At 59.5% G+C, this 113,156-nt stretch carries 105 protein-coding genes and 1 pseudogene (2 of these 106 only partly in view); 43 read left to right on the top strand and 63 right to left on the bottom strand.

The window, feature by feature from the left end; genetic code table 11:
- Positions 1-251, bottom strand: the beginning of a protein-coding gene (locus ACP7AJ_RS02615) for an Hsp20/alpha crystallin family protein (protein ID WP_426058625.1). Its footprint begins 325 nt before the window's first position; only the first 251 of its 576 coding nucleotides appear in the window; it begins with the start codon at positions 249-251; its stop codon lies off the left edge, out of view.
- 512 nt (positions 252-763) lie between these two features.
- Between ACP7AJ_RS02615 and ACP7AJ_RS02610 the strand changes: the two genes are divergently transcribed.
- Positions 764-2,053 (top strand): tol-pal system protein YbgF, encoded by a 1,290-nt coding sequence (locus tag ACP7AJ_RS02610; RefSeq protein WP_426058624.1) that lies wholly within the window; start codon positions 764-766, stop codon positions 2,051-2,053.
- An 81-nt stretch (positions 2,054-2,134) separates the two neighbouring features.
- Here the strand turns inward: ACP7AJ_RS02610 and ACP7AJ_RS02605 are convergent, their stop codons facing one another.
- The 4 genes from ACP7AJ_RS02605 to ACP7AJ_RS02590 form a co-directional block, all read right to left on the bottom strand.
- Entirely contained in the window at positions 2,135-3,205 is a 1,071-nt protein-coding gene (locus ACP7AJ_RS02605) for a chorismate mutase (RefSeq protein WP_426058623.1), read from the bottom strand.
- 174 nt (positions 3,206-3,379) lie between these two features.
- Positions 3,380-4,225: a prephenate dehydrogenase gene (locus ACP7AJ_RS02600; protein WP_426058622.1), complete on the bottom strand. Its 846-nt coding sequence runs from the start codon at positions 4,223-4,225 to the stop codon at positions 3,380-3,382.
- Positions 4,226-4,306: 81 nt separating this feature from the next.
- Positions 4,307-5,518, bottom strand: coding sequence for a pyridoxal phosphate-dependent aminotransferase (locus tag ACP7AJ_RS02595; RefSeq protein WP_426058621.1), 1,212 nt, complete (start codon positions 5,516-5,518; stop codon positions 4,307-4,309).
- Positions 5,519-5,533: 15 nt separating this feature from the next.
- Positions 5,534-6,418, bottom strand: a complete 885-nt coding sequence (locus tag ACP7AJ_RS02590) for a prephenate dehydratase (RefSeq protein WP_426058620.1) — start codon at positions 6,416-6,418, stop codon at positions 5,534-5,536.
- 594 nt (positions 6,419-7,012) lie between these two features.
- On the opposite strand from ACP7AJ_RS02590, the gene ACP7AJ_RS02585 reads away from it, so the two are divergent.
- Positions 7,013-8,104, top strand: coding sequence for an NADH:flavin oxidoreductase/NADH oxidase (locus ACP7AJ_RS02585; RefSeq protein ID WP_426058619.1), 1,092 nt, complete (start codon positions 7,013-7,015; stop codon positions 8,102-8,104).
- 246 nt (positions 8,105-8,350) lie between these two features.
- Here ACP7AJ_RS02585 and ACP7AJ_RS02580 read toward each other — a convergent pair whose 3' ends face one another.
- Together ACP7AJ_RS02580 and ACP7AJ_RS02575 are read right to left on the bottom strand one after the other, a co-directional pair.
- Complete coding sequence (locus ACP7AJ_RS02580) at positions 8,351-9,058, bottom strand: haloacid dehalogenase type II (protein ID WP_426058618.1); 708 nt, start codon at positions 9,056-9,058, stop codon at positions 8,351-8,353.
- A 60-nt stretch (positions 9,059-9,118) separates the two neighbouring features.
- Positions 9,119-9,643 carry a DinB family protein gene (locus tag ACP7AJ_RS02575; protein WP_426058617.1) on the bottom strand — a complete coding sequence of 175 codons (525 nt, stop codon included), beginning with the start codon at positions 9,641-9,643 and terminating at the stop codon, positions 9,119-9,121.
- A 93-nt stretch (positions 9,644-9,736) separates the two neighbouring features.
- Here ACP7AJ_RS02575 and lysA point away from each other — a divergent pair, with 93 nt between their 5' ends.
- Positions 9,737-10,963 (top strand): diaminopimelate decarboxylase, encoded by a 1,227-nt coding sequence (gene lysA, locus ACP7AJ_RS02570; RefSeq protein ID WP_426058616.1) that lies wholly within the window; start codon positions 9,737-9,739, stop codon positions 10,961-10,963.
- Between the two features lie 87 nt (positions 10,964-11,050).
- On the opposite strand, the gene ACP7AJ_RS02565 is transcribed toward lysA, so the two are convergent.
- The 3 genes from ACP7AJ_RS02565 to ACP7AJ_RS02555 all read right to left on the bottom strand — a co-directional run bounded on the left by ACP7AJ_RS02565 (position 11,051) and on the right by ACP7AJ_RS02555 (position 13,868).
- On the bottom strand, positions 11,051-11,470 hold the full coding sequence (locus ACP7AJ_RS02565) for a hypothetical protein (RefSeq protein WP_426058615.1): 420 nt from the start codon (positions 11,468-11,470) through the stop codon (positions 11,051-11,053).
- Positions 11,471-11,601: 131 nt separating this feature from the next.
- Entirely contained in the window at positions 11,602-12,453 is an 852-nt protein-coding gene (locus ACP7AJ_RS02560; RefSeq protein ID WP_426058898.1) for a pirin family protein, read from the bottom strand.
- Positions 12,454-12,644: 191 nt separating this feature from the next.
- Positions 12,645-13,868 (bottom strand): Gfo/Idh/MocA family protein, encoded by a 1,224-nt coding sequence (locus tag ACP7AJ_RS02555; RefSeq protein ID WP_426058614.1) that lies wholly within the window; start codon positions 13,866-13,868, stop codon positions 12,645-12,647.
- A gap of 250 nt (positions 13,869-14,118) precedes the next feature.
- On the opposite strand from ACP7AJ_RS02555, the gene ACP7AJ_RS02550 reads away from it, so the two are divergent.
- From ACP7AJ_RS02550 to ACP7AJ_RS02535, 4 genes are all read left to right on the top strand, one after another.
- Positions 14,119-16,191 carry an ExeM/NucH family extracellular endonuclease gene (locus ACP7AJ_RS02550; protein ID WP_426058897.1) on the top strand — a complete coding sequence of 691 codons (2,073 nt, stop codon included), beginning with the start codon at positions 14,119-14,121 and terminating at the stop codon, positions 16,189-16,191.
- A gap of 91 nt (positions 16,192-16,282) precedes the next feature.
- On the top strand, positions 16,283-16,885 hold the full coding sequence (locus ACP7AJ_RS02545; RefSeq protein ID WP_426058613.1) for a pentapeptide repeat-containing protein: 603 nt from the start codon (positions 16,283-16,285) through the stop codon (positions 16,883-16,885).
- Between the two features lie 313 nt (positions 16,886-17,198).
- A complete protein-coding gene (locus ACP7AJ_RS02540) occupies positions 17,199-18,233 on the top strand; it encodes a LacI family DNA-binding transcriptional regulator (protein ID WP_426058612.1) in 1,035 nt (344 codons plus the stop codon).
- Positions 18,234-18,412: 179 nt separating this feature from the next.
- A complete protein-coding gene (locus ACP7AJ_RS02535; protein ID WP_426058611.1) occupies positions 18,413-20,074 on the top strand; it encodes an MFS transporter in 1,662 nt (553 codons plus the stop codon).
- A gap of 33 nt (positions 20,075-20,107) precedes the next feature.
- Here ACP7AJ_RS02535 and ACP7AJ_RS02530 read toward each other — a convergent pair whose 3' ends face one another.
- From ACP7AJ_RS02530 to ACP7AJ_RS02500, 7 genes are all read right to left on the bottom strand, one after another.
- Positions 20,108-20,521 (bottom strand): hypothetical protein, encoded by a 414-nt coding sequence (locus ACP7AJ_RS02530; RefSeq protein WP_426058610.1) that lies wholly within the window; start codon positions 20,519-20,521, stop codon positions 20,108-20,110.
- A 91-nt stretch (positions 20,522-20,612) separates the two neighbouring features.
- Positions 20,613-21,251 (bottom strand): HAD family hydrolase, encoded by a 639-nt coding sequence (locus ACP7AJ_RS02525; protein WP_426058609.1) that lies wholly within the window; start codon positions 21,249-21,251, stop codon positions 20,613-20,615.
- 81 nt (positions 21,252-21,332) lie between these two features.
- The gene (locus tag ACP7AJ_RS02520; protein WP_426058608.1) at positions 21,333-22,100 is read right to left on the bottom strand and encodes a creatininase family protein; all 768 of its coding nucleotides are present in this window, start codon (positions 22,098-22,100) and stop codon (positions 21,333-21,335) included.
- 50 nt (positions 22,101-22,150) lie between these two features.
- Positions 22,151-23,470 carry a M48 family metallopeptidase gene (locus ACP7AJ_RS02515; protein ID WP_426058607.1) on the bottom strand — a complete coding sequence of 440 codons (1,320 nt, stop codon included), beginning with the start codon at positions 23,468-23,470 and terminating at the stop codon, positions 22,151-22,153.
- A gap of 91 nt (positions 23,471-23,561) precedes the next feature.
- On the bottom strand, positions 23,562-24,152 hold the full coding sequence (locus ACP7AJ_RS02510) for a GNAT family N-acetyltransferase (RefSeq protein ID WP_426058606.1): 591 nt from the start codon (positions 24,150-24,152) through the stop codon (positions 23,562-23,564).
- Between the two features lie 256 nt (positions 24,153-24,408).
- On the bottom strand, positions 24,409-25,761 hold the full coding sequence (locus ACP7AJ_RS02505) for a TPM domain-containing protein (protein ID WP_426058605.1): 1,353 nt from the start codon (positions 25,759-25,761) through the stop codon (positions 24,409-24,411).
- A 100-nt stretch (positions 25,762-25,861) separates the two neighbouring features.
- A complete protein-coding gene (locus ACP7AJ_RS02500) occupies positions 25,862-26,413 on the bottom strand; it encodes a GNAT family N-acetyltransferase (RefSeq protein ID WP_426058604.1) in 552 nt (183 codons plus the stop codon).
- Positions 26,414-26,659: 246 nt separating this feature from the next.
- On the opposite strand from ACP7AJ_RS02500, the gene ACP7AJ_RS02495 reads away from it, so the two are divergent.
- Positions 26,660-27,529, top strand: a complete 870-nt coding sequence (locus tag ACP7AJ_RS02495; RefSeq protein ID WP_426058603.1) for a manganese catalase family protein — start codon at positions 26,660-26,662, stop codon at positions 27,527-27,529.
- Between the two features lie 171 nt (positions 27,530-27,700).
- Positions 27,701-28,120, top strand: a complete 420-nt coding sequence (locus ACP7AJ_RS02490) for a hypothetical protein (protein ID WP_426058602.1) — start codon at positions 27,701-27,703, stop codon at positions 28,118-28,120.
- Positions 28,121-28,255: 135 nt separating this feature from the next.
- Here the strand turns inward: ACP7AJ_RS02490 and ACP7AJ_RS02485 are convergent, their stop codons facing one another.
- The 6 genes from ACP7AJ_RS02485 to ACP7AJ_RS02460 all read right to left on the bottom strand — a co-directional run bounded on the left by ACP7AJ_RS02485 (position 28,256) and on the right by ACP7AJ_RS02460 (position 34,439).
- Positions 28,256-30,403, bottom strand: a complete 2,148-nt coding sequence (locus ACP7AJ_RS02485) for a catalase (RefSeq protein WP_426058601.1) — start codon at positions 30,401-30,403, stop codon at positions 28,256-28,258.
- 259 nt (positions 30,404-30,662) lie between these two features.
- On the bottom strand, positions 30,663-31,190 hold the full coding sequence (locus tag ACP7AJ_RS02480; RefSeq protein ID WP_426058600.1) for a DUF421 domain-containing protein: 528 nt from the start codon (positions 31,188-31,190) through the stop codon (positions 30,663-30,665).
- Positions 31,191-31,337: 147 nt separating this feature from the next.
- Positions 31,338-31,649, bottom strand: a complete 312-nt coding sequence (locus tag ACP7AJ_RS02475; RefSeq protein WP_426058599.1) for a hypothetical protein — start codon at positions 31,647-31,649, stop codon at positions 31,338-31,340.
- Positions 31,650-31,831: 182 nt separating this feature from the next.
- The gene (locus ACP7AJ_RS02470; protein WP_426058598.1) at positions 31,832-32,293 is read right to left on the bottom strand and encodes a hypothetical protein; all 462 of its coding nucleotides are present in this window, start codon (positions 32,291-32,293) and stop codon (positions 31,832-31,834) included.
- 56 nt (positions 32,294-32,349) lie between these two features.
- Entirely contained in the window at positions 32,350-32,808 is a 459-nt protein-coding gene (locus ACP7AJ_RS02465) for a hypothetical protein (protein ID WP_426058597.1), read from the bottom strand.
- A gap of 881 nt (positions 32,809-33,689) precedes the next feature.
- Positions 33,690-34,439 carry a DUF4386 domain-containing protein gene (locus ACP7AJ_RS02460; RefSeq protein WP_426058596.1) on the bottom strand — a complete coding sequence of 250 codons (750 nt, stop codon included), beginning with the start codon at positions 34,437-34,439 and terminating at the stop codon, positions 33,690-33,692.
- A gap of 551 nt (positions 34,440-34,990) precedes the next feature.
- Between ACP7AJ_RS02460 and ACP7AJ_RS02455 the strand changes: the two genes are divergently transcribed.
- Positions 34,991-35,302 carry a hypothetical protein gene (locus ACP7AJ_RS02455; RefSeq protein WP_426058595.1) on the top strand — a complete coding sequence of 104 codons (312 nt, stop codon included), beginning with the start codon at positions 34,991-34,993 and terminating at the stop codon, positions 35,300-35,302.
- A gap of 263 nt (positions 35,303-35,565) precedes the next feature.
- Here the strand turns inward: ACP7AJ_RS02455 and ACP7AJ_RS02450 are convergent, their stop codons facing one another.
- The 8 genes from ACP7AJ_RS02450 to ACP7AJ_RS02415 all read right to left on the bottom strand — a co-directional run bounded on the left by ACP7AJ_RS02450 (position 35,566) and on the right by ACP7AJ_RS02415 (position 43,589).
- Complete coding sequence (locus ACP7AJ_RS02450) at positions 35,566-35,916, bottom strand: hypothetical protein (RefSeq protein WP_426058594.1); 351 nt, start codon at positions 35,914-35,916, stop codon at positions 35,566-35,568.
- A gap of 206 nt (positions 35,917-36,122) precedes the next feature.
- The gene (locus ACP7AJ_RS02445; protein ID WP_426058593.1) at positions 36,123-36,692 is read right to left on the bottom strand and encodes a DUF4142 domain-containing protein; all 570 of its coding nucleotides are present in this window, start codon (positions 36,690-36,692) and stop codon (positions 36,123-36,125) included.
- Positions 36,693-36,825: 133 nt separating this feature from the next.
- Entirely contained in the window at positions 36,826-37,887 is a 1,062-nt protein-coding gene (locus ACP7AJ_RS02440; protein ID WP_426058592.1) for a sensor histidine kinase, read from the bottom strand.
- Between the two features lie 8 nt (positions 37,888-37,895).
- A complete protein-coding gene (locus ACP7AJ_RS02435; protein ID WP_426058591.1) occupies positions 37,896-38,579 on the bottom strand; it encodes a hypothetical protein in 684 nt (227 codons plus the stop codon).
- 132 nt (positions 38,580-38,711) lie between these two features.
- Positions 38,712-41,093 (bottom strand): ribonucleoside-diphosphate reductase subunit alpha, encoded by a 2,382-nt coding sequence (locus ACP7AJ_RS02430; protein WP_426058590.1) that lies wholly within the window; start codon positions 41,091-41,093, stop codon positions 38,712-38,714.
- Positions 41,094-41,399: 306 nt separating this feature from the next.
- Entirely contained in the window at positions 41,400-41,900 is a 501-nt protein-coding gene (locus tag ACP7AJ_RS02425; protein WP_426058589.1) for a DUF1905 domain-containing protein, read from the bottom strand.
- Positions 41,901-42,116: 216 nt separating this feature from the next.
- Positions 42,117-42,398 (bottom strand): GIY-YIG nuclease family protein, encoded by a 282-nt coding sequence (locus ACP7AJ_RS02420; protein ID WP_426058588.1) that lies wholly within the window; start codon positions 42,396-42,398, stop codon positions 42,117-42,119.
- A 231-nt stretch (positions 42,399-42,629) separates the two neighbouring features.
- A complete protein-coding gene (locus ACP7AJ_RS02415; RefSeq protein WP_426058587.1) occupies positions 42,630-43,589 on the bottom strand; it encodes a ribonucleoside-diphosphate reductase small subunit in 960 nt (319 codons plus the stop codon).
- Between the two features lie 508 nt (positions 43,590-44,097).
- Between ACP7AJ_RS02415 and rplU the strand changes: the two genes are divergently transcribed.
- Positions 44,098-44,403 carry a 50S ribosomal protein L21 gene (gene rplU / locus ACP7AJ_RS02410; protein ID WP_092673015.1) on the top strand — a complete coding sequence of 102 codons (306 nt, stop codon included), beginning with the start codon at positions 44,098-44,100 and terminating at the stop codon, positions 44,401-44,403.
- A gap of 81 nt (positions 44,404-44,484) precedes the next feature.
- Positions 44,485-44,760 carry a 50S ribosomal protein L27 gene (gene rpmA / locus ACP7AJ_RS02405; protein WP_380200043.1) on the top strand — a complete coding sequence of 92 codons (276 nt, stop codon included), beginning with the start codon at positions 44,485-44,487 and terminating at the stop codon, positions 44,758-44,760.
- Between the two features lie 79 nt (positions 44,761-44,839).
- On the opposite strand, the gene ACP7AJ_RS02400 is transcribed toward rpmA, so the two are convergent.
- From ACP7AJ_RS02400 to hemW, 5 genes are all read right to left on the bottom strand, one after another.
- Entirely contained in the window at positions 44,840-45,478 is a 639-nt protein-coding gene (locus tag ACP7AJ_RS02400; protein ID WP_426058586.1) for a hypothetical protein, read from the bottom strand.
- Between the two features lie 75 nt (positions 45,479-45,553).
- A complete protein-coding gene (locus ACP7AJ_RS02395) occupies positions 45,554-46,333 on the bottom strand; it encodes a cyclase family protein (RefSeq protein WP_426058585.1) in 780 nt (259 codons plus the stop codon).
- A 36-nt stretch (positions 46,334-46,369) separates the two neighbouring features.
- Positions 46,370-47,044 (bottom strand): alpha/beta hydrolase, encoded by a 675-nt coding sequence (locus ACP7AJ_RS02390; RefSeq protein ID WP_426058584.1) that lies wholly within the window; start codon positions 47,042-47,044, stop codon positions 46,370-46,372.
- A 35-nt stretch (positions 47,045-47,079) separates the two neighbouring features.
- The gene (locus ACP7AJ_RS02385; RefSeq protein ID WP_426058583.1) at positions 47,080-47,514 is read right to left on the bottom strand and encodes a hypothetical protein; all 435 of its coding nucleotides are present in this window, start codon (positions 47,512-47,514) and stop codon (positions 47,080-47,082) included.
- A 122-nt stretch (positions 47,515-47,636) separates the two neighbouring features.
- Entirely contained in the window at positions 47,637-48,776 is a 1,140-nt protein-coding gene (gene hemW / locus ACP7AJ_RS02380; RefSeq protein ID WP_426058582.1) for a radical SAM family heme chaperone HemW, read from the bottom strand.
- Positions 48,777-49,116: 340 nt separating this feature from the next.
- Between hemW and ACP7AJ_RS02375 the strand changes: the two genes are divergently transcribed.
- The 4 genes from ACP7AJ_RS02375 to ACP7AJ_RS02360 all read left to right on the top strand — a co-directional run bounded on the left by ACP7AJ_RS02375 (position 49,117) and on the right by ACP7AJ_RS02360 (position 53,889).
- Complete coding sequence (locus ACP7AJ_RS02375; protein WP_426058581.1) at positions 49,117-49,929, top strand: alpha/beta fold hydrolase; 813 nt, start codon at positions 49,117-49,119, stop codon at positions 49,927-49,929.
- Positions 49,926-51,107: a sensor histidine kinase gene (locus ACP7AJ_RS02370; RefSeq protein WP_426058580.1), complete on the top strand. Its 1,182-nt coding sequence runs from the start codon at positions 49,926-49,928 to the stop codon at positions 51,105-51,107. Before ACP7AJ_RS02375 ends, ACP7AJ_RS02370 begins: the two co-directional genes overlap by 4 nt.
- Before the next feature lie 98 nt (positions 51,108-51,205).
- Positions 51,206-53,065 carry a BamA/TamA family outer membrane protein gene (locus tag ACP7AJ_RS02365; protein ID WP_426058579.1) on the top strand — a complete coding sequence of 620 codons (1,860 nt, stop codon included), beginning with the start codon at positions 51,206-51,208 and terminating at the stop codon, positions 53,063-53,065.
- Between the two features lie 440 nt (positions 53,066-53,505).
- The gene (locus ACP7AJ_RS02360; RefSeq protein ID WP_426058578.1) at positions 53,506-53,889 is read left to right on the top strand and encodes an Hsp20/alpha crystallin family protein; all 384 of its coding nucleotides are present in this window, start codon (positions 53,506-53,508) and stop codon (positions 53,887-53,889) included.
- Positions 53,890-54,049: 160 nt separating this feature from the next.
- On the opposite strand, the gene ACP7AJ_RS02355 is transcribed toward ACP7AJ_RS02360, so the two are convergent.
- Both ACP7AJ_RS02355 and ACP7AJ_RS02350 read right to left on the bottom strand, forming a co-directional pair.
- Complete coding sequence (locus ACP7AJ_RS02355; protein ID WP_426058577.1) at positions 54,050-54,334, bottom strand: hypothetical protein; 285 nt, start codon at positions 54,332-54,334, stop codon at positions 54,050-54,052.
- Between the two features lie 46 nt (positions 54,335-54,380).
- Complete coding sequence (locus ACP7AJ_RS02350; protein ID WP_426058576.1) at positions 54,381-54,656, bottom strand: VF530 family DNA-binding protein; 276 nt, start codon at positions 54,654-54,656, stop codon at positions 54,381-54,383.
- Positions 54,657-54,754: 98 nt separating this feature from the next.
- Between ACP7AJ_RS02350 and ACP7AJ_RS02345 the strand changes: the two genes are divergently transcribed.
- The 3 genes from ACP7AJ_RS02345 (at position 54,755) to ACP7AJ_RS02335 (ending at position 56,532) form a co-directional block, all read left to right on the top strand.
- On the top strand, positions 54,755-55,642 hold the full coding sequence (locus ACP7AJ_RS02345; protein WP_426058575.1) for a glycoside hydrolase family 25 protein: 888 nt from the start codon (positions 54,755-54,757) through the stop codon (positions 55,640-55,642).
- Positions 55,643-55,879: 237 nt separating this feature from the next.
- Positions 55,880-56,293, top strand: a complete 414-nt coding sequence (locus ACP7AJ_RS02340) for a septal ring lytic transglycosylase RlpA family protein (protein WP_426058574.1) — start codon at positions 55,880-55,882, stop codon at positions 56,291-56,293.
- A gap of 44 nt (positions 56,294-56,337) precedes the next feature.
- Complete coding sequence (locus ACP7AJ_RS02335; protein WP_426058573.1) at positions 56,338-56,532, top strand: hypothetical protein; 195 nt, start codon at positions 56,338-56,340, stop codon at positions 56,530-56,532.
- A gap of 38 nt (positions 56,533-56,570) precedes the next feature.
- Here the strand turns inward: ACP7AJ_RS02335 and ACP7AJ_RS02330 are convergent, their stop codons facing one another.
- The 4 genes from ACP7AJ_RS02330 to ACP7AJ_RS02315 form a co-directional block, all read right to left on the bottom strand.
- Positions 56,571-56,945: a hypothetical protein gene (locus ACP7AJ_RS02330; protein ID WP_426058572.1), complete on the bottom strand. Its 375-nt coding sequence runs from the start codon at positions 56,943-56,945 to the stop codon at positions 56,571-56,573.
- Positions 56,946-56,995: 50 nt separating this feature from the next.
- Complete coding sequence (locus ACP7AJ_RS02325; RefSeq protein ID WP_426058571.1) at positions 56,996-57,658, bottom strand: SOS response-associated peptidase; 663 nt, start codon at positions 57,656-57,658, stop codon at positions 56,996-56,998.
- 153 nt (positions 57,659-57,811) lie between these two features.
- Positions 57,812-59,461, bottom strand: a complete 1,650-nt coding sequence (gene glgP, locus ACP7AJ_RS02320; protein ID WP_426058570.1) for an alpha-glucan family phosphorylase — start codon at positions 59,459-59,461, stop codon at positions 57,812-57,814.
- Positions 59,462-59,635: 174 nt separating this feature from the next.
- Positions 59,636-60,088, bottom strand: coding sequence for a ferritin-like domain-containing protein (locus ACP7AJ_RS02315; protein ID WP_426058569.1), 453 nt, complete (start codon positions 60,086-60,088; stop codon positions 59,636-59,638).
- 254 nt (positions 60,089-60,342) lie between these two features.
- Here ACP7AJ_RS02315 and ACP7AJ_RS02310 point away from each other — a divergent pair, with 254 nt between their 5' ends.
- The 5 genes from ACP7AJ_RS02310 to ACP7AJ_RS02290 all read left to right on the top strand — a co-directional run bounded on the left by ACP7AJ_RS02310 (position 60,343) and on the right by ACP7AJ_RS02290 (position 67,589).
- Positions 60,343-62,247: a glycoside hydrolase family 13 protein gene (locus ACP7AJ_RS02310; RefSeq protein WP_426058568.1), complete on the top strand. Its 1,905-nt coding sequence runs from the start codon at positions 60,343-60,345 to the stop codon at positions 62,245-62,247.
- A 29-nt stretch (positions 62,248-62,276) separates the two neighbouring features.
- Positions 62,277-62,984, top strand: coding sequence for an SDR family oxidoreductase (locus tag ACP7AJ_RS02305; RefSeq protein ID WP_426058567.1), 708 nt, complete (start codon positions 62,277-62,279; stop codon positions 62,982-62,984).
- A gap of 50 nt (positions 62,985-63,034) precedes the next feature.
- Positions 63,035-64,855, top strand: coding sequence for an alpha-amylase family protein (locus tag ACP7AJ_RS02300; protein ID WP_426058566.1), 1,821 nt, complete (start codon positions 63,035-63,037; stop codon positions 64,853-64,855).
- Between the two features lie 96 nt (positions 64,856-64,951).
- A complete protein-coding gene (locus ACP7AJ_RS02295; RefSeq protein WP_426058565.1) occupies positions 64,952-66,367 on the top strand; it encodes an MFS transporter in 1,416 nt (471 codons plus the stop codon).
- Between the two features lie 235 nt (positions 66,368-66,602).
- Positions 66,603-67,589, top strand: coding sequence for a glycosyltransferase (locus tag ACP7AJ_RS02290; RefSeq protein WP_426058564.1), 987 nt, complete (start codon positions 66,603-66,605; stop codon positions 67,587-67,589).
- A 67-nt stretch (positions 67,590-67,656) separates the two neighbouring features.
- On the opposite strand, the gene ACP7AJ_RS02285 is transcribed toward ACP7AJ_RS02290, so the two are convergent.
- From ACP7AJ_RS02285 to thrA, 6 genes are all read right to left on the bottom strand, one after another.
- Positions 67,657-68,958: a protoporphyrinogen/coproporphyrinogen oxidase gene (locus ACP7AJ_RS02285; RefSeq protein WP_426058563.1), complete on the bottom strand. Its 1,302-nt coding sequence runs from the start codon at positions 68,956-68,958 to the stop codon at positions 67,657-67,659.
- A gap of 39 nt (positions 68,959-68,997) precedes the next feature.
- The gene (locus ACP7AJ_RS02280) at positions 68,998-70,200 is read right to left on the bottom strand and encodes a toxin-antitoxin system YwqK family antitoxin (RefSeq protein ID WP_426058562.1); all 1,203 of its coding nucleotides are present in this window, start codon (positions 70,198-70,200) and stop codon (positions 68,998-69,000) included.
- Positions 70,201-70,261: 61 nt separating this feature from the next.
- Positions 70,262-70,984 (bottom strand): c-type heme family protein, encoded by a 723-nt coding sequence (locus ACP7AJ_RS02275; RefSeq protein ID WP_426058561.1) that lies wholly within the window; start codon positions 70,982-70,984, stop codon positions 70,262-70,264.
- 46 nt (positions 70,985-71,030) lie between these two features.
- A complete protein-coding gene (gene thrC, locus ACP7AJ_RS02270; protein ID WP_426058560.1) occupies positions 71,031-72,329 on the bottom strand; it encodes a threonine synthase in 1,299 nt (432 codons plus the stop codon).
- A 202-nt stretch (positions 72,330-72,531) separates the two neighbouring features.
- On the bottom strand, positions 72,532-73,464 hold the full coding sequence (locus ACP7AJ_RS02265) for a homoserine kinase (RefSeq protein ID WP_426058559.1): 933 nt from the start codon (positions 73,462-73,464) through the stop codon (positions 72,532-72,534).
- Positions 73,465-73,566: 102 nt separating this feature from the next.
- Complete coding sequence (gene thrA / locus ACP7AJ_RS02260) at positions 73,567-76,011, bottom strand: bifunctional aspartate kinase/homoserine dehydrogenase I (RefSeq protein ID WP_426058558.1); 2,445 nt, start codon at positions 76,009-76,011, stop codon at positions 73,567-73,569.
- Positions 76,012-76,351: 340 nt separating this feature from the next.
- Here thrA and prfA point away from each other — a divergent pair, with 340 nt between their 5' ends.
- On the top strand, positions 76,352-77,425 hold the full coding sequence (gene prfA, locus ACP7AJ_RS02255; protein WP_426058557.1) for a peptide chain release factor 1: 1,074 nt from the start codon (positions 76,352-76,354) through the stop codon (positions 77,423-77,425).
- A 287-nt stretch (positions 77,426-77,712) separates the two neighbouring features.
- On the top strand, positions 77,713-79,221 hold the full coding sequence (locus ACP7AJ_RS02250; protein ID WP_426058556.1) for a hypothetical protein: 1,509 nt from the start codon (positions 77,713-77,715) through the stop codon (positions 79,219-79,221).
- 45 nt (positions 79,222-79,266) lie between these two features.
- On the opposite strand, the gene ACP7AJ_RS02245 is transcribed toward ACP7AJ_RS02250, so the two are convergent.
- Together ACP7AJ_RS02245 and gpmI are read right to left on the bottom strand one after the other, a co-directional pair.
- Positions 79,267-79,878: a hypothetical protein gene (locus tag ACP7AJ_RS02245; protein WP_426058555.1), complete on the bottom strand. Its 612-nt coding sequence runs from the start codon at positions 79,876-79,878 to the stop codon at positions 79,267-79,269.
- Positions 79,871-81,421, bottom strand: a complete 1,551-nt coding sequence (gene gpmI, locus ACP7AJ_RS02240) for a 2,3-bisphosphoglycerate-independent phosphoglycerate mutase (protein ID WP_426058554.1) — start codon at positions 81,419-81,421, stop codon at positions 79,871-79,873. Before gpmI ends, ACP7AJ_RS02245 begins: the two co-directional genes overlap by 8 nt.
- Positions 81,422-81,593: 172 nt before the next feature.
- Here gpmI and ACP7AJ_RS02235 point away from each other — a divergent pair, with 172 nt between their 5' ends.
- From ACP7AJ_RS02235 to ACP7AJ_RS02210, 6 genes are all read left to right on the top strand, one after another.
- Entirely contained in the window at positions 81,594-81,995 is a 402-nt protein-coding gene (locus tag ACP7AJ_RS02235) for a DUF4783 domain-containing protein (protein WP_426058553.1), read from the top strand.
- 223 nt (positions 81,996-82,218) lie between these two features.
- On the top strand, positions 82,219-83,085 hold the full coding sequence (gene nadC / locus ACP7AJ_RS02230; RefSeq protein WP_426058552.1) for a carboxylating nicotinate-nucleotide diphosphorylase: 867 nt from the start codon (positions 82,219-82,221) through the stop codon (positions 83,083-83,085).
- A gap of 156 nt (positions 83,086-83,241) precedes the next feature.
- Positions 83,242-83,865, top strand: coding sequence for a hypothetical protein (locus tag ACP7AJ_RS02225; RefSeq protein WP_426058551.1), 624 nt, complete (start codon positions 83,242-83,244; stop codon positions 83,863-83,865).
- Positions 83,866-83,915: 50 nt separating this feature from the next.
- Positions 83,916-84,281 carry a hypothetical protein gene (locus ACP7AJ_RS02220; RefSeq protein ID WP_426058550.1) on the top strand — a complete coding sequence of 122 codons (366 nt, stop codon included), beginning with the start codon at positions 83,916-83,918 and terminating at the stop codon, positions 84,279-84,281.
- Positions 84,282-84,455: 174 nt separating this feature from the next.
- A complete protein-coding gene (locus ACP7AJ_RS02215; RefSeq protein WP_426058549.1) occupies positions 84,456-85,205 on the top strand; it encodes a ZIP family metal transporter in 750 nt (249 codons plus the stop codon).
- Positions 85,206-85,332: 127 nt separating this feature from the next.
- Positions 85,333-85,605, top strand: coding sequence for a hypothetical protein (locus tag ACP7AJ_RS02210; RefSeq protein ID WP_426058548.1), 273 nt, complete (start codon positions 85,333-85,335; stop codon positions 85,603-85,605).
- 93 nt (positions 85,606-85,698) lie between these two features.
- Here the strand turns inward: ACP7AJ_RS02210 and ACP7AJ_RS02205 are convergent, their stop codons facing one another.
- The 3 genes from ACP7AJ_RS02205 to ACP7AJ_RS02195 form a co-directional block, all read right to left on the bottom strand.
- The gene (locus ACP7AJ_RS02205) at positions 85,699-86,292 is read right to left on the bottom strand and encodes a hypothetical protein (protein WP_426058547.1); all 594 of its coding nucleotides are present in this window, start codon (positions 86,290-86,292) and stop codon (positions 85,699-85,701) included.
- 440 nt (positions 86,293-86,732) lie between these two features.
- Entirely contained in the window at positions 86,733-87,056 is a 324-nt protein-coding gene (locus tag ACP7AJ_RS02200) for a hypothetical protein (protein ID WP_426058546.1), read from the bottom strand.
- 17 nt (positions 87,057-87,073) lie between these two features.
- Entirely contained in the window at positions 87,074-88,003 is a 930-nt protein-coding gene (locus tag ACP7AJ_RS02195; RefSeq protein WP_426058545.1) for a DnaJ C-terminal domain-containing protein, read from the bottom strand.
- A 478-nt stretch (positions 88,004-88,481) separates the two neighbouring features.
- Between ACP7AJ_RS02195 and ACP7AJ_RS02190 the strand changes: the two genes are divergently transcribed.
- Together ACP7AJ_RS02190 and ACP7AJ_RS02185 are read left to right on the top strand one after the other, a co-directional pair.
- A complete protein-coding gene (locus ACP7AJ_RS02190; protein WP_426058544.1) occupies positions 88,482-89,003 on the top strand; it encodes a DUF6799 domain-containing protein in 522 nt (173 codons plus the stop codon).
- A gap of 135 nt (positions 89,004-89,138) precedes the next feature.
- Positions 89,139-90,500: a lysophospholipid acyltransferase family protein gene (locus tag ACP7AJ_RS02185; RefSeq protein WP_426058543.1), complete on the top strand. Its 1,362-nt coding sequence runs from the start codon at positions 89,139-89,141 to the stop codon at positions 90,498-90,500.
- Positions 90,501-90,518: 18 nt separating this feature from the next.
- Here ACP7AJ_RS02185 and ACP7AJ_RS02180 read toward each other — a convergent pair whose 3' ends face one another.
- The 4 genes from ACP7AJ_RS02180 to ACP7AJ_RS02165 form a co-directional block, all read right to left on the bottom strand.
- A complete protein-coding gene (locus tag ACP7AJ_RS02180) occupies positions 90,519-91,973 on the bottom strand; it encodes an L-lactate permease (protein WP_426058542.1) in 1,455 nt (484 codons plus the stop codon).
- A gap of 283 nt (positions 91,974-92,256) precedes the next feature.
- A complete protein-coding gene (locus ACP7AJ_RS02175; protein WP_426058541.1) occupies positions 92,257-93,249 on the bottom strand; it encodes a 2-hydroxyacid dehydrogenase in 993 nt (330 codons plus the stop codon).
- Between the two features lie 138 nt (positions 93,250-93,387).
- Positions 93,388-94,677, bottom strand: a complete 1,290-nt coding sequence (chrA, locus tag ACP7AJ_RS02170) for a chromate efflux transporter (RefSeq protein ID WP_426058540.1) — start codon at positions 94,675-94,677, stop codon at positions 93,388-93,390.
- Positions 94,678-94,855: 178 nt separating this feature from the next.
- The gene (locus tag ACP7AJ_RS02165) at positions 94,856-95,833 is read right to left on the bottom strand and encodes an isopenicillin N synthase family dioxygenase (protein WP_426058539.1); all 978 of its coding nucleotides are present in this window, start codon (positions 95,831-95,833) and stop codon (positions 94,856-94,858) included.
- Between the two features lie 171 nt (positions 95,834-96,004).
- On the opposite strand from ACP7AJ_RS02165, the gene ACP7AJ_RS02160 reads away from it, so the two are divergent.
- From ACP7AJ_RS02160 to ACP7AJ_RS02150, 3 genes are all read left to right on the top strand, one after another.
- Entirely contained in the window at positions 96,005-96,850 is an 846-nt protein-coding gene (locus tag ACP7AJ_RS02160; protein WP_426058538.1) for a hypothetical protein, read from the top strand.
- 165 nt (positions 96,851-97,015) lie between these two features.
- Positions 97,016-98,332, top strand: a complete 1,317-nt coding sequence (locus ACP7AJ_RS02155) for an AAA family ATPase (RefSeq protein WP_426058537.1) — start codon at positions 97,016-97,018, stop codon at positions 98,330-98,332.
- Between the two features lie 78 nt (positions 98,333-98,410).
- Positions 98,411-99,463 (top strand): 5-methylcytosine restriction system specificity protein McrC, encoded by a 1,053-nt coding sequence (locus ACP7AJ_RS02150; protein ID WP_426058536.1) that lies wholly within the window; start codon positions 98,411-98,413, stop codon positions 99,461-99,463.
- Between the two features lie 122 nt (positions 99,464-99,585).
- On the opposite strand, the gene ACP7AJ_RS02145 is transcribed toward ACP7AJ_RS02150, so the two are convergent.
- Entirely contained in the window at positions 99,586-99,828 is a 243-nt protein-coding gene (locus ACP7AJ_RS02145; RefSeq protein WP_426058535.1) for a hypothetical protein, read from the bottom strand.
- A 167-nt stretch (positions 99,829-99,995) separates the two neighbouring features.
- Here ACP7AJ_RS02145 and ACP7AJ_RS02140 point away from each other — a divergent pair, with 167 nt between their 5' ends.
- The 3 genes and pseudogenes from ACP7AJ_RS02140 to ACP7AJ_RS02130 all read left to right on the top strand — a co-directional run.
- On the top strand, positions 99,996-100,574 hold the full coding sequence (locus tag ACP7AJ_RS02140) for an RNA polymerase sigma factor (protein ID WP_426058534.1): 579 nt from the start codon (positions 99,996-99,998) through the stop codon (positions 100,572-100,574).
- Positions 100,575-100,651: 77 nt separating this feature from the next.
- Positions 100,652-101,824: a trypsin-like peptidase domain-containing protein gene (locus ACP7AJ_RS02135; RefSeq protein ID WP_426058533.1), complete on the top strand. Its 1,173-nt coding sequence runs from the start codon at positions 100,652-100,654 to the stop codon at positions 101,822-101,824.
- A gap of 372 nt (positions 101,825-102,196) precedes the next feature.
- Positions 102,197-102,451 (top strand): annotated as a pseudogene (locus ACP7AJ_RS02130) (YkvA family protein); the annotation flags it as partial.
- 522 nt (positions 102,452-102,973) lie between these two features.
- Here ACP7AJ_RS02130 and ACP7AJ_RS02125 read toward each other — a convergent pair.
- From ACP7AJ_RS02125 to ACP7AJ_RS02105, 5 genes are all read right to left on the bottom strand, one after another.
- On the bottom strand, positions 102,974-103,246 hold the full coding sequence (locus ACP7AJ_RS02125) for an acyl carrier protein (RefSeq protein WP_426058532.1): 273 nt from the start codon (positions 103,244-103,246) through the stop codon (positions 102,974-102,976).
- Between the two features lie 114 nt (positions 103,247-103,360).
- Positions 103,361-106,804 (bottom strand): efflux RND transporter permease subunit, encoded by a 3,444-nt coding sequence (locus ACP7AJ_RS02120; protein ID WP_426058531.1) that lies wholly within the window; start codon positions 106,802-106,804, stop codon positions 103,361-103,363.
- A 69-nt stretch (positions 106,805-106,873) separates the two neighbouring features.
- Entirely contained in the window at positions 106,874-108,010 is a 1,137-nt protein-coding gene (locus ACP7AJ_RS02115) for an efflux RND transporter periplasmic adaptor subunit (RefSeq protein WP_426058530.1), read from the bottom strand.
- Positions 108,011-108,126: 116 nt separating this feature from the next.
- The gene (locus ACP7AJ_RS02110) at positions 108,127-109,821 is read right to left on the bottom strand and encodes a TolC family protein (protein ID WP_426058529.1); all 1,695 of its coding nucleotides are present in this window, start codon (positions 109,819-109,821) and stop codon (positions 108,127-108,129) included.
- Positions 109,822-109,875: 54 nt separating this feature from the next.
- Positions 109,876-110,490: a TetR/AcrR family transcriptional regulator gene (locus ACP7AJ_RS02105; protein ID WP_426058528.1), complete on the bottom strand. Its 615-nt coding sequence runs from the start codon at positions 110,488-110,490 to the stop codon at positions 109,876-109,878.
- A gap of 315 nt (positions 110,491-110,805) precedes the next feature.
- On the opposite strand from ACP7AJ_RS02105, the gene ispF reads away from it, so the two are divergent.
- The 3 genes from ispF to ACP7AJ_RS02090 form a co-directional block, all read left to right on the top strand.
- On the top strand, positions 110,806-111,285 hold the full coding sequence (ispF, locus tag ACP7AJ_RS02100; protein WP_426058527.1) for a 2-C-methyl-D-erythritol 2,4-cyclodiphosphate synthase: 480 nt from the start codon (positions 110,806-110,808) through the stop codon (positions 111,283-111,285).
- Between the two features lie 27 nt (positions 111,286-111,312).
- Complete coding sequence (locus ACP7AJ_RS02095) at positions 111,313-112,980, top strand: M28 family peptidase (RefSeq protein WP_426058526.1); 1,668 nt, start codon at positions 111,313-111,315, stop codon at positions 112,978-112,980.
- A 146-nt stretch (positions 112,981-113,126) separates the two neighbouring features.
- Positions 113,127-113,156, top strand: the 5' portion of a protein-coding gene (locus ACP7AJ_RS02090) for a M28 family peptidase (protein ID WP_426058525.1). The gene runs 1,659 nt beyond the window's last position; only the first 30 of its 1,689 coding nucleotides appear in the window; its start codon is at positions 113,127-113,129; the stop codon falls past the right edge of the window.

Raw genomic sequence — 113,156 nt, 5'->3', positions numbered from 1 at the left:
TTGAAGTGCCGTTCGCCCGAAATGGTGAGACGGCCCTGGTGGAAATCCACCTTGATGTCTTCGCGCTTCATGCCGGGCAGGGCTACTTCAATTTGATAGCCTTGTTCCGTTTCGTAAGCATCGACCTGTGGCGAAAAAGCACTAACCCGGCCCCGGCCTGCTACTGAGTCCTGGAAGAACCGGTCGAGCATGGACGAAAAACTCTGCGGCATCATGTCGCCGAAAGAGTCCTGATACTTTTGAATAGCCATGGCAGTAAAAATTAAGTAGGGTTAAACATAAAGAAAACCGCCTGGTCAGGCAGGTTTTTTTACGCGACAAAACGCGCAGTGTTTCACAAAAAAACCCTCTACTGAACCGTATAGCGCGTTTTTTAACTCAACCTCCCAAAGACAAACAGCACCACGAAGCGGGATATTCGAAGCCAGGACCTGCGCTTGTTCATCCTCCTTCTCTGTAGGCCCGGGGGCAGCTTCCCTGCCGGGTGTAGATGGGCTGATTTCCACAAATTCCGGATGACAAAGCAGCCATCAGAACAAATAAATTTGCTTATATAGAACCCAGAACTTAAGTTCGAATTCTTCAATTTACTATCTTTGTGAACCAAAGCACACACATTGCTCTAAATGGCCTTTAAACGGATTTAATTCACGCAAATCTGTTTTTTAGCCGGATTATCCAAATTCTCTATTTATTATTTTAATCATATTCCATCTTGCCCATGGCGCATTTGTACCGATTTCTTCGTCCGTTGCAACTAGCCGTGGTCGCAATTTTATTATTTATTGACGGGTCCCGCGCGCAGGCGCAGGGCCAGCTTGCACCTGCTTTTCCCTCCTTGGCCGATACCATTCGGGCCATGCCCGGCGTAGACCTGGCCGATGTGTTTGTGGCCCCGGCAGCTGTCGACACCAAGGAGTGGCTTTTGCTTAACCAGGATATCCAGGTGGAACTGAGTGGCGCGGTGCAGAACCTTTACAACTTCAAGTTCGACCAAGCCGAAAAGCAGTTCCGCTCCCTGCGCCGCCGCTACCCGCAGCACCCCATGGCCTACTTCCTGCTGGGGCTGAATACTTGGTGGAAAATCATGCCCAGCAACACGTACAACAAGCAGTACGACAAGCTCTTCTTTGCCTACATGGACACGGCCATCACCAAAGCCGAAACCATGTACCAAGCCGACTCGCGCAACTACGAAGCCGCCTTCTTTCTCTCGGCCGCCTACGGTTTCGATGCCCGCCTGAATGCTGAGCGCCGCAACTGGACCAAAGCCACCGTCAGCAGCAAGCGCTCGCTCACCTACCTGCAAAAAAGCCGGGAAGCCAATGGGCTGAGCCCCGAGTTTGTGTTCGGCGAAGGCCTATTCAACTACTACGCCGTCTGGATTGCCGAGGAATACCCCTTGCTGCGCCCGGTGCTGCTGTTCTTTCCGCGCGGCGACCGGGCCACCGGCTTGGCCCAGCTCAACAACGTAGCCCAAAACGGCTTTTATACGGCCACCGAAGCGCGCTTTTTCCGCATGCGCATCCTGGGCAGCGCCACCGAGAACAACCCGGCCGCTGCGCTGGAAACCGCCCGCACCCTGACCAAAGATTTCCCGGACAACAGCTGCTTCCAGCGCGCGCATGCCCAGAATAGCTTTGCCCAGGGTGAGCTCACCGAATGCGAGCGTATCAGCCGCGAAATTCTGACCAAAGTCAACGCGGGCATGCCCGGCTACGAGGGTTTCAGCGGGCGCATTGCTTCCTACTACCTTGGCTACGTAGAACAATACAAGCACCGCAACCCCGCCGCCGCGCAGGACTACTACCGGCGCTGCGTGGTGTTCTGCGAATCGGTGGGCCAGGTCAAGGGCGGCTTTTACTTGTTTTCGATAGTCAACCTCGGCCGCATTGCCGCCACTGCCAACAACGCCCAGGAAGCCCGGCGCTGCTACCAGCTGGTGCTCGATAAGGCAGAGCGTAAGTCGGACATCCACAAAGAGGCCCGGGCGTACCTGAAAAAGAGCCCTCCCGCCATCACAAGCATTACCAACCTGGCCATGGGCAACTAATTAACCCAAGCGCCAACACGCGAAAAGGCCCCGTCCTAACCTCAGATGAGGCAAGGACGGGGCCTTTTCGCGTGTGGTCCCCTAGCCTTCCATCACCCGGGTTTGGTGGGTAATGGACTCCAGGTGCACGGCGGCCAGGTACTGCTCCACAAACTCAGGCGTGAGGCCCACGGCCTGGCCCTGGCGCATGGCGCGCTCCAGCACCTCGTTCCAGCGGCTGGTTTGGAGGATGGTGATGTCATTTTCCTTTTTGTACTGCCCAATTTTCTCGGCCACGGCCATGCGCCGGCCCAACAGCTGCATAATCTCGGCGTCGAGGTGGTTGATTTGCTCGCGGAAGCTGGACAGGGCGGTCAGGAACTCGCGCTTGTCGGTGCTTTCGTGGCGCCACACCAGGCCCTCGATGAGGTCACGCAAGACTTCGGGGGTGATTTGCTGCTTGGCATCGCTCCAGGCCGAATCAGGGTCCTGGTGCGACTCAATCATGTTGCCGTCGAAGCCCAGGTTGAGAGCTTGCTGGGCCACGCCAAACAGCGTGTCGCGACGGCCGCAGATGTGGCTGGGGTCGCAGAGCAGCGGCATTTCGGGCATGCGGCGCTTCATTTCGATGGGCAGGTGCCACATGGGCGCATTGCGGAAGTCGGTGTTGCCGTAGCTCGAAAAGCCACGGTGAATGAGGCCAACGTGCGTTAGGCCGGCTTTTTGGAGACGCTCCACGGCACCCACCCAAAGCTCCAGCTCGGGGTGAATGGGGTTCTTGACCAGCACCGGAACGTCGACTCCGCGCAAGGCATTGGCGATTTCCTGCACCGAAAAGGGGTTGCCGGTCGTGCGGGCGCCCACCCACAAAATGTCGATGCCAAAAGCCAGGCAGTCTTCTACGTGCTTGGCAGTGGCTACTTCCACGGCCGTGGGCAGGCCAGTTAGCTCGCTGGCTTTCTTCAGCCAGGGCAGGCCCTTGGTGCCCACCCCTTCGAACATGCCGGGCTTGGTGCGAGGCTTCCAGATGCCGGCGCGCAGGGCCTGCACTTTGCCGGTAGCGGCCAGGCGCTGGCAGGTGTCGAGCACCTGCTCTTCGGTTTCGGCCGAGCACGGGCCGGAGATGAGGAAGGGCTTGTCGTCGGGCTGGCGGTTGAACAGCGCGGATTTCATTGTGGGTACCATATGGGTTGGGTTGATTGTATCTAGGTTTGAGTGGTTGAACAGTCATGCTGAGCTTGTCGAAGCATCTCTTCGGCTTCGTTGAGCAGATTGGTTACTTCTGCGGCAGAGATGCTTCGACAAGCTCAGTATGACGTTTAGGATGTTATGACTCCTACTGTTCTGTTATGGCAGGATTTTTCGAATGTGGTTGGCTTGTTGAATTTGCTCAGTAAGTCCGGTGTAATCTTCCTTCGCCAGTAGTTCGCGCAGGTGCTGTAGCTGGTGCAAATGCTCGTCAAGCACGTCGAGCACATTCAGGCGGTTTTGGCGAAAGATGGGTACCCATGTGGCGGGCGAGCTTTTGGCCAGGCGCACGGTAGACTCAAAGCCGCCGCTGGCCAAGTCGAAAATGCGCTGCTCTTCCTTTTCTTTTTCCAGCACCGTGAGGGCGAGAGCAAAGGAAGTAATGTGGGAAATGTGCGACACGTAGGCCGTATGCAAATCATGGTCGGCCCCGTCGAGGTAGAGCAGGCGCATGGGCAGCGCATGAAATAGCTGCTCCACCATTTTCAGGGCGTCGGGGTCGCTGTGGGCAGCGTCGCAAAGCACCACGGTTTTGCCTTCAAACAAGCCCGCAATGGCTGCATCGGGGCCCGAATGCTCGGTGCCGGCCATGGGGTGCACGGCCACAAACCGGCCCCGGTTGGGGTGCTGCGCCACGGCGGCCAGCAATGCCTGTTTGGTCGAGCCCACGTCGATGACGACCTGGTGCGCCCCGACGGCATCGAGCACGGGCGGCAGCACGGTGACCATGGCGTCCATGGGCACGGCCACCACAATCAAATCGGCTTGGCGCACAGCCGCGGCCAGGCCGGGTTCGATTACATCGACCAACGCTAATTCCAGGGCCCGCTTCGCATGCGCGGCACTCTGCTCGACGCCAACGATGCGCTGAGCCAGACCGTGCTGACGGAGGCTGAGGGCAAGGGAGCCGCCAATGAGGCCAAGGCCGATGATGGTGACATTCATTTGAGTAGTATTGACTATTGAATGGACGGTGATGCGGGGCTTGTCGAAGCATCTCTGCCGCTTCGTTGTAGTAGCATTTAATTACTTCTGCGGTAGAGATGCCTCCGCAAGCTCAGCAGGACGGCCTTCTTGAGCACTGCGAACCCTGCCCAATGCCTCACGCAGCACGGCTTCCGGCTGGCAGAGGCTGACCCGGATGTAGCCGAGCCCGTTACTGCCGAAGATGCCGCCCGGCGTGAGAAACACCCGCGCTTCGGCCAGCACAGCGTCACTCAGGGCATAGCCATCGGCAAAGCCCGCGGGCACAGCGGCCCAGATGAACAATCCCACTTGGCCCGGTGCCGGCTCGCAGCCCACGGCGCGGAGCAGCTCAACCACCAGCTCGCGTCGGGCGCGGTAGGTGGCGTTTAATTCTTCGAACCATTCGGCTCCTAGTTCCAAAGCAACCACGGCTGCTTGCTGCACGCCCAGGAACATGCCCGAATCCATGTTGCTTTTGAAGCGGAGGACATCGGCCACCAAATCCGCGCGGCCCACCAGCATGCCCACGCGCCAGCCGGCCAGGTTGTGCGACTTGCTGAGCGAATTCAGTTCCAGGGCTACTTCGCGGGCGCCGGGCACGGCCAACAGGCTGATGGGCGGTGTTTCGTTCAGGATAAAGCCGTAGGGGTTGTCGTGCACCAGCAGGATTTCGTGCTGGCGGGCAAACGCCACGAGGCGGGTGAGGAAGGGCAAATCGGCCGCCGTGCCGGTGGGCATGTGGGGGTAATTAACCAGCATGACCTTGACCCGGGAAAGGTCGGCTTGGGCCAGGGCCTCCAAATCGGGCAACCAGCCGGTCGCGGCACTGAGGTCGTACTCGCGCACGTCGGCCCCGCAGATGTCGGCCACGGCGCGGTAGGTGGGGTAGCCAGGGTTGGGTATGAGCACGACGTCGCCGGCTTCCAGAAACGTCATGGCCACGTGCATAAGGCCTTCTTTTGAGCCCAGCAGCGGCAAAATTTCCGCATTGGGGTTGAGGGCCACGCCGTAGTGGCGCTGGTAGAACCCGGCCATGGCGCCGCGCAAGGTGGGCGTGCCCTGGTAGCCTTGGTAACCGTGGGCCGTGGGCAGCGCAGCAGTGGCGGCGAGGGCCGCCGTGACGCTGGGGTGCGGCGGCAAATCGGGGCTGCCGATGCCCAGGTTGATAATGTTGGCGCCGGCGGTATTGAGCGCAGCCAGCTCGCGCAGCTTGCGCGAGAAGTAGTATTCGCCGGTGTGGGCCAGGCGGCTGGCAACTTTGACTTGCATCATCGGATTCAAAGTGTTTTAGGCAAGAAGTTGGGGCGATGCTTGGGCAACGCGGGCGGAGGGGCCTTCGGCCGTGTTCCACTGCCCGCGATGATAAGTGCCCAATACCCGCAGTTCCTCCGTCACCGGGGCCAGGTCGGTGAGCAGAGCGCGGAGCTGGCCCGCGTCGTCGAACTCAACGTCGGCGTGAAAACCGTAGTGCCAGGGCTGGCTGGGGCGCGGACAAGACTGCAGCTTGCTCAGGTTAAGGCCGTGCGCAGCGACGCGGGTGAGCACCTTGGCCAGGCTACCCGGCGCGTGCGACGCATAAAAGTAAAGCGAGGCCTTGTCGGCGTCCGGGTCGGGCAGCACGGTTTCGGCGCGCTGTAGCACGAGGAAGCGCGTGTAGTTGTGCGGGTCGTCGTGGATGGCTGGGGCCAAAATGTGCAGGCCAAATTGCGCAGCGGCTTGCGCACCGGCCACCACGGCCACGCCGGGCGTGCGAGTCTCGGCCAGCAATTGGGCGCTGTGACCGGTGTCGTCGGTCTCGACCAGCTTCCAGTGGGGGTGGCGGTCGAGGAAATCGCCGCACTGGCGTAGGGCCATGGGGTGCGAGTGCACTGCCTGCACATCGGCCAGCGTGGTGCCGGGCAGGGCCAGCAAGTGCTGGTGAATGGGCAGGTACACTTCGCCCGTGATGTGAATGGCGTGGCGCTCGAGCAGCAGGTAGTTGGGCAGGATGCTGCCGGCCAGCGAGTTCTCCATGGCCATCAGGCCGGCGTCGGCCGAGCCGTTGACCACGTGGGCCACCACCGCAGCAAAAGTGGCGCAAGCCAGCAGTTCCGGCTCGGCACCGAAGTACTGCCGGGCCGCAACCTCGTGGAAACTTCCCTTAAAACCCTGAATGGAAACGTGGTTCGGCATGAGAGCAAGCAATGAATTGGGCAATAAAAAAGGCCTCCGTTGTGCGGGGCCCTGAGGTTGTTGGCAGGTAGTGTGGTGGTTAACACTGGCAACAGCGGGCCTATTTCTCCGGGTGGAAGAAGTAATAGCTGTAATAAAAAAAGACCTGTTGCGTGGAGAACATCGAAGAACCGGGCATTAAAAAAGCGCCTTCTCGGTGAACGAGCGGCGCTGGAAGTGTTTGTGTGGATTAGCTACAAACGGCGGCTCGTTCTACGCGGTGGCGCAGAAGTAATAGTAGCCAAAAAAGTAGCGCGTCTGGAGCATGAGGGTTGCGAATTGGGTTGCAAGGTAAGCAAGATTTTGAGAATTCGTTTGTTTCCTTGCCATTTCAGCAAGAAAACAACGCAGGGGAAATGAATAGTATAGGGGGGCAGATGGCGCAAGGAAGATATATAGTCCATCATACCGAGCGCAGCGCAGCATGACGTTCTTCTCTGTATCACATTCTTCTTATCTCAGTTAACCATCGGCAACCGCACACCAGCCGCCATAACCTAAGGCTCTAAAACGAGGTTTAAGCTTGCTATCCATCGCATTTATTAAGACTGTTCTATGGTTACCTTATTTGAACCCCTCGCCCTACGAGGCGTCACGTTGAAGAACCGCGTTGTTGTATCGCCCATGTGCCAATACAGCAGCGTCGACGGCTTTGCTAACGATTGGCACCTGGTGCACCTGGGCGGCCGCGCCGTGGGTGGCGCCGGCCTCATTATTTCGGAAGCCGCGGCCGTTTCGCCCGAAGGCCGCATCAGCCCCGACGACCTGGGCATCTGGAAAGACGAGCATGTGCCCATGCTGCAGCGCATCAACGCTTTTATCACATCTCAGGGCAGTGTGCCAGGCATTCAGCTGGCGCACGCCGGCCGCAAAGCCAGCACCTACAGCCCCTGGAAAGGCGAAGGTTACGTGCCCGAGCACGAAGGCGGCTGGGTGCCGGTGGGTCCCAGCGCTATTGAATTCGCCCTTAACTACGGTGCCCCGCAAGCGCTCGATGCGGCTGGCGTTCAAAAAGTAGTTGCCGATTTCCGGGCCGCCGCGGCGCGGTCACTCGCAGCTGGCTTCCAGGTGATTGAGTTGCACGCGGCGCACGGCTACTTGCTGCACGAATTTTTATCGCCGCTTAGCAACCACCGCACTGACGAGTACGGCGGCACGTTTGAAAACCGCATCCGGCTGCTGCTGGAGGTGGTGGCGGCCACCCGGGAGGTATGGCCCGAGAAATTGCCGCTCATCGTGCGCATTTCCGTAACCGACTGGACCGAAGGCGGCTGGAATGGCGACGAATCCGTGCAGCTGGCTGCCATGCTCAAAGCGCGCGGCGTGGACCTGATAGACTGCTCTACCGGCGGCAACGTGCCCAAGGCGCCGATTCCGGTAGGCCCTGGCTACCAGGTGCAGTTTGCCGAGCGCATCAAGCAGGAAACCGGCATTCTGACCGGGGCCGTGGGCCTCATCACTACACCAGCTGAGGCAGAGGCCATTTTGGCAAACGGGCAGGCCGATGTGGTGCTGCTGGCCCGGGAGTTTCTGCGTGAGCCGTATTTCCCGCTGTTTGCGGCCCGTGAGTTGGGGGTGGATATGGCGTGGCCAGTGCAGTACGAACGGGCGAAGCCACGGGAGACTGTGCCCGCGGGCCAGCGCTAGGGAAGCTCGCTCCTGGTAGGGCCCCACGCCCTCCGCAACCTTTCCCCTACCGGGCACGGCCCCGGCCCTTCTCCCAAAGTGATGGGAGCCTGACAATCAAACGAAAGCCCCACGGCAAACTGCCGTGGGGCTTTCGTTTGATTGTCAGGCTCCCCTCTCCAGGGGATAGGGAGGTGAGGTTCCGGAGGGCGTGAGCTTTTGTCTGGCAGAATACTCCACCAAATCTACCCTACGCTACTACAGCAATCACCCACTAATTTGCCGGGCTACTTCCACTAAGGTTTTGCCGTGGTAGGTAGGCGGGCCCACCAAGGGATAAAGCTCCTGCCCAGGGCGGGCGATGAACCCAGTGAACAGCCCGGCTGCCTGGGCACCGGCAATGTCCCAGCCGTGGGCGGCGATGAGGCCGGCTTGGTCGGGCATGACTCCCAGGTGACGGACCGCATCGTGGTAGGTGGTTCGCTGGGGCTTGTAGCGGCGAAGGGAATCGACGCTCAGCCCCTGCTCGAAGTAGCCCATTATACCCGCGTGATGCAGTTGCTGGTCGAGCACGAATTTGGTGGAGTTGGTGAAAGCCACCAGCCGGTAGCCAGCTTGCCGCAACATTTTCAGGCCTTTCTCTACGTCGGGGTGAGCGGGAAGCTGCGACATCAGCGAAAGAATCTCCTGTTTCTTCACAGCCTTCAGCGGCTTGGTTTCCAGCTTGGCGGCGGTCATGTCAAGTGCAACGTTGCCGATGACGTCGAATTCGTGATAGCGCTCCGTCACGGTATCGACCAGTGAGTACTGGAGCAGTAGCCCAAACCACTGGCGGAAGGCCGACTTATCGTGGAAAGCCGAAATGACGGCTTTTTTGAGCTTGCTCAAGTCGCGCAAAGTCTCATTAACGTCGAATAACAGGACTTTGAGCTGGCCAGGACGCGGGCGATGAACAGAGACTTGAATTGGAGGCATACGGTTGGGGCTAAAGGTGATGAACCCTTACGCATACGGTAAACCCTGCCACTGGTGGCCTTATTGCTGACTGGAGCGCACTACGCGGGCCGTTACCAGCAGCTGGCCCAGGTGCCGGGTGGTGTGCTCGGCCGCGTGCACCAGCAACCCAATGAGGGTAGAAGGGATTTGGGCCCGGCCCACGCCGCGCGGCTCGGTCAGGGTAATTTCGGGTGTTGCACGCAGCTGGGTTAGCGCTTGGTCTACCTGCCGGCTAAACCGGGCAACCAACTGTGCCACCGTATCGGCCTCGACGGCCAGCGGCGGATTCTCAGCGGCCAGGGCGGCGAGCTGCGCCTCACTCAACGCTTCGGCGCGGGCGTAGGTAAACAGCCGGTCGAGCACGCCGGACAGGTGTTGCAGGTGAAAGCCTACGGAGGCCACGCCTGCGGGCCGCTCGTTGAGCAATGTGGGTGGGAAGTCGCGCATGGCGGCGGTGAGCTCTTCGCGGGCTTGCAGCAGGGCATGCGCCACGGGCTGCAACAGGGGCGGCATGTCGGGCAGGGGGCCGCGCAGCCATACTTCTGGGGTTTTGGGGTTCGGCATAAAGAAGAAAAAGTGGAAACTATGGCGGGGGTGTGAATGTACTATCTGCTTGAGATTTACATAAGGCGCCGTGCGGGCCTTACTTTTGTGATTATGTCAGGTATTAACGATGCGCTGCGCGCCGCTGCCGACCAGTTCGGCACCCCTCTTTACGTTTACAACTCCGCGACCATCACCGGTCAGTACAGCAAGCTTAAAAAAGCTTTTTCGGGCCATAAAACGCGCATTTTCTACGCTTGCAAAGCCCTGAGCAATGTGAGCATTCTGCGCCACATTCACAGCCTGGGCTCGGGGCTCGACTGCGTGAGCATAAACGAAGTGCGGCTGGGCCTGCACGTGGGCTTTGCGCCCGACGACATCCTGTTTACGCCCAACAGCGTGACGTTTGAGGAACTGGTAGAAGCCAAGAACCTGGGGGTCAATCTCAACATCGATAACATCTCGCTGCTGGAGCGGTTCGGGGCCACGTTTGGCGGCTCCTACCCGGTGTGCGTGCGCCTGAACCCCCACATTGAGGCGGGCGGCAACTACAAGATTCAAACCGGCCACATCGACAGCAAGTTTGGCATCAGCATTCACCAGCTGCGCCACCTCGAGCGCGTGGTGAAGGGCACCGGCCTGCACGTGCGCGGCCTGCACATGCACACCGGCTCCGAAATCAAGGACGTGGGCGTGTTCATGCGGGCCCTCGAAATTCTGTTCGATGCCGCCGGCCGCTTCCCCGAGCTCGACTTCCTGGACCTGGGCTCAGGCTTCAAGGTGCCCTACAAGCCCGGCGACCCCGAAACCGACGTGAACGCACTGGGCAAGCAGGTGGCCGAGGCTTTCAAGGGCTTCGAGAAAGAATACGGCCGGCCTCTGGAGTGCTGGTTTGAGCCCGGCAAGTACATGGTGAGCGAAAGCGGCTACTTGCTGGTGAACGTGGCCGTGGTGAAGCAAACCACCGCCACCGTATTTGCTGGCGTGAACTCGGGCTTCAACCACCTGATTCGGCCCATGTTCTACGACAGCTACCACCACATCAGCAACCTCACCAACCCCAAGGGCGCGGAGCGGTTGTACACGGTAGTGGGCAACATCTGCGAGACCGACACCTTCGCCTGGGACCGTCTGCTGCCGGAAATCCGCGAAAACGACTTACTGGTGTTCCACAACGCCGGCGCCTATGGTTTCGAGATGAGCAGCAGCTTTAACTCGCGCACGCGCCCTGCCGAGGTGCTGCTGGACGAGGCCGGTGAGCTGCGGCTCATTCGCCGCCGCCAGACGTTCGAGGACCTGCTGGCCGGTCAGGTTGATGCGGAGGTAGTGGTGCAGGCGTAGCGGCTTCTTATCAAGAGTCCCTTGTTCCCAATTAAGCCATTGATGTAAATAAAGAAGAGGGACGCCAAGTGTGGCATCCCTCTTCTTTTAGACCAAACTGTGTAGCCACGTCTCTGCTTCTTCTTCGGTTTCGAAGGCGCGGTAGGTATGGGTGAGCTTGCGGGTGGCCAGCACAAACTGGTTCATGGCGAGGCGGGCAAACACGTTGTTGGCCACCAGCACGGCACCGTAGCGGTAGCCGTGCTCGAGCACGGCGCGAGGCAGCCATTCGCTGGTCATCCACTCTTGCTCGCTGGCGCTGAACGGGGCCATGTCGCGCTGGTCGACCAATATCTTCGACCAGCGCCGACGGCTCAGGGCCTGCGCCACGTGCGTGAGCAAGGACCGAAACTGTAGGGTTTCGCGGGGGCCAGCCCGGTATTCGAGCCGCAGGAAACCGTCGGGCTCTTCCCAAATACGGCCAATGGCGTTTTCGAAATAAAGCGAACGGGCAGGTGTCTTAATCAACTATTTAATAGAAAAACAGGTATCGGGGATATCGACTCCAAAACATGGAATAAAAGGTCGCATTCCCTTGAATTCTACCTCAACCGCAAAGAGCTGCTTGGGTTTGGGCTTAAGTCGTTTTTTTAGCTCTCCTACCCTTTCCAGCTACCAAAGGCCCCGCGCTGGTAGTCGCGGTAGGCCTGTTGAATCTCGGCTTCGGTGTTCATCACGAACGGTCCGTAGGACACAATGGGCTCCTGGAAGGGCTGGGCGTGGCCCAGCAGCAGCACGGCATCGGTGCTGGCCTGGATGGTGAGTTCGTCGCCGTCGTGGTTGAACTCGACCAGCTGCCGGTCCTGGGTAGTGGTGCCGTTGACTTGCAGGCTGCCGCGCACCACGTAGAAGAAAATGCTGCGGTCCGCGGCAATGGGCAGGGTGATGTTGGCGCCAGCTGGCAGTTCGAGCCAGGCGAGCTGCACATCGGCCAGGGGCTCCACGGCGCCCGCCGTACCTGCCCACTGCCCAGAAACCGCGTGAATGACCACGCCACCGTCCAGTGTCGCGGTAGGAATTTCGTTTTTTTGCAAGCCAATGTAGCGCGGGGTCGTCATCTTGTCTTTAGCCGGCAGGTTCACCCACAGCTGCAGAATTTCAAGTGGGCCGCCCTGCTTTTTGAAATTATCAGACGAGACTTCGGCATGAATGAGGCCGCTACCGGCCGTCATCCACTGAATGCCGCCGGCTTCAATCACGCTTTCATGGCCACTGCTGTCCTTGTGCAGGATGTCACCGTCCAGAATGAAGGTTACCGTTTCAAAGCCACGGTGCGGGTGCGGGCCGAAAGGCAGGCCGTTGTTGTTGGCCCGGTACACCTGCGGACCGTGGTGGTTGAGAAACAGAAACGGGTCGATGTGCTCGACGGAATCGGTGGGCAGAGCCCGGTAGGTAGTGAGGTCGGCAATGGGCGCGCTGATGGCGCGGTGCTGCTGCTTGATGGTGCGCATGGGTGGGTGTTTTTGGGAGGGCATAAAGGAAGAAGCTGTTAACAAGCAGAAACGTCATGCAGAGCGCAGCGAAGCATCTTTACTGCTGTAGTAATTCTGATTAGTTACGCGGTAAAGATGCTTCGCTGCGCTCTGCATGACGTTCAGTTCTGCATAACATGGTTCATTAAGACCAAGCACACGGCTAAAGTTTACGCCTCCTCCGTAGGCTCCAGGCCGCGGAAGGCGTCCAGCTTCTTCACCACGGGCAGCTGCACGGGCTTGTTTTCGCGGGCCGATTGGTAGATGGCTTCCATGATGCGCTGGTCCTGCAGGCCTTCCTCGCCGGGGGTGTAGGGGGTTTTGTTTTGGCGCACGCACTGGGCCATGTGGTCCATTTCGAGGGCAAACTGGTCTTTATGCGGGTTCTCGGGCTGTTCGATTATCTGCTGGCCGTCGGGGGCGTGCACCCGCTCCTGCTGCAGGCCGCGGTAAGTGAAGGCCGGGTCCATTTTGATGGTGCCGATTTCGGCGTACACGGCGTAGCGCTTGGCGTTGAAGCTGCCATAGCCTGTGGCGCAGTTGGCAATCACGCCGCTGGGGAATTTCAGCATGAAGCTCACGTTTTCCTCTACTTCCCGGAAGCGGGCATCGCCGGGCGTGCTGTAGATGGTGGCGTATACTTCGTTTGGCTCCTCGCCCAGCAAAAAGCGCGTGGTGTTGAGGCAGTACAGACCCACATCGGGCAGGGAGCCACCGCCGGCCAGCTTGGCCTGGTGACGCCACTGCTGGTCGTGGGCCTGGCTTTGGCAGTTCATGGCGTCAATCATCTTCACGCGGCCGTAGGTTTTGTTGCGTATCAGCTGATGGGCCATGCGGTTGAGGGGCTCGTACTGAATGCGGTAGGCAATCATGAGCTTTTTGCGGGCCTTTTTGCAAGCGGCAATCATGTCCTCGCACTCCTGCACGGAGTTGGCCATGGGTTTTTCGCAGAGAATGTGCTTGCCGGCCTTTGCTCCACGAATGGTGAATTCGGCGTGCATGGAATTGGGCAGCACAATGTAAATCACTTCCACCTCGGGGTTGTCGCGGAGCTGGTCGTAGGTTTCGTAGGAGTAACAGCTGCTGGGCTTGATGCCATATTGCTGCGCCACTTTGCGCATTTTGGTAGGGTCGCCGCTGACCAGAGCCGCCAGCTTGGCGTGCTTGCATTGGCTGATGGCCGGCAGCAACTCCTCTAAAGTGAGCTTGCCCAGGCCTACTAGGGCAAAGCCTACGCGCTGGTCTTCAGGGTCGGGGTTGGGCGGGCCGGCGCTTTGCGGCTCGGTGGGCGCGTTCAGGGGCGGCAGCTTCACCGCAAGCGAAGCAGAAGCTTTGTGTTTGGATGCAGCGGGCTTCTTGGCAGGCGCTTTGGCAGACGTGGTTTTGGGGGCCATCAGGAAAGTGAAGAAAGTGGTTCCTGGGCTTACGCAGCTTTCCCAATGGGGGGTTGGCGATGCCAAAATGCTGAGGTTGGGCCCAAGGGCACATGCCTTAATTGGCAAGGGCAATATGGACGCCCACTGCGCACTACCACCGCCCCAAGGCCATGACGACAAGGCTCCTAAGCCGCCCCTACTGCCTATGCAGCACGGTGGTTTTCAAGTACATTTGCAGCCATGGTTTCCCCATTCTGAAATTGATTTGATGAGATTTTTTACTTCTGTTTTCTTTTGGACCTGCCTGGCAGCCCTGACGTCGGCGCCAGTATTGGCCCAGCAGGTTACGTCCATTGGCGTGATTCAAGGTGCAGGCGTGCTGGCCACCACGGGCACTTACACTGTCGAGGCCATTGTGACGGGCGTGTATGCGGGCCTGAGCCCGGCCGGCTTCTACATTCAGAACGACGCCGCCGGTGCCGACGGCGACCCGGCTACCTCCGACGCGCTGTTTGTAGTGCAAACCAGCCCTAGCGTGGCCGTGGGCAACCGAGTGCGCATCACCGGCCTGGTGCAGGAAATTGCTTCCACGCCTTCCTTCAACCAAGCGGTACTCACGGGGCCGGCCATCACGGTGCTTTCCGCGGGCAATGCGCTGCCGGCCTTCGCTATGGTAGATAATGCCACGTATTCGAGCGAAACGGCCGAGGCGTTTGAAGGCATGCTGGTTCAGTTCTCGGCGCCGGTCACGGTATCGGACGTGGCCTCGTTAAGGTCGCGCGGCGAGCTAACGATTTCCACGCGCGGCCCGGTCTACCAGCCCACCCAGTTTGTGGACCCCAACGACGACCCGGCCTCTGGCACCAGCAGCGCCGGCGCCACCAACGTGGCCGCTGTGACTGCCTACCAGGCCGAAAATGTGAGCAAGTCGCTCATCCTGGATGACGGCCGCGCCGCTACCAATCCCTTGCCCATCCCCTACCTCGACCCCGCCACCCAAACCGTGCGCGTGGGCAGCACCATACCTAGCCTGCGCGGCATCCTGGGCTACGGTTTTAGCCGCTGGCGCGTGCAGCCCCTGCCCGGGCCCGACGCCCCCGTGGTGACGGTGGTGCGCCCGCCGGTGCCCACGTTCGGGCCCACCACTGTGAAAGTGGCCAGCTTCAACGTGCTTAACTACTTCAACGGCGACGGCGTGGGCGGTGGCTTCCCGACCTCCCGCGGCGCCCGTACCCTCGTCGATTTTGAGCGCCAGCGCAGCAAAATCCTCGCCGCCCTCATCCAAATGAATGCTGACGCGGTGTGCCTGATAGAAATTGAGAACGATGGCACGGGCATCCATTCCGCCATTCAGGATTTGGTGAACGGCCTGAACCAGGCCCTCGGCGCGGGCACCTACGCCCTGGTGGAAGATGGCACCCTGCGTCAGCCTAACAATACCGACCTCATCCGCTGCGCCATTGTTTACAAGCCGGCGGTGCTCACACCCCGCGGCAATGCCCTCATTGCCACTGTCAGCGGCGTGTTTGAGCGGCCACCCATCGCCCAACTCTTCACCACCAACTCCACAGCCGCGCCCGACACCTTTGCCCTCATCGTGAACCACTTTCGGTCGAAGGCCAGCGGCACTGGGGCCAACGCTGACCAGGGCGATGGCCAGGGTGCGTCCAACCTGCGCCGTAAGGACCAGGCCGCGGGTTTGGTGCAGTTTATCAATACCGTAGTGAAGCCCGCCGGCACGCGCTACGTGCTGAGCGTAGGCGACTACAATGCCAACTACGAGGAAGACCCCATGGACATCCTCCGCGCCGCTGGCCTGGTGGTGGGAGGCCCGCCCAGCAGCACCTCCTACGTATTCAGCGGCCAGAGTGGCTCCCTCGACCACGCCGTGCTCACGTCCAATCTGGTGGGCCACGCGGCCGTGGAAACATGGCACATCAATGCCAGCGAGCCCTTGTTTCTGGAATACAGCGTGGCGGGGGCCGCTACCGACGTTAACAGCCCCTTTCGCTCATCGGACCACGACCCCATTCTCGTCGGCCTCAATTTTATGGGCGTAGTTACAGGCAGGGCCAAGCCCGGCCCGGGCGTGACGCTACAGGTGTTTCCCAACCCGACGGCGGGGGCCTTCAACCTTCGCATTGGGAGTGCCACCGGCCCACAGCCGCTCACCCTGGAAGTAATATCGCTGCTGGGCCAGCACGTGCTGACGCTACGGGGCACGGGCGAGGAATTGCAGCGAGAAATTACCCGGCGCACGGCGCAATTGGCGCTAGGCAGCTACGTGCTGAGGCTCAGCGGTGTTGACTTTAGCCAAACGCAGCGCGTGGTGAAATTGTAAGCAGGTCTATGAGCGTGGAACCTTACCTGGCTGAACTTCATCCCGGCAGAACTCCACCAGGATTACCTTTGCCCAAGTCAAACGCCACCTCATGAAACCACGCCGCAAGCCCATTGCCGCCCGCAAACCAGCCCGTTTCCCCGCCGAAAACGTGGTGGAGCGCGGGGATGCCCGGCACCTCGCTGGCCAAGTTGAATTCGATGAATACCACTTCATCAACTGCGACTTTAGCGAAGTGGATTTGAGCCATAAGCGCTTTGCCGACTGCCTATTTGAGCGTTGCAACCTGTCGGCGGTGCGGCTGGCGGGCACGGCGCTGCAAAACGTAGCTTTTGAGGAGTGCAAGCTGCTCGGGTTGCAGTTCACGGCCTGCCGCGACATGCTGTTTGGCGTGCACTTCGACCACTGCCAGATGCGCTACGTGTCGTTTGCGGGCCGCTCCATGCCGGCCACGCGCTTCGCGCACTGCACCCTCGACGAGGCCGACTTTGCCGATGCCGACCTTTCGGCGGCCGTGTTTCAGGACTGTTCGCTGGCGGGCGCTGTGTTTCAAAAAACCCAGCTGGTGGGCGCCGACTTCACCTCTGCCACCGGTTTTACCATCGACCCGGAAAGCAATCCGCTGCTGAACGCCCGCTTCTCATTGCCTGGCCTTTTGGGGGTAGTGGCGAAGTACGGGCTGGTGGTGGAATAACTACCACACTTCCTGGCGACTGGAGACAGGGGCGAAGAGTTGAAAATATTCCCGAAAGCACCCTGGAGTACAAAAAATTCATTTTCTAATATCTGCGATTCCCTTCCGGCGAGTAGATTGCGATAGAATTCCCATCTACATCCGAACGGGCTGCTCCGTCCTGGCAGTCATTCTTCTTTCGGGTCAATTGTCAGCACGCAGTGCCGGAGCGCCCAGTGGGCAACAAAACTCCTTCTCTGGCATTGTTAGGGCTCGATGCCATCGGTTTGCAGCCGGGGTACGGGCATTTATTTAATCTTGCTACAACCAACAGATGGCCAATCGCCGCGCTTCCATTACTGACCTGGCCAAGACGCTGGGACTTTCCCCCTCCACCATTTCGCGGGCCCTGAGCGACCACGACGATGTGAGCGAGGCCACCAAGCAGCGGGTGCGCCAGCTCGCCGAGGAGCTGCACTACAAGCCCAACCAGCTGGCCGCCGGCCTGCGCCGGGGCCGCAGCAACACGCTGGGCGTGCTGGTGCCGCACATCACGGGGCACTTTTTCCCGCAGGTGGTGCACGGCATCGCCACCGAAGCCGCCAAACTGGGCTTCAACGTGATGATTTGCCAGTCGAACGAAGATGTGCTTCAGGAGCAGAAGAACATCGACCTGCTGATGAACTCTCAGGTCGAAGGCATTCTTGTCTCGCTGGCCAATAGCACCCACGACTTCCGTCACTTTGAAGACGTGCGCCAGCAGGACATTCCGCTGGTGTTTTTCGACCGGGTGGTGGAAAACTTTGAGGGCAGTAACGTGAGCTCTGTGATGCTCGACGACTACCAGGGCGCCTACCAGGTGGTGGCCCACCTCATCGAGCAGGGCTGTACCCGCATTGCCCACTTCAGCGGCCCATTGCACCTGAACATCCACAAAAACCGCCACCAGGGTTACCGCGATGCCCTCACTTCCCACGGCCTGCCCGTTGATGAGGAGCTGATTGTGTTCTGCGAGATGAACCAAAAAGGCGGCAGCCAGGCCATGCGCCAGCTCCTGAAGCTGGACCAGCGCCCAGACGGCATCTTCTCATCCAACGACCTCGCGGCCGTGGGTGCCCTGCAGGTAGCCAAAACGCACCGCCTGCGCGTACCGAAGGACATGGCCATCGTTGGTTTCAGCAACGAGATGTTCACCTCCCTCACCGAGCCCATGCTGAGCAGCGTGGACCAGCGCTGCGAGCAAATGGGCAAAACCGCCGTGCAGCTGCTCCAGAAGATGCTGAAAACCACCCCCACCCGGCTGGGGCCGCCCAAGCCCATTGTGCTTAAGCCCAAGCTGCTGGTGCGCGAGTCGTCGCAACGGCGGTAGGACTGACCACCAGAATGGTGTAGAGACGCCATACTTGGCGTCTCGTCGTTGAACGGGGCTAGAACGGCGCGAACGAGGAGACGACAAGTGTGGCGTCTCTACACCTCTTTTCGCCCGGCAGCCGTAAGTCGATTCACCCCTCTATTTGTTGTAGAAGGGGTGAATTCCGACTGCCTGCAATGCCTTCTGTTTCCCCTTCTCCACCGACGGCGGCCCCCAAACCCACGCTGCTGACGCCGTTTATGTACACCGTGTTCCGCGCCATCTGGATTGCGGGGCTGGTGTCAAATGTCGGAACCTGGATGCAGAACGTGGCCGGCGTGTGGCTTGTCACCACGCTCACCACTTCGGCCTTGCTGGTGGCCCTCATGCAGGCCGCTACCAGTTTGCCGGCCTTCCTGCTGAGCATGCCAGCCGGTGCCATGGCCGACCTCATTGACCGGCGCAAGCTGCTGCTGTGCACGCAGGCGTTTATGACGGTGGTGGCCACTGCGCTGGGAGTGCTCACGCTCACGGGCGGCATTTCGGCCCTGGGCGTGCTGGGCTTCACGTTTCTGTTGGGCATGGGGGCGGCGCTCAACTCGCCCATCTGGCAAACCGTGACCGTGGAGCTGGTGCCGCGCACGGCCCTGCCGTTTGCCATCACCCTCAACGGCGTCAGCAACAACATTGCGCGGGCCATTGGCCCGGCCGTGGGCGGGGCCATCATTGCCTACTACTCGGCGGGTTGGGTGTTTATGCTGAACGGGGCGTCGTTTCTGGCCACATGGGCGGTGGTGTATTTCTGGAAGCGAGAGGCCACCGTCACGAGCGGGCCAGCCGAACACTTTATTGGGGCGCTGCGGGCAGGGCTGCGCTACGTGCAGTATTCGCCGGCCATTTATGGGGTGCTGGTGCGCACGTTTGCGTTTTCGTTTGGCACGGCCGCCATGTGGGGCCTGGTGTCGGTGGTGATTGCCCGCAAGCTAAACCTGAGCTCGGGGCACTACGGCGTGATGCTGTCGTGGCTGGGCGCCGGCGCCGTAACCGGGGCTTTTCTGATGGGCCGGGCAGGCGCGCGGCTCACCTTCAACCAGCGCGTGCTGCTGGGCGTGCTGGCTTTTGCGGGTACCAACGCGGCCCTGGCCCTCATCACGCAGATTTATGTACTCTACGGCGTGATGTTCTTATCCGGCATTGCCTGGCTGATGGTGATGACCAGCTTCAGCACCACCGTGCAGCTGAGCGTGCCCAAGTGGGTGCAGGCCCGGGTCATCAGCGTGTACATGCTGGTGTTTCAGGCGGGCATGTCGGTGGGCAGCTTGGTCTGGGGCCAGTTGGCTGACCACACCACCTTGGAAATTGCGCTTCTGGCCGCAGCTGGCTGGATGCTGGTTAGCGCCCTGTTGGCCTTTCCCTTCCCTATGCGCCCGGCCGAAGGCCTCGACTTGGCCCCTGCTGAGCACTGGCCCGACCCCGACGCCGACAACAACATCGACCCCGACGACGGCCCCGTGGTGGTGATGATAGAATACCAGGTAGAACCCGCCAACTGGCCCGCCTTCCGGGCCGCCGCCGAGCAGCTCAAGCGCCTGCGCCTGCGCGATGGGGCCCTGCGCGCCGGTGTGTTTTCCGACATTGCCCGCCCCACGCTCATCACCGAGTTTTTCTACGTGGCCACCTGGGGCGAACACCAGCGCCAGCACCACCGCTTCACTAAGGAAGACTTGGCCGTAGAAGCCCAGGTGCGGCAGTTTCACAGCGGTCCGGAGGAACCGCGTGTCACGCATTTCCTGGCCTTCCCCAATACCTCGAATGTGGAAATTGCTACGCCCATGCAAACCCTGGAAGGCCAGCGCTAGCGGCAAGCCGGCCCCCTCTCGCTAGCCAAAGCGTCAGCGCTGGCTGAGCCAGGTGTTGGCCGCACCCTCATCGGTAAACCGGGCGAACTGAAAAGGGGTGGCGCCATTGAAGGCGGAGGGCTGAGAAGGGTTGGCGGCTTCGGCGTCCCGGTAGTGGTCGGGCAGCACCAGAAAGGCCACCCGCAGGGGGCAGGCCAGCTCCTGCTGTACCCGAGGCAAAAACTGGGTTATCACCCACTCGGGGCCGTTGCGGCGGCGGTTGGGCCGGCGGCGAGAATCAATATGCCAGCACCCGCAGTGGTGATGCAGGGCGGCCTGGCGCATGGTTTCGTACCCTTCACGCAGCTGCTCCTCGGTCACGGAGCACAGCCAGCGCCCCACCAGCTCGTTGGAATACGGCCGGTAGAGCACGTGTAAGAAAGCTGTTGTAGCAAAATTCTGATACATAACAGGCTCCGCACTAAGGGCATGTGCACTTACCCAAAGCTACACAAGTTTTTAGCTTTTGCCAGGCCCCTGAGCCGGAACCCGGCCGGGCTCAAAGCAGGTTATGCAAATCGGAAAGCTGATTGATGCGCACGGGGGCTTCGGCCTCCGTCAGGCTGCCAAAGCCGTAGGTTGCGAAGATGAACGGAACCTCAGCGGCCTGGCTGGCGGCAAGGTCGCCGGGGGTGTCGCCCACGTACACGGGCGCCTGCAGGCCGTAGCGGGCCACCACTTCGCGGATGTTTTCGGACTTGGGCAGCTTTCGGGTGCCAAAGCACTGGTGGCCTTCGAAGTGGTGGCTCAGCTGGCTGTTCTCAAAGAATGCTTCTACGTAGCCCAATTGGCAGTTGCTGACAATGAACAGCCGGTAGCCGCGCCCCTTCAGGTAGTCGAGCGTGGCTTCCAGACCAGGGTAGAGCGTGCCGCCCGGCTGCTGGGCCGCCTGCAGTTCGTGGCGGGCGCAAAGGGCACGATATTCTTCCAGCTTATCAGCGGGCAGGTTGGGGAAAAGCCGCTCGTAGACCACCTCGTAGGGCTGGCCGGTCACGGCCTGCACCTGGGCCAGGGTCACGTCGTTGTTGATGTAGTCGACGCTGCTTTTAGCGGCTTGAAAGGCGAGAGTAATGGCGGCCGAGGCATCCCAGAGGGTGCCATCGAGGTCGAAAATGATGCTATCGAAAGGAAGCGGCATGGGCAAAGGCAAGGGTTTGGAAAGGCGAAGATGACAGCCACCCAGCAAACCGTCTTTGCCCACGCCGGTTTTGGTGGGCTTCTACTCGTACAAATCCTGCGGGTCGGCCGCGGCCAGCTCCACCAGAAACTGGCCGATGTTGGTGGTTACGGCTTCGAGAAAGGCCTGGCCTTTTTCGGCGGTAGCTTCGGCGGGGTTGCCCACGCCGGTGTCGGCCGTCACCTTGCTCCACTCGCGCTGGGCCCAGGCCCACCCCTGCCGCAGGGCAGCAATGCGAAACTGCTTGGCGTCCCCGTCGCCGGCTTCCGAAAGCGGGCGCACCAGCTCGGGGGCGATGTGCAGCATGGCGCTGGTTTCGAGGGCATCGGCGTGGTCACCGGGCGCAGTGAAGTACTGGCTGCGGTCAGCGGCTTTAAACCAGTTGAGGGTACTTAGAAACACGGTGGGGAATTCGGCCTGCAGCTCGCGCAGAATCTGGCGAAAGTCGTTGCCGCCGTGGCCGTTCAAAATCACCAGCTTGGGAATGCCCTGGCGGGCCAGCACCTGCACCAGGTCGCGCACGATGGCTAGCTGCGTGCTGGGGTTCAGGTTCATGTCCAGCGTGATGTCGAGCTGGCCGGTGTTCACGCCGAAGGGCACATTGGGCAGCACCACCACCTTGGCGCCCTGCTCCCAGGCTTTGCGGGCGGCCTCGGCGGCCACGTAGTCGTTCTGGTAGTTGTCGGTGGCGTAGGGCAGGTGGTAGTTGTGGGCCTCGGTGGCGCCCCAGGGCAGCACCACTACCTGGTAGTTGGCTTCCTGAACGGTTTTCCAGGTGGTTTCGGCAAGGATGTAAGGGCGGGAAGTCATAGCGGAGGCGGGAAAAGCGAGCTACTTGTACGCAAATCGTGCGCGAGGCACTACCTAGCCGCGGGCAGCTGTCCGGGCGAGTTGGCCTGCTTGTCACCCAGGTTCTCTGCCTTCCAGCGCATGGCCGTGGACACGCGTGTATGGCCGCTGGGGTGGTCAAAAAACAAGATTTCCTCCAGGGGGCCGGGGTTGATTTTGCGGTACTCCGACAGCTTCATGGCCACTGAGGCAAAGGCATCGGGCTGGCGGGCGGCGTTCAGACCAAACACGTCGGCCTCCTGCTCATTGGTGCGGATGATGGTATTGAAAACCGGCGTGGCCAGAAAGCTATACACGGCAAACAACGCTACGGCCAGTGGCAGCCCGCCCACGTCGGCCAGGCCGGCCACGTCCCAGCGGGCTCCATAGCGCGCCACCAGCCTCCGAAACGCCCAGTCGACAAACCAAAACCCGATGCCGATGAGCAGCACGAAGAACACGAGCATCTTCGGAATGTGATTCAGCACGTAGTGGCCCAGCTCGTGGCCCATCACGGCCTGCACTTCCTGCGGGGTGCTGCGCTTCAGTAAGTTGTCGTTGAGCGACACGCGGATGGTGCTGCCTATGCCGCTTACATTGGCGCTGATGCGCTTGCTCTGCTTCGAGGCATCGACGAGGTACACGTTGCTGGCGGGCACGCCGTTGGCCCGTGCCATACTTAGTATGCTGTCGCGAATGGGACTGCCCGGCAGCGGCACGTATTTATTGAACAGCGGACTTATAAACACCGGCCCCAGGAATACGGAAGCCACCAGAAACACCGCCACGATGCCCGTGCTCCACACCCACCAGCTGCGGCCCGTTCGGCGCACGGCCGCGTACAACACCAACAGCAACAAACTGCCAAACACCAGCGTTAGGGCCAGCCCGATGAAGGTTTCGCTCAGCCACTCGCCCAGGCTCTGGTTCGATAGCCCGTACTGGTGCTCCCGGAAGTAGCCCTCGTACACGGTGAGGGGGAAGCTCAGCACCCAGGCCAGCAGCAGGTACAGGGGTAGATAGGCCAGCGTGCGCAGCGCCGGCCGCGGCAGTCGCCCCACCAAGGCCTTGAGGCGCCGCGACAGTCCCAATCCCAGAAACACCCCGGCCACGCCCAAGGCGTAGAGCACGTTCCACAGCTGCAGCCAGTAACCGCCCTCAAAATAGGCGTCCGATTTGGCTTTTTGGGCGGGCGTGAGGGAGTTGAGGTAGGCCTGCGTAGCGGCCTCCACGTTGAAGGCCGCCTGGGGTGTAATCTGCACCGTAGGCGCCGCAACGGGTTGCGCGGCCTGCGCAGGTAAGCCGCTGCCCATCAGCAGCAAGGCAACCAACAATTTCAGAAAAAATGACATAGGGCGCTTGCAGAAAAAACGGGTAGAATGAGAGTATCCCGCCCGCAAGCTACTGGAATTTTCATCTCGCTGCCTCGGCCTGCTGCCGCCGCTACAAGGCAGCGGCGTCGCCGGTGGGCTCTTCCGCTTTGCCCGAGCGTTCCAGCATCACAATGGGGTCGCCGTGGTAGGTGGTGCGGATGTATTCGCGGTAGCCAAACTTGTGAGCCAAGCGCAGCGACGCCTCGTTTTCGGGATGAATAATGCACATGGTGCGGGCGTGCTTGAAGTGGGCATCGCCCCAAGCTATAACCGCCGCCACGGCCTCGCTGGCGTACCCCTGGCCGTGCACGCGTGGGGCCAGCACCCAGCCAATCTCGGGCGTATCGCCAATTTCCGGGATGATTTCGCGCTTCAGATGCAGGTAGCCCGCTCCGCCGATGTACTCCCCCGTGGCCTTTTCCTCGATTGCCCAAAACCCGTAACCCAGCATAGCCCAGTGGCCCATGCTGCGCAGCAGCATCTTCCAGTGCTCTTCGGCCGACAAAGGCTCTGCGCTCAGGTAGCGGTGGAAAGCGGGCTGACGGCCAATGGCCAGGTGCGCTGGAAAATCATCCGGGTTGATGCTTCGCAGTATCAAACGGCTGGTTTCCAGCACCGGCACTATTTGCACGGCAGACTTGAGAGTATCGGTTACGGACATGAGAGTTGGCAGCGATAAAGAAGCGTGAGCGAAGAATTCAGAGCTAGCAAAGAAAAGAGCCCCGACGCTTTTGCATCGGGGCTCTGTCAATTCTTATTCTTTTTCAGAGAAGCTAACGGCTGACTCGACCAACTGAACGGTGTAGAGACGCCACACCTGGCGTCTCGGCGTTGAACGATAGATGGAACGATAGCCAGACGGCGCGGACGACGAGACGCCAGGTGTGGCGTCTCTACACCGTTCTTCAGCCCGCTTTTTACCACGAGCCGCTATTGTCGTCGTCGCTGTCGAAGCCGCCCCCGCCGAAGTCACCGGACGAGGGGTCGTCGTAGCTGTTATCGTCGGCCGAGAAGTAATCCGGCGAGTCGTTATTGGTTAAATCATCCGAAAAATAGTCCGGCGCTGCATTGCCCGTGCCCCCGTCGCGGGAGGAAAAAAAGTCGTTGGCTGCGCCGGTTCCCATGGCACCTGCGCCAGCAGCTCCAGCGGCATTATTGGGGTCAAAACCGCGCGAGCCGCTGCCGTCGCCAGCCAAGCCGTGGCCTGGGGCTTCGTGACCCGAAGCCATCCGGTTGCCCAGATAGGCGCCTGCGGCCGCAGCCGCGCCGGTGGCTAGTATGCCGCCCATGCCGCTTCCGCCACCACCCATGATACCGCCGCCCTGGTTGGGCGTAGCATTGTAGTTGCCGCCACCGCCAAAGTTGCTGCCGCCCCGCTGCGCGTTACCTGGGCCGTTATTGGGGCCGTTGCCCGGGTTGCGGTTGGGAAGGAAGTCCGGCGTGTTCTGGTTAGGAAGGAAATTCGGGGTGTTTTGGTTGGGCTGACTGGGAGCCGCAGCTGCAGCAGGCGCACTCTTGCGCCGGAACATCCGCATCAATATCCACAGCAAGCCCCCCACACCGAGCGCCCCCAGCAATATGGTGCCAATGCCAAAGCCGGCCGATGGCTCGGTACTCGGCGGGGTCAGCAGCGGGTCGTTGGGAGTGTTGGCAACCGGCTCCTGGGCCACGCCTGCCTGGTCGGTTTGCAGGCCCGGGCCGCTGGTGTTGCCCGGGGCTGTGGAGTAAGACGAGGCCGTGGCTCCCTCCTGCGCGTTTTTCGGCGCCGAATCGGGGTTGGCCGTTGCCATCAGGGTGTTTAGGCCGGTGCGCAGGCCCGCGAAGTAGTTGCCCTGCTTGAAGCTGGGTGTCATCTGGGCGATAACCTGGCTGGTAACGGCGGGCGTGATGCTGTTTTTCAAGCCGCTGCCGGGCTGAATGCTTACCTGACGCTCCTGCTGACTGACGAGGACCACCACGCCGTTGTTTTTATCGCGCTGGCCCACGCCCCAGGACTCGCCTAGTCCACGGGCATAATCGGCCACGGTGCGGCCGCCCAGCGAGGGCACCGTCACTACCACAACCTGAGTGCCGGTGTTGTCGGCGTAGCGGCGCAGGCCGCTTTCCAGCTTTTTCGCGTCGGCCGGAGACATGAGCTGCGCCTGGTCGTTGACGAACTGGAAGGGCGAAGGACGAGGCGGCAACCCCGCGGCTGTACCCGACTGCGCGGCCACCGGCTGGGCCAATCCGGCCCAGAGAAATGCGAGAGCAAAAAATAAGAGACGAGACATGGCACAGGTGCTGAAGTGAGAGAACAATCCGAATTAACTTACCTTTTACGGCGCCAGCGACGGCATGGCTGTTATTGAGGAGCTTAACCGGGCGTTGTTCTCAGGCCGCAGTTTCGGTGGGCTCTACTGCCCGCTCAAACCGAAGGCGGCCGTCGGGGGCATGGCCGGCTGGCGCAAAGCCGTTGCGCAGCAGCACCTGCTGCGAAGCCAGGTTGTCGGCGTCGGTGTGGGCCACCAGCTGCCGAACCATGCCGGTGGCGGCGGCCTGCTGCACCAGCCCGGCCACCAGCTCGGTGGCCAGGCCCTGCTGACGCCAGTCGGCCGCGATGGAATAGCCAATTTCTGTTGAGCCATCGGCGTCGGGTGGGCCCATGAAGCCACCAGCGCCAATGAGGGTACGGGGCGTGTCGTCGGTGGCTTTGAGCAGGGCGTACCAGCCATACCAGCCGGCGGCGGTGCGGCCTCCGGCCGTGAGCTGGTCGAGGAAGTAGTGCATGGCCTCGCGGTCGTACTCGCCGGGTGGCCAGTCGGCGGGCAGGGCCGCGCCCAGCAACACGGGAAAGTACTGGGGTTTGTGCAACTCGGCGGTGAGCAGTGCCCGGCTGGCAGCCAGAATAAGAAGGCGGGGCGTGTGGGTTATCAGCGGAATCATAGGGCAGGTATACGGCAACGGGCCACCGAAGTCGGGCAGCCCAACGAAGCTATTGTCGGCCTTCGCTGGTGCGGGCCAACTGGCCGACGTTGCTTCCATTCTGCGTGTTAATACCGAAAATGGCACCCGCATATTTCAGTAAAATATACGTGTTTTTCCCTCGGAGCAAGGTTTTATTCGGACGTACATCATTAGACCGTAGCGTATTGCTAGCGGCCAACACCTTTCCACCCCCCCTTTCTATCCATGTTCTATCACGATAAAGAGCTCCAGTACAAGGTCCGGGTCACCAAGCCTAATCCCGTGTTTGCCCGCATGCTGCAACAAGCCATTGGCGGCATTGAAGGCGAAATCCGCGTGTGCTTGCAGTACATGTTTCAAGCCTGGGGCCAGCGCGGCCCCGTGAAGTACCGCGACATGCTGCTCGAAACCGGCACCGAGGAAATGGCCCACATCGAAATGCTGGCCACGGCCGTCGCCCTCAACCTCGAAGGCGCGCCCATGAGCCTCAAAGAAGAGATGAGCAAAGACAAGATGATTGGCGCTGTAATGGGCGGCATGGACCCGCGCCATGTGCTCTCTTCTGGCCTCGCAGCCATGGCTGTAGATGCCAACGGGGTTCCATTCAACGGCTCCTGGGTAGTGGGAAGCGGCAACATCGCCGCCGACATGTACGCCAATGTAATGGCCGAAAGCACCGGCCGCGTGCTGGCTACCCGCCTCTGGGAAGCTACCGACGACCCCGGCATGAAGGACATGCTCGCCTTCCTCATTGCCCGCGACACCATGCACCAAAATCAGTGGCTGGCCGTGCTCGAAGAGCTGGGCGGCCTCGACTGCCACCCCATCCCCAACAGCTTCCCGCAGAGCCAGGAAGTAAAAGACTTCAACTACGCCTTCGTGACCACCAACATTCGCGGCGATGGCACGCCCCTGGGCCGCTGGACCGAAGGGCCGTCTATGGACGGCAAAGGCGAGTTCCACATCCGCCGGGCCCAGCCCTTGGGCGGCGAGCCCAAGCTAGCCGCTCCTGACCCACGAGGCCATGCGCAAACCGAGCAGATGACCAGCGGCGGCCTCGCGGCCAAAGCCAAGCACAAGCTGGGCCTGGGCTAGGCCCCTCCCCGTTGCTTCCTGCACCAACCCAGTCCCGGCCGAACAGCGTAGTTGCACGCGGCCGGGACTGGGTTTGCTTTTGTAAGGTCAAGGCATCCGGGCAACCGCCGTAGAGGGTTATATTTACCTACTATCTCCCTAACATTCTATCTCTACCCGTCGGTCTTGCTGATGTCTCTCGTGCTCTTGCTGGCCTCTGAAGTTCTTGACGTGCATTACGATGCAGCGCACGCCTGGCTGTACCTGGACTGGAAGGGCCCCCAGCAGCTGCAGCTAGTGCAGGCCGCCTGCGCACGGGTCACCGAGCTCATTGTGCAAACCGGCGCTCACAAGGCCCTCAATGATAACACTCACGTAACAGCAAGCAATTGGGAGCTGGCCAAGTGGATAGCCTACGAATACCTGCCCGTGGCCGCCCAGGCCGGCATTAGGTACGTGGCGTGGGTGCATAGCCCTCTGCTGGGCGCCCGCACCAACATCGACCTCATGACGGCTTTCAGTGACCGCAAACCGCAAGTAGCCATTTTCGACGAGGTGGTGGCAGCCTACGAATGGCTCAGCAGCGTTTCCACTGTACACGCCGAGCATTGATGCAACAAGTACTCCGGGGCGAACCTGCGATGAACGAGTTGTCCGCTGTTACCTGCCTGTCAAGTCGAAAAGCCCCCAAAGGGCGCTGACCTCAGCGCCCTTTGGGGGCTTTTCGACTTGACAGGCAGCGGGGCGCTAGGCCGGCACGCCTTCGATTGGTCTATCCCAATGCCGGTGCTGGCCAATGGCCTTGCGGTAGGCTTCGGTGAAGTCGCTCCAGTCGGTGCCGCGTAGGGTCACCACGCCTTTATCCGACTTCAGGCCGCTGTCGGCGAAGGAAGCGCCTTTGAGGCGGCATTCCTGCATCAGGCCCACGCCTTCGCCGCTGGCTGCCAAGGGCTTGTGGTGCTGGTAGGCCTCCTCTATAAATTGCAGGGCCTTGCCCATCTGCTGGAGTTTCTGCACGCTCTTCTCGCCACCGGGCACAAACACGGCGTCGTACACTACCGAAGCGGTGGTGGCAAAGGTGTGCTTCACTTCTACCTCCTGCCCATTGGCGGCCTTCACCTTGCCTAGCTTGGTCGAGACCGTTTCGGCCTTGGCGTTGCCTTGCTCCAGCATGGCTTTTACCTGCTGGTAGGCTTCATGGTCGAACCCCTCGGCGAGCAGCACGGCCACTTTGCGGCCCTTGATGTGCTCTTTCTTGTTCTTATCGATGCTGAGGGCCGGCGAGTCGGTGACGCTTTTCTTGTCGCTGAGCGCGCCGGTCACCTTGTCGGCTACGTGATGAGCGGCGTCCTTGAGGGAGGCTTTCCAGGCGGCTTCGTCAAAGTCCACGCCGACGCTATCAGCCACGGCCACGGCCAACGCCAGGTCTACTTGCGCCACGTGGTTTATCATGGCTTCGCGCACGTGCAGGTGCTCTACCTTGCCCAGCTCAAACACGAAGGCCTCCATGATGTGCTTTTGCTCGGGCTTGGTCATGCTGTTGTAGAACAGCCGGGCCTGCGTGTAGTGGTCGTTGAAGCTCTCGGAGCGCTTGCGGATTTTGTGGCCTTCTACCTTTTCCTGGTGGTGCACGTAGCCGCCTTCGGCCGCAGTGGCTGGGCGCGGTGAGCTGTTGTTGAGCGAGTTGGGGAAATAGTTGGTGCGGTTCTGCTTGTCGTTGTTAACGGTCTGGCGCATGTGGCCGTCGCGCTGGTTGTTGTGCACCGGCGCCACGGGCCGATTGATGGGAATCTCCTGGAAGTTGGGCCCGCCCAGGCGCAGCAGCTGCGTGTCGACGTAGGAAAACAGACGCCCCTGCAGCAGCGGGTCGTTGGTCACGTCGATGCCCGGCACCACGTGGCCGGGGTGAAACGCTACCTGCTCGGTCTCGGCAAAAAAGTTGTCGGGGTTGCGGTCCAGCGTCATTTTCCCAATGAGCTGCACCGGCACCAGCTCTTCGGGCCAGAGCTTGGTGGCGTCCAGCAAGTCGAAGTCGAACATGAATTCGTCTTTCTCCTCAATCACCTGAATGCCCAGCTCGTATTCCGGGTAGTTGCCCTGCTCAATGCTTTCCCAGAGCTGCTTGCGGTTGAAGTCGGGGTCTTTGCCGGCAATTTTCTGGGTTTCGTCCCACACCAGGGAGGCCATACCGGCCACAGGCTTCCAGTGAAACTTAACGAAGTGGCTCTCGCCCTGCTCGTTGATGAGGCGAAACGTGTGCACGCCAAAGCCCTCCATGTTGTGGTAGGAGCGCGGCAGCGCGCGGTCCGACAGCACCCATAAAATCATGTGCATGCTTTCGGGCGTGAGGGAGATAAAGTCCCAGAAGTTGTCGTGCGCGGCCGAGGCCTGCGGCATTTCGTTGTGCGGCTCGGGCTTCACGGCGTGCACCAGGTCGGGAAACTTGATGGCATCCTGGATGAAGAAGGGCGGCATGTTGTTGCCCACCAAGTCGTAGTTGCCCTCCTGAGTGTAGAACTTGGTGGCGAAGCCGCGCACGTCGCGCACAGTATCGGCCGAGCCCCGGAAGCCTACTACGGTGGAAAAGCGCACGAACACCGGCGTCTCCACACCTTCTTTCAGGAAGCCGGCTTTGGTAAGGTGGCTCACGTTGCCATAGGCCCGGAAAGTGCCGTGGGCTGCCGAGCCCCGTGCGTGCACCACCCGCTCCGGAATGCGTTCGTGGTCGAAGTGGGTCATCTTCTCGCGCAGGTGGAAATCTTCCAGCAGCGTGGGGCCCCGCTCGCCGGCTTTTAGCGAATTGTCGGTGTCGGAGATGCGCACCCCGGTGTTGGTGGTCAAAAAGGTGTCGGCGTTGTCTACCGACTGCAGCTTTTTGTCGTCGTCTGTCTTCATAGCTTGAGTAGTCAGGTGGTAAAAAGTGTGAAGACACCCCCTAAAGGGCGCACTTTAGGTACGCCCGCTACCCCGTAAAGTTCAGCAGTCAGCAACGGCCCGCTTTGAAAATGAGCCATTCACCCGCTCCAGACGTGCACTGCTGGCCGCGTAAAACCGGGGCCGCCCGGCAATCAGGGCGCATGGCTCGCTGGCTATTTGCCCCTGTGCGCCAGTTGGTTTCTAGCCAAACAAGCGTGGCCAGCCAGCAGGCAAAGTGCTACACCGCCGATGGGGCCTCGGGTGGGTTCTGCTCTTCTTTTTTACAGATGATGCTGATTCGCCCTGAGGGCTCCATGTAGGCCTCCTTAATGCTGTCGATGTCGGTGAGGCCGTTGGAGCGCACCTCGCTCATCAGCTCCTGGCGGGTGATGAGCTCCTTGCGCATGTTGTCCTTCATCATGCGGCCGTCCTTGATGAGCAGCAGCTTGCCGGGCTTAATCAGCTTGTCGAAAAACGGGAAATGAAAGCCCAGCCAGTTCAGGGCGTAGCTCCAGAAGATGATGGTGCCAACCAGGATGATGCCCTCCGTGACGGAGCGGTACTCGCCGGCCATGCCGTTCTGAGCAGCATCGGCAACCATCACCACAAAAAGCATGTCGGTGATGCCCAACGTCCCCGACTCACGCTTCAGCACCACCCGCAGCAGCAGGAAAATGCCCAGGAAAATCAGCGTGCCCCGCACCACAATCTCGAGCAGTGGCGTGGTGGGAACAAAGACGGTGCCCCAGTCAACTTGCTCAAACATTAACGTGCCAGTTAGGGTGAAAGGCCGTTGCACCGGCCCCTGCCTTATACGCCCCGCTGCAGGTACCGTTAGGCAGCTGTTTTGCTCGCTGACGGAAGGTGCCAGGCAGGCTCAGGCTCAGTTGGGGCGCGGAGGCGCCGGCTTTGTTCAGGGCTTCACCAGCACGTAGGTCGCCACCTCGGTTGCGCGGTCTGCGGAGCCTAGCACCGAGGTGCTTTGCAGGGCATAGCCTTCCCGGTAAAGCCCCGTCAGCACGGCGTGGAGTTGTTCAAACTCCGCATTCTTGTTGTTGCCCGCTGCGGAGCTAGGCTTAATAACCTCCGTTTTGCCGGCCCCACGCGTGAGCTTGATATGATGAGGAAATGCACGATACTGCACCAGCACCAGGCTAGGCGGCCCAGCCCACGCCGCTACCGAAACCATCACCATGAAAACGATGCTCAGAAGTAATTTCATCATGTTGCGAAACAGTAAAGAGTGGTGATAAAATCAAATGTAGTCGCCGCGCTTCTACCCATGTCCCTGGCCGCGCCCGATGCTTAAGCAAATGCACTGGCCAAGCTGCCGCCGCAGTCCGGTAAGCCGGTACGCCAACCGGGTCGGCGGGTTGTACAACCGGGCGTACGGCTTACCGAGCCCGTTCAGCGAGCAGTTCCTGCCCCGGCCCGGTGGCCGGCACTACCCACGGCTACTCGCAAGCTAAGTAGCGCCAGCACCAACGTCAGGGGCGTGAACAGCAGCTTTTCAAGCTCGTTTTTTGACGCGAGGTTGCCGAAAGTATTCACCAGGAACAGCAGAAACATCAGCCCAAAAACAACCGTCATCACCCGTTGAGGCACCATCAGCTTGACATACCCTGCTTTCACCGCCACGGCTGCCAGCATCAGCAGGGTAATGGTGAGGGACACGGCTTCGAAAGTCAACATCTGCGAATGGCTGCGCAGCCGGCCGCCCCATACCATGCCGAAGGGGACCACGCCTGTCACCACCAGCACATGAAAAATTGTAGTAGCCAGAAAAACAGCCAGTAAGCAGTGGAGGGCCAGGCGTTCGGAAACAAGTGCCTTCATGGGGTTGTGGCGCATGGTGGGTACAGACTGCACAGGGCAAACAAACTTTAAAACCTGCTAATACCTGGGAAACCCGCACTCGCAATTGACTACGGTTTAACCACGCGGTGCTGGGCCAGGTTTCGCGCCACCCACCCGGGCAGTCTGCGGGTGCGTTGGTACCTGCTCAATACGTCCTCTTCGCTGCCTTTGGTGTAGCGGGTGTAGCGGCTTAGCACCGACACTGTGCCGATGATTCCTGCACCCAGAACCATCAATGCCGGGATGGCGCTGGAGGTGCCAGTACCGGAAAGCTGACTAATAGCCACCAGGCCCGTCCCCGCCACCGACACGCCCAAGGCCACGGGCGTAGCGGCCAAAAACCACCCGCTGGACTTGCGTTTGGCTTGAAACAGGTCTTGCAGCGCGGCCACGGTATCAGCCGCGGTGAGCAGGGGTCTACTCACGCCTGGGGCAGCGGGGAGCGGTGCCTGCTGTGCGTAGCCGGGGTTGCTCCAGCCGAACCAGAGCAAAACCAGCAGCCAGACCACAGTTCGGGAGAGCATCATAGGGCTAGAACAAGATGCCTAATATAGGCTTTAGTTGGCATTTCAAGCGCTCTGCCTCAGCTAGCTACCCCAAAAACAACCCAGCCGCGCCCGGGGCAGAGGCGGCTGAGGAATCGGAGAAGCCTATACTATCCGTTGCATTAGCCTGCTCACCGTCTTGAATGAGGTTGGCTACGGTTTGGCAGCCCGATGCTTGGCCAGGTTTCGCGCCACCCACCCGGGCAGCCTGTGGGTGCGTTGGTACCTGCTCAATACTTCCTGTTCGTTGCCTTTGGTGTAGCGAATGCACCGTTGTAGCAACAGCACCGTTCCAGTGACTCCCCCTCCCAGGATTATTAGTGGCGGGACAGTGCTGGGATTTCGACTGTAATACTGGATTACAGAAGCCAATCCCGCCCCGGCCATTGTCAGACCCAATGCGACAGGCGCGGCTGCCAGAAACCACCCACTGGATTTGCGTTTGGCTTGAAACAGGTCTTGCAGCGCGGCCACGGTATCAGCCGCGGTGAGCAGGGGCCTACTTACAGCCTCGGTAGCAGAGAACGGGGCCTGTTGGGCGTAGCTCGGTTTGCTCCAGCCCAAGCAGATTAAAACCAGCAGCGGAAGTACAGTTCTGAGGCACACCATAATTCATGAGCAGAGGACCGAATATAAAAATTTATTCTTACTCTAACAACACGAATTACAGCCCATTACCCCCAAAAAACCCAGCCGCGCCCGGGGCAGCTGGACGATGCTTCAGGCCACCAGCCGTGTTTGGCCATAGTTTCTTGCATCCGTGCCAGGTTGGGCGGGCCACTGGCTTGCAGGAGCGCCCCAGTTCGGGGAAGGAGGCAGTATCGATTTAAACCCGGCTGCGGTACTGCGCTGAAGCGTGCAGCCTACCCGGCCGCAGCTAAACGATGCGCAGTCCGGCTCCCTTGCGCGTGCCATTTTGCGCTATCCACGCCCTTCACCAGCAGCCACAGGCACAACGAAGATTCGCCAATAAGGCAGGGCAGCAGAATAACAGGAAGCAGCAATGCGGCGAGGACCGGGGCAAAAAGAGCCGCAGAACAAGCCACCAGGTAGCACCCGCCCGCTACCTGCATCAGGATGCCTACCACTTTGGGCAAGTAGCCCGACTTAAAAATCAGGTACCCGTTCACCAGGCAGGTAAAGCCAAAGAACAGGAGGGCAATGTTGAAGGATATTTCGTGGGTCTTTAGGGAGAAGTCTGCCAGCATGGGCACCTGCCGAGGTCCCAAGGCCTGGGCATACTGGGCACTTTCCAGGGTGGGCAGCACCAGCAGCAGAAACACCTTGCTGATGGCCTCCACTGCCAGGGAAACCAGGTTGAAAAACAACGCCAGCAGCACCAGGCTTTTGCTCACGGGCCGCAGCAGCAGGTATTCTATCCACAGCAGGGGCACGGCACACAGTACCACCAGCACATTGCCGGCCACGGAAAGGCGCCACAGCCCCGGCGCGGCCAGTATGTTGCGCGCGGTGGTGGCAGCATCGCCCGATACCAGCAGTTTGCTGGTTACGAAGCCCTCCGCAAACAAACCAAACAGGATGATGACCAGGTAGAGGGCGCCCCCCAGACGGGCATACACCAGCGGGGAGTTTTCAATCGTACGAAAAGCCATTTTGAATGGTATGTGAGGTCTGCTCCCCTACTGGCACCGGAACCTGCAGACGTTGGGCTGCCTACGCCGAATAGGTGTTGAGCACAGGGATTTAACTACTATGCGCAAGCTACCCCAAAACAAAACAGCCGCGCCCGAGACGGCAGCGGCAGGGCGATGCTATTGATGCCGACACCCTTCAGTTCCTGACTTCCCTCTTTGCTGCTTTCAATACATCGGCCACCTTCCGAAAGGCTTTTGCTAGTTCAGGACTTGCGCCCAAGCCGAAGTGACTTACGGTTGAGGCGGGTAGAAGATGGAGGCATAGAAAGAGTAAGGCAAGAGCAATTGCTACCAGATTACGCAACCAATGCGTGGGCTATTCAGGAGGATGCACTCTGCTCGTTTGTCAAGCCGCTTGCTACACAGCTTCGTAGTAACGACTTCACCGTGAAGCTCAACACTACGAACTGCCGCATAAATTTTTCCGTACCATTCCCTGCATCAGCTGTAAAACACCAGCAGCTGATAAGCTATTGTTCTACCCGATTATAACCCATTAAACCCACGTTATGAAAAACGACCAGCAAACCCCCAAACGCCCCGAGCAGGGCAAGAAAGGCCCCGGCGTAAGTGGCCAGCTCACCGGTTCCCACGAAGGCCCTGTGGCCGGCGATGCCACCAATACCCGCGGCGAAAACGTGCCCAGCCGGGAGGGCCACAGCGCCGGTGCCAAGAAAGGGAAATTCGACCCCGAAAAACACAGCCCCCAAGGTTCCAAGGCTAACGCCTCCGACGAACGGGGCGCCGACAGTTCCGACAAGGAGTTCCGCAACAACCAACCCAACGACAGCACCTCTAATGTCGGCCGCCACACCTCGTAGCGGAAGCGGCACCTGACCGGCCGTTTCTGTTGCATACGATGTGGCCGTTACTGGTAAAATCGCACAAAGCCGAGGCCCGTACGCTGCCCAACAGCGGTGCACGGGCCTCGGCTTTCGTTTTGGCCGGCGCTGGCTATAATCCGGTGGGGATACCTAACGAAGCATTCCGGAAGCAACTCCATCCAAGCAAGCCGCCCCAAAAACAAACCAGCCGCTACCAGAGCGGCAGCGGCTGAGGAAACCGGAGGTGTTTTAACTAACTGCTAGCGGCGGCGGTGCTCTTCGTCGTTGCGGCGGCGCTCGCGCTCACGGCGCCGTATTTCGCGCTCGGCTTCGTAGCGAATCCGCTCTTTTTCGTCGCTGCCGGTGTAGGGACGGTCGTAATCGTCATTTTTCTCCACCGCGTCAGCGTGGCGTTCCAGGTCGTTGGCGCGGGACTCGGCTTCGGCGCGCACCAGTTTGGCTTCGGCCCGGGCCCTTTTGGCATCGGCTTCGGCCTGGGCCTCGGCGGCATCGTCGAGGGCGCGTTCGGCTTCGGCCCGCTTGGCATCTTCCTGGCTGCAGCCGCCCAGCAGCAGACCTGCGGCGATTAAGTAAACAAAGCGGTTGTTCATGGCTAAGGCGAAAAGCAGCACCCCAGGTGCCGGGTAAGAAGTAGCCGATGTACGGACGAGTATACCGAAAAGTTGATTCGGGGTATCCCGAGTAGGTGCCCAGGGCCCATGGATAGGCACGCTACCCCAAAAACAAACCAGCCGCCCACGGCGCGGCAGCGGCTGGGTATTCTTCTGCTACGCTTCCCACTAAGCGACGTACCTTCTTAAGGGTGCTCAGCACCTTTGCGTAGTGCCAAAGCGTGCTGATGATGTACGCGCACAATCCGACGCATACGCCCCAGCCATTCCCGGTACTCGGCATCCTGGGCGCTGTCGTAGGCCATATCAAACAGCTTAACTGCCATTCCGTGGTCGTTCACCATCATAGTGATATAGCGTCGGTCTAGCTCGGCGTCACTGATATTATTGAGGCTATCAACTTTTAGCCGCTGCTCACGCATCATTGTATCGGGCGGCACTAGCCCTTTGCGCCGCATCAGGGACCGGTATTCGTCGTTTATATCAGTGTGCTGTTGCACCATTTGGTTGGCGTAGGCTCTAACTGTGGGCTTGGTAGCTCGCTGGGAGGCAATTTTGCCTAATTCCACCTCCATAATGCCAGCACAGCCCGCCAGCGGCAAAAAGATGTAGGCGAAGGGGTCGAGTTTACCGCCCGAACTTCTTATTTGTGACGCTGCTACGTTACTTGTTGTCTCTTTTGTCTTATTGCTACTACAGGCAGCAAGTTGCAGTAAGCATACTAAGAGAACGGGGGCGAAATACCGAGCATTCATAAGCAGAAGCGAAATAATTACACTTCTAATATATTATGAATATACAGTTCCCACAACTCTTCTATCCGCAAGCTACCCCAAAACCAAACCAGCCGCTCCCGGGGCGGGGGCGGCTGGACAAACGTGTTAGTGCCTAACGCTGAACTGAGGTATTGAAAGATGGCAGTTTAATTACAAACAGGTTATGGTTGTATATACCTCCATCAACGACAATGTTCCTTTCCATTTTTGAGTTAGGCACAAGGAATAAACAAGCACCATTGAGTTCAAGAACTTTTAGTATGATATCCATCCCCATACCATTACCTGCTTTTTCTTGGTGAAGCGCATTTTCGCCAGAGTAACCGTCATGGAATATCTTATCCATTTCAGCGTCTTCTATCCTTACACTTATCATATCCATAAACACATTCAAATATTTGCCACTTTTTTTAAAGGATATTGTTAGTTTAGTATTTGGGCAAATGTATTTGCTTGCATTTTCGATTAGGTGATAGATAGCTACATGAGTTGACTCATAGTCAACGTATATACGTTCGGTGGTTGGCTCTATATAAGTGTCAATGTTTTTCGAGAAAAAATCCTGATAAAACAGGTGCATTACGTTCATAACAATTTTATGAACAGGATGAGATGTTTTAGAAAGGCGGGGAGCTATATCGTATAATTTATTGAACACAGAAAACTCTGTCTTCATGGAGATATTATTCTTCATTATTTTTAGAATTGCCTCCGCTGCGCCATCTACATTAGTTTGAATATAAGACTTTATTGTCCTGAGCACTTGCTTAACATCCTTATTTAGTGCCTCTTGTGGCACAACTAAATATGCTTCCTGTATATTATGGCCATTTAACGAAGCCAAATTGTGGATTAACCGAGCTGCTTTTTTATTAGACTCTTCACGTATAGAGTTCCTTATTCCTCCTATTCCAATAGAGACCTCAGAATATATTCTTAGCTTTTCTTTAAATTTTTTAGCGCTATTTAAAGACTCTCTTGAATCGTCACATATATATACAGCTCCTGCTTCTTGATTATTTTTCCCTTGTCGCCGAGGCAGTTTTGAGAACTCACATTGCACGAGTTGAGCACTCGAATTACATTTTTGAACGCATGACTGACAAGCATCGCTTGGCAAGGAACTGAATCTAATTTCACCTCTTACATTAAGAAAATTAACAAATACTGACATGGGTTCACCTACTTAAATGTTTCTAGACCAAGCTGTTCTACAAGGTTTATAAACTCGTACGGTTCAGCGTTTTTGTATAGTTGGTAATCGACAATGTTAAATGCCCTATGAAAACGGTCTCCATTCTGGTCAGATGAGTATATAACAACCTTTTTATGAGGATACTTAGATTTAAGAGCGTACGCAAGTCCAAGTCCTTGGTCGTGAAAATCTAACGCTTTCCCAACCCCCTGTATGTCAACAAAAAAGATATGCGCCTCTCTTACCTCTTCAGCATCAAGGGCTTTGATATCCTTTACAGCTTTAGTATGATTCCATCCCGCAGCTTTAAGAATACTAACAACCTTGAATTTTGCGTCATCATCTATAAACAAAATTCTCGCTCTGTCCTTGCACTTTGAGATGCCTTCCTCTACTCCTTCTTTCATCTGCTTACCTCCATCAGCGGGAGGCTGTAAGTAGTTGTTTAATGTAATGTTGTTCGTATTAGTGTTATCATTATTAGGGTTGATGGTTGGGCTGACCTGTATCTGAGGACTAGAACCATTTTGATTGGATTGTTCCTTCTTTTCTTCAGGCTTTTTGTCTTCTTTGTTACCAGACAAAAACTTTCTTACAGCTGCGTAGACAGAGCCAAATCCTATTAGAGCAGCGCCTATTTTATCGGCATTTGCAGTAAACCATTCAAACATATTTTGGGAGAACTAAAAGGTAGAATTCCAGATTTCATGGCCTAACGAAATTCGAGGCCTTGATTGAACTTGTGTATATGAGCAGCACATAAAAAAAGCCGGGAGTTGTTAACTCCCGGCTTTCTCTTTTATTTACGACCCGCAGGCCTCGCAGCCCTCCGGGTTATCCAGCGAGCAGCTCATGTCGCTTTGGTTCTGCTCGACCAGGGCCATGGGCTCCAGGGTTTCGGCGGCTTGCTTTTCCACCGTGAACTTGATGGCGTCGGCGGCGGCTTTGGTGCGCAGGTAGTACATGCCGGTTTTCAGGCCGCGCTTCCAGGAGTGGAAGTGCATGCTGGTGAGCTTGCCGAAGTTCACGTTTTGCACGTGCAGGTTCAGGCTCTGGCTCTGGCAGATGTAGGCGCCGCGGTCGGCGGCCTGGTCAATGATGCGGCGCTGCGAAATCTCCCACACCGTCTTGTACAGGTCCTTGATGTGCTGCGGAATGCGGGCAATGCCCTGCACCGAGCCGTTGGCCGCGATGATTTCCTGCTTCATCTGGTCATTCCACAGGCCCAGGGCCACCAGGTCCTTCAGCAGGTGCTTGTTCACCACCATGAACTCGCCGCTGAGCACGCGCCGCACGTAAATGTTGCTCGTGTAGGGCTCAAACGACTCGTTGTTGCCCAGAATCTGGGCGGTGCTGGCGGTGGGCATGGGCGCTACCAACAGCGAGTTGCGGGCGCCGTGCTTCACCACCTCGGCGCGCAGGCTTTCCCAGTCCCAACGGCCCGAGTCCGGCGTCACGCCCCACAGGTCGAACTGGAACTTGCCCTGGCTCAGGGGCGAGCCGGGGAAGGTCTCGTACGGCCCGTCCTTGATGGCGAGGTCCTTCGAGGCCGTCATGGCCGCGAAGTAGATGGTTTCGAAGATGTCCTTGTTCAGGCCCGAAGCTTCGTCGCTCTCGAAGGGCATGCGCAGGGCAATAAACGTGTCGGCCAGGCCTTGCACGCCCAGCCCGATGGGGCGGTGGCGGAAGTTCGACTTCGCGGTTTCGGGCACCGGGTAGTAGTTCACGTCAATCACCTTGTTCAGGTTCAGCGTGGCCTGGTAGGTCACCTCGTACAGCTTGTCGTGGTCGAAGGTCACGTTGCCGGCCTTGTCGGTCACGAGGTAGCGGGGCAGCGCCAGCGAGGCCAGGTTGCACACCGCAATTTCGTCGCGGTCGGTGTACTCAATAATCTCGGTGCACAGGTTGCTCGACTTAATCGTGCCCAGGTTTTGCTGGTTCGATTTGCCGTTGGCGGCGTCCTTAAACAGCATGTAGGGCGTGCCGGTCTCGGTCTGGCTTTCCAGAATGGCGAACCACAGCTCCTGCGCCTTGATGGTTTTGCGGCCGCGGCCTTCGCGCTCGTACTTGGCGTACAGCTTCTCAAACTCCGGGCCCCAGCTCGTGTCGAGGCCGGGGCACTCGTGGGGGCACATCAGGGTCCAGTCGCCGTTCTCCTCCACGCGCTTCATGAACAGGTCGGGCGTCCACATGGCGTAAAACAAGTCGCGGGCGCGCATCTCCTCCTTGCCGTGGTTCTTCTTCAGGTCCAGGAATTCGAAGATGTCGGCGTGCCAGGGCTCCAGGTACACCGCGAAGGCGCCCTTGCGCTTGCCGCCGCCCTGGTCCACGTAGCGGGCCGTGTCGTTGAACACCTTCAGCATGGGCACCAGGCCGTTGGAGTTGCCGTTGGTGCCCTTGATGTAGGAGCCCGTGGCCCGCACGTTGCTCACCGACAGGCCAATGCCGCCGGCGCTCTGCGAAATCAGCGCGCAGTTCTTCAGCGTGTCGTAAATGCCGTCGATGGAGTCGTCCTTCATCGTGAGCAGGAAGCAGCTCGACATCTGCGGCTTCGGCGTACCGGCATTGAACAGCGTGGGCGTGGCGTGCGTAAACCACCGCTCGCTCAGCAGGTTGTAGGTTTTGATAACCGAGTCGATGTCGTCCTTGTGAATACCCACCGACACGCGCATCAGCATGTGCTGGGGCCGCTCCACCACCTTGCCTTCCAGGCGCAGCAGGTAGCTCCGCTCCAGGGTCTTGAAGCCGAAGAAGTCGTAGTTGTAGTCCCGGTCATAAATAATGGCCGAGTCCAGGGTCGCTGCGTTTTTGTGGATGATTTCCCACACGTCCTTGGCCAGCAGCGAGGCATTCTCCCCGTTCTTGGGGTCCTCGTAGGTATACAGCCGCTTCATGGTGCTGCTGAACGACTTGCTGGTCACCTTGTGCAGGTTGCTCACCGCAATGCGGGCCGCCAGAATGGCGTAGTCCGGGTGCTTGGTCGTGAGCGAGGCCGCGGTTTCGGCCGCCAGGTTATCCAGCTCGATGGTCGTCACGCCATCGTAAATGCCGTCAATCACCTTCATGGCCACGGCAATCGGCGACACGAAGTCCATGTTCAGGCCGTAGCACAACTTCTCAATACGCGCCGTGACTTTGTCAAACTTCACGGATTCGCGGCGGCCGTCGCGTTTTATTACTAGCATACCAGTGGTGTTTTGGTGTGGGTTTTTTCGTATAAAAAATAGCCGGCTCTGGGGGTGCGCGGCTACAAGTAGCTAAAACAGATGTGAAAGAGTAGCGCAGAGTGCGCCCCTAGTTGGCGGTCTCGTTTCATTCAATCCCGGAAATTACCTCCTGTGTTTTCGGGGGCCAAGCAAAAAATATAGAAGTTTTCCACATTGGGCCCGCAGGCGTTGTTAGGCCGCTTTTTATAATCCCCAGCCTGCAAATGAGGCATAGGCGATAATAAGTATTATGATTCCCGGGTAGGGCGAGTGCTGCTCTTTAGCTCAAGCCGGCGGCAACAATCCTTTGCTTTTACCTCCTGCTCCACTAAGCTGCACAATGGCCTGCTCTATGCGCGCCACCCGCTGCTCGTCCCCTTCTGCCTGTGTCACCCAAGCCAGCCAAGCCTGCTGCGCCGCCGCCGCCAGCCCCTGAAAAGCCCCCAGCGCCGCGGGCACTTCAGCCAGGCACTCGGCAAAATCCGCCATCGAAACAGCTAGCTCCTCAGTCTCTTCCGCTACAAAGAGCTGCAAATGCACCGCATCGCCGGCCTGTTTGCCCAGCTTCTTGCGCAGCTCCGCATTCACGGGTAAGAAGCGCAGGCCCTTGCCCATCGGCATCAGGTGGGCTTCTGCCAGCACCACCTCATCCAGCCGCCCACAAACCTTCAAGTTGCCAAAGTGCGTCTTCACCTTGAAGGGTAGCTGGCCCACCGGCGCAAACGTCCAGCCTCCCTTGCCGGGGAATCTTTCCAGTGTCACCTCAGCATTGAACAGTTCCAGCATGGTGCACAAGCAAAAATGGGGTTCGTCCCTCAAGGCATGGAACCTCTTATCAGGCATCAACCTGTTTAGGTATTAATCTTTGCTTCAAACAAGTAGACGTCGACTCCGCGCCATCTGTCATGCTGAGCTTGCGAAGCATCTTATCCCCGCTGAACCAATCGTTGTGGTATGAAAAGATGCTTCACAAGCTCAGCATGACAGACGACCTATATCCAGTCAAATAATCAAAAATGCTCTCTCCGGATTAGCCTCCTCAATCAATGCATCCTTCTTTGCTCTTGTCCAACCCTTCAGTTCCTTTTCCCGCGCAATAGCGCTAGTGATATCCGCAAACTGTTCGGTATAAAGCAGGTGGTGGCAGAAGTACCGCCCAGCGAAGGTCTCCGCATTGCCTCGGCTATCGTAGTGTTGCGCCAAACGACGCGCCATGTTACCCGTCACCCCAATGTACAGCACCGACTTAGCGGGATTGGTTGTGATGTAGACGAAGTAAGCCATGTCTCGCGCAAAACCTTATCCACCTCTCATGCTGCCGAAAGAATCAACTTATCGGCTATGAGCGGCGCCTAATTACAATCCAAAAACAAAAACCGTCTGTCATGCTGAGCAGAGCGAAGCATCGTATCACCGCAGAACGAATCGTTGGGTCGTAATAAGATGCTTCGCAAGCTCAGCATGACAGACGATTGAGAGTTTGCCCGGCAGAGTTATCTATGCCTAGGAATTACCCTAGAAGTCCTCGTCCAGCGAGAACACGTTGTCATTGCGCTCGCTCATCACGCCGGCTTTCTGGTACTCGGCCACGCGCTTCTCGAAGAAGTTGGTTTTGCCCTGCACCGAAATCATTTCCATGAAGTCGAAGGGGTTGGTGGCGTTGTAAATTTTGGCGCAGCCCAGCGACACCAGCAGACGGTCGGCCACAAACTCGATGTACTGGGCCATCGTCTTGGCGTTCATGCCAATGAGGCTCACCGGCAGGGCATCGGTCACAAACTCTTGCTCGATGCGCACGGCATCGGCAATGATGCCCTGCACGCGGGCTTCGGGCAGCTTGTTTTGCAGGTAGCTGTAGAGCAGGCAGGCAAAATCGCAGTGCAGGCCCTCATCACGTGAAATCAGCTCGTTCGAGAACGTAAGGCCGGGCATCAGGCCGCGCTTCTTCAGCCAGAAGATGCTGCAAAACGAGCCCGAGAAGAAAATGCCTTCCACGGCGGCGAAGGCGATGAGGCGCTCGGCGAAGTTTTCGGAGTTAATCCACTTCAGGGCCCACTCGCCTTTCTTCTGCACGGCGGGCACCGTTTCGAGGGCGTTGAAGAGGTAGTCCTTTTCCTTGGGGTCTTTGATGTAGGTATCAATCAGCAGCGAATATGTCTCGCTGTGAATGTTTTCCATCATAATCTGGAAGCCGTAGAAGCAGCGCGCCTCGGGCATCTGCACTTCTTGCATGAAGTTCACGGCCAGGTTTTCGTTCACGATGCCGTCGGAGGCGGCGAAGAAGGCCAGCACGTGCTTGATGAAGTGGCGCTCGTTGTCGTTCAGGCCGTTCCAGTCTTTTTGGTCCTGCGAGAGGTCAATTTCTTCGGCGGTCCAGAAAGATGCCTGTGACTTCTTGTAGTACTGCCACACCTCATCGTTCTGGATGGGGAATAGCACGAAGCGGTTGGGGTTTTCGGCGAGGAGCGGCTCCATAAATATTGAGGTTCTAAGTGGCGAATTTCGTCGAGGAAGGTGGCAGGTCAACTGCCGATTACGGGCAGATGTTTGGCCGATGGCTCAAAAAAGCTGCCGGGCTTCCAGCATCAAATATAGCCCGCCCCGGGAGGGGGAAGGGCACAGAATTCGGCTTTTTTATTCGTTAATTTTTCGTTACGCCCCCTCTTTTTTAGGCCAGCTATCCGAATTTTTACGCACTGCCCTAAGCTGACAATATCAGCAAACTCCCCTCAAAATCAGACGCTTTTCTTCCACTTTTCCACATTTATGCTGTGGATAAACCGGCTTGTCCCCAAAACGAGGGGGTGTACGTACGTATTCCCGTAATTTATTAACTCAGCCGTAATCGGTGCGCATTCACTATGGAGGCCCTTCTGAGGGGTGATGCGGCGAACAGCCAATGACGATTAACAACTTAGGCTTGGAAATCCCAAACCAAAGTCGTACTTTTGCCTTCCCATTTCAGAAAAACCCGCGAAAGCTGATGTACGCAATTGTCAACATAGCTGGCCAGCAGACCAAGGTTGAGGCCAACAAATTCGTTTACGCTCACAAACTGGCCGGCAACGTCGGTGACACCGTAACGCTGGGCAACGCCCTGCTGACCGATGACAACGGCACCATCACCATCGGTGCGCCTACCCTGGATGTAGCCGTAACCGGCACCATCCTCGCTCACGTGAAGGGTGACAAAGTTCTCGTCTTCAAGAAGAAGCGCCGCAAGGGCTACCAGAAGATGAACGGCCACCGCCAGTCGTTTACCAAAGTAATGATTAACAGCATCGGCTAGTTTGAGCGTTTGCTCATGCTACTGATTCCATCTTAAACCAGCCGCTACGGGCCCCTTGCCGGTAGCATTAGCTTAAATACCATGGCTCACAAGAAAGGTGTCGGCTCGTCCAACAACGGCCGCGAATCGCATTCCAAACGTCTCGGCGTAAAAATCTTCGGCGGCCAGGCCCTCGTAGCCGGCAACATCATCGTGCGTCAGCGCGGCACCAAGCACCACGCCGGCGAGAACGTAGGCATGGGCAAGGACCACACGCTGTTCGCTCTCGTTGACGGCGAGGTTCAGTTCCGCAAAGGCCGCAAAGACCGGTCTTTCGTAACGGTTATCCCCCGCGAAGTATTCTCGGTACCAGCTTAATTGCTGCATCCCGTGACATAGAAAGGGCTGCTCCACACGGAGCAGCCCTTTTCGCGTTGTGCGTCTGCCAAGGGCGAGCCTAGCGGGCAAAGCAAATACCAAGGTTGAGCTGGGTGGTAATGGCAAGTGGGGGGGCGTAATAACCGCCGCCACTTGACCGTTGATTGCCTCCGATGCCAACGCCAGCGTTCAAATCGACCAAAAGGCTGCTTCCTACCCGATGCTGCGTTCCACAAATCACGTTAAGCGCCGGGTTAAGGTTCGTTTGTGAATTGTACCGGTGCAACATTTCAGTATGGAACTCCGCGCCCACGTAAAGCCCTTCGAATGGCTTGTGGTCGTGTGTGCCGTAGTAGCGAAATCCAACGCCGAATGCGCCAGCCGGAATAAACGGGCTACGCCCACTGGGAAACCTCTCGCGGTCAAACAAGTTAAAATCAGTATCAACCTGGCTATAGACGGTGAACTTGGGGCTAAGCAAATACTCCGCTCCCACCGTCACGGGCAACAGGGACCCTACGCCATAGTACCCTGTGCTGCGCAAAGCGCGCCCAGCATTCAAGCCAATTTTGAACAATACCTTCTGGGCAGGCAGCACCTCGGAGTCGACGGATGCCGGTATTCCCGCCGGAGTAACGGCCGGGGCGGTTTGGCCCATGCTTGGGGTGACGCTGGCCAGGAGTAGAAGGCCAGGCGAAAAGAAACCAGAAAGGCGCATATAGGTGCAAATATGAAGTAAGATTCACGCTGTAGATTCTCCTCTTGCGGCTACGGTTGCACCGCTACCGCCGGGTTAGCTCGGCACCGGCAAATGCAAGGCATAGAGAACAGGCTTACTCGGGCTGGCATCCAGCTCAAGGCTAATGACTTGGATATTGAGCAGGTACAAGCCATCGGCTGCTTCGTCGGGCACAAAAATCAACTCGGTGATGGTGGCGCCGCAGCGGGGCGCAGCCGGGTACTGCCAGAAGGCGTGGTGGGCTAGCAGCTGGCCGGCGTCCTCTTCGCGGTCCACACTGGGCAGGTCGAGCAGGAAATGCTCGACGCTGTGCTCGACCAGGAAATGGGCCAGCGCGGGCTCAATGTAGGTAGGGTTGGTGCCGGAGTACTGGCGGTGGCGTTTGGCCGCGTCGTTGGGCAGGGTGCGTAAGACCAGCGCTTCGGGCACGGAACGGTCGGGCTGGGTGGCCAGAGCCGCTTGCACATCGGCCAGCATCACCACCAGGTCACCGTTGGGCTGCGGGCGCGGGGCCACGCTCACCAGCCGCGCCACAAACAGGAAGCGGCGCAGGCACTGGTTGAGCGTCACGGCCGGGTCGGGTGAGATGTGGCCGTAGCATTCGGTGTGGGTGCCGTTGCCGTGGGGCGTCAGGTGCACGCGCTGGTAATTGGTGCTGCCGCCCATGGCCACGCTCCCCACAAAGCTGCCCACCCGAATGGTTTCAAACTGCACGGGCTCGGCCCAAAAGCAGTTCACCTGGCCGGGCCCGGGCACCAAGGGCAAGGAAATGTCAATGGGCGCGGCGGGGTCGAAGCTGTAGGTGCGGCCGGCGTAGGGGTAAGTAGGAAGCAATTGAGAGCTGGTTATTAATGGTGCTTAACGCTCGCCTTATGCAGCTTGCCCGGGCGCGGTTTCGGCGGCAAGTTGGTTGAGAATCTTGCTAATTTCCGCGGCTTGACTCACAATGATGAGATGGCCACCGGGCAGCAGGTGTTGGCTGTGTGCCGCCCCGGCAGGCAGCAGGCGGTCGGCGGTGCCGTGGATGCGGATAACGGATGGCGTTGCTCGGCCCGACCACTGCACCAGCTGCGCAATGGCCCAGCGTGTAAAATCCGGGGCGGTGTCGCGCAATATCTGTTGCAACAGCTGGTATTCACTCTCCTTCTTCACACCAAAAAACCACTTTGCTACCCGTGGCAGGCACGGCAACAGCTGCGGCGGCAGCAGGTGATGCAGGCCCGTAACTCGTGCCAGGCCCGCCACCCACGGCAGCTCGCCGTGTCCTACAAAGCTGGATATGAGCACCACCCGCGCCAAGGGACGCAGTTGCGCCACTTCCAGGGCCAATATGCCCCCGAACGACACGCCAACCAGCCAGCAGGCTCGCTGCTCCGGTACGGCCTCAGCTAGGCGGGCAGCGTAGTGCAGCAGCGGCTCGCGAAGGCTTTCGGGCGGCAGCCAGCGCAGCACGTGCGTTTGGTCCTCCAGGCACAGAAATTTAAAAACCCGCTCATCGGCCCCCAGCCCGGGAATCAGGTAGAACAGGGCGGGAGACGCGGCCATGAGCGTGGTGTTAGTTCAAAACAAGGGCGCTATGCTTAGGTATCGAGCCGCACGAACACGCCTTCCAGGTAGAAGATATTGTGGGGTTGGGGGTCGTCGGGGCCTTCTTCGTCGTCGCTTTCGTCGTCTTCCATCACAGGGTATGTCACCGAAAGCTTCAGGGCGACGCTGGGCAATAGCACGGGTAGCTTTTCGTCCGAGTTGTATTCGAGCAGCGCAGGCCAGTCGGCGGCGGCAAGGGCTTCGGCTACTTCCTCCTGCAGGGCTTCGGCGCGGGTGTGGGCCAGACCAAGCAGCGTGTCCAGGGATTTGAACGGCAGAGCGAGGTGAAAAAAATGCGTGTCGCTGTCGAAATACGTGGTGGCCCACACGGTCACGTCGTCGGTGTTGTCGAAGACAATGGCCACGAGGTGAATTTGCTCCACAAAGAAGTCGGCATCGTCGGCAATGCTGTCGCTCAGTAGTTTCATAGGACCACAGATTTAACGGATTTCAACGCACAAAATGGAGTATTGTGGTTCCGGGCAAAGGTAGGAAGCGGGGTTGTTCCTGGGCAGAACCACAATAATCCGCTACAATCGGATGAAATCTGTTAGCGGGCGGGCTCAAACAGTTCCAGGGTAATGTGGTCGGCCAGCAGCTTGCCCGCGTCGGTCAAGGTAAGCACTTCGTTGTGGATGCGGGCCCAACCGTTGGCTTGCAGCTCGGCGAGGTAGGTGAGGCGGGTGGCCAGTAGGTCGAGGCCGAGATGGGTGCGCAGGTGGGCCAGGTCGCAGCCGCGGGCGGTGCGCAGGGTGGTGAGCAAGTACTCGTTGGCACGGTCGGTGGCGGTGAGGGCGTCCACGGTCACAGGCACTTCGCCGCGCTCGAGCACGGCGGCCACGTACTGGGGGTTGTTGGCCAAGGTGAACTGACGGTTGTGGCCGTCGTAGCTGTGGGCACTGGGGCCTAGGCCGAGGTAGGGCACGCCACGCCAGTAGTTGCCGTTGTGGCGCGACTCGCGGCCGGGCTGGCAGAAGTTGCTGATTTCGTACTGCTCGTAGCCGTGGGCGCGCATGGCCGCCAGCAGCAGCTCAAACTGCGTGGCCACAAACTCGTCGGGCGCGGCCTTGAAGGTGCCCTTCTGCAGGCGGTGCCCGAAAGCAGTGCCCGGCTCAATGGTGAGGGCATAAGCCGACACGTGGGGCACGCCCAGCGCAAAGGCATTGGCCATGTCGGCTTCCCAGATGTGGTGGCCCGGCGCGGGCACCCCGTAAATCAAGTCGATGGAAATGTTCTCAAACCCCGTGTCCTGCGCCCGACGCACGGCCGTGGTCGACTCTTCGGCCGTGTGGGCGCGGTTCATCATTCGCAAGTGGGGCTCGTAGAAGCTTTGCAGGCCAATGCTGAGGCGGTTGATGGATGCTGCCCGCAGCTCCTGCAGCTTAGCGGCGCTCAGGTCGTCGGGGTTGGCTTCGAGCGTAATTTCAGCCCGGGGAGCCACCACAAAATGGCGGTGGATGGCCGCGAAAATCTGGTTTAGCTCGCCGGCTGTGAGCAACGATGGGGTTCCGCCGCCAAAGTAGATGGTTTCTAACGTGACAGCAGCACCTAAGTAGTCGCGCCGCAACTCAATTTCCCGCACTACGGCTTCTACCAGCCGGCTCTTCAGCCCCAAGGAGGTGCTGAAGTGGAAATCGCAGTAGTGACAGGCCTGCTTGCAGAACGGAATGTGGAGGTAGAGGCCTGCCATGAAAACACAAATACGGAGTTACTTACCTGCAAACGAGAAGCCAGGGAATAACAATTCCCACTGGCCATGCGAAGCGGCGAAACACAAAGGTAGTTGCTTGGCCAAAGGGCTAAGCGGAGGCAGGGAGCATAGCGAAGCCGCTGCTTTTATTTCTCTTTCTTAAAAAAAAAGACAAAGCTGTATTATCAACTTTTTGCCCCTACGCAGCACCTGTGCAAGCATTTTTGCAAGCACGTTAGCAAACCAGCGTCCTAAACTGGAGCTTAAGCACTTTAAAACCGCTAGCTTTCCGAGGCTGTTGTTGCTTCTAAATCGGCCTTCTTGATTTTATCTAATATCTATGGACGTTTTAAAGCGCAACAATGTCACCGTGTCTGGCAAGGGCGAGCAGGCTATGGTGTTCGTGCACGGATTTGGCTGCGACCAGCACATGTGGCGGCTTGTAGCCCCGGCTTTTGAAGACCGGTACCGCGTGGTGCTACTCGATTTGGTGGGGGCGGGCCAGTCGGACCTGACCGCCTACGAGCCCAGCCACTACAACACGCTGCATGCCCACGCCGCAGACGTGCTGGCCGTGCTGCACGCCCTCGACTTGCACAATGTCACTTTGGTGGGCCATTCCGTGAGCGCCACCATTGGCATGCTGGCCGCCATTCGGGAGCCGGCGCGGGTTGCCAAGCTCGTGATGGTTGCGCCCTCGCCGCGCTTTATCAACGACGTTGACTACAAGGGCGGGTTTGAGCGGTCCGACATTGAGGAACTGCTCGAAACCATGGACAACAACTACCTGGGCTGGTCGGCGTCCATCACCCCCGTTATCATGGGCCACCCCGACGAGCCGGCCCTGACCGAGGAGCTCAACAATAGCTTCTGCAACACCGACCCCACCATTGCCAAGCATTTTGCCCGCGTCACGTTTCTGGCCGACAACCGGGCCGACCTGCCTCTGGTGCGCATCCCGACCCTTATTCTCCAATGTGCCCAGGATGTCTTGGCGCCCTTGGCCGTGGGCCACTACCTGCACCAGCACTTGGCCAACAGCCAGCTAACCGTCTTGGACACATCTGGGCACTGCCCGCACCTGAGTGCTCCGCAGGCTACCCTCAAAGCTATTGACCTATTTCTCGATTCGGCGCGTATAGCGCAAGTATGAGAGGGGTTAACTACAAGATGCTGCCTGCGCTGGACCTGCGCCTGACTGAGGAGAACTTGGACGACCTCTACGAGAACGCACCGTGCGGCTACTGCTCCTGCCTGCCTGATGGAACCCTGGTAAAACTCAACCAGACACTGCTGGGCTGGCTGGGCTATACACGCCAGGAGCTGGTGGCGAGCCAGTGCCTGCAGCATCTGCTTACGGTGGGAGCCCGCCTGCACTACGAAATGCACTGTGTGCCCCTGCTGCTGCTGCAGGGCCGGGTGCGGGAAGTGAGCTACTCGCTGCGGCACAAAGACGGCGGCACGGTGCCGGTACTGCTCAACGCGGTGCTGCTGCGCGATGGCGATGGCGAGCCGTTAGTTATACGCGTGACCTTGTTTGACATCACGGACCGCCGCAAGTACGAGCAGGAACTGCTGCGCACCAAGGCACAGGCCGAAGAGCAGCGCGAGCAGCTACGCGCCCAGAACGAGCAGCTCACCCGCATCAATGCCGACTTGGACAGCTTCGTTTACACGGCCTCGCACGACCTCAAGCAACCTGTACACAATCTCAAGGGCCTTTTCGAGGAATTTGAACGTAGCGCCACGTTTCACGACCCCGCGGCGGCCAGCATGGTACACATGTTTCACGAAGCGCTGCAGCAGTTGCTGGGCACTATCGATGGCCTGACGGAGGTGGTGCAGCAGCAGCGGCAACTGGAGGAAGCCCCCGTGGAAGCTGTGCTGCTGCAGCCGTTCGCAGAGGAAATTATCCGCAGCCTGCCGCAGCAGCGCGAACAGCTCCAGCCGGTGTTTACGCTGAATTTTACGGAGCTGCCCACCTTGCGCATGGCGCGGCCGGCCTTGCACAGCGTGCTCTACAACTTGCTCAGCAATGCGCTTAAGTACGCCGAACCCGACCGCCGGCCGCGTGTGGAGGTGCGCACAACCTGGCTTGAGGGCATACCCGTGCTAAGTGTGCAGGACAACGGCCGGGGCATCGACCTGGCGCGCCACGGCAGTGCATTGTTTCAGCTGTTTCGCCGTTTCCACCCCGACGTAACGGGCTCCGGCGTGGGCCTGTACCTCGTCAACCGCTTGGTGCACCAAGTAGGTGGCCGGATAGAAGTAGCCAGCAAGGTGGGGCAAGGCACCACCTTTCGCCTGCTCCTGCCCGGGCTGGGTTCCTGATGCCGATAATGGCGCGCTGTGGCCCGTGGCTCGGTTCCTCGCTGTTCCGGGGTTTATCTTCGGGAAATTAAACGCCGGCTTTCGCGTTGTTGCCCCGAATGTATACCCGGTTTCTACTGTGCTGCTTGGGATTACTGGTGCTGGTCTGGTTGGTCGCGTGCCCCACGGCGCAGGCCCAAACCCCAACGCTGGACCCCACCGCACCCAACCAACCCGGCCTGGCCACCCCGCCCCTGCCACCGGTGCCCGCTGCGGCCCCGGTGGCGGCCCCCCGGCGCATGCCGGCCCACCCACGGGTGCTGCTGCTCGATGCCGAAGCGGCCGACCGCCCCGCCTTGCGCCGCTACCGGGTGCGCGCCAGCGTGCCCGATTCCCTCACGGCCCTGCGCGAAGTGCGCGACCTGGTGCTGGCCTTGCAGGGCGACGCCTACCTCACGGCTTCGGCCGATGAAATGCGCTGGAGCCGCGATACAGTACGCGTACGCCTCTACGTGGGCCAGCAGTTCCGGTGGGCCTACCTCCGCAACGGCAACCTCGGCGATGGGCTGCTTACCCGCGCTGGCTACCGCGAGAAGCTTTTTCGCCAAACGCCTTTCCTGCCCGCTGACTGGGCCAAGCTGCAGGAGCGGGTGCTGGCGGAAGCCGAAAACCAGGGCTTCCCCTTTGCCACCGTGGGCCTCGATTCCATTCAGCTCACCAACCAGGGCATTGCGGGCCGCGTGGTGCTGAAGCGGGGACAGGCAGTGGTGTTTGACTCGCTCGAAATTGTGGGCAATACCAAAACCAAAAAGCGCTTCCTGACCAAGTACCTACAGATTTTCCCCAACCAGCCCTTCAGCCAGCAGCGCGTGGCGGCGGCGGCGCAGCAGTTGCGCCAGCTCCCCTACCTGCGCCTGCGGGCCGAGCCCGAGGTGCGGTTTGCCCGGGGCAAGGCCCGCGTGTACCTGCTACTCGATGACCGGCCTTCGAATCAGTTCGATGCCATTGTGGGCATCCTGCCCAATGCCGACGTGAACAAAACCGGCGTGCAGTTCACCGGCGACGTCACCATCAATCTGCGCAACATCAAAGGCGGCGGCAAGCAGCTGGGCCTGCAGTGGCGCAAAACCGACGCCCTCTCGCAGCTGCTCGATGCGCAGTACGTGCACCCCAATATTTTCGGCTCGCCGCTGGAAGTGAGCGGCACTTTCAATCTCTATAAGCAAACCAACGACTTCACCACCATTCAGCCCCGGCTGCAGGTAACATACCCCACGGCCCGCGCCGGCCGCATCAGCTTTTTTGCCGAGCAGCGCGGCTCCTTTATCGATGCCTTGCAGGACACCACCGTGCTGCCCCAAAACCTAGACTCGCAGTACAACTCCTACGGCCTCGGCTACGCCTTCAACAGCCTCGATGATTTGTTCTTTCCGCATCGGGGCCTGTTGGTAAGCACTCAGGCGGCAGTGGGCACCAAGAGCATCAGCCAGAATGCTCAACTGTTGCCGGAGCTGTATAACGGGGTGCTGCTGCGCTCCACTCAGTATTCCTTTGGGCTGCGGGCCGAGCGCTACTTACCCGTGAAACGGGCAGGCGTGCTCATGGTTCGCCTGCGAAGCGAGGGCTTGGTGAACCCGCGCCTGTTTACTAACGACCTGCTACGCCTAGGCGGCCTGAACTCTCTGCGCGGCTTCAACGAAAACCAGTTTTACACCAGCTCCTTTGCCCTGGCCACGGCCGAATTCCGGCAGTTTATTGGCGAGGACTCCTACGTGTTTTTGTTTGTCGACCAAGCCTATTTGCGGCACGACATCACCACCAACCGCTACACCGACCAGCCCACCGGCATAGGCACAGGCCTGAGCTTTCGCACGGCTGCGGGCTTGTTCCAATTTGTGTACTCGGTGGGGCGCTCCCGCGACCAGAGCTTTGAGTTGAGGACCTCCAAAATTCACTTTGGCCTGACCAGCCGGTTCTAAAGCTTTGAAAGTACGTTATGCATTGCCGCGCTCTGCATAACGCTTGGGGTAGTAAACTCAATCGGTTGTCATGCTGACGCAAGAAGCATCTTCTCCCCATTAAATGATTCGTGAGAGGATACTTCGCAAGCTCAGCATGAGAGACGCGACCCATACGAAGTGGTAGAGATGCTTCGACAAGCTCAGCATGGCGTTCTTTCATCATACTGCATGACCGTTTAAACGTTCTCCGCTAGCGCTAAAGCAACAAGGGATATACGCCATTTCGTCCGAAATAATAAGCCTCGCGACTACTATCCGACACAGTGGCGCAAACGTGAGAATACCTGCCAAAAAACCCGACAATACGACTGATATTCAGGCCCACTAGCCCTCAATTCAGATTGGTACATCATTTGTCATAGTAGCATCGAAGCCGCACATTAATCCGGCTCTTTGCTATGAAACTTATCAGCCCGAAATTCATCCGTTCCATCGCCCCGCAGCTTGACTTGCTCAACACTATTGGCGGTGGCGTAGCCCAGCCTCAGCTGCAAATAGACCAGCGTCCGAAAGGTATCATCCTGCGCGTGGCCATGCCCACCGTGCCGGCCGAAAGCTTCCGTGTGGTACTCAACCAGCAACGCCTAAGCGTACTGGGCGAGTACCGTCACCAGCCCGACGACGAGTTGGCCGCACCCCTCTTCGTGCAGACCCTCGACCTGCCCGCCAACCTCGACTTGGCCCGCATCGATGCCATTCACGAAGACAACGAATTGCGCGTGCGCATTCCCTTCCTGAACCCCCGCGACCAGCAACGCGAAATTGATATCCGTCACAACTAAGGCGGCTACCCGTTGGCTAGTGTTACCTCTTTATTATTTAGTTTAATAACGCCGGGACCGACCGGCACCGCAGTCCATTCATAACGCCGGGACCGACCGGCCGCATACCGAGCATTGGATTTCACTCTTGAGCCACCGCCCATAGCGGTGGTTTTGTTTTTTACCCAAACAGCGGAATAATCAGCACGAAGCTCATGACGAGTGCCAGGTAGAACCACCCCATCACCTGCCCCCGGTATCGGCGCGGCATTTGGTTGCTGAGCACCAGCATGGCGGCAATCACCAGCACAAGGTGCGACACGAAGAACACCATCGTCTTCAGCCAGTTGCTGACAATAGTGTTCTCCTCCTGGTACTGGTTGCTTTCGCCCAGCCCCGAAGTCAGGTATTGCAGGCTGTAGAAGGCCACCAATTCGAAGCCTACAAACAACAGAAAACCAGCCAAAAGCGCCGGCTTAGAAGATTTTTCGGATACGTCCGCCATCTTCCGGCTACGGGCGCGGGCGGCCTTGCACCTCTGCCGTGCGGGCCTTGATGTAAAGCTCCTCTACCTTGGTGCGGGCCCAGGGCGTGCGGCGCAGGAAGCTCAGGCTGGACTTGATACTTGGGTTTTCGGCGAAGCAGTTCATGCGCAAGCGGGCATCGAGCTCGGGCCAGCCGTAGGCGGCCACAAGGTATTCGAGAATCTGGGCGAGCGTGACGCCGTGCAACTCACGAATGAGGTGGCCGGATTCGTCGCGGGCATCGGCGGCGCGGAGGAAAGACATAGGCGGAAAAGGCAGCTGAGAAGCGTAAAGTTCGTGAAAAGCTGGGGCCCCGCGCACGATGGCTGCCTTCGGGGCGTTATTTTTGAGCCACTACGCCTATGCCTGCCTCTCCTCCCGTCAACCGCAAAGCCAAATCGGCCCCTCGCTCTGCCCGGCGACGGCTGTGGCGGCGCGGGGCACTGGCACTGTTGCTGCTGGGCCTGGCTTTGGGGGTGGCCTACTACCTGCGCCACCGCGTGCAGCTGAACCGCTACGCCCGCCGCACGTGGGCCACCTTTACCAAAAACGGCCTGACGGGCCGCGAGAAGACGCCCTTGCTGGTCGGCTACTCGGTGCACGGCATCGACGTGTCGTCCTACCAGGGCCGCATCGATTGGCCCGAAGTGGCCCGGCACGGGGTGCGCTTTGCCTTCATCAAGGCAACCGAAGGCGGCACCATGCAGGACCCGCGCTTCGAACGCAACTGGCGCGAGGCCCGCGCGGCCGGGGTGCTCTGCGGCGCCTACCACTACTTCCAGCCCAAACGCGACGGCCAGCTGCAGGCCGACCTGTTTGCCCGCACAGTGCCCATCGCACCCGGCGACCTGCCCCCGGTGCTCGACGTGGAAGCGGCCAATTTTCACGACGTGGCCGTGTTGCGCCGCGAAGTAGCTCGCTGGCTCCGCCTCATCGAGGCCCACTACGGCGTGCGGCCCATTCTCTATTCTAACCACAGTTTCTACAAGCGCCACCTCGCGGGCCATTTTGACCATTATCCGCTTTGGTTGGCCCACTACGAAGTGGAGCGCCCCGCCATGCCCGCCGACAAGTGGATAATCTGGCAGCATTCCGACGAAGCATACGTGCCGGGCATCCGCGGCGTGGTCGATTTCAACGTGTTTCAGGGCAGTTTTGAGTCGCTGCAGGCCATGCGAGTGCCCTTCCCGAAGCCCGCGCCGCCTGCTCCGAAAACGCGGGCGCCCCGGCCGAAGCGGGCTGCCCGCTAAGCCATCGAATTTCGTTGCGTGAACCGAATGGCGCGTTCTTTGCCCGTTGGGACTGAGGCGATGCCGGCCCTCTTTTCGTCTTTTTTTGTCATCTTGCCAGTGTTCAATTGGCCAGATGCCGTAAAGCAAATCAGGTAGCAGAGCAAAACTGTAGCTGCTTTCCGAGGTTTTCGAGGGGCCCGAGGCAAACTGAAGCAATGCATGCGACCGAAGGCTACCGACCATTAGCAACACTCAATGAAGTTGAACCACCCAGCTATTGCACCGCACCGCGCTCCATTTGTCTACCTGCTTTGGATTGTAGTGGCAGCAACCCTGCTTTCGGCCTGCGGCAGCCGTAATGCCTTCACCCAAACCGGCCAGGGCTCTTATTACGCCGATAAATTTGCCGGTCGAAAAACTACCAGCGGCGTCCCGTATCGGCCAGGGAAGATGACGGCTGCCCACAACACCCTACCCTTTGGCACCCGCATCAAGGTGACGAATGTGCGCAATGGCAAGTCGGTGAAGGTGACCGTAAACGACCGGGGCCCGCACGTGAAGGGCCGCATTGTGGACGTTTCGCGCAAAGCCGCCCGCAAGCTCGACCTCGTCGATGCCGGCGTGGTTCCGGTTCAACTCAAGGTTATCAAGGCCGCAGCGGCACGCTAGGCACGAACACGTATTCAACAACGACTTTACAATTTTCTTATCAGATGAATATCCGCAAGAAGGTACGCTGGAATTTGCCTCCGGATACGAACCGCTACGCCGCCCTCGACCTGTGGGTGCGGGCAGCCGAAGACGAAGATTGGTCAGATGCCGAAATTCAGCACGTGATGGATGAGGTAGTGGAAGCGGAAGACAATGCTGCTGGGTTAGAAGTCTTGGCTTGGTACACTTTCAAGTAATTTGTTAGCACACCCGCAGGGTTGCTCCTAGCGTTCTGCTAGTGCGTTTGCGGAACCGGGCGCACCGCCTGGCGCAACCACGTGCCAGATAGCGCGGCCAACCCGCCCACCAGCCCGGCTACCACACCGGTCAGAACCACCAGTGCCACCGGTGAGCCGCCCAGCGGCAGCAGCTGCGCCACGCGGTGCGCCAGCAGGCCGTTGTTCTGGTACGAAAGCCACGCAGCAGGCAGCAGCCAGCTCAGCCCGGCTCCGCCAAAGCCGGCGCCAAAAGCGGCCGGACCCGATGGGGCCATGGTGAATCCTACCACGAATGAAACCACGGCCAGGCTCCACCATGGCAAGTCCAGCTGCACAGCCGAGGACAGCACGAGGATAAGCAGCAGCAGGAGCCAAGGGTTACGCCAATTCATGCGGGCAAAGTAACACGAACGGCAGCGATTCCTCGGGCCAGGAAACGACTTTACGCCGCTGCCAGCACTTCGGCGTCGTTGTTGGCCGGTGAGTTCACGCGCTTGCTCACCACGTACTCCCGCATAGCCGCGGCATCGTGGGGCACGAGCAGTTGCTGATGCGCCGCCACGCCCAAGCCGTCGTCCAGCCAGGCTTGCTCGGCGCTGCGGGTGGGCAGAATGACGGGCATACGGTTGTGGATATTGGCCATCAGCGCGTTGGGCTCGGTGGTGATGATGGTGAAGGTGGGCTGCAGCTCGCCGGTGCTGCGGTCGAGCCACTCGTCCCAGAGGCCGGCAAAGGCAAAGAGCTGCTCGTCGCGCAGCAGAATGCGGTGCGGCACCTTGCCCTCGGGCGTGGCCTGCCACTCGTAGAAGCTGTCGGCTAGCACCAGGCAGCGCTTGCGCCCTAGCAGCTGCCGAAACGAGGGCTTCTCGGCCAGCGTTTCGGCCCGGGCGTTGATGGGCTTGGGCCCCTTGGCCGGGTCGCGGCTCCAGCTGGGCACTAGGCCCCAGTTCAGCAGCTGAATTTGGCCAGGAGCCGTGTTGGTGATGATGGGCAGGCGCTGCGAGGGCGCGGCGTTGTAGTTGGCCGGCGCGGGCTCCGTGAACTTGGCGTCGAAGCGCTGCTCAGCAGTTGGCGCGGGAGCGATGAAGGTATAACGACCACACATGCCAGATATAGAGAAAAATGAGCTAAAAAAAGAACGTCATGCTGAGCTTGTCGAAGCATCTCTACTGCAGCAGTAATCTAATGACTACGTTGGTTGCGCGGTAGAGATGCTTCGACAAGCTCAGCACGACGTTCTTTTTACTCCATAAAGAGCCTAGGCCTTGTACAGCTGCTCGTAGTACTCCCGGGCCATGCGGCCCGACTCAAACGCGGGCTCCACGTCCTTCATGGCGGTTTTCACCACTTTCAGGAAGCTCTTGGGCTGGTCGTAGTACATGGGCAGCACCTCATTTTCGAGCACGTCGAGCAAATCGGTCGCTTCCTGGTCGTCCTTCACTTCTTCGGGCAGGTGCTCGTCGGAGTGCGTGATGAGGAAGCCGTTTTCGCCGTCGCGGCAGAACTCGGGAATCCAGCCGTCGGCGATGCTCAAGTTCACGCTGGCGTTCATGGCGGCGGTCATGCCGCTGGTGCCGCTGGCCTCGCGGGGGAAGCGGGGCGTGTTCAGCCAGATGTCGGAACCCTTTTTCAGCGCAGCCGAGTGGCCCAGCTCGTAGCCGGTGAGCACAGCGCAGTTTTTCAGGTGAGCCGTGCGCTTGATGATTTCGTTGAACAGGTCCACCGCGCCAAAATCTTTAGGGTAAGGCTTGCCAGCCCAAATTATCTGGATGGGACGCGCGGTGTTGGTGGCCAGCGCCACAAACCGGTCGAAGTGGCGCAGAATGAGGTCGGCGCGCTTGTAGCCGGCAAAGCGGCGGGCCCACACGATGGTCAGCACCTTGGGGTCGAAGATGTTGCCGGTTTGGTCAGCCACTATTTTGAAGAGGTCTTGCTTCAGCTCCTGCTTACGGGCCAGCAGGGCGGTGTCGTCCTTGGCTTTGAGGGCCGCGGCCAGCTGCGGGTCGCGCCAGTAGGAGCCGTTCTGGCTGTTGGTGATGGGGATAATGGGGCAAATGCCTGCATGGTGGCCCCACATATCGAGGCTCACGAGGCCGTGTACTTTGCTCACTGCGTTGGCCTTGCGGGCAAAGCGCAGGGCGGTGAGCGTGTAGTTGAGAGCATCGTTCTCGATGCGGGCCACGCGGCGCACTTCCTCCTCGGGCACTTCGCCGAAGAAGCTCATGTCGGTGAGCAGCTTCATGAGGCGCTCCTCGTTGCCAGCCAGCTCGGGGGTGTGCGTGGTGAACACCAGGCGCTTCTGCACCTCGGCCAGGTCGCGGCCATGCTTCTCGTAGAGGTAGAACGCCAGCGGCAGGCCGTGGCCTTCGTTGAGGTGGTACACATCGGTTTTGCGGCCGAGCAGGTCGAGCATTTTGCCGCCGCCCACACCCAGCAGGATGCTTTGGGCCACGCGGGCCGCAGCGTCCGGGTCATAGAGGTGGTGCGAGATGGTGCGCGAGATGTAGTCGTTTTCGGCAATGTCCGTGGTCAGGAAGAACATCGGCACCGTGCCGAATACTTCCGGGGCCAGGTACAGCACCTTCACAAACACATCGGCGCCGTGAATGGTGATGGGGAACAGCAGCCCGGTGTCTTCCAGAAACGAGTAGTGCTTCTGGCGGAAGTCGGCCCGCATGGTTTGGTCCTCGTTGCGGCCCTGGTCGTAGTAGCCAAAGCTCCACAGGATGCTGATGCCGACCAGGTTCTGCTTCAGCTCGTAGCCGGAGCGCATGTGCGAGCCCGCCAAAAAGCCCAACCCGCCGGAGTAGGTTTTAAGGGCCTGGTCGACGGCAAATTCCATCGAGAAATACGCTGCGGCCGTTTTGTACTTGGCAGCTGGGGTGTAAGGTTTAAAAGTAAAGGCCATAAGAATTTGCTGCGTAGGCTGTTGCCCGCGACTTAAGGGAAAGCTGGTTAAAATGTGATATGCCAGAACCTGGACTGTAGCTTGTTGCGGGCGCAAGGTCTGAAGCATTTTGCAAACAATGCAAAAGTCAGATATCTCCTATGAGCTTAGACCTCTGCAGGCATCGGCAGGGCCCTATACCTCTTGCAGGCCTTTGAGCTGCTGCAGCTTGCGCAGCGTTTGCCGAGAGGCTTTGTGCTGCCGCTCTACGGCCTGCCGGGCGGGACCAGTCAGGGCCGAATCAGCCAAGGCTTCCGTGTAGGCTTTGATGGCCCACTCCTCGCCGTAGATGTTGGAGTCGAGAATGCTTTTCTCGTTGCGGCTGGTCACAATGGCCCTGGCATCCATGAAGCCGCGGTAGAACTTGCCTTTGAGGGTGGTACTGCTTTCGGCATCGCCACCCGCGGCGCGGGCAAAGCCGTTTACCTCGTTTGCAAATTGTTCGCTTTGCTGCACCAACTCCTGGTAGTAAGCTTTGTTTTGCGGGTCTTTGGTTTCGTCGGCCGCGGTTTTGTAGCCTTCAATGCGGTCGTTTACGAAAAGAGCTAGCTCGTTGAGCGTATCGGCAAGTTTGGAGGAATCAGCCATGGGAGAGGGCCGGGGGCCATAATCATGAATAGGTTTCTATGAGAGCACGCCTTTTCGGCGCCAGACATTCCGCTTCCTAACGGCAGCTGCACGGATGAGGTTGACGCTAACCGAATATTTGTTAGCCTAGTACCTCCGGTGCCACGCCTTGCCCAGTTTGCGGCGCGCAAGCCGGGCCTGCGAAGCCTTGGGTTGCCCACCTTCCCCGCTGCGACTACCTTGCCGGCTCTATTCTACGCGTCCCGCCTTTTCCCATGAAAACCACCCACCTCCTGTCTTTGCTTGCTGGAGCTTTGCTGCTGACCCCGGCTGCCGCCATAGCCACTCCCGTGGTCCCGGCAACCCGAGCCGCCGCGCCCGATGCTAAGCCCGCGCCCATCACCCGCATCGACCCCACGTTTTGGTGGGTTGGCATGAAGAACCCCAAGCTGCAGCTGCTGGTGCACGGGCCCGGCATCGGGAGCAGCACCGTCACGCTGAACTACGCCGGAGTGACTCTCGACGGCGTGGTGAGGATGGAAAGCCCCAACTACCTGCTGGTGAATCTGACCATCGGCCCGGACGCGAAGCCTGGCAAGGTGGCGCTGCAGTTTGCAGGCGCCAAAAAGGTTAAATACGAGTACGAGCTGCGCGCCCGCAACACCGACCCCAACCGCACGCAGGGCGTGACCAGCGCCGATTTCGTGTACCTGCTCATGCCGGACCGTTTCGCCAACGGCAACCCCAAAAACGACGTGGTGAAGGGCACCCGCGTAAACCGAGTGGCCCGCGATTCCATGTATGCCCGCCACGGCGGCGACCTGAAGGGCATTGAAAACCACTTCGACTACCTCAAAGAGCTGGGCGTGACCGCCATTTGGCCCACGCCGGTGGTGGAAAACGACCAGCCCAAAGCCAGCTACCACGGCTACGCCCTCACCGACTACTACACCGTGGACCCACGCTACGGCACCAATGCTGAGTACGTCGGCTTCGTGAAAAATGCCCACGCCAAGGGCCTGAAGGTGATTCACGACGTGGTGCTCAACCACATGGGCTCGGGCAGCTACCTGTTTCGCGACCAGCCGGCCAAGGACTGGTTTCACCAGTGGCCCAGCTTCACGCGCAGCAACTTTCGCGATGCGGCCTTCAACGACCCTTATGCCTCGAATTTCGACCGCAAGCAGTTTGGCGAGGGCTGGTTCGACACCCACATGCCCGACCTCAACCAGACCAACCCGCTGGTGGCCACCTACCTCATCCAGAACTTTCTGTGGTGGGTAGAAAACACGGGCCTTGATGGCTACCGCATCGACACCTACTCTTATTCCGACCGCAATTTCCTAATGCAGTGGGGCGCCGCCATTCTGGAGGAATACCCCAACCTTGGGATGTTTGGCGAAACCTGGGTGCAGGGTACGGCCCAGCAGGCCTACTTCGCGCAGAACATTTTCCCGGAAACGCAGGGCTTCAAATCCAACCTGCCCGGCGTGACGGACTTCCAGATGTATTACGCCATCAACGAGGCCCTGACCAAAGACGCGGGCTGGACCGAGGGCATCAGCAAGCTCTACTACACGCTGCAGGCCGACTGGATGTACCAGAACCCGATGCGCAACGTGCTGTTTCTGGACAACCACGACCTGAGCCGTTTTTATTCTGTCGTTGGCGAGGATTTCCAGAAATATAAGATGGGCTTGGCTTGGCTGCTTACCTCCCGCGGCATTCCGCAGCTGTACTACGGCACCGAAGTCCTTATGAAGAACTTCACCGACCCCGATGGCAAGGTGCGCGAAGACTTCCCCGGCGGCTGGCCCGGCGACAAGAAAAACCTGTTTACAGCCGCGGGCCGCAACGCCCAGGAGCAGGAAGCTTTTCGCTACGTGAGCACGCTGGCCAACTACCGCAAAACCCACCCCGTGCTGCACTCCGGCAAGCTCATGCAGTTCATCCCCGATGCGGGCGTGTACTCCTACTTCCGCTACAACGACCAGGGCGAAGCGGTGATGGTGATGATGAACTCCAACAAAGACGAAAAGTCTGTGGATACGGCCCGCTTTGCCGAGCGGCTGGCGGGCTTTTCGTCGGGCACGGAGGTGACGAGCGGCGCCGCCCTTGCCGATTTGAAAACATTAAAAATCCCGGGCCGTACGGCGTGGGTTGTAGAATTAAAACGATAACTTCAGCTAAAACCGGCTTCGACCACACCATGACCGACCTCACCGACCAAGTTGCCATCGTAACCGGTGCCAGCCGGGGCATTGGCAAAGCCATTGCCATCGTTCTGGCCCTGCAGGGCGCCAAAGTAGTGGCCGTGGCCCGCAACGAAGACGAGCTGGCCGAGCTCACCCACAAAACCAAGGGCTTGAGCATCGTGGCCGACGTAACCATGGAGTCCGACGCGGAGCAGGTTATTGAGGGCACGCTGCTGCACTACGGCCGGCTCGATATTCTCATTTGCAACGCGGGCGTGGGCTCCTTCAATGAGCTGGAAAACTTCACCAGCACCGAGTGGGACCGGATATTCGATACCAACGTGAAGGGCACCTTCCTGCTGTGCAAGGCCGCCATTCCTCATTTTAAGGCTCAGAAAAAAGGCCACATCGTCGGCATTGCTTCCGACGTGGCCCGGCGCACCTTCGCCCACGGCTCGGCCTACGGCGCCAGCAAATATGCCCAGGACGCCATGCTGTCCACCCTGCGCAAGGAAGTGCGCCCGCACGGCATCAAGGTGAGCAGCATCTACCCCGGGCTGGTCGATACCTACTTCAACGACACCACGCCGGGCAGCGCCGAGGCCGAGAAAACCCACCTCCGCCCCACCGACATCGCCCACGCCGTGCGCTACGTACTCGAAGCGCCGCCCCACGTGGTGATAGACGAACTGATGCTGCACCCGCTCACGCAGGAATGGTAATCTTCAATTAACAGTCGTCAGTGAGCAGTGAACTGCTATCTTGCCGCACCATGAAAAAACTGTTGCTGGCTGGCGGCTTCCTCACTTTGGCAGCTTTCTCTTTGCCCACTCCCCCTTTGGACGACCTACACACCACCAACGACCCCAACACCACCGCGGAGATTCCCCAAGACAACAAGCTGGTCATCTACCAGCTGTTGCCCCGGCTTTTTGGCAATAAAGTAGCTCTGAACAAGCCGTACGGCACCATTGCGGAAAACGGCTGTGGCAAGTTCAACGACATCACCGACCAAGCCCTTGCCGAAATAAAGAAGATGGGCGTGTCGCACGTGTGGTACACCGGTGTGCTCGAGCACGCCACCATGACGGACTACAGCTCCCATGGCATCCCGGCCGACGACGCCGACGTGGTAAAGGGCCGTGCGGGTTCGCCCTACGCCATCAAGGACTACTACGACGTGGCCCCCGACCTGGCCGTGGTGGTAAAAAACCGCATGCCCGAGTACGAGGCCCTCATCAAGCGCACCCACAACCACGGCCTGAAAGTTCTCATGGACTTCATCCCGAACCACGTGGCGCGCTCCTACCGCTCCGATGCCAAGCCCCAGGGCGTGGTGGACCTAGGCGCAACCGACGACAAAGCCAAGGCCTTCGCGCCGAATAATAACTTTTACTACCTGCCCGGCAAAAGCTTCGTGGTTCCTGCGGACTACAACCCGCTGGGCCCCCTGACCGGACCGGCGGAAAACAAAAAATACACCGAGAACCCCGCCAAAGCCACCGGCAACGACGTGTTCTCGGAGGCACCGAGCATCAACGATTGGTTTGAAACCATCAAGCTGAACTACGGTGTGGACTACCAGCAGGGCCGCAAACCCCACTTCGCGCCCGTGCCCGACACCTGGAAGAAGATGCGCGACATCCTCGTGTTCTGGGCCGGCAAAAACGTGGACGGTTTCCGTTGCGACATGGCCGAAATGGTGCCCGTCGAGTTTTGGGCCTACGTCATTCCAGAGGTTAAGAAGGTGAATCCCAACATCGTTTTCATTGCCGAAGCCTACGACCCCAAGGTGTACAAAACCTACCTGGACCAAGGCAAATTCGACTTCCTCTACGACAAAGTGGGCCTCTACGACGGCCTGCGCCGCCTCATGCGCCAGGAGAGCAGCACCGAGGACATCACCCGGGTTTGGAAGGAAGAAAGCAACGGCTTCTCGTCGCGTATGCTGCGCTTTCTTGAGAACCACGACGAGCAGCGCATCGCCTCCAAGGACTTCGCCACTGACCCGCGCCGCGCCATTCCGGCCATGACCGTGACCGCTACGCTGGCCTCGGGCCCAGTCATGCTCTACTTTGGGCAGGATGTGGGCGAGCCCGCCCATGGTAGCGAAGGCTTCAGCGGCGAAGACGGCCGCACCACCATTTTCGATTATTGGGGCGTGCCCGAACACCAGAAGTGGCTGAACCAGGGCAAATTCGACGGCGCCAAGCTTAGCCCGGAGCAAAAGAGCCTGCGCGACTTCTACCGCCGCCTACTGAACGTGACCAGCTCCAGCGAAGCCATTCGCAAGGGCCGCTTCTACGAGTTGCAGGACGCCAACAACCTGGGCAAGGAGTACAACCAGCGCCACCTCTACGCCTACCTGCGCTACACCGACAAGCAGCAGGTGCTGGTGGTGGTCAACTTCAGCGCAGACAAAACCTACCGGCCCGTCATCAACGTGCCCGCCGAGGCCATGACGGCCATGGGCCTGGATAGCAAGCGGTTTTATACCTACACCGACCTGCTCAACCCCAAACAGCCGCTCAAAACCCTTAAGCTCACCCTGGCGCCCCTGTCGGCCCACGTATTCGAGCTAAAGCCCCAGTAAGGGCACCGCAGTACGTTTCCTAATTAGTATGTTTGATGGCCGCCCCGCCCCCGCCACCGGAGGGCCGTGCGGCCATCACTTTCTTCCTCCTTCCCAATGGCTGCTCCCACCGCCGCTTCCTCGGTTAGTACCCACGAAAAACCCCGCCTTAGCTTCTGGCAAATCTGGAACATGAGCTTCGGCTTTTTGGGCATTCAGTTTGGCTTCGCGTTGCAAAACGCCAACGTCAGCCGAATCTTCGAAACCATGGGGGCCAATACCGACGACATTGCCTTTCTATGGCTGGCCGCACCTACAACAGGTTTGCTGGTGCAGCCCATTGTAGGCTACATGTCAGACCGCACTTGGAGTCCACGCTGGGGCCGCCGCCGGCCGTTTTTTCTCGTAGGGGCCATTCTCGCATCCCTTGCGCTGCTGGTGATGCCCAACGTGACAGCCCTGTGGATGGCAGCTGGCATGCTCTGGATTATGGACTCCAGCATCAACATTTCAATGGAGCCTTTTAGGGCTTTGGTGGGCGATGTTCTGCCCTCAGGGCAGCGCACGACGGGCTTTGCCGCTCAAACATTCTTCATCGGGGTTGGCGCCATCGTAGCATCCTCCCTGCCCTGGATGTTCACTAACTGGTTTGATGTGAGCAATACGGCTGGGCCGGGTCAAATCCCATTGTCGGTCAAATATGCTTTCTACATTGGCGGCATCGTGTTTCTGCTGGCTGTGCTCTGGACCGTAATTCGGACCAAAGAGTACCCGCCCGAAGACATGAAGGCCTTTGAGGAGGAAAAGCGGCGCACTGCCGGCTTCTGGAATGGCGTACGCGAGTCGTTCATGGGAATCTTCAATATGCCAAAAACCATGAAACAGCTGGCCGCCGTGCAGTTCTTCTCTTGGCTGGCACTATTTGCCATGTGGATTTATATGACGCCGGCCATTACCAGCCATATCTATCACACCACCGACACCACCTCGAAGCTCTACAACGAAGGAGCCGACTGGGTGGGTGTTTGCTTCTCGGTATATAACGGCGTTTCGGCGGTTTTTGCACTCTTGCTCCCCAGTATTGCCCGGCTTACCAACCGCCGCCTCACCCATATGCTGTGCCTCACGGCGGGAGGATTGGGCCTGATTTCCATCTACTTCGTGCAAGACCCAAAAATGCTACTGCTCTCGATGGTGGGAGTAGGTATTGCCTGGGCCAGCATCCTGTCGGTGCCGTACGCCATGCTCGCCGGGGCGCTGCCATGGAACAAAATGGGCTACTACATGGGTGTTTTCAACTTCTTCATTGTGATTCCGCAGATGGTGGCCGGTGTCACCCTTGGCTTCTTTACCAAAAATGTTTTTCATGGTGCGTCGGTCCTGACCCTGGTACTGGGGGGTGTTTCCATGATAATCTCCGGGCTGCTCACCCTTCGCGTCGACGATGCCGACGATGTACGCCCGGCCGCCACCGATGAGCCCGCTGATACGCTAGGCTACGAGAAGCTGGCTCCAGCCAACCCAGAAGTATAATTCCGCGGTTCCCTCTCCATATTTCTAACGCCTCACAACCCAAAAACCAGCATTTATCCGATAGCTACCGCTAACCCAGCTTGCGTATTTATCAAAGGGTCCACCTTTCGAATATTGCATGCTGGCTGCGGGTATTTTTTTCGGGTTGTTTTTTGCGATTTGCCTTGGGCTGGTGTTGATGCTACCGCGGCGCTACCGACGTCGGCGTCAGAGGGCCCGGCCACCCCGGCCACGGGTGAGCATACTGGTGGCGGCCCGCAACGAAGAAGCCACCATTGAGCGCTGCCTGCGCTCGTTGGCACAGCAGCGCTATCCCACCGGCCGCCTTGAGGTTCTTATCGCCGATGACCACTCTACCGATGCCACAGCAGCGGTTATTGAAGCGTTTATACAGGACAAGCCCCAGTTTCAGTTGCTGCGGGTGCGCGAGCGGCTGGGCCGGGCCAAGGACAAAAGCAATGCTTTGGCTCACCTATGCCGGGCCGCTACCACCGACTATTTCCTATTTACGGATGCCGATATGGCCCTGCCGCCCGACTGGGTGAGCACCATGCTGGCTGCCGTAGAGCCCGGCGTAGGCGTGGTTACGGGCATCACAACATCAGAGGGCAGCCTCTTTGGCCGTCTGCAGGGCCTCGACTGGCTGTTTGGCCTAAACGTTATTCGGGTATTAGCCGAACGGGGGCTGCCCTCTTCCGCCATTGGCAACAACATGCTCCTGACCCGGGCTGCCTGCGAAAGCATTGGCTGTCTCGAAGACATGCAGTTCGACGTGAGCGAGGACCTGCAAATTTTCCAGCAAGTAGTGGCCCGCGGCTGGGGCTTTCGCCACCTCTGCGAGCCCCAGGCCCTGGGCGTTTCGGAAGCGCAGCCCACCGCGCATGCCCTCCTGAAGCAACGCAAACGGTGGATGAAATCGGCCGGAGGCCTGCCGTGGTACCTGACTGGATTGTTCGGCATGTACGGCGTCTTCTACGCGGTACTGTTCTGGCCGGGCTTTTTGCCGCCCCCCATCGTAGCGGGCATTTACCTGGGCAAAATAGGGCTGCAAACCGTGTTTCTGGCCCTGACGCTCCGGCAAACCGGCCGCCGCGAAAACCTTGGCGTATTGTTGCTTTATGAGGTTTACCTCTGCGTCATGTCCTTAGCAGTACTCATTTACACGCTCTGGCCGGGCCAGCTGGAATGGAAGGAGCGGCGCTATACGCTGGCCCAGGCATGAGCAGCACTGCGCCGGGGCCCTGGCGAAGTAGCCCTTTGAAATAGCGGCCTGCAATGGCTGTGCGCTGCTACTGGGCCAGCAGTATTTCCGCTACCTCGCGCCCAGTGGCCAGGGCCGCATTCAACGACGGATAAGCAGACCAGTCGCCACAGCGGTACAAGCCCTCGGCCAGCTTCAGTGGCTGCCGCACCGGCTGCCCGGGCAGGTACACGGGCAAGGCAGCCGGAATACGATAGCTGCGCAGGTGCTCCCATTGCCGTGCGGCCGGCCCAAACCATGCGGCCAGCTCTTCGCGCAGGCCCGCCGTTAGCTCGGCTTCGGTCAGGCTGCGTTCGCCGTGCGTGCTTACTGAAATCAGGACTCGGCCATTGGGCGCGTATGCCCCGCTTACATCGGCTGGAAAACTCAGGTTGTGAGCCAGCGCTCCGGGGGCAGCATTGAGGCGCAGGAGCTTATCGCCCCGGCCCGGAGAATGCCCATCGGCTGCGAAATAAGTGCAGGTGGTGAGGCGTGCCGCGGTGGGGAAACTGGCGGCCTGCACACTGAAACCGTCATCGGCATTGCCGCTGCGTCCAGCCAGCAGGCGCAGGGCAGTGAGACCGTCGGTGGCCAGCACCACGGCCGCGCCGTCAAGCACCTGCCCAGAAGTAAGGCGCACCCGGCCGCCTTCTACTGCGGCCACCGGCGTGCACAGCCGCACCGAGTCGGTGGGCAAGCGGGCTGCCAATTGCTCCGGCAGCTGCTGTATGCCCAGGGCAGGCACGGCCGCGTCGCCCGTCACGAACTGCTGGAACACAAATTCGAAGAAATTACTGGCCGTGCTCAACTCCCTGTCCAGAAAAACCCCGCCAAAAAAGGGCTTAAAAAAGGTGTTTATCATTTGCTCGCTCCAGCCATAGCGCTGCAGGAAAGAAAGCGTGTCGGTGGCGGGGCGGGCCAGCAGCTCTTCCGGTGTATGCTTGAGCACGTGCCGCACCAGGCTCACAACCCGCAGCTTGTCGTAGAGCGTGCCAATAGGCGAAGTGAGCGCCGAAAAAGCCGCCAGCGGACGCTGCAATGGGTTTTGCAGGGTGGTTTCGCGGCCATCAGCCAATCGAATAACCGCTCCGGAGCTAAAATACTTGAGTTGCAACGCACTATAGTCGAAGATGCGCCGGGCTTCCGGATAGTTAGTAAGTAGAATCTGAAAGCCCCGGTCGAGCCGGAAACCCTCAGGAGTAACGTCGGTGCGCACCCTCCCCCCCACGGCGTCGGCGGCATCGAGCATCAGCACCGGGCGGCCGGCCCGGTGCAGCCACGTGGCACAAGCCAGGCCAGCCATGCCGGCCCCAACGATGATAATGGGCTTGGAAGAAAACAAAGGATTCATGTTAAACAAATACGATTTCGGCCGGAAAGGTTGGGCTGGCTAGGGCCGGCTAACGCTAACCGTCGCCGGCGGACTGGCATTATAGCCAGGTTGGATGATTAGCGAGTACCGGTCAAGTCCTACAGTAAACTCTACTGTGGCGGTGCTTTCCACGGGTTGCCCGTCTTGATGTGCAGGCTGCCAGCGGGGCAGGTTGCGCATGATGCCCAGCATCTGCCGGGCCGCTTCGAGGTTGGTGCCTTCGGGCTGGCTGGGCTCGTTCTGCCAATTGCCTTTGGCGTCGAGCCGCACCTTAAACCGCAGCGTCCCCCGATAGGTGGTCAGCGGGCTGACGCCGTTGCGGTCTGGGTTTTCGATGATGGGACGTATCCGCAGCCACATCAGCTCGGAATACGCTGAGGCTCCACCGCGGTAAAATGCCTGCTTGAACGACGAAGTAACGGCTGGCACCGACGCCGCTGCTGCCACGAACTGGCACGGCTGCCGTAGCCGGAATGTTTCTGCCGCTTCGAAAGTCTGCTCTTGGCTGGCCACCACCCGCGACACCCCCTTGTATTTTTCGGTGCGGCCGCTGGCAACGATGTGTTCCACGCCTGCCACCACGGCGCCGGATGGCCCGTAGGTTTCGGTGAGCAGCACTTTCGAAGTGAATTTGGGCGAAACCAACTGCCAAGTGCCGGTGGGGCGGCCATCGATAACGGGGCCGCTGAACTGAGTGGCGCCGCCATTCAGCTGGCGCTTCCACTGGCCGTTGCCATTCACCACCACGGGCTGGCCGTCGGCGGTCCAGGCCGCGCGCACTTCGGGCTGCGCGTTGGTGCCGTAGCTCAGCACCTCAGCTGGCTGGCCCGAAGCATACCAGAACTTCCACTCGCCGCTGCGCCGGTTACCCAGGTACTGGCCTTGGGCTTCCATCTTGCCATTGCGGTGGTAATGCGTGAACAATCCCTCTTTCTGGCCGTGCTGGTAGCGCCCGGTCAGCTGCACCGAGTCGGTGGGCCAGCGGGCATCGCGGAAAGCGCCGTGGAACGAACCTGTGCCGTCGAGCCGCGTTTGGCGGCGAATGCAGGCGCAGGCTGGTTGGGCCATGCCATAGTCCGTCTCATAAAAAAAGTTGAGGCTGTCGCCAGCCACCACGCGCACGTAGGTGTCCAGCGAAGCCGTGGCCGTTGTTTGGGCCGGGGCTTGGCTGGCGGCCAAGCAGGACAGCAAACAGAAAGCCGAAAGAGCAATAATGCGCATATTTAGGAATGGATAGAATTTGCGCTAAGTTAGAGCCTGCCGGGCTTTGGGAATGCGCAATTCAAAACTTGTGCGGCTTCCATTTCTTGCGCGTCTTCATGGTCCAGAATCCAGCCACGCCGTCGCGGCGCAGGCTCACCTGCCAGGCGCCCATTTGCTGGCCCAGGCGATAGCCGGTGACCTCATCCTGCGGGAATTGCTTTTTGAGGAAAGCGTACTCGGCCGCGGCAACGTCTTTGCCCACTTCGCCGTGGCAGCGCAGGCACAGCGCATTGTTCAGCACAATGGGCCGTTGGTAAAAAAACACCTCCTGCGACTCGCGGGTGATGGTGCGCGTGGTATCGGTGCGCAGCTGCTCGGCTGCTAGGGTGGCCCGGTGCTCGGGGTTGCGCGGCCGGGCACTCACGCGGCGGGGCGTTGCTTTCATCGCGCCCGCCAGGGAGTCGACAATTCGATAGGTTTCGGGCCGGCAGAAGGCTGCGGCCTGGGTAACCCCGCCCGCAGCCAGCTCGCGAGCAAGCGTGCGGCGCAGGAGCGTGTCGGCCGTGGCCGTGAGCGAATCGCCGGCCCAGCGCGTGGCCTTGAGCAGGTCTTTGGGCATGATGCGCTTTACTTCCCAGTTGGCCGTTTCGATGCCGATGCGCTTGGTGTCTTTAAGATGTTCAACCTGGTCAGGTCGGCAAGCGGTGGCGGCCAAGGCCGCAGCCGCCACAAGGCAAAAATGCGTGGCAGCGCGCTTGGCGGCACCGGAGGCAGGAAGTGGGCGAAAAATGCTGTTGAACATCAATGGGAGCATGCAGTACTAACCTCAAACGTACAGCGGCCCGTTCCTATTTCATCAGGAAGGCTTTTAGCTGTTCGTAATCAACCGCCAAAGGCACACTTCGTTTCGGACGATTTTGCAGTTGCGCCACCGCCTCCGGCAACGGAATGGGCTTCCCGAGAATAGGCTCTACCACGTCGGGAAACTTAACCGGGTGAGCCGTGGCCAAAATTAGTCCTTTGGCAGCCGGGTGCTGGGCCTGGTAGCGGCGCAACGCCGTGTGGGCCACGGCAGCGTGAGGCTCCAGCAAGTACTCTTCAGCGGCCCACACCTCCCGGATGGCCGCCACGGTATCCTCATCAGTCACGGTAGCAGCGCTGAGGGTGGCCCGCAGCTTGGTTAGGTCGTTTTTGAAGAGTTCGAGAATGCGCACGAAGTTGCTGGGGTTGCCCACGTCCATGGCATTGGAGAAGGTAGGCACAGCCGGCCGCGGCAAGTAGTTGCCCGTGCGGAGGTACACCGGCACGGGGTCGTTGGCGTTGCAGGCAGCAATGAAGTGCCCCAGCGGCAACCCCGACGCCTGCGCCAGCAGCCCGGCGCACAGGTTGCCAAAATTGCCGCTCGGCACCGCTACCACCGGCGCGGGCGCCTCGGCGGGCCACTGCTGCCAGGCAAAGCAATAGTAAATCTGCTGCGGCAGCCAGCGCGCCACGTTGATGGAGTTGGCCGAGGTAAGGAAGCGCCGCTGCGCCAGTTCCCGGTCCTGAAACGCCTGTTTCACCATGGCCTGGCAGTCGTCGAAAGTGCCGCTCACTTCCAGAGCCGTAATGTTCTGACCCAGGGTGGTGAGCTGCTGCTCCTGCACCGGGCTCACCTTGCCCGAGGGGTATAGTATCACCACTTCCACGCCGGGCACCCCCAGAAATCCGCTGGCTACGGCTCCACCCGTATCACCGGAAGTAGCCACCAGCACCGTCACGGGCGGGGTGTCGCCCTGCTGGGCAAAGTGCCCCAGGCAGCGGCTCATAAACCGTGCCCCCACGTCCTTAAACGCCAGCGTAGGCCCGTGGAATAGCTCCAGCGCCGATATGCCTGCCGCCATTGGCACCAGCGGAAACTCAAAGTCCACGGCCTCGGCGCAGATGCGCTGCAAGTCGCTTTCCGGTATGGTAGTGCCCACGTAGGGCCGCATCACGTTCAGGGCCACAGTGGCCTTGCTCAGGCTGCGTAGCTCCCGCAGAAAGCCCGGCTGAAACCGGGGGATGGTTTCGGGAAAGTACAGGCCGCCGTCCGGTGCCTGGCCGGTAACGGTGGCAGCACGAAAATCAACCGGTGGCGACTGGTGACGGAGGCTGTAGTATTTCATTTAGGCAGTTACGGTGAGCAGTGAGCAGTGAGCAGTGAGCAGTGAGCAAAAGGAACGTCATGTTGAGCGTAGTCGAGACATCTCGCTCGGGGCACTAACCCAATCGTGCAACGAAACGAGCGAGATGTCTCGGCTGCGCTCGACATGACATTCTATCTCGTCATGACGTTCTATAAAAACTTGCAACGGGCTATTAAGCTTTTTATGCTTTCGAAACAACCTTCGCTCCTTCGGTAGCCACGGCCCCTATGTAGGTATTAAATTCAATCCCAAGTTCGGCAAAAACACTACCCATCGCCACGCCTACGGCTTGGGCAACGGCTTCTGTTTTATTCAGCATGAAAATAGATGGCCCCGAACCCGAAATGCCGCCCCCAATGGCGCCGGCTGCCAAGGCACGCTTCCGGGCTTCGACGAGCCCGGGAATGAGCGGCAGGCGCGCCGGCTCCACGATATAGTCATCCATCGAGCGGCCAATCAGGCCGTAGTCGGCCGTCAGGAAACCGGCTACGAGCCCGGCCACGTTGGCCCACTGCCGCACGGCCAGGGCCAGGGGCACAGCAGGCGGGAGCACCTTGCGTGAGTCGCTGGTTTTCACCTCAATCTGGGGGTGCACCACAGCCACCCACAGGGGCGGCGCCGGCAAAGCCAGGATATCAATGGCCGGCTCTAGGGCCCGTACCACGGTGAACCCGCCAAAAATGGCGGGCGCGATGTTGTCTGCGTGGCGGGCGCCGGAGGCCACCATCTCGCCGGCCATGGCAAAATCCACCAGCTGCATTTTGGTGAAACGGCTCCCCAGCAAGGCATTGGCGCCCACTACGGCCCCTACTGCACTGGCCGCGCTGCTGCCCACCCCGCTGCCCGGCTTGATGCCCTTGGTGATTTCAATCTCAAACCCCACTGGCTCCGCCACTTCGCGCAACAGCGCTTGCACCGCTACCCCTGCCACGTTACGGGCCGGGTCAGTGGTCAGGTTATACCCGTCGAGGTGCCGAATGCGCACCCCCAGCTCGGCAGTGCGGCGGATGCGGATGGTGTCGTAGGGAGCAGCCAGGGCCAGGCCAAATACATCAAAGCCGCAGCCCAGGTTAGAAAGTGTAGCGGGCGAGTGAACGAGAACGGAATCAGGCATAGTAGCGCGGACTTTCAGTCCGCGAGTAAACAAGGAAATCAATAAAGAATCGAACAAAAGCTGCTTATACGCGGACTAAAAGTCCCTCCGGATACGACCGCACTACAGCCGCGCGGCCCGCACTATATCGGCAAACACGCCCGAGGCCGTGACCTCGGCCCCGGCCCCGGCACCTTTCACCACCAGGGGCTGCTCCACGTACCGGTCGGTGTAGAACAGCACCACGTTGTCTTTGCCGCGCAGGTCATACAAATCGTGGCCGGGCGGGATTTGCTGCAGGCCCACGGCCGCGTGCCCATCGGCGTAGCGGGCCACAAACTTAAGGCGCGTGCCCGCCGCCGTGGCCGCATCGTACAGCGCGCGGAAGTGCGCTTCGTGTGCCGCCATTTGGGTATAGAACGCTTCTACGTCGCCTTCCAGGCAGGCGGGCGGCAGGAAGGTATCGATTTCAATGTCGCTCATTTCCATCACTTGGCCGGCTTCGCGGGCCAGAATCAGAATTTTGCGGGCCACGTCGCTGCCGCTCAGGTCGAGGCGTGGGTCGGGCTCAGTGTAACCTTCGGCCTGGGCCTGGCGCACCACGTCGGCAAAGGGGCGGCTGCCGTCGTAGTTGTTGAACACGAAGTTGAGCGTGCCCGAGAGCACGGCCTGCATGCGCCGCACCACGTCGCCGCTGCGCGTGAGGTCGTTCAGCGTGCCAATGACGGGCAGGCCGGCGCCCACGTTGGTTTCGAAGAGAAAGCTGGCGTTGAATTCCTTGGAAAGGTTTTTGAGGCGGGCGTAGCTGGCGTAGTCCGATGACGCGGCCACTTTGTTGCAGGCCACTACGGCAACGCTTTTTTCCAGCAAAGCAGAGTAGCACCGGGCAGCGGCCGGGTTGGCCGTCACGTCCACAAAAATGGAGTTGCGCAGGTTGCGCCCGATGATGAGCTGGGTGAACTCCTCCAAGCTTTGGGCGGGGGCCTCGGCCAGCTCTTCGGGCCAAGCCGTGAGGTCCAGGCCCTGCTCGTTCACCACGCAGTGGCGGCTGCTAGCAATGGCCACCACCCGCACCTGCAGGCCCATGTTTTCGAGCAGGTGGGCTTGTTGCTTGGCCAGCTGCTCCAGCAGCTTGCTGCCCACGTTGCCGGGCCCCAGAATGAACAGGTTCACCTGCTTGTAAGTCGCCTCAAAAAAGGCCTCGTGCAACACGTTGATGGCTTTGCGCACATCGGCGGCCCGAATTACCGTGGAAATATTCTTCTCGGAAGCCCCCTGCGCAATGGCCCGGATGTTCACGCCGTTCTGGCCCAGCGCCCCAAACAGCTTGCCGCTGATGCCGGGGTGGTCCTTCATGTTTTCGCCCACCAGCGCCACAATGGCCAGCCCGCGCTCGGGCCGCAGCGGTTCAATGCGGCCGGCCGCAATTTCGACGGCAAATTCCTCGTCTACTGCCACCTGGGCTGGCGCAGTGTCAGCCTCGTTTACGCCCACGCAAATCGAATGCTCCGACGAGCTTTGGGTGATGAGCACCACGTTAATCCGCTCCCGGGCCAGGGCGGCAAACAGTCGCATCGAAAACCCCGGAATGCCCACCATGCCACTGCCTTCCAGGTTGAGCAGCGTGAGGTTGCCGATGCTGGAGATGCCCTGCACGAAGGCCGCCGTGTGGGGCGGCTCTACTTCCACCAGGGTGCCGTAGTCGTCGGGGGCGAAGGTGTTTTTAATCCAGAGCGGAATGCCGCGCTTCATCACCGGTTGAATGGTGGGCGGGTACAGCACCTTGGCGCCAAAGTGCGACAGCTCCATGGCTTCCTGGTAGGAAATGCGCGCAATGGGCCGGGCGCCGCGCACCAGGCGCGGGTCGGCGGTCATCATCCCGCTCACGTCGGTCCAGATTTCAAGCTTGTCGGCGTGCAACGCCGCTGCCAGCAGCGCAGCGGTGTAGTCGGAGCCGCCACGGCCCAGCGTGGTGGTGGTGCCCTCGGCATCGGCGGCAATGAAGCCGGGCACTACCCAGACTTTTTGCTCCGTTTTAGCTTTCAAAAAAGCAACCTGACGCTCGGTAGCCGCCATGTTTACCTCGGCCATACCGAAGCGGGAATTGGTGCGAATGAGTTGCCGGGCATCCACCCATACGGCATCCAGGCCTTGGGCTTGAGCGGCGGCCGCTATCAGGCACGACGACAGCAGTTCGCCATAGCCCATAAGTTTATCGAGGGTGCGGGTCGATAACTCCCCCAAAGCAAAGATGCCATCGCAAAGCCGGCCCACTTCGGCAAAGTGTCTTCCAATCAATTCTACCCCAGCCTCCTGCTCACCATTTACCAGCATTTCCAAGGCAGCGGTGTGGTGCCGCTCGGCCAGTTGGGCCAGGGTATCGCGGTAGGAGCCGTCGGCTTGGGCAGCGGTGCGGCCCACGCTAATCAAGGTATCGGTGGTGCCACCCAGGGCCGATACTACCATTACGACTGGCCCTTGGGCCGCGGCGGCAGCTACGATGGCAATTGACTTCCGAATGTTTTCAGCGGAGGCCACCGACGTGCCTCCAAATTTCAATACTTGCATCACAGTTTCTGGTTGAGTTGGGGGTACCGCTTGGGTGGGAATGGCGAAACCAGAAGGAGAAGAGCAGCGCACGGCGAACCGAAACGCATAAAAAAAGCCGGTTGGCAAACCAGAAATCGGGGCAGCACGGCTTGTTAAGCCAGCTTCCGGCGTCGGTGTTGTGCAAACAGACAGGCGCAATGTAACGCCTACAGCCCTATTTCCCGCACCCATTTGGCCTTTTGTGCCCACCACTCCCCTGCTCCGAGCTTACAAGCCCACCCACTGCGAACCAACCATCTAAATAGCGGTGTTTAGATTCAGTACCTTTGTATGCTAAAGACTAAATACCGAACACCCGATGCTAGATAAACTAGAAGCCATCAGCCAGCGCTACAATAACGTGAACGAGGAGTTGATGCAGCCCGACGTTATGTCGGACTTGAAACGTTACAAGGCGCTCAACAAAGAGTACAAGGAGCTGGGCAAGATTGTGGCCGAGTACCGCAACTACCAGGGCGTGCTCAGCAACATTGAGAATGCCCGTCAGGTGATATCTACCGAGAAAGACGAAGACTTCCGCCAGATGGCCAAGGACGAGCTTGACGAGCTGCTGCCCGAGCAGGAACGCTTGGAAGACGTTATCAAAGACCTGCTGCTGCCCAAGGACCCGAACGACTCGAAAGACGTCATCATGGAAATCCGGGCGGGCGCGGGCGGCGACGAAGCGGCCATTTTTGCCGGCGACCTGCAGCGCATGTACATGCGCTTCGCCGAAAAGCAGAACTGGAAAATGGAGCTCATCGATGCCATGGAAGGCACTGCCGGCGGCTACAAGGAAATCATCGTGGCCGTGCGCGGCGAAGACGTATACGGCAAGCTCAAGTTTGAAAGCGGCGTGCACCGCGTGCAGCGCGTGCCGGCCACTGAAACCCAGGGCCGCATCCACACCAGCGTGGCATCCATTGTGGTGATTCCCGAAGTGGAGGAATTTGACGTGGAGCTGAACATGAGCGACATCCGCAAGGATTATTTCTGCTCCAGCGGCCCCGGCGGACAGTCCGTAAACACCACTTACTCGGCCGTGCGCCTCACCCACTTGCCCTCTGGCCTGGTGGCTCAATGCCAGGACCAGAAATCGCAGCTCAAAAATTTCGACAAGGCCCTGGCCGTGCTCCGCTCCCGCGTGTACGATATGGAGCTGGCCAAGAAAAACGAAGCCGACGGGCTCGTGCGAAAGAGCATGATAGGCGGCGGTGACCGCAGCGACAAAATCCGCACCTACAACTACCCGCAGGGCCGCGTGACCGACCACCGCATCGGCTACACCGTGTACAATCTGTCCAGCGTGATGGAAGGCAACATCGACGACTTTGTAGAGCAGCTCCGCATCGCGGAAAGCGCTGAGCGCCTGCAGGAGGGCGTGGCGAAGTAAAGTAAAACAGCCAACTCCCCTCCTTACCAAGGAGGGGACGCGGACGCGAAGCAAACGCTGGGGTGGTTGGGGCGTTGAACGGTTTCCGCGCATTGCACACTCTGGTTTCCCCTTCCGAGCATTCGAATACTTTCGGGCCCCATTGGTCGTTCACCTCTAAATTCAACGCCCACAACCACCCCAGCGTCCGCTTTGCGGCCGCGTCCCCTCCTTGGTAAGGAGGGGAGTTGACCGACTACTGTTCCTGCATGCGCTACCTCTGCCCATTACTTTTCGTTCTCAGCTGCTTGCTTACGCTCCTGCCCGGCTGCGAACCGAAGGAAAATCTGGTACAGACCAGCGGCAGCCTCGAATTCAGGTCGGAGTTCCGGACAGATACAGTGCTTTTCGACACTGTGTTTACCACCATTAAAACGGTGACGAAGCGGCTGTGGGTGTACAATCGTAACCGCGGCGCGGTGAAGACCGACATTAGCCTGGCCGGCGCGGCGGGCACGCCGTTTTCGGTGATTATCAACGGTGATGCCCGGCCTTCGGCCCAGGACGTGACCATTCGGGGCCGCGACAGCCTGCTGGTGCTGGTGCGGGCCGTGCTCGGCGACAACGGCCAGGCCACCACGGCCAAGCAGTTTCTCGTGACCGATGACCTGCGCTTCCGCACCAATGGCAACGAGCAGGTGGTGCGGCTGGTAGCCTACGGCCAGAACGCTTATTTCCACCGGGCCGATTTTATTAACACCGATACCACTTGGCCCACCGACAAGCCGCACGTCATTATCAACAGCAACTACGCCGCGGGTGGGCAAGTCTACCAAGTGGGCGTGGTAGTGGCCCAGAATGCGACGTTGCGCATTCCCAAAGGTGCCCGCATCTACCTGCATGCCGGGGCCTACCTGCAGGTAAACGGGACCTTGTTGGTAAACGACTTGACCGAGCCTGCGGCCTTTGTGCCTACCGATACGGTGAAGGCCAACAACGCCAATATTGTGCGTTTCCAAGGCGACCGACTGGAACCCTATTACGCCGAAGTACCCGGGCAGTGGGGCGGCATCGTGTTCACTGGAACCAGCAAGGATAACCGCATTCGCTACGCTGAAATCAAAAATGCCACATTTGGCGCGCTCCTGATTAGCCCCGACAACCCCACCGCGCGCCGCCCCGACCTGACAATGGAGAATAGTGTTGTCCGGAATATTTCCGGGTCCAATGTTTCCTTCGCCAACGCCAATGCTTCCTCGGGCGGCGGCATCATGAGCTTCTCGGGCACCGTGACGGCTACCAACTGCCTCTTCACCAACTGCGGGGAGTTTGCCGTGCTGGGCGTTGGCGGCGGGATTTACAACTTCAACTTTTGCACCTTCGCCAACTTCACCCCCTCCTTTCGGCGCGAAACGGCTTCGCTCACCTTCACCAACGAGGACGCCGTGAATCCCCAGGTTAAGCGCCCCCTCACCCTGAACCTGCGCAACTCCATTGTCTGGGGCTCGCTCGAAGACGAATTGTTCGTTAAGAACCATCCGGAGTATGCTGCGCTCAGCATCCGCAACTCCCTGCTGCGCACCAAGGAGTACGCCACCACGCCCGCCGTTATTGGGGCGGCTGGCGTAAACCTCATCAACACCGAGCCGCTTTTTAAGCGCACGTCGTTTACCAATCCGGACTATACCCTGCAGGACAACTCCCCAGCTACGGCGCCGCGGCGCCCGGCGGCCGGTACCGTTCCTCCCCGGGACTTGCGCAACCTGCTGCGCAAGATGAACACCCCCAGCCTGGGCGCCTACGAACACAACAAGTAGACGGACCCGGTAGCACAGCTTAAGTGGCTTGGCGCTGCTGTGAAGTTATTCTACTTGGCCGGCGGCGGCGTAATGCAGCGTATCGAACAGCACCAGCTTCTGGGTTCCAATTACTTCATAGCGGCTCAGCTTGCCATTCTGAAGCTCAAGGCGTAGCTGCTTCTGGGCTGAAAACAGCGCGTTGCTTTGCACAATAGTGGCCGCTATCTCTTGGGCCACGGGGCCTTGCTGAACTACGGTTAGGGTCGAAACGGGAGCGTTGGGCTGGCCGGGCAAGCGGGTGTAGGTCCGGCGCAGGAGTCCGCCGGGCAGCACCACCGAATCTACGGCGTAAGCACCGCGCAAGGCGGCTTTGTTGATGTCGGCCTGATAGAAAATCTGCAGCTCATCGGTCCATTTCACGGCGGGCACGCGCACGGTTTCGGTGGCGTTCCCGCGCAGGCTCACTTGCTTGGTGACGGCAGCTTGGCGTTGGGCCAGCTGCTCCACCTGCTGCGTCATCAGGCCTTTCACGTCGAAATAAAGTGGACGGCGGGCCGCCGGGGCGGCGGGGCTGGCGTCGCCGCAGCCCGCCAGCAGCACAGCTGCCGCCAGCCACGGCCACTGGGCCAGGCCCAAGCCCGCAATTCCCTTGTGGCCGACCACGCGCCTACGCATTCAGCATGGTGGAAGCAGCGGGGCGTAGCAGGCTCTGGCCAGTCATTTCCAGAGGCTGGGGCAGGCCCATCAGCTCCAGAATGGTGGGGGCCAGGTCGCCGAGCTTGCCATCGGCCAGGGTCCCCACGTAGTCGTTGTCGACCAGGATGCAGGGCACCAGGTTGGTGGTGTGCGCGGTGTTGGGCGAGCCATCAGCGTTGCGCATGAACTCGGCATTGCCGTGGTCGGCGATGATGATGCAGGCGTAGTTGGCCGACACCGCGGCTTGCACCACTGCGCGGGCGCAGGCATCGGTGGTTTCCACGGCCTTCACCACGGCTTCGAACACGCCGGTGTGGCCCACCATGTCGGGGTTGGCAAAATTGAGCACCACAAAGTCGGCAGCCCGAGCTTGCAACTGCGGCACCAATGCCTCCACCAAGTCGGCGGCACTCATTTCGGGCTTTAGGTCGTAAGTAGCTACTTTGGGCGAGGGACACATGATGCGCGTTTCCCCCTCAAAAGCATTCTCGCGGCCGCCCGAGAAGAAGAACGTCACGTGCGGGTACTTCTCGGTTTCGGCAATGCGAATCTGGGTTTTGCCGTGGGCGGCCAGCACCTCGCCCAAGGTGTTGTTAAGGTTGTCGGTTTCGAACACCGGGGTCACCCCCACAAACGAGTCGTCGTAGTTGGTCAGGGTCAGGTAGTGCAGATTCAGGCGCGACATCTGGAAGGCGTGCATGTCCTGCTGGGTGAGCACCTCCGTGATTTCGCGGCCCCGGTCGGTGCGGAAGTTAAAGCACAGTACCACGTCGCCCTCCTGAATGGTGGCCAGGGGCTGGCCGTCGGCGCCAATCTTTACGATGGACTTCAGGAATTCGTCGGTCACGTCCTCCCGGTACTGTTCCTGGATGGTTTGAATCAGGTTTTGCGAGCGGGTGCCAACGCCGTGCACCAGCAGGTCGTAGGCCACTTTCACCCGTTCCCAGCGGCGGTCGCGGTCCATGGCGTAGTAGCGGCCCACTACCGAGGCAATGCGCGCGCCGCTGCGCTCCAGCGACTGCTCCAGCTCGTTCACGTAGCGCACGCCGCTCTTGGGGTCGGTGTCGCGGCCATCGGTGAAGGCGTGCACAAACACGCGGCGCACGCCGGCTTCGTGAGCAATGGTGCACAAGGCCTTCACGTGGTCGATGTGCGAGTGCACGCCGCCGTCCGAAAGCAGCCCGATGAGGTGCAGCGGCTTGTCGTTGGCAATGGCGTACTCAAACGCCTTCACCAGCGCGGGCATCTGCCCCAGCTTGCGCTCGCGAATAGACTTGCCAATGCGCACCAATTCCTGATTCACCACGCGGCCGGCCCCAATGTTCATGTGGCCTACTTCGGAGTTGCCCATCTGCCCGTCGGGCAGCCCAACTGCTTCGCCCGAAGCCTGCAGTCGGCTGTGCGGAAAACGCTGCAACAGCTCGTGGTAAAAAGGCGTATTAGCCGCGTCTACTGCCGACACCGTTGTATTCTGAGGAATGCCCCACCCGTCCAGAATCACCAACAAAACCTGTTTATTCATGCCGCAAAGATACGGCGGACCTGTCCATGGGTTGGAATTATCTACCTTCGCGACGCCTTTAACTCCTATATCTTTCGGTTAAAATCTACTGAATAGAAAAAAAGCGGGTCTTACTTCCTGGCACTATTTTAGCTCTAACCCCGACGCGGATGACGCACTTATATCTCAAATAATGAAAAGCTATTTCTTTAGGACGCTATTTTTTAGTTGGCTATTCCTGTCCGGCACGGTAGTGGCCAACGCCCAGGCCGATGACCTTGGTGCCGTTCGCTCGGCCCTGCGCAGCGGCTCCTCACGGGAGCTGTCGCAATACCTGGCTCCCACCGTTGAAGTTGGCTTCGACGGCGACAAAAAGAGCTACAACGCCACGCAGGCCGAGATTGTTGTGAAAGACTTCTTCGCCAAGAATACGCCCAGCAGCTTCGAGTTCATTCACCAAGGCAAAAGCCAGGAAGGCATTCAGTACGCCATTGGCCGCTACACGGGCCGCAACGGCGTGTACCGGGTATTTGTGAAGCTCAAGCCTTCTAAAGGAGATCCGCAGATTGACACGCTGGACTTTACGAAAGAATAATTTCGAATCGGATTTTGGAAAGCCCCGGCTCGCAAGGCCGGGGCTTTTTTTGTGCCCTTGGTCATGAGCAGACTCAGCATGACAGGCGAAGCGGTAGAGAGGTCTCGACAAGCGGATGCCAGACGAAGTATGACGGGCCATGGGCCTCGGCCCAACGTATCTGGTTTAGATAAGGATTACGGTACGGTTTTATTCGCAGAGGCAGGGGCCGTACCTTTGTCCTGTGCAAACTCCCACCCCTTCCTATCTTACCCCCAAAGCGCTGACCACCTTTATCCGCACGGCCCTGGCCGAGGATGTGGGCGACGGCGACCATTCGGCCCTGTCCTCCATTCCCGCCGATGCCCGCAACCGGGCTCACCTGCTGGTGAAGGGCGAAGGCATTCTGGCCGGCGTAGCGCTGGCTCCGCTCATTTTCAAGGAGGTTGACCCGGCGCTGACCATGAACGTGCTGCTAACTGACGGTACGCCGGTGCGGCACGGCGACATCGCCTTCACCGTAGAAGGCCCGGCCCGCAGCATCCTCACCGCCGAGCGCTTGGTGCTCAACTGCATGCAGCGCATGAGTGGCATTGCCACCTACACCGCCCAACTCAACACGCTGCTGGCCGGCACCAAGGCCAAACTGCTCGACACCCGCAAGACCACGCCCAATTTCCGCATCTGCGAGAAGTGGGCCGTGCTCATCGGAGGCGGCGTCAATCATCGCTACGGGCTGTTCGACATGATAATTCTGAAGGACAACCACGTGGACTATGCCGGGGGCGTGGCCCAGGCCATCGCCGCCAGCCAAGCTTACCTGGCCAGCACCGGCCGGCAGCTACCCATTGAAATCGAAACCCGCTCCCTCGACGAGGTGCAGCAGGCGCTGGATGCCGGCGGCATTAACCGCATCATGCTCGACAACATGGACACCAACCTGTTGCGCGAGGCCGTGGCCCTCGTCGACGGCCGCTACCCCACCGAAGCCAGCGGCGGCATCACCGAGCAAACCATTGCCCGGGTAGCCAGCACCGGCGTCGACTATATTTCAGTAGGGGCTCTCACTCATTCGGTGAAGAGCTTGGACTTGAGCTTGAAAGCGTACTAAAAATCTAATGCAAGCATGCGTTTAATGTGAAAATGTGAGAATGCATCGGCCTAACCGCTTTGACTGTTTTAGCACTTGGCCGTGCTGTTTTTATCTCTCATACTTTTCCATTTTTCACATTCAGCACATTCCCACATTTTACACATCTGAATTAACGTGAACCAACCCAACCAACGGGGCGGAGGCGGCGGCTTCCGCCAGGCCCAGCAGGCTTCGCCGCTGGCTATTCGCACCAAGAAGACGCAGTTTGACACCAATACCTACACCCGTCTGGCCATGGCCGAGGTATGGAAAAAGGACTGGGTGTACGCCTTGATTCCATTTGCGCTGGGCTTGCTGCCGGCCATTTTCGTGCATTCGTGGTGGTGGCTGGTGCTGGCGGTAGTACTCACGGTGCTGTTTGTGCTGTTCCGCTCGGCCCAGATAACTGGCGTGACCCAAATGGAGCAAAGCAAGCCCCTGTTTGAGCGCATGAACTTTGAGATGGACCAGAAGCAGCTGTTGATGCGCGCGGGCCCCGAAAAAGCTATGCAACTGACCTGGGACATGATTGGCCGCGCCCGCCGCGACTCCGACGCGTACCTGCTTTACCTGAAGCCCGGCACCCCGCCCGAGGGCCTGGCGCCTTGGCGCATGTGGCTGGCCCGCACCTTCGATGTGCCAGTGTTTTTACATTTGCCCCTGCGCATCTTCAACTCGCCCAACGACCTGAAGCTGTTCGAAGCCCTGCTGCGACGCAAAAACCTTTTGCCCACCGAAGCCGGCGCCACAACCGTATAAGCTTGCGCGCCGTTTTTGTCTGAACTACAACCCCTGCTAATTTTTTTCTGATGAAATTGACCCACACCTTGTTGCTGGCCCTGGCCACTGCTTCTCTGGCCCTGTCGTCCTGCAGCAGCGAGCCTTCCGACTGGCGGCCCGACGACAAAGTATCGCTGGACATGATTGCGCCTGGCACCCGTGTCTCCGACAACTTCGACCAAAACACCGAGTACGCCCCCAACCAAGCCAAAGGCGGCGCCATCACCAAGCCCATTAGCTCGGCGGCCGACCTGGACCAGCGTCCGGCTCCGAAAGCTGAGTCGGCCATTTCGGCGAACGCCGAGGAAGGCCAGCGCAAGCGTGGCAAAATGAACGACGCCGGCAAGTCGACCCAGGCCGACACGGCGGCCAGCGGCCACCAGATACAGCGCTAAGTCGCTGGCATTGCCGTAATACTCGTTTGAGTGGCAGCTTTGCCCGCCGGTCGGCGGTCGCAAAGCTGCCGCTGCTTTTGAATGGGGAATGAGGGATGAAGCAAGAGGAATCTGCCGTTGTGGCTGGCTCCTGCGCCTTTCATTCCCCATTCCTCATTGCTCATTTCTTCCTGCATGGGGTTTGCTATTTTTCTGCTGCTGCTGACGGTGCTGGGGGCGGGTGCCGCGGCGGCTTGGGTGCCGGTGGCGCGGGGCAGCCAATGGCTAAAGCCGCTGCTGGCTTTCAGCGGGGCGTACCTGTTCACGCTCACGGTCACCCATATTCTGCCCGAGGCGCTGCAAATGCTGCCCGCTCACCCCGAGCGGGTGGGCTACTGGGTGCTGGCCGGCTTTTTTGGGCAACTGCTGCTGGAAGTTCTCTCACAGGGGGTGGAGCACGGACACGTGCACCACGAAGCGGCCCACAGTCCCCACGATGCCGGCAGTAGGGTGCCGTTTTTACTACTGGCGGCGCTGGTGGTGCATTCCTTTCTGGAAGGCAGCATCCTAGTGCACGCGCCGGAAGTGGGACAAATGAGCCAGAATTTCTACGCTATTGTGGTGGGCGTGGCGCTGCACCACGTACCGGCGGCTTTTGCGCTGGCTACGCTGCTGCGGCTGCGGCTGGGCAGCTTTCGGCGGGTGTGGCTGTGGCTACTGGTGTTTGCCCTGGCTTCGCCGATGGGCATCGTGTTCAGCAACTACGTGGTGCTGTCGAAGCTGTTGAGCGGCGGACTGTATGCGGCCCTGCTGGGCTTGGTGGCGGGCAATTTCTTGCACGTTTCTACCACCATCCTCTTCGAAACCAGCCCCGAGCACCGGCTCAACTGGCCCAAGCTGGGCGCTACACTGGGCGGACTGATGCTGGCCCTGGCGGTAGCGTGAGGAGCTTAACAGGTGGGGTTGAGGATTAATATTCAGCACAGAATCATTGTTGCTTTACATGTTTTAGAGGGTCGTATGCCGCCTACAAATGGCTTAAATCCCATTCAAACCACCGTATTCTTGAACTATGGTATACGCCGATCTGACTTCTTTCTTCGAGATGGAAGTGTCCAGCGCGTTAGCCAAACAGAAGTTGCTCGGGGAGATTGGCGTGGCCCAAGCAGAAAAGCAGCCGGCGTTTGAGGCGGAATACAACGTGTATCGGCTGATTATCCGCTACCCCGAGGGCGCTGTCGAACTCTGGGACACCATGATGCACGACGACCCATACCAAGTGCCTTGTACCCTGACGCTGGCAGGCTTTCTGGCCGCCCTACAGGCCCACTCGCCGCCACGGTAACAGCAACAGCAAGGCGCAAGGGTGCCACTACAGCATAGCACCCACCTGCCAAGCAAATTGACCCTTTTCTTAAACTGTGGTTAGCGGCGGTGCCTAGTAGAATCCCGGATTCCGGATGACGGGCGCTTTCTTCAGCGTGATGTGATAGGGCTTGATACGGGCGGGGTCGAATGGCACCCTCGCCGCCAGGCGGCGCTCGTCGTGGCGCGGGTTGTGGTAGTTCAGGACGATGGTGTGCACGGTTCCCAGGCGGCATTTGGGGAGCAGCAACCTGAAGTAACCGCGGGCGTCGGTTGTGTCCCGAAGGCTTCCCATCCGCACCCACACCCCTTCCGTGCGCGCGCCCCACCGATTGCGCACCACCCCTTCCACGAGCAACAAACTGTCGGCGTCCATCGCCGGAGCCAGTGCCTGGGTGTTCGACTCCTGCCCCTGCGCGCGCGCCTTCAGGCCGAATACCGGCCCAAGCAGCAGCACCGCCGCCCCAGCCCACCGCCGCCATCCGCTCACGGGCGTTACGGCCGCACGCAACGGCCGTCCCACCTGGTCTTCCCGAAACCGACCGCACCGGCTGCCGGGGGTGGTGTGGCGCACAAAGGCCACCACTTCCTCGTCGCTCATGCTGGTGAAGTCGACGACTTGCGTGTGGCAGGCGGCGCAGAGCCGGCCCATCTCGGTGGGCGTCATGGCCTCCCAGCTTTCGTGGCAAGGCGCGGGCTGGTGGATTATAAGCGGAATCATGAACTGCTTTTGACTGAACAAAATAACGCTCCTTTCAGTGAACGGCAGGCATCAGTTCGACACTAGGTGGCAAATGGCCCCTGTAGCGCAGGCTGAGTTTAAGAAACCCGTCTACGATTCAAAGTTTACGAAATGCTCCATATGAATGAGTTTCGTAAACTTCGAATTGAAACCTTGCCCTCTTCGAAGTGCCAAAATGCTCTTAACAGGGGGGAAGCCCAAAAACCACCATTATTCCGATAGCGGGAGTGTAATGCACCTTATGCTGAAAATTTATCGCGCAAGGCTTTCTCAGCATATTGTTCATTCTGTTACTGGTTCGCTCCGCAGGTGTTCAAGCAGCCGAATTGAAGTGTAACCAACCCTTATGCCCTCTGTTCAGCTGTTCACGCTTCTTCCAGCGGCCCGGCGCCGCGCAAGAAATTTTCCAGTTGCCGGGCGCGTGCCTTTTCGTACTCCAGCGTGGCTTGCAAGCGCACCAGTTGCTGGCGCATAGCCAAGATGATGTCCAGCGCCTCCGGCGCCAAGCCCAGTTCGTGGTGCAAGCGGGCCAGGCGGGGCAGGTCGTCGGGCTCGTCGATGATGACGGCATCGGGCACTGGGGCCGGGCGCAGCAAGCCAGCTTGCAGGAAGTCGTGCAACTCGGCGGCACTCAAGCCAAATTGGGCTGAGCACTCCTGATAGGTGAGGGTAAGAATATGCGTTTCCATGGCATCGAAACAATAAGTTATTCTTCGGGGCGGAGCGCGGCCAATTGCTGAATCAGCTCTTTTTCCTGGGCAGTCAGGTTTTGGGGCAGCGTCAGGGTAAGCCGCAGGTAGAGGTCGCCGAACTGTCCGGCCTTCTTGTACACGGGGAAACCTTTGCCGCGCAGGCGCAGGCGGGTGCCGTTCTGGGTTTCGGGCTTTAACTTGATTTTGACGGGGCCACTAAGCGTTTCCACGGTTTGCTCGCCGCCCAGCAGGGCCTTATAAATACTCACGGGCACGTCCTGGGTGAGGTCGTCGCCGGTGCGGGCGTAGCGGGCGTCGGGCTGAATGCGAAAGGTGATGAGCAGGGAGCCGCTGGGACCGCCGTTGCGGCCGGGGCTGCCCTGGTCGCGCAGCCGGATGGTTTGCCCATCGGCCACGCCGGGCTGAATGTTAAGGCGCAGGTTTTTACCGTTCACCGTGATGGTGCGCAGGCCGCCGTGGTAGGCTTCCTCCAGGGTTAGCTCCAGCTCGGCTTGGAAGTCGGCACCGGCACCGGGGCGGTTGCCACCGGCGCGCCGCCCTCCCATGTTGCCGAAGAGGGAGCCGAAAAAATCGGAAAAGTCCTCCCCTGCCTCAAACTGGCCGCCTTCACCAAATCCCCCGCCCTGGCTGTACTGGCCCCAGTCGAAGCCCCCGCCGGGCTGGCCAGGGCGGCCGGCACCTTGCGGCTGCTGCTGGTAGCGCTGCCAGTCGGCTCCAAACTGGTCGTACTTCTTCCGCTTCTCGGGGTCGCTGAGCACCTCATGTGCCTCGTTCAGTTCTTTAAATTTTTGCTCGGCACCCTTGTCGTTCGGGTTCACATCGGGGTGATGCTGGCGGGCCAGCTTGCGGTACGCCTTCTTGATTTGCTCGGGCGTGGCCGTTTTCTCGACCCCCAATACTTTATAATAGTCTTTGTAATCCACGGAGTTGAAGGGTTAGTTAATCCATTAAGCGGCAACCCACTGGCCAGCGCCTGACCCAGGCAATTCGGCACGCATTCCACGCATGGGGTTTACTAATAGAACCGGGTTCCAAAGAAGCTGGCCTAGGCTTCCTGGCCAGGGCTTCTTTCACAAAAGGGCGTTAGCTCAGCCGTTATCTTTTCCCATAGCGGTGGCAGCGAAAATTGTTGGACGGGGCCGGGGCCGAATCCAAGTTACTTCTCAGCCAGGTTATAAGGTGCGGAATGCGGCGTTAACACCCAAATTTTGGCGTTTCTGATTGAACGAAAGACACACTGAAAAGTTAAGGGTGTGGGCGTTGCAAAAAACTGGCCCCGATTTTGCAAAGCCCACCGCATTAACGCAGTGTTAATTAATGCACTTAAAGCGATAACTTGCGCTGTCATTAAGACTTACTATAATTCTTACCTCAGTTACTTTAATCTACTCCCTATTCCCCATGACTTCTCGATTCGCTTTTAACCTCATTTTGATGGTAGCGCTCCTGACCGGCGCTGTAGCTCAAGCTCAGACCCGGGTACCCGCACGCCGCCCCGGCGCCGTAGCCCCAAGGCCGCGAATGGCAGCGAATGGCGTTGGGTTGAAAGACGGCCTGACTATGCAAAATGGCCGGGTGGTACTCACCGAGCTGGGCATTACCAACCCCCTCACAGCTGACAAGAAGCTGGTGAACGGCACCACGATTACCACCACCGGCCTCGTGACCGCCACCGACGGCACCACTACCCAAATGACCGAAGGCGACCAAGTGTCGCTCACCGGCCGCGTTACCTCCCGCCGGTCAATTGTGGAAGCCGACAGCTTGCTCAAAATCAAAACTTTTGACCTTAAGTATCCCGGCAAGCGCAAGAAGATGGAAGAGGAAGCCGCTCGCAAAGCCAAAGCCAAGGAAAAGATTGCTGAGGAGAAGGCTAAAGCCGCTGAGAAGCGTACCAAAGCACGCGAGAAATCCAAGCGCTAGCACCCTACTTGCAGTTGCAACCGCGTATTAACCGCCGCCATGCCCCCGGGCTGGCGGCGTTTTTTTTGCTGCGAAAGGCGAGCGCCGCAGGACCGGTGCTGCCCTTACCTTCGCTGCCCCAATTTCTTCCGGCCCATGCTCTTTTACACCCTCATTAAGCCCGTGATGCAGGTGGCCCTGCGGGTATTTTTTCGGTGCATTGAGGTTCGGCACCGCGACTGGCTGGCCCTGCCGGGGCCGCTGCTGTTTGCCGGCAACCACCCCAACACCCTGATGGACCCGCTGCTGGTGGGCATTCACAGCCGCCAGCCCGTAGCGTTTTTGGCCAAAAGCACATTCTTCAACAACCCCATCACGCGAGCCATTCTCGAGTCGGGCAACTCCATCCCCATTTACCGGCGCCAGGATGCGGAGGGTAGGGACAACACCCCCCAGCAGCTCGGGGCCCAGAACGAGGCCAGCTTCGGGCGCTGCTACGATTACCTGGGCCAGGGCGGCACCATCATGATTTTTCCGGAGGGGACCAGCGTGAGCGAACGCCGGCTGCGGCCGCTCAAAACCGGCGCAGCCCGCATTGCGCTAGGGGCCGAAGCCCGGCACCAGTTCAGGCTGGGGCTGCGGGTGGTGCCCATTGCCATTAACTACTTCGACCCCACGCGCTTCCGTTCCGACGTGCTCTTGAACGTAGCCCCGCCCATTGTGGTAGCCGACTATGCCGACCTCTACGCCCTCGACCCCGAAGCGGCGGCCGACCAGCTCACCGAAACCATTCGCGAAGCGCTGGAGCGCCGCTTGGTCATCACGCGTGACGCCGCCGAAGACGACTTCGTGCAGCAGATAGAGCGAACCTTTGGTGACCACCTCAATCCCAACGACGACCCGGACACACTCTACGACAACTTCCAGCTGAGCCAAACCCTGCTGCAAGCCCTGGCTTGGTTTGAGCAATACGCCCCCGCCCGGCTGGTGGCCATGCGCCAGCAGCTGCAAGCCTACCGCGCCACCCTGAGCCAACACCACCTGACCGACGAAGCGTTGGAAGGCCAGCGGCGCGGCGCCATTGCTGGGTTGCTCAACCTAGTGTTGGGGTTTCCCGTGTGGGCGTATGGGTTGCTCAACAATTACCTGCCCTACACGCTGCCCGCTAGGGTGGCCCGGCGCGCCACCAAGGAAGTAGAGTTTGTGGCCCCCATCATGCTGGTGGTGGGCATGATAACCTTTCCGCTGGCCTATGCCCTGCAAGCCGCCGCGGTGCACCACTGGCTCACGCACGACTGGCGCCTGACGGCCCTCTATGTGCTCAGCCTGCCCCTCACCGGCTTCTATGCCCTGAGCTACTGGAAGACCCTGGCCACCCGCCTGGAGCGGCTGCGCGCGCTACGCCTTTTCCGACGCGCGCCGGCCGTGGGCGCCGAGCTGCTGAAGCAGCGGGCAGCTTTGGTAGCTCAGCTGCAGGAAGCTCGGGTTTCCTATCTGGCCAGAACCCTGCCGCGCTAGTAACTAGCTCCGGATTCTCTATTGCAATACAGCGAGCAGGCCAGTGCCCAGCAGCCCGGCTAGCAAAGCCGCTAGCAACGTAGGCATGAGATTGTGAGCTAACACAGCCTTGTAGTTTTTGATGTTGGCAACGGAGGCAGCGGCAATGATATTGAATAGGCAAACGGCATTACCCAGCGAGGCCCCGACCAGCTGCAGGGCCAGTACTACGTTAGAGCTGATGCCGAGCGAGACAGCGGCTTGCTGTTGCGAGGCCCCAAATACGAGGTTGGAAATAGTAGTGCTGCCAGTTATGAAGGTCCCCATTATCCCGATGAGTGGTGCAAAAACCGGGTACAGTTGACCCAGATGGCTGAGAAGCTCCGCGATGTAGCGCACCATTGACGGCTGCGTGCCCCCCGAATAAATCATAAGCTGCGCAATTAGCACCGAGGGAAACAGCACCACAAACACGTTGCCCATCTTACCAAGCGGTTCCCTGAGGGGCAGCGACGGAAGTTTACAAACCAACGCCACGCCCAGGCCCACCGCCACAAACGGCAGAAAAGGCGACTGCAGCGGCTTGATGCCTCCCCGAATGCCCGACCCAAACAGGTTCTCGAAGGCCAGTTCCCAGTCCAGGAACTGCCGCAGTGGTGGCAGCAGCTTGGGCAGGAGCAGGAGCACGGCCAGCACGGCATAAGGCAGCCAGGGGCGGAGGTCGAGCTTGACGCCGCGGGGCTTGAAGTACAGCACCGACAGGCCCAGCATGCACAGCGCACCGAACACCGTAGCCAGCTCAGGTGCCAGCCAGGCCAGCCCACAGAAGGGCAGCATCAGGAAGGCATAAAGCAGCAGCACCAGCCGCCGGTTGGCCAGCGGCCCCTGCTCCTGGCCCACCAGCCGAAACACCAGCGCCAGCACCAGCAACCCCACTCCGCTCATGAGCAAGGCCGCTGTGAGGCCAATGGTATTGACATCGGCTGCCGCCAGGCCCAACGGCGCTTGCAAGCCAATGAGGATGGGCGTGCCCACGGCCCCAAAGAGCGCAAACAGTCCGTCGAACAGCAACACCACTGACACCGACAGGACGGCCTCAAACCCCAGCGCTATCAGGATGAGCGGCACAATGGCCCCGGGGGTACCAAAACCCGCCACGCCCTCAAAGAAGGCCGTGAGGCCAATAGCCAACAGAAAAAACCGCAGCTCTTTGGACGGATGCAGCTTATCGAGCGAATGCGTAAGCTGCTCAATCAGCCCGGTGTGCTGCATCACGGTGTAGAGAAAAACCGCCCCCAGCACCGTCAGCAGAATGTTGAAAGTGGTGAGCAAGGACACCACCACGGCCCCCAGGTAATGGCCGCCTCCCGCGCCCCAATAGAAGAACAGGGCGGAGGTCACCACGCTGCTCACGAGCACCGCCGGCTTCACGCCCTTGGTCAAGGAAACCGCGACCAGCAGCAGAATAGGCAACAGCGCGAACAGGTAAATCATGCGGACATCGTCAGGGGAAGGAAATAAATGGCCAGGCTGGAGCGAGGTGATGTATTGCTGTTCCTGTACAGAGCATTGATGCACTGGTTTCAGCACATTAGCCGATGCATCAACTTTAGAGTCTATCCTAAAAAGCTGCCTATGAAAAAAGCCGGTCATGCTGAGCTTGCCGAAGCATCTCTATCGCAATACGAAACTTTATTAGCTGCGCGGTAGAGATGCTTCGGCAAGCTCAGCATGACGTGCGATTTAACTTTTCTTTAGGCTCATAGCACACCGTGCCTTACGCCTGCACGGCATTGGCCAACTCCTTCTTCTCCGCGAAATCGGTGATGTTTTGCAGGGTAATCTGGGCGATGTTGTGCATGGCATCGGCCGTAAAGAAGGCTTGGTGCCCGGTGATGAGCACGTTGTTAAAGGAAAGCAGCCGCATAAACACGTCGTCCTGAATAACCTTGTTGGAATAGTCTTCGAAGAAAAGGTCGCCTTCCTCTTCGTACACGTCCAAGCCCAGGTATTTAATCTTCTCGCTTTTGAGGCCCTTGATTACGGCCTTGGTGTCGATGATAGCGCCGCGGCTGGTGTTAATCAGCATCACCCCGTCTTTCATCTTGGCAACGGCAGCGTTGTCAATCAGGTGATGGGTTTCCGGCGTAAGCGGGCAGTGCAGCGAGATAATATCGGACTGGGCATAAAGGCCATCGAGGTCGGCAAACTCCACGCCTATCTCTTCTGCTTCGGGGCTGTTTTGGATGTCGAAGCCGAGCACGCGGCACCCGAAGCCCTTCAGAATGCGGGCCGTTACCAGACCAATGGTGCCCAACCCAATAAGGCCCACCGTGCGGCCGTGCAGATCGAAGCCCAGCAGGCCGGTGAGGGCGAAGTTTCCCTCGCGCACCCGGTTGTAGGCCCGGTGCGTTTTGCGGTTCAGGGTTAGAATAAGGGCCAGGGTGTGCTCAGCCACGGCGTAGGGCGAGTAGGCGGGCACCCGCACCACCTGCAGGCCCAAGGCGGCAGCGGCCGGCAAGTCCACGTTGTTGTAGCCGGCGCAGCGCAGGGCCAGCAGCTGTACTCCGGCCTCAGCTAGTTGCTCAAGCACCTCCGCATCAACCCGGTCGTTCACGAACACGCACACGGCCTGCGCACCCTTGGCCAGCACGGCGGTTTGGGCATTCAGCGGCACGGCCAGAAAGCGTAGCTCATGGCCGTATTGCTCGTTGACCTCCGTGAAGGACTGCTGGTCGTATTGCTTGGAGTTGAAAAAGGTGACGGTCATGACAGAATGCGTTTGTCGGGTGCGAAAGTCGCAGCGGTTGATGGAATTACTCGCAAAGGTCAGCCAACGCCCGGGCGCAGCCCATGACCTTCGTCACGAAAAAACCTGATTCTTGCGAAAGCACTCGCCTGCCTTGCCCTACCGCAGCAGCACCCCCGCCAGCAGTGCCGCCCCCACAATGAACACCGACGGTACCTTTTCCGTGAGCAGCACCAGGAACGTAGTGCCTACCAGCAACGGGTTGAGGGGCAGGGTATCGATTGGCCCCAGGTGAAACGGCAGGCTCAGCTCCCTATCGGGCAGGGGATGGTAGAGCAGAAACGTGGCCGCGCACACCAGCCCAGCACTCACGGCGTTGATGCCTTCCAGCGACGCTTGCACCACGCGGTATTGCCGCAGCCGGTCCCAGAAGCGAATGACAAAGAATATGAGGAACGTACCAGGCAAAAAGATGCCGGCTGTGCCGACCAGCGCCCCCACTACCTGCATGCCGGGCCCACCGGCTGGCCGCATGGCCAGCGCCCCGATGTAGGCGGCTATCGAAAAATTGGGGCCTGGCATGGCCTGCACCAGCCCCAGCCCCGATAAGAACTCGGGCGCCGTGAGGTAGTGCTTGAACTTCACAAACTCGGCAAAGAGCAGCGGCGCCAGCACTTGCCCGCCCCCAAACACCAGCGAGCCGTTGCGGTAGAAATTCTCGAACAGCCGCACCGGCAGCAGCCGGGTGTAGTGGCCCAGCACCGCCGCCCCCAATAGGATGCCCAGCCACAGAAAGAAGTTGGCCCACTCCACCTGCAGTGGCTTTTTCTCCTGAATGATGGCGTGCTTGCGGTAGCGCACCGTGGTCACGGCGCCGCCGGCCAGCAGCAGCAGCGGCAGCATCCAGGGCAGCTGGAAGAAGTAGGCCATCATGGCCGAGGCCACCATCAAACCAACGGCTGTTTTGGTATGGATAACTTTTTCCGCAATGCGGTAAGCCGAGAACGCCACGAAGCCCACGGCCACCGGCTGCACAAACTGCACCAGCGCCCCCACGCGCACCGGGTCGAGGTGGCTCAGGGTGAGCGCCGCCACCGTCATCAGCGTGACAGAAGGCGTCATCCACACCAGCAGTGTGAGGTAGGCCAGGTTGGGCCCACCCAGCCGGAATCCGATAACCGTGATGGTTTGCGTGGAGGTGGGGCCCGGCAGCAGGGCGCACAGGGCCTGGAGCTCCAGCAGCTCGGCTGTGCTGATGTAGCGGCGCTTGTCCACGAGCAGCCGGAACATCATGGCCAGGTGCGCCTGCGGCCCACCGAAGGCCGTAAAGGCCAGGGCCGCTACGTCTTTCAGAAAAATGATGCCCCGCACCCGCCGCGTACGCTTGCCGGAGCGCCGGGGAGGTGGCGCCAGCGAAACCGGAGTCGAGGACGAGGAAAGGGGCTGCACAAGAAGAGAGGTTGCCTGCACCCGAAGGTAAGACAAACGGCTAAGTCCAAGGCAACGGCTTCCTGCGCTTTTGAAGCAACTGTGGGCATTCCCGCCACGTTCGCCTCGACCGTAGACCCGTAAAAAAAGCGGCCCGTCTGTTACGACGGGCCGCTTTTTTTACTTGGTAGCGCAGGGCTTACTTTTTCTTCAGCCCCAGCTCTATGAGGCGCTCGTTCAGGAATTCGCCGGCGGTAATGTCGGCTTCCTTCTTGGGGTTGTCCTCGGTCACGCAGTGCTCCAAAGCCGCCAGGCTCATTTCAGAGCGCGGGTGCATGAAGAACGGAATGCTGTAGCGCGAGGTGTTCATCTTCTCGCGGGCCGGGTTCACCACGCGGTGAATGGTCGACTTGAGCACGCCGTTGGTCAGGCGTTGCAGCATGTCGCCCACGTTCACCACAATCTGGTCGGGCAGGGCCGTGATGGGAATCCAGTTGTCGTCGCGGCGCTTCACTTGCAGGCCATCGGCGCTGGCACCCATCAGCAGGGTAATCAGGTTGATGTCGCCGTGTTCGGCGGCGCGCACGGCATCGGCGGGCACCTCGTCGGGGTTTTCGATGGGGAAATAGTGAATCGGACGCAGGATGCTATTGCCATGCTTCACCTTGTCGTCGAAGTAAGTCTCGGGCAAGTGCAAATACAGAGCAATAGCGCGCAACACATCTTGGCCGGCGCTCTCCAGGGTGCGGTAGGCCGTGAAAGTGCTTTGCTTAAAACCAGGCACTTCTTCGGGCCAGATGTTGGCGGGGTATTCGTTCTTGATAGGGTCGGTATCGTCTTCCACTTCTTGGCCCACGTGGTAGAATTCCTTCAGGTCGCCGGTATTGCGGCCCTTGGCGTGCTCCTTGCCCTTGCTGATGTAGCCACGCTGACCGGCCAGTTCGGGGTTTTCGTAGCGCTGCTTGGCTTGGTCGGGCAGCTGGAAAAACGCCTGTACATCGGCGTACAGCTGCTTGGTTTGCTCGTCGTTGAGGCCGTGGTTTTTCAGGGCTACAAAGCCAATGTTTTGGTAAGCCTCGCCAAGCTGCTGCACGAAACGGGCTTTGCGCTCAGGGTCCCCGGAACGAAAATCGGCCAGGTCGAGCGAGGGAATTTGGTCAAGAAGTTGGTCTTGCATGGAAAATTTAGGTTTACTTTGAGGCAAATAAGCCCCACGGTGAACAACGCCGCAAGTTAAGCAAAACCCGGCACCAGGTCCTCTCCGCAAGCATCGCATTTTTGTGGGTAATGTTACATACGCTATTTGCATTTCTTTAACTACCAACAAACATTTTTGAGCTCTGTTTTCATGAAACGTTCCACCTGGCTGCTGTGCAGCACCACTCTTACCCTGGCACTGCTGGCTAGCTGCGAAACAAGCCGGCCGGCCACTGATGTAAGTTCTTCAGCCGGTGGCGTCAACGCTGCCAGCGCTCCCAGTTCCAACGCCGAGAGCATGGAGTCGAACGGCATTCGCCTGACGCCTTTCACCGACTCGCCCCGCTTCCCCGAAGCTCAGATGCAGCTCCGGGCTCCCATGGCCAACTCCACCGTGCCCAGCGGTGAGGTTCCTTTCAGCTACCAAATCACCAACTTTCAACTCACCAAGATGAGCGGTGGTCCGCACATGGCCCAAATGGCGAATTCGGCCAAGGGCCAGCACATCCACAACATTGTGGACAACGAGCCCTACACGGCTCACTACGAAACCAGCTTCCGCAAGCCCTTGGCCGACGGGCAGCACGCCGTGCTGTCGTTCCTGTCGCGCTCCTACCACGAGAGCCTGAAGCACCGCGGCGCCTACGACCTGCGCATCATCAACGTGGGCTCCGCTACGCCAACTGGCGCGCCCATCATTGACGTAAAAGCGCCTAACCTGTTCTATAGCCGCCCGAAAGACACGTATGCCGGCGCCGATGCGCGCCGCGTTATGCTGGATTTCTACCTCGTCAACACTACCCTGGAACCCGGTGGAAACCGCGTACGTGCTACCATCAACGGCAACGAATTCATGATTGAACGCTGGGTGCCCTATCAGATGGAAGGCCTGCCCGCCGGTGAAAACACCGTGAAGCTGGAGCTAATTGACGGCAGCGGCAACCTGCTGCCCGGCGCGTTCAACTCGGTAACCCGCACGTTCACAGTGACCCCGTAATCCCGATTTTCAAAAGCTCAGCGCGTCATGCTGAGCAAAGCCGATTCATTCTTGCGCCCGCCTCAGCTATACAGCAACAGCGGGAAGGATGCGTTGGCTTTGCTCAGCATGACGTTCTTTTTTGGGCGGAGTCCGTTACTTGCTCCGGTTTCTACCTTGCCTGCCATGCCTCCTGTCCCACCTCATTCTGCGTCCACCTCGTCGGCCCAGGCCAGCCCGAAGCCGCTGCTTACCCGCGAGCAGGTGCTGCGGGCCCTGCGGCAGATAACGCGCGAAGGTCGCCCCCTGCCCGCCGGCACGGTGTACGAGTTGGTGTACCGCGGCCGGCGCTATCCGCCCCGCGCCGTAGCCGAGCTCGCTTACCGCCTAGCCACCGGCAACCCGGCGGCCCACTGGCCGCGCCCAGCTGGCGGCCCTACCAATGCAGTATTAGAAGGGCTTGACTTTACCATCAGCACCAAGCGGCCCGTTCTCACCTCCGGCTCGGCCCACGACGGGGACGAAACCGCCCGCCAGCAAGCCGAAGCCCTGTACACGGGGCTAGTTCGCGAGGCCAGCGACTCCAGCCCCGCCGACACCGTGGCCGAGCCATCTGCCGCCTACGAGCCAACGTCCTACACGCGGACCGATGCCGCCACCGAGCTATTCATCACGGAGGGCGAGCTAGAAGCCGCCCTGGCCGGCCTAGCCCGGCGCCGCAACCTGCTGTTACAGGGCCCGCCCGGCACGGGCAAGACTTTTCTGGCCCGCCGCCTGGCGTGGCTGCTGCTGGAGGCCAAAGACGAAAGCCACATCGAGCTGGTGCAGTTTCATCCCAGCTACGGCTACGAGGACTTTATGCTAGGCTTCCGGCCCGATGCCGAAGGGCGCTTTCATTTGGTGCCCGGGGTGCTGCCACTGCTCTGCCAGCGCGCCGCTGCCGACCCCGACCAGCCGTATTTTCTGCTGATTGACGAGGTGAACCGCGGCAACGTGTCCCGCATTTTTGGCGAGCTGCTTCTGCTGCTGGAAGCCGACAAGCGCGGGCCTGCGCACGCCCTGCGCCTACCCTATGCTCCGCCTGACGCCCCGCGCTTCTTTGTGCCCGACAATCTGCACGTCATCGGCACCCTCAACCTAGCCGACCGTTCCCTTAGCCCGCTCGACTATGCCCTGCGGCGCCGCTTTGCCTTCGTGGAGCTGAAGCCCCAATTTGGTGCTCCGCTGCGGCAGTTTCTGGCCGCGCGCCAAGTTCCCGGCACCGTCATCGAGCAGCTGTGCTTCCGCATGGCGGCCCTCAACCAAACCATAGCCGACGACCCCGAACTCGGCCCCGATTTTCAGATTGGCCACAGCTACTTCTGCCAGCCGCCACCCCAGCCCGCGCAAGCCGCCGAGTGGCTTCGCTTAATTTTCGAGCAGGAAATTGGACCGCTGCTAGCTGACTATTGGCGCGAGCAACCGGCTACGGCCGCTACCCAGCTTCGCAAACTGCTAGCATAAACACGGTCTCGGAAGCTGCCGTTTGCTGCAGCTGACGGCAGCTTCCGCATCCGCCTTCGTTTTATTTAGCCAATAGCCTTGATACCGGTAGTTACGCTTTATTACTTCCTGTGCTATGCTTGGAACCGGCTGCCCGAGCCCGCCGTGCTGCAAGCCAGCGAGGCCACCCCGTTTCACCGACCGCTGGGCCTGCTGGCTCAGGTGCTGCTGCACGGCACCCGCCGTCTGCTCAGGGCAGGCCTGCCACGCACCTTTCAGCCCCAGGAAGCCGAACTTACCAGCCTGCGCGGCCGCATTGAACTGGCCCCCAGCCTAGGACGCGGCTTGCTAGAGCGTGGCCGTGCCATTTGCACCTTCGATGAGCTAAGCCCAAATTCGCCCCTGCACCGCTTGCTGGCTCACACGCTGGGCAGCTTGGCAAATGCTGCTGAGCTTCCTTTGGCACTGCGCCGCGAGTTGAGCCAGACGCGCCAGCGCTTTCCTGCGTCCGTCACGGCCGGAAATTCGGTGCCACCCACGGCCGCTACGTTTCGGGAACTGCGTCGGCAACGGCTCAGCAGCCAAGCCGCTTTTTTGCTGCACGTGTGCGAGCTAGTGTGGCAGATAGCCTTGCCCGAGCCCACTGCCCGCGGCCGTAACCGCTTCGCCGACTTCCGCCGCGACGAAGCCCTAATGGCCCGGCTTTTTGAGCAGTTCACGCGCAATTTTTTCCGCCGCGAGCAGCGCCGCTACCGGGTATACGCCGAAACCATTGCCTGGCAGGCCGACGGACAGACCGACGACCTGGCCCTGCTGCCCACCATGCTCACAGACACCACCCTCGAAGCTTTCGACCGTAAAATTATCCTCGATACCAAGTACTACGCAGCAGCCCTGCGTCCGCGCTACGACCGGCAGCGCCTCATAGCGCCGCACCTTTACCAGCTCTACGCCTACCTGCAAAACCAGCGCCCGGCACCGGGCCAGGCTTTGGAGGGCATCCTACTTTACCCTGCCGGTCACGGTCCTGCTGCCACTCAGAATGTGGACGTGCGCTATACGTTGGGCGGGCACCCCGTGCGGGTAGTCACCCTCAATCTGCACCAACCCTGGCCGGGCATTGCCGCCGACTTGCTGCGTTTGGTGGAGTAGGTTGTTGGGGCTTCTGCCCGCGCAGGCAGGCAAAAAAACAGCCCAGACTTTCCTGTAGGAAAATCCGGGCTGTTTCAGACCAGTCAGACTAATCAGCAGGCTGGCGCAAGGCCAGCAGCTAATTACTTCTGCTCGGTGGTGGTGGTAGTGCCTTCGGTAGTGGTGGTACCGGTGGTGGTACCGGTGGTGGTGCCAGCAGCGTCCGTCATGGTAGCGTCGGTCATGGTGCTGTCAGTCGACATCGTGGTGGTCTCGGTGGTACCGGGAGCCTCAACGGTGGTGGTTTCGGTCGTCTTCGACTCGCACGAGGTCAGACCAGCGGTCAGGGCGAGGCCCAGGGCGGCAACTTTAATCAGGTTCTTCATTTTGGGGGTAATTTTGAAAGTGATTTAACTCAAAAGCTGCCCTTTATTCCGGCTTATTGAAAAGGTAACCCGGCATGTAAATAAATTATTTTACCGGGTTACTTATGCCCTGTATTCGTATTAATCCCCGAAAGTGAATGAGCAGGGGCAATCCTACTTCCTCTTCTTTGACTCCCACCGACGATGTGCTGATTGCCGCTATTCGTAGCGGCGATGAGCGGGCCCTGGCCCACCTCTACCGGCTGCACTGGCCCATGGTGTCGCATTTCGTGCTGCAAAACAGCGGCACGGAAGACGACGCCCAGGACGTGTACCAGGAAGGCGTGATGGTGTTTTATGAAAAAGTACGCGACGGCTCCCTCGAGTTGAGCTGCCAGATTAAAACCTACCTCTACGCCGTGTGCCGCCGTGTGTGGCTAAAACGCCTCACGAGCAAAAGCCGCTTCGGCGTGCGCTTGCTCGACGACGAGGAACATGGCCCCTACCTGAACACCGGAGCCGAAGAAGATTTGCTCGCTGCCGAGGAACAAGACCGCCGCTTCGACACCATGAGCGAGGCCCTGAACCATCTCGGCGAGCCCTGCCGTTCGCTTATCGAAGGCTTTTACCTGCTCGACAAATCCATGCAGGACTTAACTGCAGAATTCGGCTACACCAACGCCGACAATGCTAAAAATCAGAAATACAAGTGCTTGGTGCGCCTGAAAAAACTATTTTTCACTCACTATAAAGAAGAGTCTATCTGATGTTAGCCGCGAGCTGATTGCCCGCAGAATCCCCAGTTTGCTTACCGCCGCCGGCCCCAGGCCAGCCGCTTTTGCCCATGATGACCGAAGCAGATTATTACGCCTTATTTGAAGCCTACGCCCACGGAGAACTGGCCGGGCCTGCCCGCGCCAACTTCGAAGCGCGCCTGGCGGCCGACCCTGCTCTGGCTTTGCGCTACGCCGACTTCACGGAGTTGACCGGCACTCTGCGCGCATACGGCCAACGCCAAAGTACCCGGCAGAAGCTGCAAGGGCTGCACGCGGCCATGCTAGCCGCTGAAACCCCTGAGATTGCGACCGAAACGGCCACCGCGCCGCGCCGCCTCACACACTCCGTGAACCCCATGCTGCGCATTTCGCGCGCCGAGCGTGTGCTGCGCGATTTTTGGAACGGGCACCGGGCCACCATGGGCGTGGCAGCCTCGGTGGCGGTGCTGGCCGTATTTGCTACCCTGCTGGGCCTGGAGTGGTGGCGGGCGGCCAAAACCCAGCCTTCGATGTACGGCTACACCGTGCTCAAGCGGGAAGTAGAACGCATCAAAAAGAACCAGAAGGACTTAACACTAACGCTTAACCAATTTGGGCGCCCCGGTTCAACGCCCCCAGTAGCCAAAGAAAGCAGCGGAACGGGCTTCGCCCTTACCTCGGAAGGGTACTTGGTTACGAGCTACCACGTCATTCAGGGCGCCGATTCGGTGCTGGTGGAGGGCCGCGACCACAAGCGCTACCACGCCGAGCCAGTGTATTCCGACGTGAAGCATGACCTGGCCATTTTGCGCATTACCGACAAGCGGTTTAGCGGTTTCGGCCGTTTGCCCTACGCCATCAAGGCAGGCCAAGCCGACTTGGGCGAGCGGGTTTACACGCTGGGCTACCCGCGTGAGGACGTAGTATATGGCGAAGGCGCCTTGAGCGCCCGCTCAGGCTTCCAGGGCGATACGGCTTTCTACCAAGTCAGCATTCCGGTGAACCCGGGTAACTCGGGTGGCCCGCTGCTCGACGAGCGCGGCAACCTGATTGGGGTGGTGAGCGGCCGCCAGAACGATGCGCAAAGCGCGGCATTCGCCACTAAGTCGTCGTATCTGGTGCGTTTGGTCGACTCGCTGGCGGCAGCCAAACCCGCTATACCCTACCATTTGCCCCGCTATGGGCAGCTGGCGGGCAGCTCGCGTCCCCAGCAGCTAAAGAAGCTTAAGGACTATGTGTTTGTAGTGAAGGTTTTTGAATAGGCCAAGCGGACTTCCCAGCCCATCTCACTGGTCTGGGCATCTTCTTCAACGGCCTGTTCCTCCTCGGAAGCAGGCCGTTGCTTTTGGCGCTTTGCCTGCGCTAGGCTTCCGCACTTAGCAGTAGCGAAGCACCGGAGGCTATTTCACTTTTCGCGGCATGAAACGTCGTTTAACTAAAAACCTTGAGTCGCTTAAATCAGTATTCAGGCATAGGCCTACTGCGCCGCCCTCGCACTCTTTTCGCATTAACTAACCCTGCTCCCCGTGGCTGAAAATCAACAAACTCCCCCTAGCAGCAACGAAGTTGCTGGCTCTGCACTCTTCAAGAAATTTCTGAATTCAGCGGAAGGCTACATTCGTCAGCCCACCCGCATGAAGCAGTTGCTGACCGACGCGTACAAAAAGGCCAGCGAGAAAAACGACGTAGGCACGCTGGCGCATGAGGCCTGGGAAACCCTCCAGACCATGTTCCGCCTTATTAAGGCATCTATGTCGGGCGAGTATACTGGCGTGCCCGGCACTACCATTGCCGCCGCCGTGGCCGTGCTCATCTATTTCCTGAGCCCAATTGACCTGATTCCGGACTTTATTCCGGTGCTGGGCTTGCTCGATGATGTGGCCCTGGTAGCGTGGTTCTCCACTACTCTGAAAGTTGAGATAGACAAGTTTACCGAGTGGGAAACGACCCGCCCGGGCCTGGCCATGACCGGCGACACCGACGAGCATAAGGCCTCGGCTGAGCGCATGGCCGCTACCATGTCGGGCAGTGCCGCTACTTCGACCTCGGCTTCAACTCCTGCTTCGTCGTCGGCTCCTGACGCCAACCGCGCGCAGCTGGCCCCGGAGTCGGCCAAGCAGCACGGCACCGTTGACCTCCCTCCTGCTCATTCCAACACCGATTCGGGCTTGGGTTCGCCGGAAAGCAGCAGCCCGCGCCCCGTGCATGAGGCCGGCCCCGACGCCCAGCCCAGCGGCCCCACCAACGGCCCTACCGTGCGAGCCTGGGAAGGCAGCCGCAACGCTACGGATGCCGGCAACCTCGACGCAGGCGGTAACGTGCGGTAGCCCCCCTTTTGACAAAACAAAAGCCCCAGCAATATGAGTTGCTGGGGCTTTTTGTTGTAGACACCAATCTATAAAACTAAGACCTTACGCTGCGGCAGCGTGGTCGCGTACGTAGCGCACGAAGTCGCCCACGGTGTAAAGCGGCACTTCATCGGGAATCACGATGCTGAAGTTGCGCTCGAGTTCGAGGATAATATCAACCACATCGACGGTGTCGAAGCGGAGGTCGCGGGCAAGGCTGGCGGTTTTGCGCACCCGGCTGGCCCGGATGGCCTTGCGCTTGCTGATGATACGGAATACCTGCTGCTCGATAGAGGGCGTAGTGTGGACGGGGCTAGTAGTGGTGGATACGTACATAAGAGTAGGCAAATAAGGTGTCGTAGAGGCAGCGGAAGCAAGCAGCGAAGGTGCCCGTTGGTGGTTAATGCTGCAACAAAAACTACCAACGAGCTCCTACAACGCGCTATTGGGTTAAACTAGTACCCGCGGCGAAGCCGCATGTATTTCTTCAGAGTCTACCTCTTCGGAAAGGGTTGCAACGTGGTCGGGATTTTTTCCGGTTATTTTTCCTTTTAGCGTTTCGCTCAGCAAATACATTACTGGCACCACTACCAGCGTGATAATTGTGGCGAAGCTCAGGCCGAAAATGATGGTCCAGGCCAGGGGGCCCCAGAACACTACCGACTCACCACCGATGAAGAAGTGGGGGTTGCCGGATGCGAACAGCTCGTAGAAGTCGATGTTCAGGCCGATGGCCAGCGGGATGAGGCCCAGGATGGCGGCCGTGGCCGTGAGAATAACCGGATTCAGACGGGTGCGGCCGGCCAACACGATGGCCTCGCGCAGCGGCATGCCCTGCGAGCGCAGCATATCCGTGAATTCGACCAGCAGGATGCCGTTCTTCACCACGATGCCAGCCAGGGCGATGATGCCCACGCCCGTCATCACGATGCTGATGTTCATGCCGGTGATGGCTAGGCCAAAGAATACGCCGGCAATGGAGAACAGCACCTCGGAGAGGATGATGACCGGCTTGCTGAACGAGTTGAACTGCGTAACTAGAATCAGGAAGATGAGGCCCAACGAGAGCGCGCCGGCCAGCGGCAAGAAGTCGCTGGTTTCCTTTTGGTTTTCCTGCGCACCACCCATCTTAATGGTATAGCCGGGCGGCGTGGGGAACGACTTGAGGGCCTGCTGGATGTTGGCCACCACGTCGGGGCCGGTGAAGCCGTTCAGCACGTTCGAGGAAATGGTGATAACGCGCTTCACGTCTTTGCGCTTGATACCGCCGTAGGTGGTACCGTAGGTAACATCGGCCACGGAGCTGATGGGCACCTGGCGCACCTGGCCGGTGGCGTCGCGGAAGGTGAGCGGTGCGTTGACAATGGCGTTCACGTCGGAACGATAAGGCTCGGCATAGCGCACCTGAATGGGATACTCGTCGTCCGGCGTCTTGAATTTGCTGGCTTCCGTGCCGTAGATGGACGTCCGCACTTCCATGCCAATCTGGGCGGTGCTGATGCCTTCGCGGTTAGCGCGGGTGCGGTCGATGTTAACAGCAATTTCGGGGTTGCGGTCTTCCAGGTTGGAGCGCAGCTGCTCGACGCCGCCGATTTTCAGCGAATCGATGTAGCGGGTCACTTTCTTGGAGAGCTTGGCCAGGGCCACGTAGTCGTCGCCGGCTACTTCAATGGCGATTTCTTTGCCCGTGGGCGGGCCGCTGGCTTCCTGGTCTACTGAGACTTCGGTGCCGGGAATGCCTTTCACCACCTCGCGTATTTTGTCCATGTAGGTGCTGGTTTTGGGACCAGTGCGTTGGCTCAGCTCTTTGAAGGCCACGCCCACTTTGCCGAGGTGCGACTGCGACACGCCAGGCGCGCCGCCTTCGGTGCCGTCGGTAGCGCCGATGGCCACGTTGGTAATCACCGACTCCACATCGGAGTTATTGCGGCCGATAACACCGTAGATGCGTTTTTCAAGCATTTTCGTTACCGAGTCGGTCACTTCTACCCGGGTGCCCACGGGCATCTTCAGGTAGGTGTACACAAACTTGGGGTCGCCCTTGGGAAAGAATGCCACCTTGGGCTCCCGCAGCTTCACAGCCAACCCGGAAAGCACAAACATGACCACCATGCCTACCATGATGGCGCCCTGCCGCCACAGCGTACCACCTGTTACGACCCGCACCAAGTTGGCGTAGCCGTCCTGGAAGCGGGGCAGGGCGCGAGTCTGGAACCAGGCAATCATCTTCGAAAACACGAACACGTTGAGGAAGCAGAACAGGATGATGGTCAGGGTGAGATTGCCCACAAAAGGCGAACGAAACAGGTAGCCCACCACGGCAATGACCGCCAGTACCCCCATCGAAATCAGGAAGCTCCTAGTCAGCTTGGGCTTGTTGGCCTCGTTGTGGTGGTCTTCGCGCTCCATGAAGCTCACGGCAAACACCGGGTTCATGATGAAGGCCACGACCAGCGACGACATCAGCGTCAGAATCAGCGTCACGGGCAGGTAGTACATGAACGAGCCCACAATGCCAGGCCAGAACAGCAGCGGCACGAAGGGCGCCACCGTGGTGAGCGTACCGGCCAATACGGGCACGAATACCTCGCCGGCGGCGAACTTGGCGGCTTTGGCTGTCGACAGCTTGGGGTGCTCGTGCAGGATGCGGTGGGTGTTTTCGATAACCACAATGGCGTCGTCGACCACAATACCCAGGGCCAGCAGGAAGGCAAACAGCACAATCATGTTCAGCGAGAAGCCGAAGATGGGGATGAGCAGGAAGGCGAGGAACATCGAAATTGGCACCGAAAGGCCCACAAACAGGGCGTTGGTGGTGCCCATGAAGAACATCAGAATCAACGTCACGAGCAGGAAACCGATGATGATGGTGTTGATGAGGTCGTGCAGCGTAACGCGGGTGTCGTTCGAGGTGTCGCCGGTTACGGTGATGGTCAGCTCCTTGGGCAGGCTGGACTTCGACTCCTCAATAATGCGCTTGATGTTATCGGACGCGTCAATCAGGTTTTCGCCCTGGCGCTTCACCACGTTCAGGGTGATGGCGGGCTTGCCGTCGAGGCGGGCGTAGCTTTCGCGCTCCTTGAAGGCATCTTCCACGGTGGCAATATCGCCGAGGCGCACGGCTGCCCCGTTCAGGTTTTTCACTTGAATGTTGGCAATGTCAGAGGCCCGAGTGTACTGGCCGGCCACGCGCACGGCGCGCTTCTGGTTGCCCACGTTGATGGAACCGCCCGATATGGTGATGTTCTCCGAGCCAATGGCGCGCTGAATGTCCGAGAAGCCCAGGCGCGAGGCGCGCAGCTTGTTCAAGTCCACATCCACGTTCACTTGCTGCTCCAAGGCACCGATGATGTCGACGCGGGTGATTTCGGGCAGGGCCTCAATCTTGTCCTGGAAGTCGTCGGCGAACTTCTTGAGCTGGCTCACGGGCAGGTTGCCGGCCAGGTTGATGTTCATGATGGGCAGCTCCGACAGGTTTACTTCCTGCACCGTGGGGGGCGTGGGCAGGTCGTTGGGCAGGTCGTTGCCGGCCTTGTCCACGGCGTCCTTGATGAGCTGCTTGGCGTACTGCACGTCGACGCCAGAGTTGAACTCCACGTCCACGATGCAATAGTCTTGGTTAGAGGTGGAGCTGATTTTCTTCACCCCGTTCACGCTCTTGATTTCCTTCTCGAGCTGGCGCGTCACCAGGTTCTCGATGTCGGTGGGCGAAGTGCCGGGGTACACCGTGGCCACGATGATGCGCGGAATCACGATGTCAGGAAATTTCTCCTTGCCCAGCTTGATGTAGGCGAAAATGCCCGCAACGCACAGTATCACCGTGATGATGTAGATACTGGTCTTGTTATTAATGGACCAACTGGTTGGCCCGAATTCTTTTTCTACGTCTTGCATGGCTTCACTAAAAAGCTTGATAGATAATCTATTGCAGTACCGAAGCGCACTGGACGGCGCCTCTGTGGCTTAACTAGCGACGGTTACAATCTGGCCCTCGTTCAGGTTCTGGTAACCCGCCGAAATCACCTTGTCGTTGGCGGTGAGGCCGCTGGTTACTTCTACTTTGCCGTTGTAGGTGTTGCCGGTTTTGATGATGCGCTTCTGCGCCACCGCCTTGCCACCTTGCTGGCCCACCACGAAAACGTAGCTGTTCTGCTCATCTTTCTGCACCAAGTCCACCGGAATCACGGTAGCGTTGGGGCGGTTGTAGTTCAGGATGCGAACGGTCGCGACCATGTTAGGGCGCAGCTCCGCAGCTTTGCCGCCGTTTAGGCGCAGCTCGGTGGTGAATGTGCGGCTGGTGGCGTTGATGGAGCGGCTCACCACGCGCACCGTGGCAGGAATTTCCTCGGTGCCCATGTCCGGAATGGTTACCAGGGCTTTGTCACCGGCCTTGATGCTGTTGCCGTAGGCTTCCGACACATCGGCCAGAATCTTGCCACCCGAGCCGCTAGTCAGGCGCACTACCGGCGTGCCGGGAGCCACCATTTCGCCCAGCTTAGGAATCACCTCGTCGGCGGTGCCAGCGAAGGGGGCCACCACGTTATACAAAGCACGCTGCTGGTTGAGGGTAGCCAGGTTACGGCGCAGGGCGTCGTAGTTATTCTTAGCTTGCAGATACTGAATTTCAGTGCCGATTTGCTGCTCCCACAAGCCTTTTTGCTTTTGATAGACAGTCTGAGCCAATTCCATGCGGGTGCGCAGCTCGGCAATGCTCGCATCGAGGATAGAAGCATCGATGGTAGCCAGCACTTGGCCTTTGCTCACCCGGTCGCCGCGCTGCACGCGCAGGCTGGTGAGGCTGCCAGCGGCGCGGGCGCTCACAGTGGCGTTCTGATCAAAGTCGACACGACCCTGCACCTCGAGGTAGCTTTTGAAGCTCTCGGGCTGCACGTTCATCACCGACACGGGGGTGGCCGTGATGGCGGGCTGGTCGGAGGCGCCCATTTTGGCTTCCAGCTCGGCTATTTTGGCCTGGTTGGCGCCCTGTTCTTTTTTTAGTTTGGCCAGTTCGGCCTTGGGGTCGTTCGAACCGCCGCAAGAAGCCAGCAACAAGGTGCCAGCGAGAAACAGGGCTGCGGGTTGAGATTTAGAGAAACGCATGAGAAAGCGAGTATTTTTAAAATGAGGGGAGGCAGCCAAGCAGTAGCGCTGACTTTTAGTCCGCGAATTGGTCCATTGGCTTTAGTTGGAGGCGCGGACTAAAAGTCCGCGCTACCTTATTTTTTAACCTGGCTATACAGCTCGCCAGTCGCCTTATCACGGTCAACTTTGGCCACCAGCACGTCATAAATAGCGCCGTAGTAGTTGGTTTGGGCCGTGCGCAGCTCGGTTTCGGCGGTGATGACTTCCAGGTTGGAGCCCACGCCGGCGTTGAACTTGATACGGGTGACGCGGGCCACGTCGGCGGCCAGGTCCAGATTGGCTTTTTGATTGTCGAGCACGTCGAGAGCGTTCACAAGAGTGGTGCGGCTCTGGGCGTCCTGCAAGTCGATGCTCTGGCGCAGGGTTTCAAAACCCCGCTCAATGGATTGTTGGGCAATGCGGCCCTGCTGCACTTGGAACTTGCGGCGGAAGCCATCGAACACCGGCACCTGCAGCGTCAGGCCCACGTTGCCGAAGCCAAACCAGTTCTGGTTGATGAAGCCCGCGCCGTTGCGCGAGTCCGGGCCGCGGAACTCCATTAGGCCACCCAGCCGGGGGTCGGAGCCGGTGAAGCCGTAGGCACCGGTGAGCAGCAAGCGCGGGTAAGCGCCGGCGCGGCGGTTGCGAACGTCTAGGCCGGCCAGCGCTTGCTGGGTTTCGAGCAACGAGAACTCCACGCGGTTGTTGTAGTTGGCCGCGGCAGCAACCTGCGACGACCTACCTCCGCTAAGAGCGGCCTGCTGGTCGGCGCGGCTCTGGTCGGCGGCGTTGCCCTGGCCGGGGGTGGTGGCAGGCTGGCCGGGCAAGGCCGAGGTTCCCGCTGCACCGCTGCCTGTTTCGAAGCTGGCCACGCCCAAGCGCTGGCGCAGGGCGCTGGCGTCTACCACGGCGGCCCCAAGCGAGTCGGTAAGCTGCACGGGCTGCTGCTGCGGCAGTCCCATCTGAAACTTCAGCAAGGCCACGCTCAGCTCGGTGAGGCGTTGCGCTTTCTGCTGCTCCACCACTAGGTTGTTGCGCTGCACCTGTAGGCGGTCCACGTCGAGCTTTTCGGCGAAACCGGCCTTGAAAATCTTGCGGGTCTGGTTGAGCACGGTGTCAAGGCGCTGCACGTTGCGGCCCAGCAGGGCCAGGCGCGAGCGGGCCACCAGCGTACTATAGTAGGCCTTGCTTACCTGCTCTACCACGTCGATTTCGGCCTGTTGGGTTTGCTTCTGGGCCAGCTGTTCGTACACCTTGGCGGCTTTCAGGCCAATGAGGTAAGAGCCGTCGAACAACAGCTGCGAGACGCTGGCACTGGTGGAGCCGGCGTAGCGCAAGCCAAAAGCCAGCGGGGTAGGCCCCGTTTGGGGCGCCTCGCCGTAGGCCGGGCTCAGGGTTACGGCCGTGCCGGCCTGGGCGGCGGCCACGTCTTGGGCCGTGAGCCGTGTGCCCTGCAAGGGTGCGCCACCAAAGTTCGAAAAGTCGACCAGCGACTTCTGGAGCTTGAAGTTGTCGGCGATGTTGGCGCCCACGTTCACCTGGGGCAGGCCGGCGCTCTTGATTTCGCCCACGCGGGCCTTCGCGGTCTGCTCGGCCAGGCGGGTGGCCAGCAGAGTTGACTTATTCTGAATGGCATAGCTCACGGCCTGGGGCAGGCTGAGCGCCATGACTCCCCCCGTGGGCGGTGCCGAGGGCAGCGCGGCCGGAGCCGTTTGGGCCAGTAGCGCGGTGGGTGCCGCGCTGGCCATCGCCGCTAGTAACAGCAGCTTGGGTAACAACAACTTTTTCATCGACAACAAAAAGGGGAAAAGGGGTATGCAGAAAAGCGGAGAGAAAAGCGGGTGTTATTCTTCTTCAGTCACGTGGCGGAACTCGTTGATGAGCTTGTGGCCCTTCAGGGAGGCCACGCCAAGCAGAAAATGTTCGTCGAGAATCCGGCTCACACGCTGGGCCGCAAACTGGCCGGGTGGAAAAAGCTCAGCGTTGAACATGAGGTCAATCTGAGCCAGGTGCATGCGGGCCAGCACGTCCACGTCGAGGTCGGAGCGGTACAAGCCTTCAGTCATGCCACGTTCCAGGTTTTTCGTGATTTGAGCGAGGATAAAAGTGCTCTTGTGCGCCGCAAACAGGCTCCAGGCGGCGGGGTAGTACTTCTGCAGGTCGTAGAAAATGCCGGGGTGCATGCTGCTAAACTGCTGCTCGGCCCAAGCGGTGATGCGCATCATCTCTTCCACAGCGGTGGCCGCTTGGCCTGACATGGAGGCACACTCGCCTTGCACCTTCCCCAAGTGGAGCTCCATGGTGGCGAGGACAATTTGGTCCTTGTTTTCGAACCATTTGTAGAGGGTTTTTTTTGACATGGCCATGCTGGCCGCGATGTCGTCCATACTCACGCTCTTCACGCCATTGCGCAGAAAAAGCGTGGCCGAGTGATTGAGGATTCGTTCTTTGATTTCCATGATTTACAGGGCAAAGATACTGTGGAAACTTTTACTGTATCTAAAGTTTCCACAGTATTTTCACTTGCTGCTGCACCATTGATGAGAACTCTGACGAATTGCCCAGTGCAATATTTTAGTCATGTTTGAAAAGATGGGTGACCCTGGCAGACACCAACTAACCACAATGGTAAGTTGTAACTAAAATATTTAGTATACAATAAAAAATACTAGTGACGCTAGTCATTGGAGTTGAGCTGCCCGGCTTTCTGCGCTCATGCGCCCGCTGGCGGGTACTTTTGCGGTGGCTCCGTAAGCCAATTTTTACTTGAACACATGAAAATTCGCACCGGCTTCGGCTACGACGTTCACCAATTGCAAGAAGGGCTGCCGTTCTGGCTAGGCGGCATTCAGGTGCCGCACACCCACGGTGCCCTCGGCCATTCCGACGCCGATGTGCTCATTCACGTTATCTGCGACGCCTTGTTGGGTGCGGCCAACCTGCGCGACATCGGCTTTCACTTCCCCGACACCGACCCGCAATACAAGGGCATCGACTCGAAGCGCCTGCTCAGCGAGGTGATGCGCCTGCTGCGCTCGAAGGGCTACGAAGTGGGCAACATCGACTCGACCATTTGTCTGGAGCGGCCCAAGGTGAATCCCCACATTGCCGAAATGCAACGCGTGCTGGCCGCCGTGATGGGCATTGCCGAAGACGACATCTCCATCAAAGCAACCACAACCGAAAAACTGGGTTTTGTGGGTCGGCGAGAAGGCGTGGCGGCTTATGCCACGGTTCTCATTCAGCGTACTTAATTCAGAATTCCCGCCACTTTATTTCAAATGACCAACAAAACCCTTCTGATTGCCCTGCTGGCACTGGCCAGCGTTGCTCCTGCTCACGCCCAGGACAAAATAAAAGTTAAAACCAAAACCAAGAAAAGCAGGTCAGTTTCGGTGCCAGCTGTTGCACCGGCGCCAGCGCCTGAAACCGATTGGAGCGTGAAGTACGCCGACCTGGTATCGGCCGACCGCCTGCGGGCCCACCTGAGCGTGCTGGCCTCCGACGAATACGAGGGCCGCGAAACGGGCATGAAAGGGCAGCACATGGCGGCTGCCTACGTAGCCGAACAATTCAAAAACGCCGGCCTGACCGGCCCCGTTTCTGACCCAGCCGAGCCGTACCTGCAGCGCTTCAACCTGGAGCAGGTGAGCTGGGCCGAGGGCGCCAACCTGAAAGTGGGCAACACAAGCTACAAGTGGCTGGTCGATTTCTACGGCCTGGGCGACTCGCCCTTCACGCAGGCTACCACGGTTAAGCCCGTGTTTGTGGGCTACGGCATCGAGCAGGAAGGCTACTCCGACTACGCCGGGCAAGACGTAAAAGGCAAAGACCTGCTCATCGCACTTGGCGAGCCCACCAGCGCCGACGGCAAATCCCTGCTCAGCGCCGACGGCTTGCCCACAAAATGGGGCACCGACTACCGGGGCAAGGCCCAGCTGGCTACCCAAAAAGGCGCCCGCTCGGTGTTTTTCGTCGACCTGAACCCCAACAGCAACTTCTCCAAGCAGGCCGCCCGCCTGACGCCCTACATCAGCCGGCCCTCTACCGTGATGGTGACCGAGCAGCAGCCCAGCCGTGCGGCGGCCTTCTTTATTTCGCCGGCCGTGGCTCTGCAGATGTTGGGCACCACCGACGCCAGCATGAAGCAGTACCTGGCCAAAATCAACACCGCTAAAAAGCCTGTGGCTTCCAACTTCAAGGTGAAGCCGGTGCAGATACAGGCGGCGCGCACGCGCACGCCGCTACCTACCGAAAACGCACTGGGCTTCATTGAGGGTAGCGACAAGAAGGAAGACATCATTGTGATTTCGGCCCACCACGACCACCTGGGCATCCAGAACGGCGTGGTGTTCAACGGCGCCGACGACGACGGCTCGGGCACATCGGCCATCATTACTATGGCCGAGGCGTTTGCCAACGCCAAGAAAGAAGGCCATGGCCCCCGCCGCAGCTTGCTGTTCCTGAGCGTGACCGGCGAGGAAAAGGGTCTGTTTGGCTCGGAGTACTACTCCAAGAACCCGGTGTTTCCGATGGCCCAGACCATGGTCGACCTGAACGTGGACATGATAGGCCGCACTGACGTAGAGCACGAAGGCAAGGCCGACTATGTGTACGTCATCGGCTCAGACAAACTGGCTTCGCAGCTGAAAGTGGTGCAGGAGGCACAAAACGCCAAATACACGCAGCTCGACCTGGACTACCGTTTCGACGACCCCGCCGACCCGAACCGCTTCTACTACCGCTCCGACCACTACAATTTCGCCGTGAACAAGGTCCCGGTTTCGTTCTTCTTCAATGGCGTGCACGCCGACTACCACAAGGAGACCGACGAAATCAGCAAAATCGAGTTTCCCAAGATGGAGAAGCGCGCCAAGCTGGTGTTTCACCTGGCCTGGGAGCTGGCCAACCGCGAGGAGCGCATCGTCGTAGACTCGAACAAGCCATAAGCAGCTGCTTCTCGTAGTTGCTAACCGCCGAACGTCATGCTGAGTGGAGCCGAAGCCTTTCTACCGCTTCCGCTCCACTCAGCATGACGTTCTGTTTTAGTGCCGTCCGGCTTCGGCCGGCCTTCCCTACTCCCTATCCTTCCTTCATGAAAAAAATCGTGTTGTGCGGGCTCCTG

Source organism: Hymenobacter sp. B1770 (assembly GCF_049896385.1).
Lineage (GTDB): Bacteria > Bacteroidota > Bacteroidia > Cytophagales > Hymenobacteraceae > Hymenobacter.
Note: the sequence above shows the minus strand (reverse complement) of the source record. Positions and strands in the feature narration are given on the sequence as shown.

Bases quoted from the DNA above. Each gene is read 5' to 3' on its own strand.
- ACP7AJ_RS02605 (WP_426058623.1), bottom strand. From the start codon at position 3,205: ATGAAATCCGCGCTGTTCAACCGCCAGCCCGACGACAAGCCCTTCCTC.
- ACP7AJ_RS02600 (WP_426058622.1), bottom strand. From the start codon at position 4,225: ATGAATGTCACCATCATCGGCCTTGGCCTCATTGGCGGCTCCCTTGCC.
- ACP7AJ_RS02595 (WP_426058621.1), bottom strand. From the start codon at position 5,518: ATGATGCAAGTCAAAGTTGCCAGCCGCCTGGCCCACACCGGCGAATAC.
- ACP7AJ_RS02590 (WP_426058620.1), bottom strand. From the start codon at position 6,418: ATGCCGAACCACGTTTCCATTCAGGGTTTTAAGGGAAGTTTCCACGAG.
- ACP7AJ_RS02585 (WP_426058619.1), top strand. From the start codon at position 7,013: ATGGTTACCTTATTTGAACCCCTCGCCCTACGAGGCGTCACGTTGAAG.
- ACP7AJ_RS02580 (WP_426058618.1), bottom strand. From the start codon at position 9,058: ATGCCTCCAATTCAAGTCTCTGTTCATCGCCCGCGTCCTGGCCAGCTC.
- ACP7AJ_RS02575 (WP_426058617.1), bottom strand. From the start codon at position 9,643: ATGCCGAACCCCAAAACCCCAGAAGTATGGCTGCGCGGCCCCCTGCCC.
- lysA (WP_426058616.1), top strand. From the start codon at position 9,737: ATGTCAGGTATTAACGATGCGCTGCGCGCCGCTGCCGACCAGTTCGGC.
- ACP7AJ_RS02560 (WP_426058898.1), bottom strand. From the start codon at position 12,453: ATGCGCACCATCAAGCAGCAGCACCGCGCCATCAGCGCGCCCATTGCC.
- ACP7AJ_RS02555 (WP_426058614.1), bottom strand. From the start codon at position 13,868: ATGGCCCCCAAAACCACGTCTGCCAAAGCGCCTGCCAAGAAGCCCGCT.
- ACP7AJ_RS02550 (WP_426058897.1), top strand. From the start codon at position 14,119: ATGAGATTTTTTACTTCTGTTTTCTTTTGGACCTGCCTGGCAGCCCTG.
- ACP7AJ_RS02545 (WP_426058613.1), top strand. From the start codon at position 16,283: ATGAAACCACGCCGCAAGCCCATTGCCGCCCGCAAACCAGCCCGTTTC.
- ACP7AJ_RS02540 (WP_426058612.1), top strand. From the start codon at position 17,199: ATGGCCAATCGCCGCGCTTCCATTACTGACCTGGCCAAGACGCTGGGA.
- ACP7AJ_RS02535 (WP_426058611.1), top strand. From the start codon at position 18,413: ATGCCTTCTGTTTCCCCTTCTCCACCGACGGCGGCCCCCAAACCCACG.
- ACP7AJ_RS02530 (WP_426058610.1), bottom strand. From the start codon at position 20,521: ATGTATCAGAATTTTGCTACAACAGCTTTCTTACACGTGCTCTACCGG.
- ACP7AJ_RS02525 (WP_426058609.1), bottom strand. From the start codon at position 21,251: ATGCCGCTTCCTTTCGATAGCATCATTTTCGACCTCGATGGCACCCTC.
- ACP7AJ_RS02520 (WP_426058608.1), bottom strand. From the start codon at position 22,100: ATGACTTCCCGCCCTTACATCCTTGCCGAAACCACCTGGAAAACCGTT.
- ACP7AJ_RS02515 (WP_426058607.1), bottom strand. From the start codon at position 23,470: ATGTCATTTTTTCTGAAATTGTTGGTTGCCTTGCTGCTGATGGGCAGC.
- ACP7AJ_RS02510 (WP_426058606.1), bottom strand. From the start codon at position 24,152: ATGTCCGTAACCGATACTCTCAAGTCTGCCGTGCAAATAGTGCCGGTG.
- ACP7AJ_RS02505 (WP_426058605.1), bottom strand. From the start codon at position 25,761: ATGTCTCGTCTCTTATTTTTTGCTCTCGCATTTCTCTGGGCCGGATTG.
- ACP7AJ_RS02500 (WP_426058604.1), bottom strand. From the start codon at position 26,413: ATGATTCCGCTGATAACCCACACGCCCCGCCTTCTTATTCTGGCTGCC.
- ACP7AJ_RS02495 (WP_426058603.1), top strand. From the start codon at position 26,660: ATGTTCTATCACGATAAAGAGCTCCAGTACAAGGTCCGGGTCACCAAG.
- ACP7AJ_RS02490 (WP_426058602.1), top strand. From the start codon at position 27,701: ATGTCTCTCGTGCTCTTGCTGGCCTCTGAAGTTCTTGACGTGCATTAC.
- ACP7AJ_RS02485 (WP_426058601.1), bottom strand. From the start codon at position 30,403: ATGAAGACAGACGACGACAAAAAGCTGCAGTCGGTAGACAACGCCGAC.
- ACP7AJ_RS02480 (WP_426058600.1), bottom strand. From the start codon at position 31,190: ATGTTTGAGCAAGTTGACTGGGGCACCGTCTTTGTTCCCACCACGCCA.
- ACP7AJ_RS02475 (WP_426058599.1), bottom strand. From the start codon at position 31,649: ATGATGAAATTACTTCTGAGCATCGTTTTCATGGTGATGGTTTCGGTA.
- ACP7AJ_RS02465 (WP_426058597.1), bottom strand. From the start codon at position 32,808: ATGATGCTCTCCCGAACTGTGGTCTGGCTGCTGGTTTTGCTCTGGTTC.
- ACP7AJ_RS02460 (WP_426058596.1), bottom strand. From the start codon at position 34,439: ATGGCTTTTCGTACGATTGAAAACTCCCCGCTGGTGTATGCCCGTCTG.
- ACP7AJ_RS02455 (WP_426058595.1), top strand. From the start codon at position 34,991: ATGAAAAACGACCAGCAAACCCCCAAACGCCCCGAGCAGGGCAAGAAA.
- ACP7AJ_RS02450 (WP_426058594.1), bottom strand. From the start codon at position 35,916: ATGAACAACCGCTTTGTTTACTTAATCGCCGCAGGTCTGCTGCTGGGC.
- ACP7AJ_RS02445 (WP_426058593.1), bottom strand. From the start codon at position 36,692: ATGAATGCTCGGTATTTCGCCCCCGTTCTCTTAGTATGCTTACTGCAA.
- ACP7AJ_RS02440 (WP_426058592.1), bottom strand. From the start codon at position 37,887: ATGTCAGTATTTGTTAATTTTCTTAATGTAAGAGGTGAAATTAGATTC.
- ACP7AJ_RS02435 (WP_426058591.1), bottom strand. From the start codon at position 38,579: ATGTTTGAATGGTTTACTGCAAATGCCGATAAAATAGGCGCTGCTCTA.
- ACP7AJ_RS02430 (WP_426058590.1), bottom strand. From the start codon at position 41,093: ATGCTAGTAATAAAACGCGACGGCCGCCGCGAATCCGTGAAGTTTGAC.
- ACP7AJ_RS02425 (WP_426058589.1), bottom strand. From the start codon at position 41,900: ATGCTGGAACTGTTCAATGCTGAGGTGACACTGGAAAGATTCCCCGGC.
- ACP7AJ_RS02420 (WP_426058588.1), bottom strand. From the start codon at position 42,398: ATGGCTTACTTCGTCTACATCACAACCAATCCCGCTAAGTCGGTGCTG.
- ACP7AJ_RS02415 (WP_426058587.1), bottom strand. From the start codon at position 43,589: ATGGAGCCGCTCCTCGCCGAAAACCCCAACCGCTTCGTGCTATTCCCC.
- rplU (WP_092673015.1), top strand. From the start codon at position 44,098: ATGTACGCAATTGTCAACATAGCTGGCCAGCAGACCAAGGTTGAGGCC.
- rpmA (WP_380200043.1), top strand. From the start codon at position 44,485: ATGGCTCACAAGAAAGGTGTCGGCTCGTCCAACAACGGCCGCGAATCG.
- ACP7AJ_RS02400 (WP_426058586.1), bottom strand. From the start codon at position 45,478: ATGCGCCTTTCTGGTTTCTTTTCGCCTGGCCTTCTACTCCTGGCCAGC.
- ACP7AJ_RS02390 (WP_426058584.1), bottom strand. From the start codon at position 47,044: ATGGCCGCGTCTCCCGCCCTGTTCTACCTGATTCCCGGGCTGGGGGCC.
- ACP7AJ_RS02385 (WP_426058583.1), bottom strand. From the start codon at position 47,514: ATGAAACTACTGAGCGACAGCATTGCCGACGATGCCGACTTCTTTGTG.
- hemW (WP_426058582.1), bottom strand. From the start codon at position 48,776: ATGGCAGGCCTCTACCTCCACATTCCGTTCTGCAAGCAGGCCTGTCAC.
- ACP7AJ_RS02375 (WP_426058581.1), top strand. From the start codon at position 49,117: ATGGACGTTTTAAAGCGCAACAATGTCACCGTGTCTGGCAAGGGCGAG.
- ACP7AJ_RS02370 (WP_426058580.1), top strand. From the start codon at position 49,926: ATGAGAGGGGTTAACTACAAGATGCTGCCTGCGCTGGACCTGCGCCTG.
- ACP7AJ_RS02365 (WP_426058579.1), top strand. From the start codon at position 51,206: ATGTATACCCGGTTTCTACTGTGCTGCTTGGGATTACTGGTGCTGGTC.
- ACP7AJ_RS02360 (WP_426058578.1), top strand. From the start codon at position 53,506: ATGAAACTTATCAGCCCGAAATTCATCCGTTCCATCGCCCCGCAGCTT.
- ACP7AJ_RS02350 (WP_426058576.1), bottom strand. From the start codon at position 54,656: ATGTCTTTCCTCCGCGCCGCCGATGCCCGCGACGAATCCGGCCACCTC.
- ACP7AJ_RS02345 (WP_426058575.1), top strand. From the start codon at position 54,755: ATGCCTGCCTCTCCTCCCGTCAACCGCAAAGCCAAATCGGCCCCTCGC.
- ACP7AJ_RS02340 (WP_426058574.1), top strand. From the start codon at position 55,880: ATGAAGTTGAACCACCCAGCTATTGCACCGCACCGCGCTCCATTTGTC.
- ACP7AJ_RS02335 (WP_426058573.1), top strand. From the start codon at position 56,338: ATGAATATCCGCAAGAAGGTACGCTGGAATTTGCCTCCGGATACGAAC.
- ACP7AJ_RS02330 (WP_426058572.1), bottom strand. From the start codon at position 56,945: ATGAATTGGCGTAACCCTTGGCTCCTGCTGCTGCTTATCCTCGTGCTG.
- ACP7AJ_RS02325 (WP_426058571.1), bottom strand. From the start codon at position 57,658: ATGTGTGGTCGTTATACCTTCATCGCTCCCGCGCCAACTGCTGAGCAG.
- glgP (WP_426058570.1), bottom strand. From the start codon at position 59,461: ATGGCCTTTACTTTTAAACCTTACACCCCAGCTGCCAAGTACAAAACG.
- ACP7AJ_RS02315 (WP_426058569.1), bottom strand. From the start codon at position 60,088: ATGGCTGATTCCTCCAAACTTGCCGATACGCTCAACGAGCTAGCTCTT.
- ACP7AJ_RS02310 (WP_426058568.1), top strand. From the start codon at position 60,343: ATGAAAACCACCCACCTCCTGTCTTTGCTTGCTGGAGCTTTGCTGCTG.
- ACP7AJ_RS02305 (WP_426058567.1), top strand. From the start codon at position 62,277: ATGACCGACCTCACCGACCAAGTTGCCATCGTAACCGGTGCCAGCCGG.
- ACP7AJ_RS02300 (WP_426058566.1), top strand. From the start codon at position 63,035: ATGAAAAAACTGTTGCTGGCTGGCGGCTTCCTCACTTTGGCAGCTTTC.
- ACP7AJ_RS02295 (WP_426058565.1), top strand. From the start codon at position 64,952: ATGGCTGCTCCCACCGCCGCTTCCTCGGTTAGTACCCACGAAAAACCC.
- ACP7AJ_RS02285 (WP_426058563.1), bottom strand. From the start codon at position 68,958: ATGAATCCTTTGTTTTCTTCCAAGCCCATTATCATCGTTGGGGCCGGC.
- ACP7AJ_RS02280 (WP_426058562.1), bottom strand. From the start codon at position 70,200: ATGCGCATTATTGCTCTTTCGGCTTTCTGTTTGCTGTCCTGCTTGGCC.
- ACP7AJ_RS02275 (WP_426058561.1), bottom strand. From the start codon at position 70,984: ATGTTCAACAGCATTTTTCGCCCACTTCCTGCCTCCGGTGCCGCCAAG.
- thrC (WP_426058560.1), bottom strand. From the start codon at position 72,329: ATGAAATACTACAGCCTCCGTCACCAGTCGCCACCGGTTGATTTTCGT.
- ACP7AJ_RS02265 (WP_426058559.1), bottom strand. From the start codon at position 73,464: ATGCCTGATTCCGTTCTCGTTCACTCGCCCGCTACACTTTCTAACCTG.
- thrA (WP_426058558.1), bottom strand. From the start codon at position 76,011: ATGCAAGTATTGAAATTTGGAGGCACGTCGGTGGCCTCCGCTGAAAAC.
- prfA (WP_426058557.1), top strand. From the start codon at position 76,352: ATGCTAGATAAACTAGAAGCCATCAGCCAGCGCTACAATAACGTGAAC.
- ACP7AJ_RS02245 (WP_426058555.1), bottom strand. From the start codon at position 79,878: ATGCGTAGGCGCGTGGTCGGCCACAAGGGAATTGCGGGCTTGGGCCTG.
- gpmI (WP_426058554.1), bottom strand. From the start codon at position 81,421: ATGAATAAACAGGTTTTGTTGGTGATTCTGGACGGGTGGGGCATTCCT.
- ACP7AJ_RS02235 (WP_426058553.1), top strand. From the start codon at position 81,594: ATGAAAAGCTATTTCTTTAGGACGCTATTTTTTAGTTGGCTATTCCTG.
- ACP7AJ_RS02220 (WP_426058550.1), top strand. From the start codon at position 83,916: ATGAAATTGACCCACACCTTGTTGCTGGCCCTGGCCACTGCTTCTCTG.
- ACP7AJ_RS02215 (WP_426058549.1), top strand. From the start codon at position 84,456: ATGGGGTTTGCTATTTTTCTGCTGCTGCTGACGGTGCTGGGGGCGGGT.
- ACP7AJ_RS02210 (WP_426058548.1), top strand. From the start codon at position 85,333: ATGGTATACGCCGATCTGACTTCTTTCTTCGAGATGGAAGTGTCCAGC.
- ACP7AJ_RS02205 (WP_426058547.1), bottom strand. From the start codon at position 86,292: ATGACGCCCACCGAGATGGGCCGGCTCTGCGCCGCCTGCCACACGCAA.
- ACP7AJ_RS02200 (WP_426058546.1), bottom strand. From the start codon at position 87,056: ATGGAAACGCATATTCTTACCCTCACCTATCAGGAGTGCTCAGCCCAA.
- ACP7AJ_RS02190 (WP_426058544.1), top strand. From the start codon at position 88,482: ATGACTTCTCGATTCGCTTTTAACCTCATTTTGATGGTAGCGCTCCTG.
- ACP7AJ_RS02185 (WP_426058543.1), top strand. From the start codon at position 89,139: ATGCTCTTTTACACCCTCATTAAGCCCGTGATGCAGGTGGCCCTGCGG.
- ACP7AJ_RS02180 (WP_426058542.1), bottom strand. From the start codon at position 91,973: ATGATTTACCTGTTCGCGCTGTTGCCTATTCTGCTGCTGGTCGCGGTT.
- ACP7AJ_RS02175 (WP_426058541.1), bottom strand. From the start codon at position 93,249: ATGACCGTCACCTTTTTCAACTCCAAGCAATACGACCAGCAGTCCTTC.
- ACP7AJ_RS02165 (WP_426058539.1), bottom strand. From the start codon at position 95,833: ATGCAAGACCAACTTCTTGACCAAATTCCCTCGCTCGACCTGGCCGAT.
- ACP7AJ_RS02160 (WP_426058538.1), top strand. From the start codon at position 96,005: ATGAAACGTTCCACCTGGCTGCTGTGCAGCACCACTCTTACCCTGGCA.
- ACP7AJ_RS02155 (WP_426058537.1), top strand. From the start codon at position 97,016: ATGCCTCCTGTCCCACCTCATTCTGCGTCCACCTCGTCGGCCCAGGCC.
- ACP7AJ_RS02145 (WP_426058535.1), bottom strand. From the start codon at position 99,828: ATGAAGAACCTGATTAAAGTTGCCGCCCTGGGCCTCGCCCTGACCGCT.
- ACP7AJ_RS02135 (WP_426058533.1), top strand. From the start codon at position 100,652: ATGATGACCGAAGCAGATTATTACGCCTTATTTGAAGCCTACGCCCAC.
- ACP7AJ_RS02125 (WP_426058532.1), bottom strand. From the start codon at position 103,246: ATGTACGTATCCACCACTACTAGCCCCGTCCACACTACGCCCTCTATC.
- ACP7AJ_RS02120 (WP_426058531.1), bottom strand. From the start codon at position 106,804: ATGCAAGACGTAGAAAAAGAATTCGGGCCAACCAGTTGGTCCATTAAT.
- ACP7AJ_RS02115 (WP_426058530.1), bottom strand. From the start codon at position 108,010: ATGCGTTTCTCTAAATCTCAACCCGCAGCCCTGTTTCTCGCTGGCACC.
- ACP7AJ_RS02110 (WP_426058529.1), bottom strand. From the start codon at position 109,821: ATGAAAAAGTTGTTGTTACCCAAGCTGCTGTTACTAGCGGCGATGGCC.
- ACP7AJ_RS02105 (WP_426058528.1), bottom strand. From the start codon at position 110,490: ATGGAAATCAAAGAACGAATCCTCAATCACTCGGCCACGCTTTTTCTG.
- ispF (WP_426058527.1), top strand. From the start codon at position 110,806: ATGAAAATTCGCACCGGCTTCGGCTACGACGTTCACCAATTGCAAGAA.
- ACP7AJ_RS02095 (WP_426058526.1), top strand. From the start codon at position 111,313: ATGACCAACAAAACCCTTCTGATTGCCCTGCTGGCACTGGCCAGCGTT.